This window comes from Enterococcus sp. C65 (assembly GCF_040887165.1).
In the GTDB taxonomy this organism is placed as follows: Bacteria; Bacillota; Bacilli; order Lactobacillales; family Enterococcaceae; genus Enterococcus_B; species Enterococcus_B hirae.
Map to the genome: position 1 here is coordinate 115,343 of NZ_JBFOFG010000002.1, position 115,343 is coordinate 230,685.

Here is a 115,343-nt window from a genome sequence, read left to right on the forward strand (position 1 = left end):
CGTGAATCAAGTTCGAGTCTGCAATCAACATCAAGGATTGCAGGCTCCACAAGTCCTGTAAGGAAGATAACAGAACATAATGAAATTACTGAATACGGTAGTAGATAAGTAATCAGAACTATAAGAGTCATCAACGTAAAAATCAGCGCCATCATTTCAATTTTAGAAATGATGGCGCTGATTGGATCATTAACTATGTTTATATCGCTTATTTACTTTGGGCTCTTTTTTTTGATACCACACATATAGGATAAAAAGTCCGATACAAAGAACGAACAAAATCGATCCGATGATAAAACCTTGAGGTAAGTAACTAAAAGTGACGGTATGTTTGCCTGCAGGTAGTTTGATCATTACAAAGGCATCTTTGAAGTTTTCGACTTTGACTGCCTTTCCATCGATTTTTGCGGACCAACCAGCATCATAAGGGATCGTTGTGACTAGCATTCTTTCTTCGGATGTGTTGACAGTACCAGTGGCTGTTCGGCCGGTCGTTTTCATAGCAACACCATTTTCTTTGATTTGATTCATTGCTGCTTGATAAGCAACAACATCAAGTCCAAGAACTTTAGGTTCCATAAAGCTAACCTCTTTTGTGCCATAAAAACTAGCGGAGAAAGTAACTGTTGTGTCTTGAGGATAATATCCTAGATCATAATATTGTCCAGAAATACTGATCTGAGTCTTTCGTGACACACCGTTGACAGTAATCGTGGCGGTAGAGCTTTCTAATTGGGCATAGTTAGTAGGGAACAAACTGAGATAAGCTTGTGTGTTTGCTGGTACACGCACTTCCCAAGTAAGCGTTTTGGGCTGGTTATTCGCAGTTTCAGAATAAGTCACCCCGGTAGACGTCTTGTTTACTGTGACGTTTTGTTGGCTTTTCAAAGTTGGTGTGTAGAAAGTAAAATACCGCTCATTTAAATCAGCCAGACGATTGATCAAATTGGTTTGGCTCGTGAGATTGTCAGTTAATGGTTGTTCCACGTGATTAATATCTAATGGTGCTGTAAAAGCTAGCGGTAAAGCATTTAAATTTTTATAGAGTGTATAGTCACCGCTCTGACTTTCTTTCACAAAGCCATATTTGCTAAAGCTGCTGTCGTTTTTAGCAATATTATATTTTATTCCTGTAAACCCATCCATCAATAACGTATTGTTTGCGTAGCGGATATTAAGATTTGTTCCTCTTGAACGAAAGCCTAACGAATCTAGATAAGCAGAAGAGTTCCTGTTTCTAATAGAAGAAAACAAACTGATACCACTATAGCCATAGTTAATGGAATCATTAGGAGAAATCGGATCAAGATTTTCTAATCGATAAAAAGTATCCGATTCTTTTTTTGTCTGATCAACAAGTGACTTGATGCTAGGAGCAGGATCAGTATATAAGCTTCGTGAAGCATAATTCCAATCGTCTAATATCCCATGAATCATACTATTCGTATTGACACTTGCTTCTCCTGTCATCAGTAACAGTAACAATAAGCTAAGGTATTTAACGGGCTGTTTTGGTTGCTGGAAAAAGCCAATTGTTAATGCGTAAAGACTCAAGAAAACAATCGTTAAGACAAACGATGTCGTTGTAATATAAGAGTAACTATTATTAGGCTTAAGGCCCCATGCGATAGCAAAAACTGCTGCTAAAATGATGATGATACTTAGGAGTAAGCCTTGATCCTCTTTAGTTATTCGTTCCCATCCTTTGGCCGCTAACAAAAGGACGAGAAAAGAAAACAAATAGGAATAGCGGAACAAAAACATATTTGGCGCATGCATACCATGCCAAAAGAGGTTGAGTGGTACAAGATAGAAACTAGCAATCAATAAAGCAAATAAACTACCATACAAAAGTTTGTTCTTTAAGTTGATTTTTCGACTAGCAAAATAAAATAGACATAAAACTAATGGAAACAAACCAGCATAAATAAAAGGAATGGAGCCATATTTGGTTGTGTCATAGACACCGATCATGTTTTTCATGATGATATCCAAATATGAGGTAGCTTCGGTTTTTAGTGTAGTGATCTGTGTTAATGTTTCGCCATTTGATCGGAGATCCAAGACTGCTGGAAGAATAATGATCATTGATGCTCCACCAGCTAATAAGGAAGTAATCCCATAAGGTACAATCGATTTTTTGTAGAGTGACCATTTTGTAAACAGCCTTGCCATAAAATAAAGAAAAGAAAAAATACCGATCATAAAGCCCATATAAAAACTGGATAAAAAGAGCAATAAGTAACTAACAAATAATAATGTTGGTCGTTTATAATCCATGACCCGATGGATACCCAAAATAATAAGTGGAAGATAAATAAACGCATCCAACCACATAATGATCTCAGAATGAGCGGTAATGAAAGAGATCGAAGCATAGCTAACACTTAAAGCCACTTGTCCCCAACGTGGAATTTTATACGTCCGCGCAAGGAACCAAAAAGATAATCCAGCAAACCCAACTTTAAGCAGAGTGAGAAAATATAAAGCATCAGGCATCATATTATTAGGAAACAAAAGAACAAGCGGAGTAAATAATCCGCCTAAGTAATATGAAATTAAAGATAAATAATTCAGACCTAATGAGGCGTTCCAAGTATAAAAAATACTTTGCTTTCCTAATAACATGTTCCGAAAGCTTGCATGGAAATTTGAAAATTGAGAAAATGCATCACTTGCAAGAATGCTTCGGCTACTTCCTGGATAAATTCCGATACTTAAGTAAACTAACGCAAGTATCAAAAAAGGGATCAGAAAACTAGCAAAAGCATAACGACCATTTTCTTTAAAAAAAAGTTTGATTTTTGTTTTCATTGATTCATTCACCAAATTTCTATGAAATATGAAGTTATCTCTAGTTTATCATATTCATATTTTTAACTACATGAAAAGACTTGGCATTTCCAAAAAAATAAAAAAACAATAATAAATAACGTTTATTTTGAAAATAAAAGGCAAAAAAACTTATATAAACTGATTTTATAAATAATAAAATACCAGTTTTTAAAAGAATACATGTTTAATATTAAGGACTTGGCAAAACCTAAAAAGCCTACAAATGATCGTTCATCAAGATCATTTGTAGGCTTTTCAACTAACTTCTTTTATGAAAAGTAAGGCATTATAATAAAAATAAAAACCGTTCACGCACCGAACGGTTCAAACTTCATTCAATTAAACGCGTGCAACTTTTCCTGACTTCAAAGCACGAGTTGACACCCAAACTTTTTTAGGTTTTCCGTCGATCATAACGCGAACTTTTTGTAAGTTAGGTTTAACAGTACGTTTTGTTGAGTTCATCGCATGAGAACGATTGTTTCCACTTTTTGTCTTGCGACCAGTAAAGTAACAAACTTTTGCCATGTAATTTTCCCCCTTTACCTCGATTTGGAGCGATAGAATAATTCAGCTCATACCAGAATAACATATCATATGAAGGGGTAATATGCAAGTGTCTTTTCATAGCAAGAATTGACAATCCATGGGAATAATTGTAAATTATACAGGACTAATTTTAAAATTTTCAGCGGTTTTTGAGTACTTTAGGGTAACTGCCTTTTATTTCGGGTGACGCTATGATAAAATATGATAGAAGAAAAATGGGAGTATTTTGCCCGTTAAGGAGGCTCATTCATGGCTGTAAAAATTCAAACGTCAGCTGGAACCATTGAAATTACCAATGATGTGATTGCAACAGTTGTTGGTGGCGCCGCAACAGATGTGTTCGGTGTTGTAGGAATGGCCAGCAAGAACCAAATAAAAGATAATATTACTGAAATTCTACGAAAAGAAAATTATTCTCGAGGAGTAGTTGTTCGCCAAGAAGCTAATGGTATCGCAGTAGATGTTTATACGATCATTAGTTATGGTACAAAAATTTCAGAAGTTTCTCGCAATGTCCAAGAAAAAGTAAAATACAACTTGGAGACATTACTAGGTGTAACAGCCAATTCTGTTAATGTTTTCGTCCAAGGTGTTCGTGTACTGCCAGACTAGGCAGAAGGCTTGCTGAATGATTCAGCAGTCGATCTGAAGGAGGATTATCTAGGTGAGTGTAACAGAAATCAGTGCAAGCCAATTCCAGGAAATGGTTCAGGCGGGCGCGAATCGTCTGCAAGTAAATGCAGAATATGTCAATTCGTTAAATGTATTCCCAGTTCCTGATGGAGATACAGGTACCAATATGAATTTATCTATGACAAGTGGAGCTAAAGCAGTTGCTGATTCTACTTCTGAAAAAGTAGGCGAGTTAGCAGCAATGTTATCAAAAGGCCTACTAATGGGAGCCAGAGGAAATTCAGGAGTTATTTTGTCTCAATTATTCCGAGGCTTTTCAAAGCAAATACCTGACGTGACAGTGTTAAACGCTGCAGATTTAGCTGCGGCTTTTACGCATGGCGTTGAGACAGCTTATAAAGCAGTCATGAAGCCTGTTGAAGGAACCATTTTGACAGTAGCCCGTGAAGCTGCAAAAGCAGGAGAAAAGAAAGCTAAAACAAGTGACGACGTTGTTGAAGTGATGACGGCTGTGGTAAAAGGTGGGAAACGTGCCTTAGCGAAAACACCTGATTTGTTACCAGTGTTAAAAGAAGTCGGTGTCGTCGATAGTGGCGGTCAAGGTTTGCTATTTGTATATGAAGGCTTCTTAAGTGCCTTGAATGGTGAGTTCAAAATGACAGAAGTCTATGAACCATCACCAGCTGAAATGGATGAAATGGTCAATGCTGAGCATCATCGCAGTGTCCAAGGTCAATTAGCAACAGAAGATATCCATTATGGTTACTGTACAGAAATCATGGTAAAAATCGGTGAAGGGCCAACCGTCGATAGCCAATTTGACTATGAAGAATTTCGTAATTACTTAGATGGAATCGGTGATTCATTATTGGTTGTTAATGATGATGAGATCATTAAGGTCCACGTGCATACCGAAAATCCAGGTGAAGTATTAAATTATGGACAAAAATTTGGTTCATTAGTAAAAATCAAAGTCGACAACATGCGTTTACAGCATGAAACGATTTTAGAACACGATGAGCAAGCGAAGCCACAAAAAGCAGCTCGTACACCTTATGGGATCGTAGCGATTGCAGCCGGTAAAGGAGTGCAAGAGTTATTTGAAAGTTTAGGAGCAAACTACGTCATTAGTGGTGGACAAACGATGAACCCAAGTACGGAAGATATCGTTAAAGCGATCAAGGAAGTCAATGCGGATAAAGTCATCGTATTACCAAACAATAAAAATATCTTCATGGCTGCGGATCAAGCGGCTGAAGTAGCAGATATCCCAGTAGCGGTCGTACCATCAAAAACGATCTCACAAGGATTAACTGCGATGCTTTCATTTAATGATCAAGTATCGTTGGAAGAAAACAAAGCGACTATGACAGAAATGCTTGCAAGTGTCGTTAGTGGGCAGATTACTCATGCGATTCGTGACACAACCATTGATGGTGTGAAAATTACTGAGGGCGATTTCTTAGGGATGATTGATGGGAAAATCGTTATCTCAGATTCTGACATGATGGCAACTTCATTCGCTACCTTAGAAAAAATGATCACTGAAGAAACAGAAATTGTGACGATTTTAGCAGGTGAAGGTGGTTCGGTTCATCAAGCAGAAGAATTATCAGCTAAATTAGTTGAACAACATCCAGATTTAGAAATTGAAATTCATCAAGGCGATCAACCGGTTTATCCGTATTTATTCTCTGCAGAATAGAAAAGGACAATCCTTTTCGCCTGAACGAACGGTAAAAGAACGGGGGCTGTACCAGGTTGTTGGTGCAGCCCTATTTCTAAGGAATGGATTGATGGTGAAACATACGGTAAAGGAGGGTGAAATATGAGGTCTTTAAATGATCCAGTGACGATGTTAGCCGGTGTGGGAGCAAAAAGGGCGGATAGTCTTGCTAGTCTGGGAATCCAAACCATCGAAGACCTATTGACCTATTATCCTTTTCGCTATGAAGACATTCAAGAAAGAAATTTAAATGAAATACTTGATCAAGAAAAAGTGACTTTAAAAGGCCTGGTTGTTTCACCACCAGTAATGAGTCGCTTTGGATACAAAAAGAATCGACTCCAATTTCGTATGATGCAGGATCATGCTGTTTTCAATGTTTCTTTTTTCAATCAACCATATTTGAAAGATAAAGTGATCTTATCCGAAGAAATTGCTGTCTATGGAAAATGGGATGCGAAACGGAAGTCATTAAATGGTATGAAAATTTTGGGTTCTCAAGCGGTGGATGATTTTTCTCCAATCTATCATGTCAATAAATCAATCCGTCAAACAACTTTAGTCGATTTGATTCGAAGAGGGTTCGAAGAGTATGGTGATTTGATCGAAGAGAATCTTCCCAATGGATTAGTTGAGAAATATCGACTGTTGGATCGGCCAACAGCTGTTAAGAGCATGCATTTTCCGAAAAATCATGAAGAAAACCATCAAGCAAAACGAAGAATTGTCTTTGAAGAATTCTTTTTATTTCAAATGCGACTTCAAGGGCTTAAAAAATCGGAAAAAGCAGAAACAAATGGCATTGAAATTTTATATGACATCCAGCGCTTGAAACAATTTATTCAAAAACTACCTTTTGAATTGACGGATGCCCAAAAAAGAGTCACGAATGAAATTTGTCGTGACTTAAGAAGTCCGCAACATATGCAACGCCTATTGCAAGGTGATGTAGGTAGCGGAAAGACGATTGTTGCAGCAATTGCCTTATATGCGGCGGTCACTGCAGGGTTTCAAGGCGCATTGATGGTACCAACTGAAATTTTGGCACAACAACACATGGAAAGCCTTCTTCAATTATTTGATGCGCAAGAAGTTAAACTTGCTCTGTTAACGGGTTCGACGAAAGCCAAAGAACGAAGAGAACTACTCGAATTGCTGGAACAAGGAGAAATCGATATCGTTGTCGGTACCCATGCGTTGATTCAAGAAGGAGTCGAATTTCAACACTTAGGTTTAGTTATTACGGATGAACAACATCGTTTTGGTGTGAATCAGCGAAAAGTACTCCGTGAAAAAGGCTGGCGTCCAGATGTTTTATTTATGACAGCCACACCAATTCCTCGGACTTTAGCGATTACTGCATACGGAGAAATGGATGTTTCGGTAATTGACGAACTTCCAGCTGGCCGGATTCCAATAGAGACGAGATGGGTTCGTACGCCACAATTAAATAGTGTGTTAGATTGGACATGGAAGGAACTGGCGAAAGGACATCAAATGTATGTCATTTGCCCGTTGATTGAAGAGTCAGAAGCATTAGACGTTAAAAACGCTGTTGAAATTTATGAAAAATTAAGTGCGCTTTTTGCGCCTCAGTATGAAGTCGGATTGTTACATGGTAAAATGAAGAACCAGGAAAAAGAAGCAATTATGGAAACATTTAAAGAAAACAAGATGCAAATCTTGGTTTCAACGACGGTCATCGAAGTGGGTGTAAATGTTCCGAATGCTACAGTCATGTTGATCATGGATGCTGATCGTTTTGGATTAGCACAGTTACATCAATTACGTGGACGTGTTGGACGTGGTAGTGATGCTTCTTATTGTGTATTGGTAGCTAATCCTAAAAATGAATTAGGGATTGAGCGAATGAAAATAATGACAGAAACGAACAATGGCTTTATTCTAAGTGAGAAAGATTTAGAGTTGCGTGGACCAGGAGAAGTATTTGGTTTTCGCCAATCAGGCTTACCGCAATTTGCAATTGCTGATCTTGTAACAGATAGTAATATATTAGAGGTAGCTCGTGATGAGGCACAAAAGCTATGGCAGTTAAAGGATTGGCAACTATTGCCAGAATACCAACATTTGGTCCGCAGTTTAGACTTGGAAAATCAAGATAATCGTTATTTTGATTAATAGACTGTGCTATACTTTATAGTGATGATAAAAAAGGAGTGGAAATAATGAAAATTGCCGTAGATGCAATGGGTGGAGATCACGCACCACAAGCCATTGTGGAAGGTGTGGCTTTAGCTCAAAAAGATTTCCCAGATGTGGAATTTATCCTTTATGGTAAGGAAAATGAAATAAGAAAATATCTAACAACAGAACACAATGTGACGATCATTCATACAGATGAAAAAATCGATAGTGATGATGAACCAGTTAAAGCCATTCGCCGTAAGAAGAATGCTTCGATGGTTTTGGCAGCACAAGCTGTCAAAAATGGTGAAGCAGACGCGATTTTTTCAGCGGGGAACACTGGCGCATTATTAGCAGCTGGACTCTTTATTGTTGGTCGTATCAAAAACATCGAACGCCCTGGTCTGATGTCTACTTTACCGGTAGTCGGTCAACCCAATGCAGGGTTTGATATGCTTGATCTAGGTGCAAATGCTGAAAATAAACCGGAACATTTATTACAATATGGAATCTTAGGCTCATTTTATGCAAGAAAAGTCCGAGGAATCGGTAGACCTCGAGTTGCTTTATTGAATAATGGGACGGAAGCAACAAAAGGAAGCGAATTAACTAAAAAAGCTTTCGAATTACTTCAAAATGAAACCAGTTTGAATTTTATTGGAAACGTTGAAGCGAGGGAACTATTGAACGGGGTAGTAGATGTTGTTGTAACCGATGGATTTACAGGCAATGCAGTATTGAAATCCATTGAGGGGACAGCAATGAATCTGATGGACCTTCTGAAAGCTGCCATTTTAAATGAAGGGTTTAAAGGAAAAATGGGCGCACTATTATTGAAAGATGGGTTACGTTCATTAAAATCAGAAATGGATTATTCAAAACATGGCGGAGCAGTTCTTTTTGGATTAAAGGCACCAGTCATCAAAACTCACGGTGCGACTGGACCAGATGCAGTGAGACATACCATCAGACAAATCCACACTATGTTGGAAACCAATGTGGTAGGGCAGTTAGTTGAACAATTCGAAAAACCTGCAGAATAATGTTTCTGGTTGCTCGTCGACGACCCTATAGAAAAAAAGGTGGACAATCTTAGAAAATGTCAGTAAAATTAGCCTTGGTGAAGGAAATCGGCAATTTTGATAATTGTTGGAGGTGAAAACATTGTCACGTGAAGAAGTATTTAATAAAGTAGCGAAAATTATTTCAAATCATTTTGAAATTGATACAGATAAAGTAACTGATGAATTAAATATCAAAGATGACCTAAAAGCTGACTCAATCAGCATCATGGAATTTGTTTTGGAACTTGAAGATGAGTTTGGAACAGAAATTTCTGACGAAGATGCAGAACAAATTGAAACAGTTGGTGGGGCAGTTGACTACATCAGCAATCATCTTAACTAATCATTAGCATGAAAGTGAGTAAAGATCAATCGGATCTTTACTCACTTTTTTTTAATTTTTCAAGTGATTTATCTTTATTTTAAATAGATTTTTCTGACAATTCTGGCAACTGACTGAAATTTTCTTGCATTGTAGAGGGGTTTTATATATAATTATTAATAATATATTGCACTATCCTTAGAATAACGCTTATTATAAAACGTTTTATTCTGTGGGATATCATTTTTTATTAAGAAAACTTCCAACCAGGGAGCAGAGAGGGGTATTCGATTGTCAGATAATCAACTATTAGATGTTCAGAACCTACATACAGGCTTCCGTCTTAAAGATGAGTATTACGATGCAGTAGATGACGTTTCTTTTACATTAGATAAAAACGAGATCTTAGCAATCGTTGGAGAATCTGGTTGCGGGAAAAGTACATTAGCGACTACTATTATGGGGTTACTTGATCCAAACAACACAAAGATCACAGGCGAAATTTTATATAATGATTTAAACTTGATTGAATTGAATGAAACTTTGTATAACAAAATCCGCGGGAATGATATTGGGATGATTTTCCAAGATCCGTTATCTGCGTTAAACCCTTTGATGCGTATTGAAGATCAAATTAAGGAAGGGTTATCTTATCATACCAAAATGAACGCTGAACAACGGCAAGCACGTGCCTTGGAATTGCTGGAGCAAGTTGGGATTCCTAATCCTGCAAGAGTCGGACGACAATATCCCCATGAATTATCTGGGGGGATGAGACAGCGGGTAATCATCGCCATTGCGATTGCGTGTAAGCCACCGATTGTTATTGCAGATGAGCCAACGACAGCGCTAGATGTAACGATTCAAGCGCAAATCCTTGATTTATTAAAAGACTTACAAGAAGAAACCAAAACAGGAATCATTCTGATCACGCATGACTTAGGTGTTGTGGCAGAAATGGCTGATCGGGTAGCGGTAATGTATGGTGGTCAATTTGTTGAAGTAGCTGGGGTCAAAGAACTTTTTGAAAATCCTAAACACCCTTATACCCGTTCATTGTTGAACTCTATTCCTCAAGAGGGGAACCATGAAGCTGAGCTCCATGTGATTGAAGGCGTTGTTCCTTCTTTGAAAAATATGCCACGAACTGGTTGTCGTTTTGCTCCTCGGATTCCTTGGATCCCAGCCAGTGATCACGAAGAAAACCCTGTCCTTCATGAAATTGCTCCGAATCATTTGGTTCGTTGCTCTTGCTACAAACATTTCCACTTTAGAGACGAAAAAGGAGAGGTGTAGATGACAGAATTAATTACAATCAGCGATTTGAAAGTACACTATCCTATTCGTAGTGGATTCTTTAATCGAGTAACGGATCATGTATATGCAGTAGATGGTGTCGACTTCATTATTGAAAAAGGAAAAACGTATGGCTTAGTCGGAGAATCTGGTTCTGGTAAATCAACGACAGGGAAAGCAGTCGTTGGATTAGAAAAAGTGACTTCAGGACAAATCATTTATGAAGGTAAAGATGTCACTAAAAAAAGTAACCGACAAAAAATTGGCTATAACAAAGATGTTCAAATGATCTTCCAAGACTCAATGTCCAGCTTGAATCCTAAAAAGCGAGTATTGGATATTATTGCAGAACCGATCCGTAACTTTGAACGTTTGAGTGATCAAGAGGAAAAGAAAAAAGTGAAAAATCTACTGGATATCGTAGGGATGCCGGAAGATGCGCTGTATAAATATCCACATGAGTTTTCAGGTGGACAGCGTCAACGTTTAGGGGTTGCACGTGCAGTTGCGACAAACCCAAAACTCATCGTAGCAGATGAACCAGTTTCTGCATTGGATTTATCCGTTCAGGCGCAAGTATTAAATTTCATGAAACGAATCCAACAAGAATTTGGTTTAAGTTATTTATTTATTTCTCATGACTTGGGAGTCGTGAAACATATGTGTGATAATATCGCAATTATGTATAAAGGTCGATTCGTTGAAATTGGTACACGAGAAGATATTTATAATGATCCACGTCATATCTATACGAAACGTTTACTGTCTGCTATCCCTCGGATTGATGTCGAAAATCGGGAGTTACACAAAGAGAATCGACGAAGAGTGGAACGTGAGTACATCCAAAATCAAAAGGAGTACTACGATGCAACTGGTCGAGTGTACGATCTCCGTACGATCACACCGACGCATAAAGTAGCGTTGAAAGATGGAGGTGCCAGCTAATGTGGAAAACGATATTACGACGTGTATTATTAATGATCCCACAAGTTATTATTCTTAGTATTTTGATCTTTATGTTGGCAAAAGCGATGCCTGGAGATCCTTTTACCGGGTTGATCAACCCCAACCAAGATCCAGCAGTCATCGAGCAAATGAGACAGGCAGCTGGTTTGAATGATCCTTGGTATGTCCAGTATTTCCGATGGATCGGGAATGCGTTACAAGGAGACTTCGGTCAAAGTTTCTTATACAAACGTTCAGTTTCTGATTTGATTGGTGAGCGTATCGTCAATACTCTTTACTTGTCGATCTTAACAGTTATCATTACTTATTTGATTGCTGTACCACTAGGTATGTTGGCGGGCAGATACCAAAACTCATTTTTGGATAAAGCTGTTGTAATCTACAATTTCTTTAGTTTTGCTGTTCCGTTATTTATCTTTGGATTGATTATGTTATTTGTATTTGGTTATCGTCTAGGTTGGTTCCCAACCAGCGGCTCCCAGACGTTAGGAATCCAAGGGGGCTTTTTCACTCAGTTGATTGATCGCATGAAATACATCATTTTACCATCGATCACTCAAGCCTTTTTAGCTACAGCTGTAACGATCCAGTATTTACGTAGCGAAGTCATTGATTCAAAATCTTTAGACTTTGTGCGAACTGCCCGTTCAAAAGGGGTACCAACCAATAAAGTATTTAGTCGTCATATTTTCCGAAACGCGGCATTGCCGATGGCTTCACAAATGGGTTATGAAATTACTTCCTTGATTGCTGGTTCAGTAGTTATTGAAAAGATTTTTGGCTACCCAGGAGTTGGTAAATTGTTTATTGATTCGATCGGACAACGTGACTATACAGTTATTACCTCCTTAGTATTGATTTTAGGAATTGCGACGTTGATCGGAACCTTGCTTTCAGATATCATCATGAGCATTGTTGATCCACGTATCCGTATCCAATAAAATTCAATCAGAAAGGAGAAAAGACAAATGAGTGATAAAAAGAAAGACGTTGTGCAAGAAAGTATCCCACCAATGGGATTACGAATGATTGCCCGTGAATTTAAAAAAGATAAAATAGCCATTTTTTCATTAGGCTTACTAGTTATTTTATTGTTAGTTATCTTTATCGGTGCGTTATTTACAGACCAAGATAAAGTAATGTATGTCAGCATCTTTGATAAATATGCAGCTCCAGGTGCTATCTCTACCGAGGGGACAAAATTTATTTTAGGAGCAGATGAAGGTGGTCGGGATGTTTTAGGACAACTGATTATCGGTGCAAGAAACTCCGTCACCATTGGTTTTGCAATCACAGTCATCACTTCGATTATCGGGGTTGGACTAGGGATCATTTCTGGGTTTTATGGGGGGATCATCGATAATATTTTGATGCGTATCGTTGACTTCATTATGATTTTACCGATTATGTTGATTATTATCGTATTTGTATCGATTATCTCTAGATATAATGTTTGGTCGTTCATCTTCATTATGAGTGCATTTTATTGGGTTGCTAAAGCTCGATTATTCAGAAGTAAAACTTTATCAGAAGCAAGGCGTGATTATGTGAGTGCTTCAAAAACAATGGGAACAAGTGATTTTAAAATCATGTTCCGTGAAATCATGCCTAACTTAAGTTCATTGATCATTACCAACTTAACGATGAACTTTGCAGCAAATATTGGGATCGAGACCACTTTGACTTTCTTAGGGTTTGGCTTACCAGCAAATGTTCCTAGTTTAGGAACACTAATCGGTTATGCCAGCAACGGTGAGGTTTTAGTGAATCGACAATGGATCTGGTTACCTGCGTCAATTCTAATTTTAGTATTGATGTTGAGTATAAACTATGTTGGACAAGCGTTTAAGCGTTCTGCCGATGCACGCCAACGATTAGGATAAAGAAGAAAGCAAAGGGGGAAATAAGGAATGAAGAAATCAATTTTAGGCGTTGTTACACTTTTTTCAGTAATGGTATTAGCTGCTTGTGGAAGCGGCGGAGGTTCTAACTCTTCTGGGAGTTCAGCAAATAACGGTGAGAAGAAGGAATTAACATTTCCAATCTCAACGAAAAATGATAAAGATGCAATAAAAGATGGCGAATTGGAGGCTGCAGTAGCAACCGATAGTCAATTCAAAGGATTGTTCCAATGGGAATTTTATCAAGATTCTTACGATGCAGCATTTATGGCACCTTCTCATGAAGCACTATTTACAAATGATGCGGACTTCAAGATCACAAATGATGGTGCAGCGAGTTTAGATTTAGACCAAGAGACGAAAAAAGCAACGATCAAAGTAAAAGACAATGTAAAATGGTCAGATGGTAAAGATGTAACCGCTGATGACGTGATTTTCCCTTATGAAATTATCGGTAACAAGGATTATACAGGTATCCGTTATGATGATAACTTCCGAAACATCGTTGGGATGGAAGAATACCATAGCGGTAGCGCTCCGACAATCTCAGGTATCAAAAAAGTGGACAATAAGACAGTTGAAATCGAATATAAAAAAGTGGAACCAAGTATGCTTCAATCAGGTGGTGGGATTTGGGCATATGCAGCTCCAAAACACACACTTGAAGGTGTAGCAATCAAAGACATGGAATCAAGTGATCAAGTACGTAAAAATCCAGTGACTTTTGGTCCATATTACATGAGTAATATCGTTGCAGGAGAATCAGTAGAGTATCTACCAAATGAATATTACTGGAATGGCAAACCACAATTGAAAAAAATCACGATGAAATCATTGCCGATTGCTAGTGCAACAGAAGCTTTGAACTCAAAACTTTATGACATGATTTTCCAAATGCCTACAGATACGTATGACACATATAAAGATGTCTCAGGTTACACAAACTTAGGACGTGAACAAACATCATACACTTACTTAGGCTTCAAATTAGGTAAATGGAATGCTGAAAAGAGCAGTGTCGAATACGATCCAAATTCTAAAATGGCAGATAAATCATTGCGACAAGCAATGGGTTATGCATTAGATAACGATGCAGTAGGGGAACGTTTCTATGCAGGGTTAAGAAGCAATGCTACTTCATTGATTCCTCCTGTATTTGAATCATTCCACGATGACGATCTAAAAGGATTTACGCAAGATATCGATAAAGCAAACAAATTATTGGATGATGCTGGCTATAAAGATGTAGATGGTGATGGGTTACGTGAAGATAAAGACGGAAATAAATTAACGATCAACTTTGCTTCAATGTCAGGTGGCGAAACAGCGCAACCATTATCTGATTACTATGTGCAACAATGGAAAAAAATCGGCTTAGATGTGAAATACACGACTGGACGTTTAATCGAATTTAACTCATTCTACGATAAATTAGAAAATGACGATCCTGAAATTGATGTATATCAAGCAGCTTGGAGTACAGGAACTGATCCAAATCCAAACGGACTATGGGGACCAAATGCAGCATTCAACTACACTCGTTTTGAATCAGAAGAAAATACGAAATTGATCAATGATATCAATTCAAGTGAAGCATTTGATGCAGATTACCAAAAAGAAGCATATAAAAAATGGCAAGCATATGCATTTGAAGAAGCTTTCGCAATTCCAACATTGTTCCGTAATGAAGTACTACCAGTGAGCGATCGTACTAAAGATTGGGATTGGTCATATGATGCACCAAATCCATGGGCGAAAGTAACGGTAACAGCAGAATCACGTTCTTAAAATAAGGACATACATGCCGTTTAGCGAAAGTAATGAATGAATCTGGCAATGAGAAAGACCTCCCAAACACGGAAACGGTTTGGGAGGTCTTTTCGTATAGCTGGCAACTTTTGAATACTATTTATCAAATCAATCAAATGATCAGCTAATAAATTCTTTAATCGAAAAAATCATTGGATCCTTGAGGTTTATTAAACCTTTACTTACCTTTTGTCGGAACCATTTCAAATTTAGACAAAAACCAGTATAATAAGGAAGTATTGAAAAAATATCCATAAAGGAATGTGAAAAATGGACAATCAGCTGACAAATGAATTAAAAGAAAAGTATACTATCGTTTTTCACGATCTCAATCTACTTGAACAAGCTTTTACCCATTCATCCTATGTGAATGAGCATCGCAACCTTCAACTATCAGATAACGAACGATTAGAATTTTTAGGAGATGCCGTATTAGAATTAATGGTTTCAGAATATTTATATCGTTTATATCCAGATATCCCAGAAGGTAAACTAACAAAGACACGTGCGGCGATCGTTCGTGAAGATAGTTTATCCAAGTTTGCCAAAGAATGTGGATTTGATAAATATATCATGTTAGGTAAAGGAGAAGAAAATTCTGGGGGAAGAACCAGACCAGCTCTTCTTTGTGACTTATTTGAAGCCTTTCTAGGTGCTTTGTACCTTGATCAAGGGTTTGAAGCAGCCCATGCCTTTCTTCAAACAGTTGTCTTTCCAAAAGTCAAAGCAGGTGCTTTTTCACATGAGATGGATCATAAAACGAAGTTGCAAGAAGTGTTGCAAAAATCAGGTGATGTATTTATTGAATACCGATTAATAAAAGAGGAAGGTCCGGCACATGAACGGATTTTTTGGATCGAAGTCTATGTAGATGACAAGTTGATTGGGACTGGGCAAGGAAAATCGAAAAAACTAGCAGAACAAGCTGCTGCAGAAAATGCACTGGCAGCACTGTAAAAGTAAGTGAGGGAACGCTTCGTGTATTTAAAACGAATTGAAATAGCTGGATTTAAATCCTTTGCAGATAAAACAGTGATTGATTTTGAAAATAGTGTGACAGCCGTCGTTGGACCAAATGGGAGTGGCAAAAGTAATATCACTGAAGCAATCCGCTGGGTTTTAGGCGAGCAATCTGCTAAGAGCCTTCGAGGTGGGAAAATGCCCGATATTATTTTCGCTGGTTCAGACTCTCGTAAGCCTTTGAATGTGGCAGAAGTTACAGTACTTTTGGATAATACCGATCATTATTTACCATTGGATTATCAAGAAATCAGCGTGACTCGTCGCTATCGACGAACAGGCGAAAGTGATTTTTTTATCAATAAACAACCTTGTCGATTGAAAGACATCCAAGAACTGTTCTTAGATTCAGGTTTAGGAAAAGAATCGTTTTCGATCATTTCACAAGGGAAAGTAGAAGCAATTTTTAGTAGTAAGCCAGAAGACCGTCGGGGAATATTTGAAGAAGCAGCAGGTGTATTAAAATATAAACAACGCAAGAAAAAAGCGGAACAAAAGTTATTTGAAACAGAAGATAATCTTAGTCGAGTGCAAGACATTATTTACGAGTTGCAAGAGCAATTAACACCTCTAGCTGAGCAAAGTGAAATCGCTAAGAAATTTTTGCAGTTAAAAGAAGAATTAACCCAAACGGATATAGCGTTGATGATTACAGAGATCAACGTAGCGAAAAAAGAGTGGGAAGAAAAACAAACTCAGCTGACACAATTCAATCAAGAGCTGACAAAATTAGCGACACATATCCAATCGCAAGAAGCCGTGCTATCAGAAAAAAGAAAGCAAAACGCCAAAAAAGACCGTCAAATTGAAAAAGGTCAACAAAGTCTGTTGGCATTGTCTGAAAGATTAAAACAAGCAGAAGGGCAAAAAGATGTCTTAATAGAGCGGACAAAGCATACACAAAAGAGTACGCAAGAATATCAGGCTTCTTTGGCCGAGGCGCAAAAGAAAGTAGCGCATTTTGAGGAACTTCAGGAAAAATTGACAAAAGAAACAACTGAAAAAGAAACAGAAATCCAAGAAGCACAACAACAGTTGATGAAGACACAACAAGAATTGGAAAAATATCAAAAATCAACGAAGGAATTATTATCTGAATTACGAGATCAATATGTTGATTTGATGCAAGAACAAGCGAATGTCGGAAATGAATTGAAATATCTTGAACGTCAATATTTACAAGAAACGTCCAAAAGTAAACAAACATTAGCGAAGCAATCAGAAGTAGAAGCCTCTGTCTTGGCGTTATCCTCTCAAAAACAGGAACTATCTGAAAAACAAGCAAATCTTCAACAAGCTTTAGTTAAGAACCAACATGAGTTGGAAGAAGTTCAAACAAAAGGGAAAACAGTACAAACTAAATTAACCAATGAACAACCTAAAATGTACCAATTGATGAACCAAGTCCAACAATTAAAGGCACGCCAAAAAAGTTTACAAGAAATCCAAGAAAACTATTTTGGTTTCTACCAGGGCGTTCGGTTAGTTTTACAACATAAACAACAATTATCTGGTATCGTAGGTGCAGTCGCTGAGTTAATTGATGTACCTAGCTCTTTTACCCTTGCAATCGAAACAGCTCTAGGTGGAGCAGCGCAACACGTCATTGTTGAAAACGAACACGATGCACGTCAAGCAATCACTTATTTGAAAAAGCAAAGAGGGGGTAGAGCGACCTTTTTACCGTTAACAACGATTAAACCTAGACAGTTACCTGCGCACGTTCTTTCGCAAGCAGCAGCGGTAGATGGGTTTTTAGGTATCGCAAGTGAACAGGTGACATTCCCTGCAGAAATTCAAACCGTGGTCCACAATTTATTGGGAACGATCTTATTAGCGAAGGATCTAACTAGTGCCAATGCTATTGCTCAGACCATACGATACCAATACCGAGTAGTGTCTCTGGAAGGAGACGTGATGAATGCTGGTGGTTCCATGACGGGTGGAGCAAATAAACGGGGGAATCAAGGCAGTCTCTTCTCTCAAAATCAAGAATTGAAACAGCTGACAGCAGAATATGAACAAGCAGATCAGCAGTTGCAAAATCAAGAAAAAATTGTTCAAGAACTACAAACCAAAGTCGCTGACTTGAGCCAAAAACAAGAAAAGTTGCGTACGCAAAATGAACAATTGCGGTTTGAAGAGCAGGAAATAACGAATCAACTGCAAAATATCACGAATGACTTAGCACGCTTTGAAAAAGAAAAGCAACTCTCAAACTTTGAAACGAGAGAATTGCAACAATTCATCGAAACATATCAAAAACAACAAGCAGAGTTAACGGCAAGACAAAAGGAAATCGAACAACAACGACAACAAATCGATGAAGAGATCAAATCACTGAACCAAGAAAGTGATCAAATGGAAGAAAAACGATCACAAGTCCAAGCACGAAAAGCACAGGAACAAGCAGATTTAGCTGTCTTGAAAGAGCAATTCAATCATTTACAGATCCAATTACGTGGAGCACGTGTTCAAAAAAATGAAGCACTTGAACGTCAGACAAGTTTAGAGCAACAATTAGCAACATTGACTGCAGATTTTTCTGATCATGAAATCACTGAAGAAAGTTTAGCGAGCCAAATCACGGAACTTGCGCAACAGCGTGAAGAACTGCAAGCAGAACTAGTGGCAGTGAAGGAACAACGAGAACGTACGCAAAAAGAAATCGATCAGCTTGAAACAGTACTTGCTGAAAAAAACCAACAACAAAAGCAACAGCTAACAGAACAATCGAAACTGGAAGTGCAAAAAGACCGTGCAGAAATGTTGTTGGATCATCAGCTGAGCTATTTGCAAACGGAATACCAAATCAGCTTTGAAAAAGCTGTCACTGATTACCAGCCAACTTCCGATATTGTAAGTAGTCGCACGAAAGTAGCAGTCTTAAAAGAGCAGATCGCAGACCTTGGACCAGTGAATATCCGTTCGATTGAGCAATTTGAGCAAGTGAATGAACGACATACGTTTTTAGCCACACAACGTGATGATTTGTTATCTGCAAAGAACCAATTGTTTGAAACAATGGAAGAAATGGATGCTGAAGTACGGGCTCGCTTTAAAGAAGTCTTTGAAGCAATCAGGCAAGAGTTTAAAGTAGTCTTTCCTAATATGTTTGGTGGCGGTCGCGCAGAATTGGTATTGACTGACCCATCGGATCTATTAAAAACAGGGATCGAAATCGAAGTGCAACCACCGGGCAAGAAATTACAAAGTCTGAGCTTGCTTTCTGGCGGAGAAAGAGCATTAACTGCTATCGCCTTGCTGTTTTCAATCATCCGAGTTTGTCCTGTTCCATTTTGTATTTTAGACGAAGTAGAAGCTGCGTTAGATGAAGCAAATGTGAAAAGATTCGGACGTTATTTAAGTGATTTCCAAGATGACACTCAATTCATCGTGGTCACACACCGAAAAGGTACCATGGTAGCTGCCGATGTTTTATATGGAGTAACCATGCAAGAATCAGGTGTTTCAAAAATTGTGTCTGTCCGTATGGAAGATATCAATGAAGAAGGAAAAATGGAAACGAAGGTGTAAGGAAATAAATGATTAAATTAATTGCGATCGACTTAGACGGTACATTATTGAATGAAGAAAAACAAATTTCAGATGAGAATAAGCAAGCTTTAGCGAAAGCAAAAGAAAAAGGTGTTAAGATCGTTTTATGTACTGGTCGTCCCTTAGCAGCAATGGCTCATTATTTGCAAGAGTTAGGATTAGTGGACGAAGGGGATTATAGCATCACCTTCAATGGTGGTCTTGTTCAAAAAAATGATACAGGAGAAATCATTGAGAAAAAAGTGATGGAAGTTGCTGATATCCATCGTTTATATGATCTTGCGCAAAAATTGGCATTGCCCTTAGATGTATTATCAGATCATGTGGTTTTACAATTACCGACTGCACCAGGGAAGAAATCTTTATACAACACATTAAATAAATTATTGCAGTTTCAACCGGCAAATTTAGCAGATCTGACAGACGAGTTTGTGTTGAATAAAGCAGTTATTGCCTATCCGCAAGCGGAATTAGATCCTAAGATCAAAGAAATACCAGCCGAATTTCATGAACGTTATGAAATCATCAAGACCCGCAGTATGCTTTTAGAATTTATGCCAAAAGGTGTGACAAAAGCTTATGGTATTTCTTTACTAGCAAAAGATTTAGGTTTAGAACCAGCTGAGATCATGGCAATTGGGGATGAAGAAAACGATTTGCCGATGATTGAATACGCTGGAATGGGTGTTGCCATGGCAAATGCCGTCCCATTTGTTAAAGAAGCAGCGAATTATGTTACGTCAAGTAACTTAGAACATGGTGTAGCCAAAGTTATCGAAAAATTTGTTTTAGATTAGGGGGGATCGTATGGGCTTTTTTGATAAAATCAAGCGTGCTTTTACTGGTGAACAACAAGAACCAGAAGAAGTCGAAGTACAAGAGAAATATGATAAAGGGTTAGAAAAAACCAGAAAAACATTTGGCGAACGAATGAATGAATTGTTTGCTAATTTTCGGACAGTAGACGAAGACTTTTTTGAAGAATTAGAAGAAACACTGATTGGTGCGGATGTTGGGTTTGATACGGCTATTCAGATTTCTGAAGCGTTGCGTCAAGAAGTAAAACTGAGAAACGCAAAGAAACCAGCTGAGATCCAAAATGCAATCATTGAAAAATTAGTGGATTTATATGAACAAGAAGGAATCAACGAAGTTAATGAATTAAATCTACAAGAAGAAGGATTAACAGTTATTTTGTTTGTCGGGGTAAACGGTGTTGGAAAGACAACCAGTATCGGAAAACTAGCCCACCAATACAAAAATGAAGGAAAAAAAGTGCTGCTGGCAGCAGCCGATACTTTCCGAGCAGGTGCGATTGACCAATTAGTGGTTTGGGGCGAACGTGCTGGTGTCGAAGTGGTTCGGGGAAATGCTGGTGGCGACCCAGCAGCAGTTGTGTATGATGCGATGGAACGTGCTAAAAGTGAACAGGCAGATGTGTTGTTAGTAGATACAGCTGGACGTTTACAAAACAAAGTCAACTTGATGAATGAGTTGGAAAAAATCAAACGTGTCATTCAACGAGAATTACCAGATGCACCTCACGAAACATTACTTGTACTAGATGCGACTACTGGTCAAAATGCAATGGTACAAGCAAAACAATTTAAAGAAACAACTGATGTCACTGGGCTCGTTTTAACCAAACTAGATGGTACAGCCAAAGGTGGGATCGTGTTAGCCATCCGTAATGAACTTCACTTACCAGTGAAATTGGTAGGGCTTGGCGAAGGAATCGATGATCTTGAACCATTTGAACCTAATGATTTTGTTATTGGTTTATTTAAAGGATTGTTGAAAGAAGAGTAAGCAATTATTCTTTTTATCAGCAAGAAGAGCATTTAGCTAAAAAATTGAATCTTTTTAGCTAGATGCTTTTTCTTATAGAAAGGTAACGGTAATTCTACATATAATGATGGTATTAGTAAGGTATGGGAGTGAACCAACCCAACCGACGAAGTAAGCGTACATAAAATTGGACAGGCTTTTTTTATATTTTGAAACAATTTCATTCTTTTTCTGGCTATTTTTTACTATAATTAGAGGCATACGAACTGGAGGATAATCAACATGAATTTTAAACAATTACTAAAACATCCTAGTTCACGTCCATTTATCGATCAAGCACGTTTTGGTGTGGAACGAGAAGGACAGCGAGTGAACCTTACAGGAGATCTAACACGTACTGATCATCCAAGTGTTTTTGGCGATCGTACGTTTCATCCATATATACAGACAGACTTTAGTGAAACACAAATTGAATTAATTACACCAGTCACCGATTCGATCCATGAGCTTTTCCAATATATGTCAGCCATTTATGATGTTGCTGCTCGCTCAATTCCTGAAAATGAAATGATCTGGCCTTTAAGTATGCCACCAGCATTGCCAACAAAAGATGAAGACATCATGATTGCAAAATTAGCAAATTTTGAAGATGTGTTATATCGCCGCTATTTAGCTAAAGAATATGGGAAAAGAAAGCAAATGGTTAGTGGTATCCATTTTAATTTTGAATTTGGAGATGATTTGCTTCGATCGTTGTTTGTGCAACAAACAGAGTTTTCGGAGTTTGCTGCTTTTAAAACAGAGCTATATTTGAAAACTGCGCGCAATTTTCTGCGCTATCGGTGGTTGATTACCTATTTTTATGGGGCATCACCATTAAGTGAAGCAAACTATTTCATTGATAAACCAGCTCCTAATGAGCCAGTTCGAAGTATTCGGAATAGTTCGTATGGTTATACGAATCATCCAAATGTCAAAGTTTCGTATGCTTCAATGGAGCAATATTTGTTCGACATTGAAAAGATGGTTGAAGAAGGAAAACTATCAGAAGAAAAAGAATTTTATACGCCACTTCGTTTTCGTGGTGGTAAACGGGTAGCAGATTTAGCTAAAACGGGTGTGCGTTATATCGAATTAAGAAATATCGATTTAAATCCCAATGCACGTTTAGGAATTGATCAAGAACAAGTTCGTTTCTTACAGTTATTTTTAACTTATATGTTATGGACGGAAGAAAAAGAAGCAGCTGATCAATGGGTAGAAGAAGGAACTAGAAAAAATGAAATCGTCTCTCTTGAACATCCTCTAAATCAAACCGAGTTTATCGAGGAAGGCCGTTATCTTTTAACTGATATGAAGAAAATGGCGCTCGAACTTGAGCAACTAGAGGCACTACCACTGATTGAAAAAATGTTAGAAGAACTGGAACGTCCAAGTGAAACACTAGCAGGAACAATCTATCAAGCAGCAAAAGAAAGTAGTCAACATCAGTTTGCTACCTCTTTGGGTCTTTCTTACTATCAAAAAGCGCATGAACGTCCGTATCAACTCGCAGGATTTAGAGAGATGGAGTTGTCTACGCAAATCTTGTTATTTGATGCGATCCAAAAAGGTATTGAAGTGAAAGTGATTGACGAATCTGATCAATTTTTGCGGTTACAGCATCACGATCATATTGAGTACGTGAAAAATGCAAATATGACAAGTAAAGATAGCTATATCGTTCCCTTGATCATGGAAAATAAAACGGTCACTAAAAAAGTCTTGAGAGAAGCCGGCTATCGTGTGCCAAACGGAGCCGAGTTTACGACAATGGAGGAAGCAGTCAAAGCCTATCCAAGATTCGCAAACAAAGCATTTGTCATTAAACCTAAATCAACGAACTATGGACTAGGCATCACGATTTTTAAATATGGTGCTGATTTAGAGGACTATCAAGCAGGACTTGCGATTGCCTTTAGCGAAGATCGTTCGATTTTAGTAGAAGAATTTATGCCAGGCACGGAATATCGCTTCTTTGTGATTGATGGTAGAGTCAAAGCAATCATGCTTCGTAAACCTGCTAATGTCGTTGGAGATGGACAACGTACAGTTGCTGAATTGGTCGCTGAAAAGAATCTTGATCCTTTAAGAGGCACAAATCATCGAGCACCTTTAGAGCTAATTCAATTAGGAGAATTAGAGCAACTGATGTTAAAAGAACAAGGGCTTACCGTTTCTTCTGTTCCCCAGAAAGATCAGGTTGTTTATCTACGAGAAAATTCTAATATTAGTACAGGTGGCGATTCGATTGATGTCACAGACGAATTTTCTGAAAGTTATAAGCAGATAGCTGTTTCTGCAGTTGAAGCTTTAGGCGCAAAAATTAGTGGAATCGATTTGATTATTCCGGACAAAGAGGTAGCACCGGAAAACAGCGCTACTGCTTATGGGATTATCGAAGCTAACTTTAATCCAGCGATGCATATGCACGTGTACCCATTTGCAGGTAAAGGGAGAAGATTGACTTTAGATGTATTGAATTTATTGTATCCTGAACTTAATATCCTGACTCAAAATTAATCACATTATGGCAAAACTCACTAGCTAAAAAATAACCTATAGAATCCAGAAAATAAGGGTGTTATTTTCGGATTTTATGGGTTTTTTTTTATGCATCGGGTTGCTAAGTACACGATTTATTTTTAAAAGTCATATGTAAAAAGTTAGTGTCATCTGTTTTTCTTAGTGATTTGTTTTTTAATTTTTTTAAGAATAAGTGTGAAATCAAAAAAAAACAAAAAAACTGAATCTAGTTTAATGATACGCTTTTTTTGTTCAATCAGGACAGTATAAAAATACCCAATGTGTGAAAAAAGAAAGTGAGTGAAATAAATGAAAAAAAGTACTTTTTTAATCAGCACTGGCTTGTTGGCTTCTTTTTTATTAATTAATAATCCAAGGGTATACGCAGCAAGCACAACTACGACTCCGAGTCCAGCAACAGCTGAAACACCGATCAGTGCGCCACTTGAATTACCAACGAATGGTGGGAGTAATCCAACGCCACCAAGTTATACGAAAGATCCTGCCAGCTCATCTGATCCAGGGAATAAATCAAATAATCCTACGGTTGCTTTTGGGATTGCTTATGAACCAGGTACTTTTACAATCCCGTCAACAAAATTATTGGAAACTGGCTCTCAGACGATCCCTGTGACCATGCCACAAAATTCTGGCACATTTGATGTCGGGGTCAAAGACAAAACTCGGGAAACTATGGGATGGTCTTTAAAAGCACAAGTTGTTTGGGATAATGGAGAAAAAGGAATGTCGATTCAAACTGCCCATACTGGAACTAATGCGAAGGTCAATACTGGAAATGGTCAGTTAGTGGACGCTCCAGCTGGTTCAGTTACTGCTGTGCCAAATGTTGAGATTACATCAGATGCTCAAGTTTTATTGATGTCAGGAACACAGGGATTTGTGCATAATGACACCTATGATTATGGATTAGGACAAGTGTCTCTTAAAATAGCAAATACAAAAACTACGCCAGCAGGGACACATACAGGACATGTCGAATGGAATCTATCGGTTGCTCCATAATTACCTTAAGAAGGGAAAGGACTTACTCTTTTCCTTTTTTTGATTATTGGCAGACCAAGCTTTTGATCAAAGAGCTGCTGATAATCAAAAAAAGGAAGGAAGAACGGTATTGTTAAAAAAAGTGCAATCAATCATCTTATTTCTTATGTTTATGTTTATTGGTACGTTGGATGTTCAAGCAGAAGAAATAATGGGAGGCTATACGATCGAACGTATTCCCAATATACATCAAATTGATACTAATTTAGGCTATTTTTATCTATGTGAGCAACCAGGTACACAAGATCAATTGGGTGTTAAATTGATCAATAGTTCAAATCAGGAGAAACTATTAACGATTAAAGTTACAAACGCAAATACCAATGTGAATGGTTTGTTAGATTATACAGGTACGATAAAAGACAACAAAGATTTGAAATTACCATTGACTTCGATCGTCAAAGCGACACAGTCAGAAGTCAAAGTACCAGCAAAGAGTGAAGTAAAGACCTCTCTTACGGTTACATTACCCAAAGAAAAATTTCCCGGTGTGGTCGTCGGAGGAATCGTGGTTTCTGAGAAAGCTGAAAAAACACCAAAAGACCAGAAAAAAGAAGTATCAATCGAAAATACGTATAACTACACATTAGGAGTAGTTTTAACCAACAATGCAAAAACCAAAATGAATCAACCTATTTCTGTTACTTTAGAAAAAGTCGCTCCGATTTTATCAAATGGAAGAAAAATCATTCAAGCAGATATTTTAAATCCTAACCCTTATATATTTGATCAAGCAACTGTTGCAGGTAAAATTCTTGAAAAAAATACAGATAAAGTCATCAAAGAGCAACAAAAAACAAATGTAAATATTGCACCTTATTCAGTCTATCCTTTTCAATTTGATTGGAAAAAGGATGAACTAAAAGCAGGGACATATGTTTTTACTGGTTCAGTTAAGGCAGGTGGCAAGGAATGGTTATTTAGCAAAGAATTTACGATCAATCCAACAACGGCTAATGATATCAATGAACAGTCGCTTTATCACGTTGTTGTTCCTCAATGGCTCCAAATTAGTTGGATCATTCTCTTTTTAGTCAATGTAGCTGGCATCAGTTATCTCATTATAAGATATAAGAAAAATTAATGAGTACTCATTCTATTTTTCGTTTATATCCATTTTTAGAAAAAATAGGAGTATGAATGATTTACTTTATGAACAGAAATAACATACTTTCAAAGGAGGAATCAAATAAGTATAAGTCTTATATTTATTTGATTGGAAGGAGTGAACAATTATGTATACGATACCGATTTTTATTATTTCAACGGGTATTCTCTTCATGGGCTTAGCCATTTACCTATTTTTAATGAATTATAAAAGAGTGATTATAGGAGAAGAAAATAAAACGATTCTTTATCTTAATACACTAATTCTTATTACTTCAATTTGTTTCATCTTATTAGGTATTGGTTACTTTTTCGTTGTGGCGAAACAATTATAAGTGAAGAGGAGCTGACTGATTTGAGAAAAATAAAATATGTTTCGATCATGATGATTTTGTTAGGAAATATGGTTTATTATGGACAATCAGGCTTTGCAGATAGCCAAACAGAGCAAACAGCGACTGCCGTTGAAAACAACGACTTGAAGCAAGTAGTAGAATCGCCAACGGGAGGAATTCATCAGGGAGTCTATCAACACATCAACTATCTATTGAATGATTCAGAACTAACGCTGTCAGGATTGTCAGACAATACCCAAGTCCCAGCCATCGTGATTAATTCTTCATTTTTAGATGCTATTCAACCAAATATAAAAAAACTAATCTTATCTCCACAATTTTTGAGAGATATCAACAAAAATGAAGTGCATTCTTTGACGGTATCTGCTGATCTTCCTTTCGCCCCTTGTATTGCTAGTGATCAGGGAAATAGTGTCAACTTGTCACAAGTATTTTTTAGAAATCAAACACTTAGAAATGTTGATTTTGGGCAGACTGATTTTAGTCAAGTGACTAATACAAGTGAAATGTTTAAAAACTGTGCGCAATTACAATCTGTAAAGATCAACAAACTTGATGCGACTAATCTATCAGGTATGTTTATGAATTGTCCGAATTTAACACAAGTGACAATCTTAGAAAATGAAATGCCAGAAGATTTGAGTGATATGTTTAATGATTGTCCACAGTTAACAAAAATTGAGGGAATCAACAATTGGAAGACAACCATGATTAAAAGTGTCAAAGGATTCGTCACTAATTGTCACGCATTAAAAAATTTAGATTTAAGTCATTGGCCAGTTTCATTGCAGAATCAATTGCAAGAACAACTAGCAAACAGTGTCATTTTAAAAGACCTAATGAATGAACATTCTATTGAGGGAAGTTATGTAGCGACATCGCCTGTAGATCAAATAACTTCCTCTGTTACAGCAGCAACCGGTACTGTATCGGAATGGCAATATCAGTTGACGCCACAAAAGGATCGTTATCTTTTAACGAAATACATTGGAAAGAGCCAAGAAATCGTTGTGCCTACAGTAATCAATGGAAAGCCGACTATTTTGAACAATATCAACACTGCAGTTTTCCCTAATTATAAATCGATTACCAGTTTTAAAATTGCTTCGGGGAATAAAGTACCAATTCAAACGACAGATTTAAGACATGCTTTTCAATTTTGGTCGAATTTAAAGGAAGTAGATTTGACGGGATTGGATGTTAGTACAGTGACAAACACAGGAGCGATGTTTGCTAATGATCCCCTTTTAACTAAAGCAAATCTGAGTGGTTGGGATACTTCCCATATTATAGATATGAATTATATGTTCAATGCAGATCGAAAATTACAAGAATTAGAACTAGCAAATTGGGATGTTCGTCAAGTAGTAAATATGGATCATATGTTTTCTTATTTATCTAGTGTAAAAAAATTAGATTTGAGCTCTTTTCAAACCGAAAAAGTAAAGATTATGAACAGCATGTTTCTTGGCATGAATGAGTTAAACTTATTAGATTTAAGACAATTTGATCTGACGAATGTCACTGATACTACTAATATCTTTACTACAGACAACAAGACTCCACTATTAGTTATTGCCAAAGATAATAAACTATTGAATTATAATTATCTTTCAAATAATCGGATAATCGCTGGTCCTACTTTTGATGCCAACGGGGGAACGTTTGAAGATAATAGTATAACAAAACACTATTTCCAATCTGTTGCGGTTTCTCCTACCGATCCTAAACTACAAATGGCAACACTTGATCAATTCAAAGCTACTCTAGTCGCTGAGAAACCAAATAGCATTTTTATCGGCTGGAACATAAAAGAAGGGGGCAGTGGAAATCAGGTGACAGACTTACTCAATACGACTTATCAAGCCATCTGGTCACCATTACCAGAAATGCCATCTCCTTCAGACAATATGAGACCGGGAACAACAAGTTCATTTGGACTTTCTTATATCCCTAAGAAATTTAGCTTTCTTGAAACACCATTAAAAGAATCAGGAGAGCAATATATTCCATTTATTAAACAAACTTCTTTTGATGTCGGTGTATGTGATGAGAGTCAAACTAATAATAGTTGGTCACTACAAGCGCAACTTGTTTGGGATAGCGCTCAGGAGATTCCAACAAGCTCGATCGTCCTAACTAACCAAGGTATCGTGAAGAAAAATATCAATGATGGAAATGCGCCATTTAATCCTAGTACGGACTTGGTTGATTGTGGTAGTGAAGTCCAAGGTACTATTTCACCAGAAATAAAAACGGATAGCCCAACCGTTATAATGAAAGCTACTCAAGCAATTCATACCTCTGTCTATAATTATGATTTAGGAAATGTCTCGCTCAAAATCACTGATGCAAAGGTAGCACAACCCGGAAATTATACGGGGCACGTTGAATGGAATTTAGTTAATGCCCCTTAAAATTGATTGAATAGTTATGAAGATCAAAAGAAATTAGCTATGGGATAACATAGGTGAAAGATTTTTTACTGAATGAGGTATGTTGTAGATTGAAAATAGTGTTCAACGCCAAAAAAAGAGAAGATACTTAAATTGCTTGTCAATTTTAGTATCTTCTCTTTTTTAGAGATTGTTTTGAGTATCATGCCTTTTATGGGGAATATGACAGTCAGCATAAGCTTAAAATAGTCGTTCCCAAAAGCTTTTTTTCTTCGGCTGTTCTTTTGGAGAAAGAGACTCTTGTTTGGGATATTTCTTTTCTACATCAATGACTGGCTCGTTGACCGCTTCTTTAGCAGCGACTAATAAACCAAAGCTATTGGGATCATCAGATACATAATCATTAACGATCGTAAAGCGTACATTTTGTTTGGTAGCAAGTTGGATATATTGATTCTGGATCGTTAAAGGTAGCGAGCCATTCAGAAGAACCGTAACATCGGGTTGTTTTTCGATTTCTTTGAGAAAGTTTTCTTTGTTTATAGGATCTTTCATCTCAGCTACAGTCATACTTAAATAGCAACGTTCACGGAATGTCCCCATATATTTATGTTGTTCCTCCGGATTAACTAATGGTGTACCATACATCCCCTTATCTAAGTGGCTTTGTACATCATCTTTTGACATCAAAATATCCTCCTTTTCATTGTATAGCTAATAAAAGTATAACATACAAACAATTGAAGTTTGAAAGGAAAAAAAACGGTTGCTTTTGTTCATCTGTTCACTTAGAATAAGAATGAGAATCATTATCAATTACAGGAGGGGTTTGATGCGCTACGGTTGGCTCATAGGATTGTTAGGTTTACTGACTATCAGCTCATTATTTATTGGTGTCTCAACGATTCAAGTAATTGATTTGCTTCAATTCAAAGGACAAAGCACGCAATTGTTTCTTGCCACTCGTCTGCCACGAACGGTTTGCCTGATCCTTGCAGGAGCAACTAGCAGTATTTGTGGCTTGATCATGCAACATTTGACGCAAAATAAATTTGTTTCGCCTACCACAGCTGGAACGATGGATAGTGCAAGATTGGGTATTTTAGTGGTGATGCTTTTTTTACCAAATGCACCGTTGCTTTTACGTTCATTTACCGCTTTTTTGTTTGCTTTTGGTGGGACACTTTTATTTCTTTTTTTGGCACAAACGTTACCTCAAAAGAATCAACTGATGTTACCATTGATCGGTGTCATGTTAGGTAATATCATCGGCTCCATTGCCACTTTTTTTGCTTATCAATTTCAATTGATCCAAAATATGTCTTCTTGGTTACAGGGGAATTTTGCCACGATTATACGTGGAAATTATGAATTGCTTTATGTAACCGTTCCATTATTAATCGTTATTTCTTTCTTTGCTTATCGATTTACGATTGTTGGATTGGGGGAGTCATTTGCGGTCAATTTAGGGATTGACTATAAAAAAATGCAGTTACTAGGGATCGGTCTCGTTTCTTTGGCTAGTGCGATTGTTTTGATCATGGTGGGAAGTATTCCATTTTTAGGGGTAATCATTCCAAATATCACAGCCCGTTTATATGGAGATCAAGTACATAAAACAATTGGTATTACTGCATTGTTGGGAAGTGTTTTCTTACTTTTTTGTGATATCGTTGCTCGCTTGGTGATCTACCCTTACGAAATCCCAGTAAGTGTGATCGTGGGGATCTTCGGGGCAATTATTTTTCTCTATTTGTTGGTTAGGAGGAAAAAATATGCTTAAAAAAAGGGGCGTATTCATTGGACTGTTGCTTCTTGTCCTCTTAGTGATTATGAGCTATTTAACGATCAACACTTATGGAAATTGGCAATTTGCTTGGGCCTTACGGAGTAAAAAAATCGTTGCTTTTTTACTGGTTGCGTTAGCCACCAGTAGTGCCACGATCAGTTTTCAGACAATTACCCAAAATCAGTTTCTGACACCCTCAGTATTAGGACTAGATTCTCTCTATGTCTTAGTTCAAACGGTCCTTTTCTTTGTCGTTGGGGGTGTGACCATGCTTCAGCAAACAGGGACTGGCTTTTTTTTGACAAATATTGCGTTAATGGTTGGCTTGAGTCAATTACTCTTTTTCTTTTTACTAAAGAAAGGACAAACGAACTTGTTTTTGCTTTTGATGACTGGTGTCATCTTAGGGACTTTGTTCAGTAGTGTTAGTACATTTCTACAAGTGGTGATGGACCCAAACGAATATGATTTATTACAAGGAAAATTATTTGCTAGTTTTGGGAACATCCCTAGTCATTATCTAGTACCAGCAACTATATTGATTAGTGGTACATGGCTCTTTTTGTTTTATAAAAGTCGTTATTTAGATGTTTTTCATCTAGGGCAAGAGCAGGCAATCAATTTAGGAATCGATACAGAGCGATTTCAATTTTTAATCCTGTGCGGTGTCAGTCTTTTAACAGGGACAGCAACGGCATTAGTAGGACCATTAACTTTTTTAGGTTTTATTGTAGCGAATGTTAGTTATCGATTATTTGCGACTTATCGGCATCGAGAGTTGTTTTTAGGTAGTTTTTTGGTTGCGTTACTGTTTTTGGTGGGGGGACAACTGCTGGTTGAACAAATTTTTAAATGGAATACCACTGTCAGTGTCATCGTAGAATTTTCAGGAGGACTGTACTTTATGATCAAACTGATTCGAGAAAGGAAGACAATTGGATGATCGATTTAAAAAAGGTCAATAAAAGTTACCATGACAAACGGGTAGTCAAAGACGTCGATGTATCAATCCATGAACAAAGATTAACGGCTTTTATTGGTCCCAATGGTGCTGGTAAATCAACGGTTTTATCCATGATTAGTCGTTTGATTGCGAAAGACACTGGGGAAATCTATCTTGATCATAACGAAGTGAAAGCCTGGCGATCAAAAGAATTAGCTCAAAAATTAGCCATTTTACGCCAATCAAATGGCATTAGTATGCAAATCACAGTGGAAGAACTGGTAGAATTTGGGCGCTTTCCTTATACGAAAGGCAAGCTAACTACAAAGGATCAACAAATTGTGGCGGAAGCTTTGCAACACTTAGGTTTAACCTCCTTAAAAAAACAGATGATCCATACGCTTTCGGGTGGGCAACTACAACGAGCCTATATAGCGATGGTGTTAGCCCAAGATACTGATTATATCTTACTTGATGAACCGTTAAATAATTTGGATATGAATTTTGCTGTTCAGATCATGCAAATTTTACAACACTTAGTTCGAGATTTAGGGAAAACGATCATTATTGTGCTTCATGATATCAATTTTGCAGCAAGCTATGCGGATGAGATCATTGCCATGAAAAATGGGGAACTGTTTATTCAAGGAGCCACCAATGAAATTATCCAAAAGAACATCTTAGATGAATTATATGAAATGGACATTCGAGTTTGCGAGATTGAAGGACGCAGATTCTGTCTTTATTTTTAAAATAGCAGAAGGAGAATCGGAATGAAAAAATTAGTTGTCAGTTTTTTATTAGTAGCAACAGTAGCGTTAGCAGCATGTGGTAGCAATGCGGGAAGTACTACGACAAATACGAAAACCAGTGGCGGAGAAGTTCAATCTTCTTTGACCGTAAAAGACAGTAATGGTGAGAAAATTGAAGTTAAAAAAAATCCTCAAAAAGTCGTCGTCTTTGATAATGGTTCTTTAGATACTTTGGATGCATTAGGAGTGGGGGATAAAGTCGTTGGTGCGGCCTCTAAGAATTTACCAGACTATTTGGCAAAATATAAAGAAGTGGATTCCGCAGGCGGACTTAAAGAACCTGATTTAGAAAAAATCAACCAAATGCAACCTGATTTGATCATTATCTCAGGGAGACAAAGCGATTATCAAGAGGAATTAAACAAAATTGCGCCTACTTTATATTTAGCTGTTGATTCAAGCAAGCCATGGGAATCGATACAACAAAATGTTCAAACCTTAGGAAAGATTTTTGATCGAGAAGATCAAGCCGAGGCAGGACTTACCGATTTAACTAAAAAAATCAATGAGATAAAAGAAAAAACAAGTAATCTTGATCAAACTGCGTTAGTGACGTTAGTCAATGAAGGACAATTATCCGCCTATGGTTCAGGATCACGCTTCGGACTTGTTCATGATGTCTTTGGTTTTAAACAAGCAGATGAACATATTGAAGCTTCTACTCATGGACAAAGCGTCTCTTATGAATATGTATTAGACAAAAATCCTGGTATTCTTTTTGTGGTAGATCGTACGAAAGCGATCGGTGGCGATGACAGTAAGGATAATGTCGCTGCGAATGAGTTGATTGCACAAACGGATGCAGGTAAACATCATAAAGTGATTTCGCTACAGCCAGACGTTTGGTATCTAAGTGGTGGAGGCTTAGAATCCATGAAATTAATGATTGAAGATGTTGCTCAAGCCTTGAAATAAAGTAAAAACGAGATGGGACGATTGTTATCGGTCTCATTTTCTTTATATATAAAAAAATATTAGATTCTATAGATGGTGGAGTAATCTTTTTTATAGTCATAACGGGATGTGCTCACATTTATGTAAGCTTAGAACAACTATTTCTTTCTTGAGGAAAAAATTAATGAATATTATATCTTCAACTATGCTATATTTGTTAGCAACTCCCACTAATGAATCGAATAAAGTTTTTTTAATTATTCATCTTAATCTCTACATAGAAAGGAATTGAATTATATGGATGATTATCAACGTCGTTATGAGCTTTTAGCCCTGACCTTAGGGTTAAAACCTAATACCAACTTATACTATAGAATGGAAGATGCTGTCACAGAGCACAAGAGAGACGGTGATACTGGCACAGAGGACGAAGTGATGCTACTTTCTACCTACAAAAAAATGATTGAACAGGATACTGATGGGTTCTTTATTGATGAAAATAGGAAAGAACACATTCTTTCGTCATTAACAAAAACACTAGATTTTTGTAATGCACCAAGTACTGCTGCATCGTTACAAATACTAGAAAGTCTTAAAACAAATGATCCTACGTCATTTTTGATTGTACCACTTGCCTATCCTCTTTATGCTGGTAAAGGACATTGTTCTGGATTAATAATATATAAACAGGGAAATTGTTATGACGTAGTAATGGTTGATAAAGCGAAACAGTTTAATCATCAATTTCCTGTTGGACTTGTAACCATCTCTGATGAAAGAATAGACCAGCTTAATCATGTACTTTATTTAAGTAATAAGTTTTCTCTACCAACGATACAACCTTTCGAAGAATTAAAGAAATTAGTTCACATATCAACAAAAAAGTGTGTTTCTAGGCTTAACGTTGATATGTCACCTCAAAATGTTGGAAACTGCATTGTTAGCGAGGTAGAATCTACACTTAAAGTAGCTCTTTTTAACTGTCAAAAAAGTATTCTGTCATATTCTAATTCTAAACCAACATTGAGACCGAAATGGAACACTTGCCCTAATTCAACTTTAGAGATGAGAAAACGATTTCTTAAGGCTTTGAAAAGTAATCAACATGAACAAAATAAGTCTTTTGACTATATTTTTAACAATTATTATCTGAAGCGAAAAAATCATCCAAAAAATGTAAAATTACAACAGAAGATGATGAAATTAGAAAAAATACGAAGTCAAAGAAAAAATAATATATATAAAAAAATAAAATACATAGTTTTAAAAAGAAGATATAACAATATTTATAAAAGAAATTGGAGGCTTTATAAACGGAATAAAATTGTTGAAGAATTTAAAAAAGATTCTCGTATTGTAGGAATCAACAATGAACAAATGCCACCTTCTATACCTCAATTAAAAAAAATGGGAGATATTCTTACCTTACCTAGACAACAAAGAACTAAGCCTTCGTTACAATCATATGTTGTAAAGCAAGAGAAATACTTTTCTAGAACATAAGCTTGTTTAATAAAAGTACATTTTTTTTTAAGGAAGATTAATGGTTATGGATTTGTATATAGATATATATATTTAGAAGATTTAAATAGGAGAAAAAATGAGACTGTCAGAAAATAATCTGTCAGTCTCTCTTTTGGTTATAAAGCAAGCTATTAGTAGCATTTAGGGAAGTCTGTCTTCAACATAAATTCATTTTCGACTTCATAAGGATTAATTCTAGGTTGATGCTGGGTAAATAATCGTGTGAAAAATTTTTTTATCATCTCGTTCGCCTCCTATGGTGTTGATAAGGATACTAAACGAATCATAAATAAAACTTAACTTTTTCACATTTTCGTTTCAGCTAATGTTTGGTAATTCAGAATCTTCATTGTACGATAAAATTCAGCTGGTAAATGTGCCCACCGTTTTAACAATTGGGAAAAATAACTTTTTCCGGCTTTGATTTTATACTCACCTAGTACCAAGCCAAAAGAAGGCATTAGTTTTTTTGATAATTGTTTAAATGTCGTGAGGGCTTGTTCTTTATCCTCGTTGACAAATAAGGTTTTTACTTCAATATAAGATCCTTCAATATTTTGGGTTTCTTCAATAAAATAGATTTTTTTCGTATATTCTCTCATAGGAACTCCTCCGATATCCATTGTATTTATTGGTTATTTCAACGATAACGAAAAGATGTTAATAAAACGTGAACAAAAAATTATTCTTTTTCAAGCAATGATTAAGGATTTTTTATTTTGAACTTTCCAGTCCTTTATTTTAGGCAGGTTTAAGAATTCTTTCGACGGAAGTAGTTGAAAGTTATAACAAATTTCGCTACAGTTAAGAAAACGAAAAAGCAAAAGGTGAGGATAGCGATGGAACAATTGATCAATCGAAATTTGGTTTTTGCGCAACATCAACGTATTGAAACAGAGCGCTTGATTTTACGCCCCGTTACATTAAATGATGCAAAAGACATGTATGACTATGCTCATGATGAAGAAACGACACGGTTTGTATTTCCAACACATCAATCCGTTGAAGATACGAAAAACAGCATCGCTAATTATTTTATGTCAGCACCTTTAGGGAAGTACGGTATTGAATTAAAAGAAAATCAACAATTCATCGGGACAATTGATTTAAGAGTACAAGAAAATGAAGATAACGCAGAGATCGGATATGCACTGAATAAGAACTATTGGGGAAGAGGATTTGTTCCAGAAGCGAGTCAAGCATTGATAAAATTAGGATTTGAAGAGTTAAACTTGGTTCGGATCTTTGCTTATCACGATGCAGAAAACCCTAAGTCGGGGCGTGTAATGGAAAAACTTGGGATGAAAAAAGAAGGAATCATCCCTGATGCAAGGCGTTTCAAAGGAAAAATCGTTTCAGTTGTCTTGCGAGGATTGACACGACAAGAATGGCAAGCAGGTAGAAGTTGATAAAGGTGTAGCATAAACAAGTTAGTTGCATCTGAGTTGTAAAATCATTAAGCTAAGTTTGAGGTGATAAGAATGGAATTATTACTAACAGATGAGGCAAAAGAAAAATTATTAGCACAACAAAATGAAGATGAACAGTTATTACTTGATATTGAAGACGGAGATGGTCCTTTTGCCGACAGTCGAGTAACTTGTCAGATTGATACATCCTTTCGTTTGATTCTCGTAAAGAAAGAGACAACAAAAGATTTGAGTTTATACTCTGTCAAAGTAGAAACAGCTGTTGGACCAATCTACATCAAAAAAAGTGCATTGATGTATCTAGATGATCCGACGACAATTGCAGTTGAACCGACTTATAAGAGTTTACAGTTAAAAGGCCCCAGTGGATTACTAAAAGGTAATCTTCAAATCATACATCACGAGTAGAAAATAGGAGACAGAAGGTAAGCGTATGGGAAACTTGGCAATTATCAGCGATTTACATGTAGATATCAATCAGTTTAGTGAACAAGAATGGCTGATTTTGTGGAAGGTTCTCACAGACAAAGGGATCACACGGCTTCACTTAGCTGGAGATGTGGCGAATAAAGTCGATCTTTGCCAAGCAGTTGTTGAATTTTTTGCTAAAAAAGGAATTCCTACAACGTTCAACTTTGGGAACCATGAATTGGTAGATGTTGAGGGAGAAGAAATGATGAATCATTTTCCAGATTCTCATTTTTTAAATGAACGATATCTGGCGTTGAATAAGCAGACAGTCCTACTTGGGATGAATGGTTGGTATGATTATCAATTCTCAGAGTTAAAAGAAAATAAACAAATTCTGCGCATGAAGAACCTTTACTGGTATGATCGTTTTATTAAACGAGAGGGAAGTGACATTGAAGTCAACGCTCGAGTTCTGATAGCAATGAAAAAGTTACTAGACCAGTTAGAAGCCAAAAAACTGGACGTCATTTTAGCGACGCATTTCGTTCCTAAAAAAGACTTTATTGTTTATCAGAACGCTCCATACGAACGCTGGAACAACTTAAATGCTTTTTTAGGTTCCGCTTCTTTTGGACAACTATTAGATCAATACGATAATATCAAACAGGTTGTTTTTGGTCACACCCATCGTCGTTTTGAAGATAAAATCATTCATGGTACCCGCTATAGTTGCCGTCCTTTTGGCTATTATTATGAATGGCAATTGACGAGGGAGTTTGTACGAAAAAATCACTTGATCGATAGTTATCATCCCATGAAGTTACGCACGCTATTACGAAAACACGACCCCGGGTTTAATCGCTACCGCAATGAACATTTGTATGAAGAGTTTGCAAAAGCCATGACGATCATTTCTTATTAGAAGGGTCGTCGTGGCTTTTTACAGGCGTACGGAGCAGGTGAAAGAATCGCAACAACAATCAAGGCCTTTTTTTGCACGATCTCGTGAGCAACTTTCCGAATGATTAAATTTTGTCTACTAATCTGATCATTTTTTTGATAGAACCATTCACACAGCAGTTATCTAGGTTATGGTTATTTAATCACATTAGAGAAGATATGTTTTTTAATCGCTAAAATGAAAATGGGACTGAAGAATGTACCGAACTTCAGAAGTTAGACTTTTGGTCTAACTTTTGGGGAGACTACAGAATCAATTCTGTTTCATTAATTCCATAAATTATAGAACTTTTATTTTAACGGTCACGTGTCCAATAGTTATTTTGCAAAGAAGCTTCATTAGACATAGTTTTAGCTGGCTGGGTTGCCTTTATAGATTCTATCTTTTTTTTATTTAAATTAAGATAAGGGTCCTGCATGATTTCTTTCGTGATATGGGCATAAATTATCTCTTGTTTTTGTTGAATTTGCCATTTTCTAATATGATATTTTATTCTAAGAAAAGGATTTTTTGAAGTTTTCCATTTTTTATTTATTTTGGGAAGAGACATTTTAGCGTGTTTTCTTTCTTCATAATATGAGTAAATGATGTCTAAAACTTTATTTTCATTGATATCATTACCTTTTAGTACATTCAAGAAACGTTGATTAGTCTCATAGCTAGCTTCTATCTTTTCCATAGGTTTTATACTTATATTATTTTTACGATGATCAATATCTTTATAAACATCCGTATGGCAACAAAATAAGGCTGTTTTAAAGGCTAGATTAACACCAGCAAAGATACAATTACCAACCATTTGCTTTTTTACTTTAATTTTTAAATCAGATGCTTTTGGTGAGACATATGAAATATCATCATTATTTGAAAGTTCTACGATCGCGTTTAAAATGCCATAGTTTTGCATTTTATTATAACTACCTACGGTTTTATTGGTGCTTTTGTTATCCAAGAGTACCTGGCTAAGTAATTGTAGTTTTGATTTAGGAATCTTTACATAGCTTCCCTGTCGCTCATTATAGTAACCGCCTTTATCTAATATGGCTACTGTATAATAGTCTTTCTTTTTATGTATGAGTAATCCGACACTATGTTTAGTGCCCTCACCTTCAGTAAGAAAGTTAGCAGAGGTAATGATAAAAGAAGTGTAATTATCGGATTTTAATCTTTCTAACAAGTGAACAATTTCAGTTACCATTTGAGTTTCATAAAAATCAATAGTATGTTGTAAGGATTCAATTACAGAGGCTTTGTGTTCTTTAGCAACGAAGAAATTATCTGAATCTTTTAAGATCATCTTCTGATAATTAGAGAATAGTAATTGATAAAATTCTTTAGCATCGGGTCCACTAGAATAGAAGACATTGCTATCTTTTAGACCTAAGAATAAGGCCAGTAATTCTGCTTTTTTTTCAGTACTACTTAGATTTTTTTCAGACATTTTTAATACACCTCGTGCTTATAGTTTTAATTATGTAACAATGAAATTGATGCTTGCAGTTGTAAAAAGTCTACCTCCTTAGATAAGTGTAAGCTTTGAGACTGTTTGCGCACAAGCAGATTATTGATTTACAATGTTTCCTTTAGCGAATGAATACGTCTTTTGGCGCCATTTTTTCGGTTCTTGTTTCGTTAGCTCTCCTATTTTTTTCGCTAGTTATTTTTTCAAAAATATCGATCATATTTTTGGTATTACCATCTTTTGGATATGCTCCTGTTTCCTGATCTTCTATAATTGCTTTGTTTAGGTATGTCGGTCTCTCTATTTTTAAGATTTTTTGAATTTCGTTATGATCGGTAAACATTTTTTTGATTGCTTCATGTATTCTGTTTTTTTCTGCTGCTAAAGGTTCCTTGATCGCATTCGCTAGTTTTCTCAGTTTGTACAGTTCAAATAAATAATCAAGATGAGGAGATTCCCCATATTCTGCTTTGATCGCAGTTAAAAGACGTTGATGCATCTCAAAAGTATCACTCCATTTTATTTTTTTTCTACTTTGAGAAGCGAGAAGGTCATGGCGACAATGTAAGAGCGCAGTTTTTGCAGTAGCTTCTATTTCTTTGACCACACAATTTCCTTCTTTTTGTTCATGCATCGTATAGTCTAGTGACGAAAAGCTGTTGGAAGAGGAATGGTCAATAATTCTGTACAGAATATCATAACAAGTTTCGAGTTTAGGATGATCTCTCTGTGCAAACAATTCTTTACAAAGGGGAGCCATTTTCTCCGAAGAAATTTTAACCATATTTACAGATGAATTTGACAGGTGCTTCCTTTTATCCACTAGAATAATTCTATAGTTTTTCGTTTCTTTGTAGATGAGTGCTCCGGAAACATGACCACTTTTTTTATTTTTCTTTATACTATAAGATAAGGGCAAAAGAATAAAATCTCGAGGATCATTTGAAACCATCCGCTTTAAAGTATGAAAAAGTTGTGTGTGACGAGTAAAAGAATAGAAATCCTTGCTTCGGTTGAGTGACTGAATCATTTTTAATTTGTCTTGCTTACGTACAAAAAATTCTTGTTCATCTTGTTGGATCATTTTAATATAAATAGAAAATAAAAGTGGGTAATTCACTTTATCATCTTCCGGAGACCATCTATTATTTTTCTTTAATGATAAAGAAAGAGCAAATATATCAAGATGTCGTTGAAGCTCTGTTTCGTAAGGCATAGGAGTTCCTCCATTCATAAAATAAATAGTAAAGTCTGCGATTTATTTTGCGTGCTTACTTAGTATGACATAGGTTAAAAGAGGACAGAAATCAATTTTTTCTCCAAATAAAAAAACTTGGAATCGAAGTGATTCCAAGTTTTTTTGATAAATTAAGCCATAAATAAGAATTTGTATAAGAAAACAGCAACGATACCAGCACAAATCGGTGCAACAACAGGTACCCATGCATAACCCCATTGTGATGAACCTTTATGTTTTAATGGTAACAATGCGTGGACTAAACGTGGTGCGAAGTCACGTGCTGGGTTCAAACCAGGTCCAGTAGGTCCGCCGAGAGAAGCAACTAACGTCCATACTAAGAAACCAAGAGCTAAGTGTGCTGTACCAAGATTGTCTTGGAAGAAAGGTGCTTTAGTAATTCCTAGTGCACCAAAGAATAAAACAAATGATCCAAAGAATTCATTAACAAAACCATTGAATTTAGAACCAACACTGTTGATTGTTGAGAAAGTACCTAATACATGGTTTACATCGTCTGTTTGATCATAATAAGGTTTGTAGCAAGCTACAACGATCAATTGCCCAATTGCGGCACCAATCAATTGAGCAGCAATATAAGGTAATACTTCAGCCCATGGGAATAAACCATTTGAGGCAAGAGCAATTGTGAACGCTGGGTTAATATGATTTCCACTGATACCACCAAAAATCATTGCTGGCATCATTACACCACAGCCATAACCTACAGCGATCAACATCCAGTCACTTCCATAACCTTTTGTTCCTTTTAAATCTACGTTTGCTACAGCACCATTCCCAAGAATGATTAATAAAGCTGTACCGATCATTTCCGCCACAAGACGGGTCATAAGTGAATAATCCATATATACCTCCAAAATTTATAAAAATGCAAAAAAAAAGAAACAACAACACAATAGGTGTAGTGCTTCGCATCCGACGTTTTTATTGGTCATAAATAAGTGCAGATAAAAAAATGATTTCTATGTATAAAAGAAATCTGACCAACTTCCAAAACAACGTACGGAACTTTCCCACAAAACACCAACCTTAATTATAAATATACCAAAAAAAAACGACTATATTTTTCAAATATTGTACTTTAGAAACAGCACAATTTGAAAATTTCAGAAAAATATTGTTAGTAAAATGAAAGCTAACAATAAGGAGTGTTTCATAGATGAAATTTTTTCAAGAATTTTTTATTATCCTCTTTTTCTCAGTTTTAGGTGAAGGAACTCGTGTATTGTTCCATTTACCAATTCCTGGAAGTATCCTAGGTATCTTATTTTTGTTCCTAGCTTTTGAGATGCGACTAGTAAAGCCTGAGCATTTAGGAGGAACAGGTGATTTTTTATTAAATAATTTAACGATTTTATTCGTCCCGGCAGGGGTAGGTTTACTTGACTATTTTGGTGATATTGCGACAATTTGGCCTATTTTATTAGGTGCGGTAGTGATCTGTTCGATCGTAACGATGGTCGTAGCAGGCAAAACGGCAGAAGTAGTAGAAAAAATGTTACAATCTGTTCAATTGAAACAAACAAGTAGCCAAAAGTTGCAGAAAATCAAAAGGAAGGAGCAACAAATTGACTGAATTTATTCGTAACCCATTATTTGGATTAAGCTTAACGTTAGGTGTCTACGTATTATCAGATAAATTTTTACGCAAGTATAAATTGCCAATTATCAATCCGTTGGTATTGTCTATTTTAGTGATCATTCTTTTTCTTCATTTTTCTGGAATCAGTTACCAGGATTATAATGTGGGTGGGAATTTTTTGACCATGATGATCACGCCAGCAACAGTTGCATTAGCTATTCCTTTATATAAAAATTTTCATTTGTTAAAAGAAAATTTTTTCCCAGTCATTGCGGCAATTTTAGCGGGGATCGTAGCTAATTGCTTAGTCAGTGTGGGTATTGGCTATTTATTTACATTAAAAAAAGCGATGGTCATTTCTCTGCTACCTAAATCAGTGACAACAGCGATATCTGTTGATCTTTCTCATACGATGGGAGGAATCAATGCGGTCACGCTTGCAATTGTTGTTTCTACTGGTATCTTTGGGTCGTTGATCGCTACTCATATCTTTCGTCTTTTTAAGATCAGCAGTCCGATTGCTAAGGGGGTTGCGTTAGGAAGTACCTCTCATGCGATTGGTACAGCAAAGGCAATCGAATTGGGTGAGATCGAAGGGATTATTTCAGGCTTAGCCATTGGCGTCAATGGCATGCTGACCGTCTTTTTATTACCATTATTATTTCAGTTTTTTACTAACCTGTTTTGATGTTGTTTCCCAGGATTTATGCTACAATGAAAAAAACGTTCTAGCATAAAGGAGTGGTAAAAGTTGTATTTGTCATCTGAATATTTAAAACGATTTGATAAAGACCTTTATTATAAAATTCTCCTGCTGGAAAGTTTCGAGGATCATCAGTGGCACACGATTGCTGAACTGGCACAAACAGTCCAATTAGATGCAAGAAGTGTCGCTAAGTACTTAAACGAATTAACAAAAAATTACCATCAGTTCAACGAGAGCTCTCAAACATTGTTTATGAAAACCCCTCGTTCTGGCTATTCCTTTTATGATACGCTTGATTCTATCGAACATGAGCGTTTTTTGATTTTTCTCGTGCAAAGTACGCTGAAATACCAGCTATTGCACGATATTTTTTTTGAAGAGTTTCATACGATCTATCAATTTGCTCAAAAACAATATATCAGCGAATCAACTGCGCGTCGAAAGATCAACGAGTGGAGAGAACAATTAAAAAATTACGGGATTTATTTACAACGTGGGACTTATGTGGTGCAAGGAGAAGAAGAAATCATCCGGCTTTACCTTCACATGACGTTTTGGCAGTTGTTTCGTGGGAAAATTTGGCCTTTTGTAACGATTTCACAATTAGATGTGAAAAAAATTGCTGAACAAATCATGGCTTTTTTCAATGTTCGCCTTAATGAGATCAAAAAAAGAAGACTAGAGTATATGTTAGGAGCTTTCTTCTTGCGTAAATCTCAGAAGCATTACGTATCGTTAAACGAACGAAAGCGACAACTGATTACTGATAATCCTATGTTTCAAAAATTTTGTCATTGGATGCAACCAGTGTTTCCTAACTATTTTCAAAATGAAGAAGAATTAGGTGCGTTATTTTTAGTTTTGATGACACGAGAAGAGTACTATACGGATGAAGACATCCGAGAAGAAATGTTTGCTTTCCATCGAAGGAGACAAACACCACCCTACCATGCACTTTATGAAGCAAAAGAAGCATTAGCTCTCTATCAAGTGGAACAAGGATTGTCAGAAGAACCCTTAACAAAAGAAGCTGAAACCTATCTTTTTAGTAGTCATTTATTTGCCTATCTTTTTCCAGAAGCTAAGGAAACCATTGATGGGAACGACAGTGACTTTATAAATCATTTGATGATCGAAAATAGTGAAATTATCCAGTGGCTCGATTTGTTTTTTGAGACCGAGCAAAAAGTGGATCAGCTAGCATTTCAAAATACGTCTTTTTTGATGGGGCGGTATTTAACGGTTTTAAAGACAATGGGTGCATTTACACCAAAGTTACCGCAGATCACGATTCTTTTGATGACAGATTTCCCTCTGTTTGAAGAGCAGTTGTTAATAGAAGACTTACATCGTTTTTTTCGAAATGTTTATTGTTTGAAATTTTTACCAACAGATTATCGGGGACGAGAAGTTGATTTATTACTTTCAACGAGCAAAGTGCATCGTAAGCCATGGTCTGATTTAGAATACTTTATCGTGACTGGAGAGTTACAGTTAAACGATTATATCCAATTGTACCAAAAATTTGTGTTGATCCAAGACCGAAAAGACAAAGAAAGGAACGAAATAAATGACATTTGAAGAAATTTTACCAGCATTAAAAAAAGGGAATAAAGTGATTCGAAAAGGTTGGAGTGGTTTTGAATTGTATGTCGTTCTTGTTTCAGGAGAAGAATTTGACGGTTGTCCCGTTACCCCTTACTTTTTAATCAAAACAAGTGACGAAGGATTTTCCAGTTTTGCGCCTACAGTCTGTGACATTTTAGCTGAAGATTGGATCATTGTGGAATGAAAAATAGATACAGTGATCTAACAGAGAAAGTTGTTTTTGTCACTGGAGCAGCTTCAGGTATCGGACAGGCACAAGCTAAAGCCTTTTTAGAACAAGGTTCGCGGGTGTTTGGTTTTGATCAGCAATTAGGCCGAATGGACGATCTATCCCAGCAATTTTCTGAAACCTTTGCTTATTTTTTAGGTGATATCACGAATCATTCTTTGTTAAAAAAGGCGGTTGAACAGTGTCACGAAACGTTTGGAAAAGTTGCGATCTTGCTAAATACAGCAGGAATATTAGATGAGTATCAGCCATTGTTGGAAACAGATGAAGCTTTATGGGATCGAGTGTTTGCTGTTAATGTCAAGAGTATGTTTCAGCTAACGCACTTGATCCTTCCAGATATGCTTGAGGAAGAAAAGGGGACAATCATCAATATGGCATCAATTGCTGGCTTTGTCGGTGGTGGGGGCGGGATTGCCTATACCAGCGCAAAGCATGCAATTGTTGGCTTTACGAAGCAATTAGCATTAGATTATGCTTCTAAAGGTATTTGTATCAAAGGAATTGCACCAGGCGCGATTCAAACACCTATGAATGCAGCTGATTTTGCAGGAAATGGTGAGATGGCAGAATGGGTGGCGAATGAAACACCTGTTAAACGGTGGGCGCAACCAGAGGAAGTTGCTGAATTAACGTTGTTCTTGGCGACCCCTCAAGCAAGCTATATCCAAGGGACGATCATTCCAATCGACGGTGGTTGGTTATTAAAATGATTTTGTCTTTTTTATTGTTTTCAGATAAGCTATGATTAGCGAATTTATTCGCACTACGGCACTTCAGTTGGAAGTCAATTCCCATCCTTTGGTCGTAGTTATTACCAAGAGTTGAGAGAGACGAGATCTTTTGTGGCATTTTTGACCACAAGGATGATCGATTGTATCACGACCTTGTAAAGGAGAAAGAATATGGATCAAAAGAAAATTCGTTCTACTAATCGTTTTACCACAGCAGAAATTGCTCGAATGGCACTTGTAACAGGCTTATATGTGGCAGTTACATTCGTGTTGTCAGTTATCAGTTTTGGTGCCATTCAAATACGTCTTTCCGAAATGTTCAATTATTTGTCGCTCTATAATAAACAGTATATTTTGGCTATCACGCTAGGTGTTGCTTTAGCCAATCTTTCCTCTCCATTGGGATGGATTGATGTAGTAGTTGGTAGTATCAGCACCTTACTCGTCTTATTGATTAACTATGAGATAACAAAACGAGTAAGAAACATGAAAATAAAAATGGTGATTACAGCTTTGGTCTTTGCATTTTCTATGTTTACAGTTGCTGGACAATTGAAGCTATTCTATCAATTACCCTTTTTCTTCACTTGGGGAACTGTTGCTTTGGGTGAGCTAGCTTCCATGCTAGTGGGAGGAGTCATCATTTATTGGGTCGGACAAAAAGTAGATCTAAAAAAATAAACGACGATTTAGCTAAGGGTAAAAATAGAAGATAAAAAAGCTTACGATTGAAAGCTTTCAGATTGAAGGGACTGGGACAAAAGTTGTCTCAGTCTCTTCTAGTATCTCTAAAAAACGAATAAACGGTGAGACAAAAGTAGCATCTTCGGAAATAAGCCGAAATTTACCAAAAATTTGAGAAGCAATTTTCGGAAATTCCTTCTTATTTCTTGATGCTGAACACTTTTGTCTCAACCTCTTTTTTATATGTCTATTTTCAAAAACAAAAGAAAAATTTGTCTTCTTTTCTTTAGAAAAATACTCTTTTTTCGCTTGATATTTTTTGATTTAGCTTTTTCATATTTAGACAAGCAAAAGTAAGCCCGATTTTCATGTGCATTTTTACAATTCCTATTTGATTGGTAGAACGTAACCCATGAAATTCTTTTGTGGTGCTGAATATTCGTTCAATCGTTTCTTCTCTTTTTTTATAGAGATCTTTAAACTTACTTTGTTTTGAAAGCATCGGGTACAGCTCCAATTTATCGTTCTGTTTTAACGTATAAAAAAGACAAAGCACTATAAATAAGCACTTTGTCTATAGTCTGAGATGGGTTATAAACAGAGCCTTTCTTTTTCTTATTGCCATTTATCGCATTGAGATTTGTGTCGATTAAAAAGAAAAATGACAAAATATAATTAATTATTTATATCTTATATAGTGTTCAGAAGGGGAAGGCTATGTCAAATAAAAAATATGATTTACAAGATGAAGTTTTGATGACTGCGGCTGAAGCAAGTATGAATAACTTGAATACAAAAGATTAGAAGCAGAGATACTTAAAATTTCTTATAAAAATCGGTATAGCTTGTTAAAAAAAAGAAGGAACGTTTGAAAAAAATTGAAAGACCTATTCCTGAAGTATATCAGAAAAAAATCAAAAAATGGCTGCAACCTAATAGTTGTTTTGAAGAAGGTATAAAATTTGCACTTGATTATAAGGAAGTAATTTATTGTATCGGACAATTTCAGCAAAACGAAGTTTATAACGCTTAGATCGAATTTCAAGATCAAGAGTATTGTTTTGATGGACACTGCAAGCTTTTTATAAAAAAGAAAACTAAAATAGTTGTATATGAGGACTGCTGTAGGAATCACACAAGTATGCTAAATATGGGTTATATCCAGAAGATTATCAAGCTATAAAACAAATAGTTTAAATAATATTTGTTTTTTTATAAATATATAATTTGTATGAATGCTGTTTTTTTAGCTTTTTGGTGTTTAAAAAATATTTTATTATTTAAAAAAACGTTATTATAACGACACCGTTTTATCATCATTATTTTTGGGTAATATAATGTATGAATTTCCATTAGGGGTTATTATTGTATTGTAAACGTTTGCAATGCAATAAATGAATGGAGAAGAACAAATGAAAAAAGAAATTGGTAGGTCCTCTAAAAGTATTTATGCTTTATTTTTCGCAATTCTTTTATGTTTAGGTATATTTTCTCCCACGGCATCAATAGTAGTAGCAGCTGATGAAATTGCTGTGCCAGAAGCAACTTCAATAGAAGTGGTGAAAAATGCGAAATGGGTCGCATTAGAACAGGAACTAGCTACACCTCAATATCAAGTAGCTTCGAAGGCCAATCCTGAAAGCACGGCACAATATATACTTAACAAATATGAGGGAGCAGAAGCCTTCGCTGCTGGGTTAGGTCAACGTATACAAAATGGTGGCTGGAATGTATATTATAATACAGCTTCTGGCAAACAAACTGCTCGTACCGCTTATAATGGTATGTATGTTGCTGCTGCAGGAACCGGTAGCCTTGCTACGGCTTTAGCTAAATTTAGTACTTCTGCTGGATCAGTAGTTATATTGGAGCTGCAGCTCTTTTAGCAGGTATAGCAATGGGTGCGCTTCATCTTTACTCAAAAGATTGCAGAGATAAAATTGACAACCATGGAAATACCGGTACTGCTCGGATTACACTTACTGAATCAAGATGGTCTTCTAAATATGATAACCGTTGGTAAATTGATCATTTAAACTAAAATACAATCTCTGTTAAATTTATTGATATAATAAATGAGTATAGAGATTGTATTTAGTACATGAGGAGGTGGGAGATGAAATCCCTGGGTTTTCTAAGAATTTGTCAATTTATTCTCTTAGCTCTAAGTCTTTTTTTAGCTATGAAACACCATGCATCATTCGCTTTGTTTCTATGGGCACTATCTAGTGTACTGAGTTTCACTATCCCCCAAAAATATCGATCCCTTTTTCGGTCACCTTACAAAGGATTATTCTTTCCAGTATGGATTGAAAATATTATGGAGTTAGTAATAACAATAGGTGTACTGCTATTGATGAGCTTTCTTTCATGATATAGAAATAAATACGTTGATTTGGAAATATAGTTGCCGCTTGGTAAGGGGCAACAATTATTTAGTTACTACAAAGAATGTTTAAACGTCTCTAATTTTATGTTGGAGGCGTTTTTTTCTGGCGATAGATCCTTCCAAAATTTAAAGTAGTGATCTGTTAGTTCAATGCTACTGATAGTATCCTAATGTACATGGTGTTCACGAATCAACTGTATAGCAACGTATTAAGAATTAAGAATCAGAAATTTTTACAAAATATAATTTATATCAGATTGAAGACAATCCTTATGTAAAAATAAGGTTTGTCTTCTTTTCTTTAGAAAAATACTCTTTTTTCGCTTGATATTTTTTGATTTAGCTTTTTCATATTTAGACAAGCAAAAGTAAGCCCGATTTTCATGTGCATTTTTACAATTCCTATTTGATTGGTATAACGTAACCCATGAGATTCTTTTGTGGTGCTGAATATTCGTTCAATCGTTTCTTCTCTTTTTTTATAGAGATCTTTAAACTTACTTTGTTTTGAAAGCATCAGGTACAGCTCCAATTTATCGTTCTGTTTTAACGTATAAAAAAGACAAAGCACTATAAATAAGTACTTTGTCTATAGTCTGAAAGCTTACGATTGTAAGCTTTTTTTATTTATCAACAATTCAAGGAATTTAGGTAATGCCACAATCAGTTTGAATCAGTGACGATTTTATTTTAAAAAATTTTTCGTAAAGGAATACAACGTAGTAGTTGTTTTGTCTAGTTATTTATCCATACTAAACAACTGAAGTCGAGACAAACGTTTTTTTAGAAACAGACCTACCGAAGCGGCAGCAATCGATTTGATTGCTTCAGGGATTATAAAAGGAAGAAATCCACTTAAAAATGCAGTGTGAAGAGAAAGACTGCTACTGATCATTAACCAAAGCATGCCACAGCATAATGCGGCTGCTGAACCAACTAAGTTTGCGGATATTGTCAGAGGATAGCGAGAACCGACTTTCTCCATGATAAATCCAATTAGCCAAGACTGGAGGATAAAACCAACTAGATAGCCACCGGTAGGACCGAATAATACACCAATCCCTCCAGACATCCCCGAGAAAACAGGTAACCCAATAAGACCTAATAAAAGATAGATCAAGACGGAGACAGTTCCTGTTCTCTTACCAAGGAAAGTAGCAGTTAAACCAATGGCAAAAGTCTGTCCAGTCAAAGGAATTAGACCTAGAGGGAAAGTGAATTGTGAAAGAACGGCAATGATCGCTGCAAATTCTGCAGCAAGAATGAGTTCTTTGAGTGATTTTGTCATAAGTTCTCCTTTGTTAACCATTTTTATTTTCTAAGTTAACGAAATTGTATAAGAAAAATTATTTTTTGTAAAGTATATTTTTTAAATAAACGAAGTATTCCTTCAAAATATTAGTCTATCTTCCTTTGAGGATAGGTTATATGTTCAGTTAAACATTGTTTCATTTTGAACTTTTTGGCAAGTCTCAACATATGATTCTAGGAGAGTTACACGGGCGAATCAAATTCAAATAAAGAAGAGAGCTAGAAAAGAGAGAGGGAAATCTACATAAAAAAAGCCCAACTATCGAATAGATAGTGGGCTTGTAAGCCAAAGCTTTGAAAATTATAGGCTTTGGTTGTAGTATTCAACGACAAGAGCTTCGTCGATTTCTGGATATAGTTCGTCACGTTCTGGTAAACGAGTTAATGAACCTTCCAATTTTTCAGCATCGAAGCTTACGAATGCTGGACGACCAACAGTTGCTTCAACAGCTTCTTTGATTGTTGTCATGTTTTGTGATTTTTCACGAACTGAGATCACTTGACCAACTTCAACGTGGTATGAAGGGATATCAACGCGTTTGCCATCAACCATCACATGACCATGGTTAACTAATTGGCGAGCTTGACGACGAGTAGTTGCAAGACCTAGACGATAAACAACATTGTCTAAACGTTGTTCTAGTAAGATCATGAAGTTAACCCCGTGTTTACCTTCTTTGATTTTGCTAGCTTTAACGAACAAGTTACGGAATTGACGTTCGTTCATTCCGTACATGTGACGTAGTTTTTGTTTTTCAGTTAATTGCATACCGTATTCTGATTGTTTGCCACGGCTGTTTGGTCCATGTTGACCTGGAGCGTAAGGGCGACGTGCTAATTCTTTTCCTGTGCCTGATAATGAAATACCTAGACGACGAGAAATTTTCCATGATGGTCCTGTATAACGAGACATTAAAATTTCCTCCAATAAAATAAATTTAGTTTTTGGAGTAAAATAATCCGATAAAAAATTCATAATCGTGTAGTCCATTCTTCAATCTTCACCTTTGCAGCCGCGGTTACGCAATTGAACCCGAATCGGGGCAATGAACTAGGGACGAAATTATTATTTTTCCGCTGCATTATTTTACACAAAGTCCAGTATAAGGGAAACAAGGTGAAACTGTCAAGTACGTTTCTCTTTAAAAACGCTTTACAAACCTTGTTTCACTCTATAAAATAAGAGGGTATCTTTTAAAAGCATGAAAAATAAACGTACCAATCTTAAAAAGAAATAAATGAAGGATCATGCTTGTGTAAGCACAGCCTATTTTCAACCTACAGAGCCACTAAAAGGTAGTGACAGTGATTTTTCAGCTGTCACCTAAGATACGGGCTTGATTTTTCAAGGAGGACTGTCTTGGAACTTTTAGTTTTTCAAAAAAATGAAGAAAAAGCACATCCAATGGAAATGTATATGAGAAATCAGTTCTCATTTGCAGGTGTGCCCAAACCAGAACGTTGGAAATTGCAACAAACACTTTTGCGTGAAAGCAAAGTGCTTGATGTTCCAGACCTTTTTTTCCTTGTTTTCTATTATTATGAAAAAAAAGAACGGGAGTATCAGTACCTGGCGATTGATTTGATTCAACAAAACATCAAACGTTTATCATTGGATGAGTTGGTCGAATTGTCTGTATTGGTACCGGAAAAAGCATGGTGGGATACGATTGATGCTTGGCGGAAAGTTTATGCTACATGGTGTAAACTTCATATGGAACAATTAGAGACGGTTTCTCTTTTGTTTGAAAAAAAAGAAGATTTTTGGCTTCGGCGAATAGCAATTACGTTACAGTTAGGATTTAAAGAAGCTACCAATCAGCTGTTGCTGGATCGAGTGATTACTGAAGATCGCTTCTCAAAGGAATTTTTTATTCAAAAGGCGATTGGGTGGGCATTGCGCGATTACAGCAAGACAAATGTTTCTTGGGTAAAAGAACAATTGACAAAAGAATGGTCTGCTTTGACAAGAAGAGAAGCAAGCAAGTATTTATAAGAAAGTGAGTCGACTAAAAAAATGAAACGTAAATTATTTGCTTTTGATATTGATGGGACGCTACTGGACACAAATAAACAAGCATTAGACAGCACAAGAGAAGCCTTGGATAAGTTACGTAAAGCAGGACATTTGGTAACGATTGCTACTGGACGTAGTCGTTTCCATGCGCAAGAGGTTATCCGAGATCTAGCATTTACAAATTATATCTTATGTAATGGCGCTGCTGGATTTTTAGATCATGAACAAGTTTATAAAAATTTGCTTGACCGTGAACAATTAGACAATTTTGTCAAAGAAGCACAAGATAAAAATATCGATACTGCTTTTGTGAGTCTAGATAATATCAAACGTTATTCTTCCAATCATGTGGGAATGATGGAAGAGGCAACGCATTCATTTGGTGCTGTTTTACCTGAACTGGATCAGTACTTTGTGGAAGAACAAGATATCTATCAAGCTTTAGCATTTTTTGATCAGAATTACGATCATCATTTTTCTAGTTACGATAAGATTCGATTTGTTCGTTGGCATGAAAAAAGTGTGGATGTTGTTCCACATGACGGTTCAAAAGCAGCCACGATTTTACACCTAGCAGAACAAGTCGGAATTGCGCAAGAAGATATCATTAGTTTCGGTGATGGCCAAAATGACCGGGAGATGCTGCGTATGTCAGGCATTGGTGTTGCAATGGGAAATGCAGTTCCAGAGGTACAAGCAGAAGCGAAGTTGGTTACTGATACAAATGATGAAGATGGAATTTGGAAAGCATTGAAGCAACTTTCCATGATTTAAATAAACAAGTATAATCTAGGATAGTAAAAAGAACTAGTTGGAGACTGACTTCAGCTAGTTTTTTAGTAGTTTCAGATGAGGGTTACGCAGAGGATTTTTCTGCCCTTTTCTTTCTACAAAAAAACAACTATAATATAGAATGATGTTAAAAGAGAAGAGGAAAACGTGTGCGGGTTTTATTTATTGGTGATGTAGTAGGTTCAATGGGAAGAGATATGATTACAACCTATCTTCCTCGTTTAAAAAAGAAATATCAACCACAGGTCACAATCGTAAATGGAGAAAATGCAGCTTCTGGAAGAGGAATAACTGAAAAAATTTATAAAAAGTTTTTACAAGACGGTGTAGATGTTGTCACGATGGGCAATCATACTTGGGACAACCGAGATATTTTTGAATTTATCGATCAAGCAAAAAAAATCGTTCGTCCAGCAAACTTTCCTGAAGGAACGCCAGGTCAAGGAATGGTATTCGTGAAAGTCAATCAAGTAGAACTAGCTGTAATCAACATGCAAGCACGTTCTTTTATGGTCGACTTAGATGATCCGTTCCGCAAGATGGATCGCTTGATCGCCGAAGCAAAAAAAAGAACGCCAATCATTTTCGTTGATTTTCATGGAGAAACGACAAGTGAGAAACAAGCCATGGGATGGTTCTTAGATGGAAAAGTCTCAGCGGTCATTGGGACCCATACGCATGTACAAACCAATGATGCTCGGATTCTACCGCAGGGAACTGCCTATTTAACTGATGTAGGTATGACAGGTCCTTATGACGGAATTTTAGGTATGCGCCGAGAACCAGTTATCGAAAAATTTTTAACAGCTTTGCCGAAACGTTTTGAAGTCGTTGAACGAGGACGAGGTATTTTGAGTGGCTGTTTACTGGAATTTGACGATGCAACTGGTAAAGCGAAAACCATCCAATTAATCCAGATCAACGAGGACCGTCCATTTTTAGAATAGAAAGTGAGACATCTTTTGCATAAAGAGCCGAATATTCAACGAGAAGCGGATAAATTAGCTCAACTTTTAAGTGAACATGAAACGATCATCCGCTACCACGAACTAGAGCGAAAAGTACAAACTAGTTCCTATTTAGAAAAGTTAACGGAAGATATCAAATCTGCACAAAAAGAAGCAGCAAACTATGCTTATTATGGGAAAAGAATAGCAGAAAAAGAAGCGAATGGTCGGGTTGAACAATTGACGAAACAATTTGATCAACATCCGATCGTAGTAGCTTATCGGAAACAATTGCTTGAAGCAAATGATTTATTGCATCATTTGACGAAAATGCTGCAAGATGAAATCAATAATTGGATAGAGGAGGAAGACAATGCCTCAAAAAACTAAGAATACTCCAATGATGGAACAATATTTAAGCATCAAGGCCCAATACCAAGATGCTTTTTTGTTCTATCGTTTAGGTGATTTTTATGAATTATTTTATGAAGATGCCATCAATGCGTCTCAAATTTTAGAGTTAACATTAACCAGCAGGAATCGTAATGCAGACGAACCAATCCCAATGTGTGGAGTACCCCATCATGCAGCACAAGGCTATATTGATATTTTAATTGAAAAAGGCTATAAAGTGGCTATTTGTGAACAAGTAGAAGATCCTAAGACCACCAAAGGGATGGTTAAACGTGAAGTGATTCAATTAGTGACACCTGGAACAGTCATGGATAGTAAGGGACTATCTGCTAAAGACAATAATTTTTTGACAGCAATTGTTAGCCAAGGCAACGAATTTGGATTTGCCTACGCTGATTTAAGCACAGGGGAGTTAAAAACTGCTCATTTGTTTGATGAAGAAGCTGTACTGAACGAAACGACGGCTTTGCAAACAAAAGAACTTGTTTTAGGAAATGAAATTAGTGAAAAACTTGCTGAGCAATTAAAGAATCGATTAGGATTAGTTTTCTCAAAACAAGAAACAAGTGAAGAAAATGCAGAGTTTAATTTCTTAACCAGTGAGCTATCCGATCCACTTGAAAAAGAAGTGACCGGAAAATTACTTACTTATTTAGCAGTGACACAAAAAAGAAGTCTTGCGCATATCCAAAAAGCGATCGAGTATCAACCGGATCACTATTTGAAAATGGATTACTATTCTAAGTTTAACCTCGAACTAAGCCAGTCCATACGTACAGGAAAAAAACACGGCACGCTTTTATGGTTGCTAGATGAAACGAAAACAGCTATGGGCGGGCGTTTACTGAAACAATGGCTTGACCGTCCGCTGATTCAACTCAATCAAATCAAGGCACGACAAGAAATGGTAGCTTCTCTTTTGAATAGCTATTTTGAACGACTTGATCTACAAAGTGCATTGACGAAGGTTTATGATTTAGAACGCCTAGCAGGAAGAGTGGCTTTTGGAAATGTCAACGGGCGTGACTTGATTCAATTAAAGACTTCTTTAGAACAAGTACCGTTGATTCGTCAACTGATCGAAGGGATCGATCAAGGTCAGTGGACTGACTTATTGAAGGAAATGCAACCGATGGATGATCTGGTTCATTTGATTGATCAAGCAATTCAAGAAGACCCGCCCCTACAAATTACTGAGGGGAATATCATTAAAGATGGATTTAATGATCAGTTAGATACGTACCGTTCTGCGATGACTAATGGGAAGCAGTGGCTAGCAGAGTTAGAAGCAAGAGAACGTCAGCAGACTGGGATCAAAAATTTAAAAGTTGGCTTTAATCGTGTATTTGGTTATTATATCGAAATCACTAAAGCGAATCTGGCAAATGTTGAACTGGAAAAATACGAACGTAAACAAACATTGGCCAATGCAGAGCGTTTTATCACACCAGAATTAAAAGAGTTAGAGACGCAAATTTTAGAAGCAGAAGAAAAGTCTGTTGATTTGGAATATCAGCTGTTTTTAGCAGTGAGAGAAGAAGTCAAAAAAGCGATCAAACCATTACAAATTTTAGCAAAATCAATCAGTACAGCCGATGTTCTGCAAAGTTTTGCTACGATCAGTGAGCGATACCAATATGTTCGTCCTGAGATGGTCTCGGATCGACACCAATTACTGATTCAAGAAGGTCGGCACCCAGTCGTTGAAAAAGTATTAGGACATCAAGAATATATTCCCAATAGTGTGGATATGGCTGAAGACGAAATGATTTTATTGATAACTGGACCGAATATGTCAGGGAAAAGTACGTATATGCGTCAGTTAGCATTAACTGTTTTAATGGCTCAAATGGGGTGCTTCGTCCCTGCGCAAAAAGCGATTTTACCAATTTTTGATCGGATTTTTACTCGGATTGGTGCAAGTGATGACTTGATTGCTGGACAAAGTACGTTCATGGTGGAAATGATGGAAGCCAATCAAGCGTTGCGGCATGCAACACCAAACAGCTTAATTCTTTTTGATGAATTAGGTAGAGGAACTGCGACTTATGATGGAATGGCATTAGCTCAAGCGATCATTGAATATATCCATCAACATGTACAAGCAAAAACGCTCTTTTCTACACATTACCATGAGTTAACAGTTCTAGAGCAAGAATTACCTCAATTAAAAAATGTACACGTAGGGGCTGTTGAAAAAGACGGCGAAGTAGTATTTTTGCATAAGATGATGGATGGCCCAGCTGATAAAAGCTATGGGATCCATGTAGCGAAAATTGCAGGGCTACCTTCTAATTTATTAGCAAGAGCTGCCGATATTTTGCATACATTAGAATCAGGAGAAGTGAGCCATCATTCCGTGGCTGTTCCAAGTGAACCGCTTGAAGCAATAGCACAACCAGTAACTGATACTGTATCGATAGAACAAGAAGAAACGCAACAACTGTCCTTGTTCAGTGAATTAAGCGATGCCGAGACAGCAGTTATTTCTACATTGAAACAAATGAATCTGTTAGAAATGACACCAATGGATGCATTGAATCAACTCTATGAATTGAAAAAACAGCTGTAAATCAACGATAAATAAGAAGAGTAAGCTAACTATAAATACTATATAGGAAGAAGGCGTAGAATGATGGCGAAAATCCAAGAATTATCAGAACGCTTAGCCAATCAAATCGCAGCCGGTGAAGTTGTCGAACGTCCAGCCTCGGTAGTCAAAGAACTTGTGGAAAATGCCATAGATGCAGGAAGTAGTCAAATCGATATTTTAGTTGAAGAAGCAGGATTAAAAACGATCCAAGTGATTGATAATGGAGAAGGTATTTTGACAGAAGATGTTGAGAACGCCTTTAAACGTCATGCAACAAGTAAAATCCACAATCGTGACGACCTTTTCCGAATTCGTACGCTTGGGTTTCGAGGAGAAGCATTGCCTAGTATTGCTTCTGTTTCAGAGATGACGGTAGAAACAGCCAATCAAGAAGAAACGCAAGGAACCTATTTAGAGCTTAAGGGAGGTGCGGTAATGGAACACCGCCCAGCTCCTTTAAGGCAAGGAACGAAAATCACAGTCAGCAATCTTTTCTTTAATACACCAGCACGCTTAAAATATGTTAAAACGTTGCATACTGAATTAGCGAATATCGGTGATATTGTGAATCGCTTAGCCTTAAGTCACCCGGCAATTGCTTTTCGATTAGTCCATGATGGGAATAAGATGTTAGCAACTTCAGGAAATGGCGAATTGAAACAAACGATTGCCGGAATCTATGGGTTGAATACAGCAAAGAAAATGTTGAAGATTGAAGCGAAAGATTTAGATTTTGAAATCTTCGGTTATATTTCTTTTCCTGAAGTGACTCGTGCTAGTCGTAATTATCTTTCAACAATCATTAATGGACGTTTTATTAAAAATTTTTCCTTGAATAAAGCAATTGTAGCCGGCTATGGTTCAAAACTAATGGTAGGGCGATTCCCAATCGCTGTACTTGAAATCAAAATGGATCCATTGTTAGTGGATGTGAACGTCCATCCAACAAAGCAAGAAGTTCGTTTATCGAAGGAACAGGAATTAACTGAGCTAATTACTCAAGCGATTCAAAAAGCATTGGTACAGGAGAACTTAATTCCCAGTGCAGCTGACAATTTGCGATTCAAGAAAAAGGTTGCTGATCAACCAAAAGCGGAACAAATCGAAATTGATTTATCTTACGCTTTTGAAGAAGCGAAACCTAAGAAACCGCAAAGCTTGAATTTTGATCAAACAACCGGAACATTTTTTGTAGCGGAAGAAAAAAGCGAGTTTGTGCATGAATCTGTTGATAAGTCTGTGGATAATGTTGAAAACTCTCCTGTATTTTCTGAAGAAACTACTAGTTATCCAGAAAGCAAAAGAAAAACAGTGGATAACTCTGGTGATATTGTTGATAACTATGTAGAAAAACCAGTGGATAAGAGTGAAAATGAGTTATCCACTGTTGAAAACTTTTCCAACGAGCATGAAACAACAGCTGAAGAAGAAACTTCTTCAGAAACAGTTTATCGTGAGGATTTAGCGCTACATCCAGAGTTTGATTTAAGTCAAAATGGGCGCTCATTAGATCAAGCAATTCAGAAATTAGAAAATGAGCAGGTAACACAACGCTTTCCACAATTAGAATATTTTGGACAAATGCATGGAACGTACTTGTTTGCTCAAAGTCAGGATGGCTTATACATTATTGATCAACATGCAGCGCAAGAACGAATCAAGTATGAATATTTTCGAGAAAAAATTGGCGAAGTTTCTAACGATCTACAAGAACTACTTGTGCCGTTTGTATTAGATTATCCCAATAGTGATGCTTTGAAACTGAAAGAGAAAAAACAATTGCTTGAAGAAGCAGGTATTTATCTAGAAGAATTCGGTCAAAATAGTTTTATCGTCAGAGCACATCCTACTTGGTATCCAGCTGGAGAGGAAGAAGCGATTATTCGAGAAATGATCGATATGTTGTTAACAACGGGTAGTGTCAGCGTGAAGAAATTTAGAGAAGCCACAGCAATCATGATGAGCTGTAAACGTTCAATCAAGGCAAATCATTATTTGAATGAAGCTCAGGCGAGGGTTTTATTGAAGGACTTAGCCCAATGTGAAAATCCTTTTAATTGTCCTCATGGACGCCCTGTGTTGATCCATTTTACTAATTCAGATATGGAAAGAATGTTTAAACGCATCCAAGATCCACATTAATGAGTCTCATGAAAAGGAGAAGAAACAGATGAAAATTGTGTTAGCTTCGCAGTCCCCTAGAAGAAAAGAATTATTAGGGCGACTGGTTAGTGCATTTGATGTTCATCCGGCTGATATCGATGAAACACCTTTTGTTCAAGAAAAACCTAAAAATTATGTTGAGCGAATGGCAACTGAAAAGGCAAAAGTAGTCAAACATCAATACGATAATGATGTATTGGTGATTGCAAGTGACACGACAGTTGTTTTTAATGATGAGATCATCGGTAAACCAGCGGATGAACAAGAGGCAAAAGCTATCCTTCAAAAACTTAGTGGGAAAACGCATGAAGTATATACAGCCGTGGTGTTGACGAAAGGTGATCAAGAAGAAAAAATCTTAGCACAAGCTAAGGTGACCTTTTATCCTTTGACAACTAAGGATATCGAAGCCTATTTAGTAACCGGTGATTATATGGATAAAGCTGGTGCGTATGGTATTCAAAGTTTTGCAGGTGCATTTGTTAAAGAGATCCAAGGCGACTATTACAGTATTGTTGGATTTCCAATCGGTGCAGTTTATCAAGGTTTGAAAAATTTTATGTAGCTGTAGTTGACGGAAATCAGAAATTGAGATAGGAACGTTCAAGTTTGTGTCCACTACTTTCAGTCATATTTAGAATTGCAAAGTGTATGAGTGATTGGTATAATCAAGACGAAAGAGGAGTTGCGCTAACAACTCCCCTGGACAGCACCGCGAAAGACGGTGGCGGTTGAATTTAAATATTCGACAAAGAATAAGAATAGCCAGTCTCCCGCTAAAGTGACGGCTATTCTTTGTCGTTTTTAAGCATAGTGACGATCAAACTGACTAAAGCGATGGTGAACGTACCAAAGCCAAGTATGGTTTGAACGATCTCATATGCGGACAAAAAGCGAACTCCTTTCATAGATTTTAGTACTTATTCCCATAAGCACCACCACCTTTGTGAGAAGTTGCCACCGTCGATCCACTTTACTGTCGAGTTTATTGTAGCATATTATCGCCACGAGAAACGTGTTTTATAAAACATAAAAACGTTATTTTTATTTAGGCTTTTTTTAGAGGAATTCTATCTTTACGAAAGTTGTAAATACCTGAAGGAATTGGTATAATGAAAACGAAAGAGGAGTTGCGTCCAACAACTCCTCTAGACAGCACCGCGAAAGACGGTGGCGAATTAGTTTAATAGTTCAAAAAGAAATAGCTATACTCGCTAAAGTGACGGCTATTTCTTTTTGTCGTTTTTAAGCATAGTAACGATCAAACTGACTAAAGCGATGGTGAAAGTACCAAAGCCAAGCATCGTTTGAACGATCTCGTATGCGGACAAAAAGCAAACTCCTTTCATAGATTTAGTACTTATTCCCATAAGCACCACCACCTTTGTGAGAAGTTGCCACCGTCGATCCACTTTACTGTCGAGTTTATTGTAGCACATTGCCGCCACGAAAAACGTACTTTTTAAAACATAAAAACGTTATTTTTATTTAGGGTTTTTAAGAGGGATTCTATCTTTACGAAAGTTGTAAATACCTGAAGTAATTGGTATAATAAAAACGAAAGAGGAGTTGCGTCCAACAACTCCCCTGGACAGCACCGCAAAAGGCGGTGGCGAATTTTTATTTTACAAAAAATAGCCAGTCTCCTGCTAAAGTGACGGCTATTTTTTGTCGTTTTTAAGCATAGTAACGATCAAACTGACTAAAGCGATGGTGAAAGTACCAAAGCCAAGCATGGTTTGAACGATCTCATATGCGGACAAAAAGCGAACTCCTTTCATAGATTTTAGTACTTATTCCCATAAGCACCACCACCTTTGTGAGAAGTTGCCACCGTCGATCCACTTTACTGTCGAGTTTATTGTAGCACATTGTCGCCACTAAAAACGTTATTTTTATTTAGGGTTTTTAAGAGGAATTCTATCTTTAAGAACGTTGTAAATACCTAAAGTAACTGGTATAATCAAAACGAAAGAGGAGTTGCGACCAACAACTCCCCTGGACAGCACCGCGAAAGACGGTGACCGTTTAATCAGATATTTCAAAGAGAAATAGCCAGACTTCGGTTAAAGTGACGGCTATTTCTTTTTGTCGTTTTTAAGCATAGTGACGATCAAACTGACTAAAGTGTTGATGAAAGTACCAACGCTTAAAGAGTGAAAAATAACCTGAAAAAATTCACTAGAAGAATTTTTTCAGGTTATTTTTATACAGTAGTATTTTTTATTTTAGTTGCGCTTTTCCAATTTGTTCGCTATGACGAACGAGATCTGTTTGATCTAATGTTAAGGCAGCAACTTTTTCATTATTTGTTAATACAACTAAGATGTCCGTTTTCTTCCCAGCCTGCTCAATTGCTGTGAGGTCCATGTCGGCTAGTTGTGTTTTTGGCGTGACTGAATCGCCTTCTTTTACATGGATCGTAAAAGGTAGCCCATTCAATTCGACAGTATCTAGACCCATATGAACGAGAACTTCCAGACCTTCATTAGTTAAAAGACCAATCGCATGTTGTGTATCAAAAATATTTGTTACTTTACCAGCGACTGGAGCATAAACTTTTTCGTTGGAAGGTAGTACAGCATAACCTTCACCCATCATTTTTTGAGCAAAAACAGGATCTGCTACTTCGGTGATTTCCTTGATTTGTCCATCTGCTACAGCGAATAACTCTTCTGTCGGAGCAGAAACTGCTGTTGCATTGGCAGCTTCAAATTTTTGTGGTGAAACGTTGTTTCCATCAGCTGTTTGTAGTTGTAAGCCAGTTGTGTCTTCTACGGGTACAGCAGGATCGATTTTATTTAAGATCCCTTGACGTCTGAAGATTACGGTTAAACCAAATGGAACAATAACTGCAATGATCATAGAAATGATGAACGGAACCCAAGTTTCTGCTTGGATGGCTAGAATACCAGGTAGTCCACCAACACCAATTGCATTAGCACGTACATTCATCAAGTTGGCAAACATTCCAGCTAAACCTGAACCAACCATTGCGGCAACAAATGGGTAAACATATTTTAGATTGATCCCAAACATTGCAGGTTCAGTTACCCCTAGATAACAAGAAATCATTGCTGGAATCGAGATTTGTTCTTCTTTTTTATTTCCGCGATGTAAGAAGATGATCGCAAGAACTGCCGAACCTTGTGCGATATTTGATAAAGCAATCATTGGCCAAAGATTCGTAGAGCCGAAATCGGCAATCAATTGCATATCAATTGCATTCGTCATATGGTGTAAGCCGGTGATTACTAAAGGTGCATATAAGAAACCAAAGACGGCACTAAATAACCAACTGATTGAAGAAGTCAAGCCAGTATTAACAATATTTGAGATCCAACTACCGATTGTCCAACCCACAGGCCCTAAGATGACATGGGCAGCTAAGACTGTTGGGAGTAGAGAGAACAATGGAACAAATATCATAGAAATCGACTGTGGAATATATTTACGGAAGAAAATTTCAAGATAAGCTAACATAAATCCAGCAAGCATCGCTGGAATGACTTGTGCCTGATAACCAATCATATCAACTTGAGCAAAACCAAAATCCCAAAATGGAATATCAGCCGCAGCTGTTGATGCGACACTATAGGCATTTAATAATTGCGGTGAAACTAACGTAATCCCTAAAACAATTCCTAATATTTGTGTAGTGCCCATTTTTTTCGCAATACTCCAAGTGATACCAACTGGTAAGAAATGGAAAATTGCTTCGCCAGGTAGCCATAAAAAGCCGTTTACGCCGTTCCAAAATTGAGAGTGTTCAACAATTGTTCCACCAAGACTTTCAAATTGGATTCCTTCTAATACGTTCCGGAAACCTAAAATCAGTCCCCCTACGATAATGGCTGGAATCAATGGTGTAAAAATTTCTGCCAAAACAGCGATTGCTCGTTGGACAGGGTGGAGATTTTGTTTAGCAGCAACTTTACTTTGCTCCTTGGATACGCCTTCAACACCTGATACAGCAACGAAGTCGTTGTAAAAGGTTGAAACATCGTTACCAATAATGACTTGGAATTGCCCAGCATTGGTAAACATCCCTTTCACACTAGGAATATCTTCGATTGCTTCTTCATTGGCTTTTTTTGGATCATTTAAGACAAAGCGCATCCGAGTGGCACAATGACTAACTGCAGCAATATTTTCCTTTCCACCAATTTCCTTTAACAGTTTCTCAGCATCTGCTTGGTACTTTGCCATAGGAATAAACCCCTTTCTTTTAAAACTTGTATACACAAGTTATCTTATCCATACTATACTTGTTTCTTCCTACTATTGCAAGCGTTTTACAAGCGAAAAATGAAAAAATGTAATCGTTACACTTGGCTTAGTGTAGGGATATGTGAAAAGAGGGGGCAATTGAAATAACAAAAAAGCTGTAGTATAGTTTATATGCGACTAAAAGAAATTGAATATTAAGTGGAGGAAATGTAATGAATAAATTTAATGAAATTTTTTTAGATTTAGAGCAAAAAATTTTGGATCAACAATACCCTCCGCATACTTTGCTCCCTAGTGAAAATCAGCTGATTCAAATTTATGGTGTTTCACGAGAAACAATTCGAAAAGCGCTTAACCTGTTAACGACTGAAGGTTATATCCAAAAGAAACAAGGAAAGGGTTCGATTGTTTTAGACCGCAATCGATTTGATTTTCCAATTGCAGGATTAACAAGCTACAAAGAATTACAGGAAACACAACGAATCCCAAGTGAAACCATCGTTCAATTAATCGAAGAAACAGAAGTGGACCAATCATTGAGTGAAATAACAGGCTGGAAGAAAAAAACGCCGGTTTGGCATTTGGTTCGTCAAAGGAAAATCAATGGAGAAGTGGTTATATTAGATCGTGATTATTTATTAAAAAATGTGGTACCAACTTTAACAGCAACACAAGCTGCTGGCTCGATCTACGAATACTTTGAAAATGAATTGCAACTAACGATTGCTTACGCCCAGAAAGAAATTACCGTTGAAGAAGTAACTCCTGAAATCGAAGAGATGATGGATCTACATGGAGATCGCTATGTCGTGGTAGTAAGAGGACTGGTTCACCTCGAAGATACAAGGTGTTTCGAGTATACAGAATCAATTCACCGTTTAGATAAATTTCGTTTCGTCGAGTTTGCTAGACGTCGTAAAGTCTAAGCAATTATTACTATGAGCAGAATGTTTGCTTCTGATACTTTTGTCGTTATGATTAAAAGAAAAAGGAGGCGTTTTTAGTGGGCGATTTCAAGAAAAATGAGCGTGATTTAAAAGAGGAATTATCTCCAATTTCATATGCTGTGACGCAAGAAAACGCAACAGAAAGACCATTTAGTGGGAAATATGATGATTTCTATGAAAAAGGGATCTATGTCGATATTGTCAGTGGGGAGCCATTGTTTAGCTCAGCCGAAAAATACGATGCGGGATGTGGCTGGCCGGCGTTCAGTAAACCAATCACTAGAAAAGATATTAAAGAAAAGGCCGACTTTTCTCATGGTATGCACCGAGTGGAAGTGCGAAGCAGTCAAGCAGATTCTCATTTAGGGCATGTATTCAATGATGGTCCTGCTGAAAAAGGCGGACTACGTTATTGCATCAATTCTGCGGCTTTAAAGTTTATTCCATATGAAGAAATGGAAGAACAAGGATATGGAGAATATCTATCACAAGTTGAATAAGGAAGAGCTTTATTTTTGGGTAAAAAATCTTGAGACAATTTTTGATTGTTTCAAGGTTTTTTCTTATTTATCTTTATTGAAGCGTTGTTTCCTGAATATTGATCCTTTGTTTTGAGGAAAGTGCTGAAACTCTGATCGTTCAATTTAAAATCTCTTGCAAAAAATGTTTATCCTAAAAACCTTGATAAACTTACGTTAAAAAGGAGAAGCGTAGCTCGATCTTCTGTTCTCTTTTTTCAAAAGAAAAAGTATGCTACAATGGAAGAAAATATGCGAACATATGTGTGTGAAAGAAAGAGGATAACAGATGTATGAATATCTTACAGGTGTAGTAACCTTTATCAATCCTTATTATTTAGTAATCGAAACAAATGGGATCGGTTATCAAATTGCATTAGGCAATCCCTATCGTTATAGTAGTAAGCTAAACAAAGAAATCAAACTTTACGTCCATCAGGTCATTCGAGAAGATGCACATCTTCTGTACGGATTTGATTCTTTAGAAGAAAAACAATTATTTTTAAGGTTAGTTAGTGTTTCAGGAATTGGACCAAAAAGTGCCTTAGCGATTATGGCTAGTGATGATCATTCAGGATTGATTCAAGCGGTTGAAACAGGGGATGTGACTTATCTGACCAAATTCCCTGGTGTGGGTAAAAAAACAGCTCAACAAATGATTTTAGATTTAAAAGGAAAATTTGGCGAATTAAGTATCGATACGCCCTTCAATTTATTTGATGAAAGTACAGCACAAGATGCGACGGCATTATCAGAAGCAATGGAAGCTTTATCAGCACTTGGATATAGTGATAAAGAGGTCAAGCGGGTCGAGAAACAACTAAAAGAAGTAGAAAATCTCACAACAGATGAATACTTACGCCAAGCTTTAAAATTAATGATGAAAAAATAAGGAGGGAAAATGATGACCGATGAACAGTTATTATCCCCTGAAACGGGCGAGAATGAATTAAGTTTAGAGAAGACCCTCCGCCCACGGTTACTTTCCCAATATATTGGTCAAAAGAAAGTGAAACAGGAACTCAAAATATATATTGAAGCTGCCCGTCACAGGGAAGAGCCGCTGGATCACGTTTTGTTATATGGTCCGCCGGGATTAGGGAAAACGACAATGGCAATGGTGATTGCGAATGAAATGGCAGTCAATATACGAACAACTAGTGGTCCCGCAATCGAGCGACCAGGAGATCTGGTTGCTATTTTAAATGAGTTAGAAGCTGGCGATGTTTTATTTATTGACGAAATTCATCGATTACCTCGTGTAGCAGAAGAGATGCTTTATTCTGCCATGGAAGATTTTTACGTTGATATAATGGTTGGACAAGGACCAACTGCTCATCCTGTTCATTTTCCTTTACCACCTTTTACATTAATTGGCGCAACAACTCGTGCAGGTATGCTTTCAGCGCCACTTCGTGATCGATTTGGGATCATTTCTCATATGGAATATTATGAAGAAGCTGATTTAAGAGAAATCGTGATTCGTTCTGCTGACATTTTTCAAACAGAGATCATCGAAGAAGGTGCACTGGAAATTGCTAGACGTTCAAGAGGAACACCACGGATTGCTAACCGCTTGTTAAAAAGGGTACGTGATTTTGCACAAGTACAGGGAGATGGCAAGATCAATCAAACTATTGCCGATCAAGCATTAACGTTGTTACAAGTCGATCAGGCAGGTTTGGATTATGTCGATCAGAAACTATTACGTACGATGATTGAATTATATGGTGGCGGACCGGTTGGATTGAGTACGTTATCTGTCAATATTGGTGAAGAAAGAGAAACTGTTGAAGATATGTATGAACCTTTTTTGATCCAAAAAGGTTTCTTGAAACGGACACCTCGTGGAAGGATCGCCACACCATATGCCTATGAACATTTTGGATACGATTATCAAGTATAAAAAAGGATACTTGAATCGACTGTCCATATAAATACTTTTTCAAGAAAATCGTAGAATGAGAAGTTTTTGTAAAGAAGATAGGAGATGATGAGATGGGCGATACACCGCATACTAAGCAATTGATTAAAAACGTATTGATTGATTTATGTCAAAAGCAGTCTTTTCAAAAGATCAGTGTACAGAAAATCGCCCATGAGGCAGGCATCAATCGCCAAACATTTTACTACCATTTTACAGATAAATACGATTTGTTGCGATGGGTATATTACGAAGATTGTTTATGCTATTTAGATCCTCATTCTCTTTCTTTAGACAACTGGGAAGAGCAAGCATTAAAAATGTTGAAGGCAATTGCTGCACAAAAAGAATTTTATGCGAACACTGTTACATCTGACCAAGAAATACTACAAAAAGAGTTTACTGCTGTTATCCAGCAATCATTTATTAAGATTTTTGATCAAATGGATGAAGAAAAGCAGTTATCAAAAGCGGACAAATTGTTTTATGCTCGTTTTTTTTCTTATGGATGTAGTGGGGTTCTAATCAATTGGATTACACATGATTACGAAGAGACGCCTCTAGAAATCGCCGTCCAATTGTTCCGCTTAGCCAAAGATACAGAATTATATTCCTATCGGTTGTATGCAAAAGAAGAGCTGGAAACAAATGATTAGAAGGAGAGCAAACATGACGAAAGTTTTATTTGTATGTCTAGGAAATATTTGCCGTTCACCAATGGCAGAAGGTTTGTTGAAGAAAATGGTAGCTGAAGACGGACAATCTGATCGATTTTTGATTGATTCTGTAGCGACAAGCACTTATGAAGTGGGGCGTTCACCTCATAAAGGAACAAAGAAAATTTTAGAAAATGAGAACGTGGATACGAGTCAAATGATTGCACGCCAAATCACAGAAGAAGATTTTCAACGATTTGATTGGATCATTGGCATGGATCAATCTAACGTAGAGAATTTACAACGGATGGCACCGACCGACGCACAACATAAGATCCATTTATTTTTAAGTCGGGTTCCTGGAAAAGAAACACAAAATGTTCCTGATCCATACTATACCGATAACTTTGACGAAACTTACCAATTATTGACTGAAGGGCTCAAGTATTGGATGCAAGAATGGAAAAAAGATAAATAAAATAACGATATATCTATATAGGTAACGCTTTCTTTTTGTTGCTCAGTATAGATAATATTCTTGTTATTTCGTTAAATCTTAGGTAGAATATAGTTAATTAAGTAACACTTTCTTAGCTAAAGGAGGAGTGCATTCAATGAACGAAGAAACAGTATCACCAATGAAGAAATTGACCAAGTTAGTCACGCATACGTCGTATCAGCTTTTTGATTCTTTTGTAAATGACACTGAAAAAATAGCAGAGAATGTACGTTTGCAAGGAAAGTTTGTTTTAGAGCTGCAAAAAGCAGCTACTCAACATAGTTTAGTGATTTTACAAGTAAGAGCCAATCGAAAAAGTAATAAGTACGAAACGATTTCAGGCTGGGTAGCTACAAAAAATGTTGAAAAAGAAGTAGTCATGATTCGCCTACAAAACAAGGAACAACAAATACGAATGGTTCCAATTGATCAAATCGAAAAAATCACCAGTCTTTCTCCAGCAGGAGATCAAGAGCGGTTATCTAAATAGAAGCAAAAAAAGCGATGGAATAGATTCTTCATTTTCCGTCGCTTTTTGCTTTTTTTCATATGATGTTGGCGAAGAGAAAACTTAAAATCAATACTAGAGCAGTACATAATTAAGTCATGAGGATAGATGGATTTTATCAATCAATAGAGAGGTGTTATGGGTGCCAAAGAATCGTTTGATTAATTATATGACCAAAAATTGGAAGATAGCCGGATGGAATATATTTGATTCTTTATTCCTTTCTGCAGCTGTAATCGTTGTTTCTTTAAATATAGTGTTCGTCCTATTTCCAGATTTGGATAACTATTATACAAACGCATTAAATTTATTTTTGATTGGTCTGATGATGGTGTTTGTTGGCTTGGGAGAATCAGTAAAATCTAAAGTTGGAAAACGAATCGATGTCTTAGTTGGCAGTGTTTGGGTAATTTATTTCTGCCTCTATTACTTTACAGGTTTTCATAATCCTACTTGGATGAATTGGCATTTTTTTTGATACGATAAAACGAAAACCAAGAATGATACTTTGAAAAATTGGTAAGACTATTAGGAATGACAAAAGCTGGCTAGTTGGTGATAGATAAACTAAAACACAAAATGGTTGAGACAAAACTATTTTTCAGGCTTGTCTCAGCCATTTCTAGTTCAATAAAAAAGTCCTGCTAGCCGGGGAGCTAGCAGGATAAGGAGTTAAAAATGAAAAAGTGTTGTTAGGGTTGTTTGTTGGTATGCTTATATATTACTCAGGAGTTGTGAATTTTTTGTGACGAAAGTTTTTGGAAGTTGGTAATTTTTTTAGGAAAATATATTTCTGCTAGCCATTTGACTAAATAGTTAAGTACATCCAATGGATTCATTCAAAAAGTAATTTTGTCAGTTATCTGTTGATTCTAATGACTTAGTAAAAAATTCAGAGCCGAAAATAGAAGTAAAATACACAGGTTCCTTCTTGTATATATAAATAGAGCATATTTGAAGCACTTTTCCACTGTTAGATGCAATCTAATAATGGAAAGTTACTTCAAATATGCTCTGTTCATTTCACAGAAGTGATGATAGTACACCGTTCCTTCTTTTAGAAGAATGATCGTCCTAGATGCCGTTACTCTACAACAGGTGTTTCTTTTTTAACCATACTCCAAATCAAGCCAATTACTAAACCAATCAATGCTGGGACGATCCAACCCATTCCTAATTTAAAGAATGGCAGATAATTCGTTGCGAAGTCTAACAACGTTTTGACAAAGCTGGTTTGCTTGATTCCGTCTGGGCAAGCATTTAAACCGTCTAAAATTGAAGCAATTAGTGTAAAATAAGTGGTCATGCGGTAAACAGCAGGACGTTGTTTAAACAATGGACCCACAAGAACGAGTAAGATCAAGGTCATTGCTAAAGGATAAATAAACATCAAGACAGGTAATGAAATTTGGATGATATTTGTCAATCCCACAGTAGCGACCAAACAAGCAAGTGCACTAGCTAGTGTCACAAATACAATGTAATTTCTTTTAGGAAACAGATCGGTAAAGGTTTCTGCGAAAGCAGTGATTAGTCCAATCCCTGTTTTTAAGCAAGCAAGGATCACAATAAGAGCGAGCAAGATACTGCCATAAGTTCCTAAATAATGATCTGCGATTTGCGCTAGTGCGATCCCGCCATTTGAACTTAAAGCAAATCCACCGAGACTCATTGTTCCCACATAAGCAAGTAATGTGTAGATGATTCCCATCAAAACGATACTGATTGCACCAGATTTGATCGTATCCTTAGCAATCTCAGAAGGCTTTGTTACACCCATATTGCGAATCGTAGTAACGATAAGGATACCAAATGCTAAGGCAGCAAGTGCATCTAACGTATTATATCCTTGAGTAAAACCAGTAAAGAAAGCATGTTCTTGATAACTAGGTTGGACAGTAGCTTGATCGATTGCACCCAATGGATGAATAAAAGCAAGTACCAACAAGATTCCTAGTAAAATCAAAAAGGCAGGATTAAGGAATTTTCCTACATAATCAAGGATTTTAGTAGGCCGTCTGGATAACCACCAAGCAGTGAAGAAAAATAAAATACTAAAAATAACTAAAAATACATGTTGTTGCTTGGCTTGGATAAATGGAGCTAAACCAATTTCAAAAGAGGTAGTTGCTAATCTTGGTAAGGCGAAAAACGGTCCGATGACGAGGTAAAGCAAAACAGTAAAAACCAAAGCATATTTTTTGCCGATCCGTTCTGCTAATTCATAAACCCCTGATGTTTTTGAAACACCGATGGCAATTACACCTAAAAAAGGTAGTCCGATCCCAGTTACTAAGAAGCCAAGATTGGCCCAGAAAACGGCAGAGCCAGATTCTTGTCCCATGTGAACGGGAAAAATCAAATTACCAGCACCAAAAAATAAACCGAATAACATTGAACCGATAAACATACTTTCTTTGAACGTCAATTTTTTTGTCATAGATTTCTCCTTTACTTATTTATACTTTTTTTAAAGTAACAAAAATAACGTAGTTTAGCAATGTTTTTCTAATCAAATAATGAGTATAAAGTATTGATCTTGAGTTGAAATAATCATTATATCCTGAGTGGTTCTGTGAGAGAGTAATTGAAGGGGAGATGTTCTATAAGTAATTGACCAAAAAATCTGGAGGCTGAGCCAAAACTTGCCTCAGTCGCTTCTAGAAGCTCTAAAACCGAATAAATGGTGAGACAAAAGTGGCATCTTCGGAAATTCCTTCTTATTCTTGATGCGAAACACTTTTGTCTCAATTTCATATTCTAAAGATTTTTTGCGGCTTATAAAAAAGAGAGTCCTAACATACTTTTATCAATCTATTTTTTTTTAGTATGGATTGTTGTCTGTATTTCAAAGTGATTGTTTCTCGTATTTCATTCGATAAATGATCAATAACCCAATAAACCAAACAGGAGTTAAGAGTAAAGCAATACGTGTGTCTTTGCCAAGAAATAAAACTAGACAAATGAAAATCATGTAGGCAAAAACAAGAAAATTACTATAAGGATAAAAAGGCATTTTGAACGTATGCTCTTTTTTACCTAACATACTTTTACGATATTTTAAGTGAGTGTAAACGAGTATTCCCCAGATAAATAAAAAGCAAGTAGTCGCAATACTGCTGACGAGTGTAAATACTTCACTAGGCATCACATAATTTAGGATAACGGAAATAAAAATCACAATAGTTGAAAAAACTAACGCATTTCCTGGTACACGGTGAGAAGTCAACTGACGGAATTTTTTAGGCGCGCTACCTTCTTGTGAAAGAGAGCGTAACATACGTCCTGTACTGTAGATCGCGCTGTTACAAGCAGAAGCCGCAGCACTCAATACGACTAAATTAATCAAAGATGCGGCTATGGTGATCCCAATTTCTGAAAACACTTCGACAAATGGGCTGTTGTTCGCATCTAAGCTATTCCAAGGATAGATAGACATGATAACGAACAAAGAACCAAGGTAAAAAAGAATGATTCGAATAGGAATATTATTGATAGCTTCGGGTAAGACTTTTTCAGGGTTTTTGGTCTCACCAGCAACCAAACCGACTAATTCGATTCCTGTAAAGGCAAATGTGACCATCTGAAAGGAAAGAATGAATCCTTTCGTACCAGTTGGGAAAAAGCCGCCATGTGACCAGAGATTGGTGATACTAGCAGGTCCAGCACTTGTTTTGTAATGGGTAAGAATCATGTAAATACCAACGATAATAAATGCAATAATGGAAACGACTTTGATCAAAGCAAACCAAAATTCTAATTCACCAAATAGTGAAACAGCCACCATGTTTAAACCAAGCAGTAAAATCAGAGCGATCAATTCAGGAAGCCATTGTGGGACTCCTGGAACCCAGTAACGGACATACATCCCGATCGCTGTCAAATCCGCCATAGCGATCGCAACCCAACAAAACCAATAAGTCCAACCTGTTACGAAAGCAACTTTTTTTCCAAGATATTCTGCAACAAAATCAAGAAATGAATGATTATTTGTATTAGATAATAAAAGTTCACCTAAGGCACGCATAATAAAGAAGCAAACGCACCCGGTAATAAGATAAGCCAGTAAAATAGAGGGACCAGCTAATTGAATCGTTTTTCCTGCTCCTAAGAAAAGACCTGTTCCGATCGCACCACCAATCGAAATCAATTGAACGTGTCTATTCTTAAGTCCACGCTGTAGTTCTTGTTGCTCTTCAACCATTGTTTAATCATCCTAACTAAAAAATTTGATAATTTCTATATTAATAGAATTTTCTAAAAATTACAACTTAATTCAGAAAATATTCAAAAATTCATTTTCAAACAAATGCAATCAGACCAATCAATCTAAGAAGAGAGGGCTGATCGACTGATGAATTAATGAATGGTGTTCAAATAGATTGCAGATAAACATGAGAAAATAGTGAATCATTTCCCAAAAAAGGAAAAGCCTTTATCAAAACGAACCTGTCGTTTCGGATAAAGGCTTTCTTCTATTTTTTTAAGATACGTGATAAAAACTCTTTGGTACGTTCTTCTTTTGGATGAACAAAAATATCATCAGAGGTTCCTTCTTCAGCAACAACACCTTTATCCATGAAGATGACACGATCAGAAACATCTTTTGCAAATTCCATTTCATGTGTCACGATAATCATCGTTAAACCAGTGTGAGCTAGGTCTTGAATGGTATTCAATACTTCTCCGACCATCTCAGGATCAAGTGCTGATGTTGGTTCATCAAATAACATTACATCTGGGTCCATTGAGAGGGCTCTAGCGATTGCCACACGTTGTTTTTGACCGCCTGATAATTGAGAAGGTTTGGCTTCAATATAACGTTCCATTCCAACTTTTTCTAGATTTTCAAGAGCGACTTTACGAGCTTCGTCTTTGTTTCTTTTTAAGACAGTCGTCTGACCAGACATACAGTTTTCTAAGACATTCATGTTATTGAAAAGATTGAACGATTGGAATACCATTCCGACATTTGTTCGATATTTAGGCAAGTTATATTTTGGCGCAAGAATATTTTCGCCATTATACATAATTTCGCCACCAGTAGGTTTTTCTAAAAGGTTGATGCAGCGTAAGAAAGTTGATTTACCAGAGCCAGAAGAACCAATGATGGTTACAACTTCACCTTTATGGATATCCATGCTGATGTCTTTTAATACTTCATTTTCACCAAAGCTTTTTCTTAAATGATTGATTTTAATGATTTCTTCACTCATGATTCTTCCTCCTTATTCCTGCAAGTTGGCGTTGTCAACTTCTTCAATTTTTGTATAGGCTGAAGGACCATCGATTTTTTTCTCCACTACACGCAAGATTCTGGTAATCGTAAAGGTCATAACCAAGTAAATGATACCTACGATTGTAAATGTTTGGAAGAATTGGAAGTTTGCTCCTGCAGCAGAGTTTCCTTGGAAGAATAGATCAGCTACACCAATAACACTTAAGACTGCTGTATCTTTGATATTGATAACAAATTCATTCCCGGTCGCAGGTAAGATGTTACGTAAGACCTGAGGAACAACTACTTTTCGCATTGTTTGTCCATGTGTCATACCAATTGCTTGCGCTGCTTCAAATTGTCCTTCATCGACAGCGAAAATACCACCACGGACGATTTCAGTCATATAAGCACCGGTATTGATCGATACAATGAATAAGGCAGCAATCGTACGATCAAGGGAGATTCCAAAGGCTAATGCTAATCCGTAAAAGACGACCATAGCTTGAACCATCATTGGTGTTCCACGGAATATTTCAATATAAATCGATAGTAGTAAATTTGCTAACTTTTGGAAGAAACGTGTCACGGCATTGTCAGACTCAGGAATAGAACGGAAAACACCGATCAACAAGCCTAAGGTAGTTCCAATAACTGTCCCAATCAATGCAATAAATAACGTAAGTCCTGCACCACGAAGGAACATATTCCCATATTGATCCCAAATCGTTTTGAAATCAGTGAACAAACCAGCTTTTTCTCCCTCTGTATTTGTTGAAGCGGGTTGATCTTTGATTGCTTGATCCATAATTTCTGTACGTTCTTTTTGAGAGATACCGCTAAGAATTTGGTTAACTTTTTGGATATCTGGGTCACCTTTACGCATTCCAATAGCGATTTGGACATCTTCAGGATTTGTTTGAAAACCATTCTGACCAGTAAATTCTAACATTTTTAAATCTTTATTGACGCTAGTTGCTGTTACCCCTTCAGGTCGTTCGCTGACATAACCATCAATCATACCTGAAGCAAGAGCGGTACGCATCGCAGAGAAGTTATCCATTGCTTGTTGCTTTTGCACATCAGGAATTTGATCGATGACATTATAATGGAAAGTATTCAATTGAGCAGTAATCTTAGCATTTGATAGATCCGCCAAACTTTTTGCATTGGCATATTTACTATCTTTTTTGACGACTACAACAAGTTGTGATTCATAATAAGGATCGGTAAAATCAATTTCTTTTTTACGTTCTGCTGTGGGGCTCATCCCAGCAATAATCGCATCGATTTTGCCAGATTGTAACGCAGGGGCTAATCCATCCCATTTGGTTTGCATGATGACTAATTTTTTCCCTAATCCATCCGCAACTTTTTTGGCAATTTGGACATCATAACCACCAGCATAGCTTTTTTGACCTTGGATCGGTACAGCGTTGTGGGCATCTGTTTGCTGTGACCAGTTGAAAGGGGCATACCCCGCTTCCATACCTACACGGAACTCATCTGTTGGTGTTTTCTCATCGGCATTCACGAAACTTCCTACAGGGAAGAATGAAAAAATAAATGCCATCAATAGGGTAAGTGTAACTGAACTTTTTTTCATAATCTTTCTCCTTTTCTTTTTACACATACGGCTCGACGATTTCATCAGGAATGAAACGGGCGAAGTTCCGCTTCAGCTAACTTAATTTTACTGTCAGATAGACGTACTTATCAAATTAACTGTTTACGCATAATTTTTTTACGAGCGGTTAAACAAATGCGTTGCAGTAGCTTATCAGGAGAAATAAAAAACGACCGCTTCAAGAATATAAAAGGGTCGCTAACATTTCACAAAAGTGATAAACCTCTCACAAAACATAGCGCAACTTAGCATCACTGCTAAGACAGTCCACAAGCTCTTAACTTGTGTCCCAACGTAAACTTCAAGCAAAGAAGAGTACATTTCGGCGATCTTCCCTAGTCCTGCTTCACGGTGTTTGCTTCACTCCACAGGGTTAATGATTCTCGCGACCTCTACCTCATTGATTGAGGTATCTCGTATTCAGTTATTTATACAAAAAATAGTTTACGATAGACAAAGCACTTTGTCAATCTATAACAGAAGTTTTCTTGTGAAGTATTGATAGCTATAGAAAATTTCTATAATTATACAAAAAATAAGAAAAATGATATTCAAAAAGAGCGAGAGTTGTAAAAGAATAATTATTCATTAAATAAATAAAAATTAGGACACGAATCTATTTAAGTGTCCTAATTCCTACTTATTATATAAAATAAAGCAGTCGAAAAGATGAGCTGCTTAGCAATAGCTGACCCGATCAATCATTTTCGATCCTGGCTTTCTGTTTATTATGCTGTTTTACTAACTACTTTTTTTTCACGACCTAAGATTGCTTGAAGAATAATCGTTACGCCATAAATAGCCAATATTAGATAAATCAGACTTGAATATTGAGTGATTCCCCAACCCCATGTTCGGAAAATAACTAAGGTAATCGCTAAAACGATCGCAGCAAGTACATTGAAAAATGCAAATGCCCAAAGATTTCCATTTTCTTTACGAGCAAGGTAAAAAATTGAAAAATAAATACTTAATGCTAACCAGGCGATACAAGCTAAAATCACGCCCCAGTAAATAATGGATGGTACCATACCAACTCACCTCACTTTTGTTCTATATGCTTGGTTTATCGTACTATTAGATAGCAATAGTGATGATCATACCGAAGAATCTAGCAGTATTGTAGCACGTTTTCATTGGTTTGTCAGTCTATATTGTGAGATGTTTCTCAAAAAATGAAATCGTTTGAATAAAAAGTACGATCAATCAATAAACGAAAGATAGATGTATAATAAGAGAGAGGTGAAAGGAAATGAAAAAAGTAACCGTTGAAGAAGCGGTAGCAACAATAGCCACTAGTTCAAAAATCACTTTCCTAACTGGCGCTGGGGTATCAACGCCTTCTGGTATTCCCGACTATCGATCGTTAAAAGGAATCTATCATGGATTGGAACAACCCGAATACCTTCTAAGTCATGAAGCAATGAACAATGAGCCACAAAAATTTTATTCATTTGTGAAAAAAATCTATCATCCAACAGCAAGACCAAATATTATTCACTTAGAAATGACAAAGTTAGCCTCAAAAAAGCAAGTTTGGGTAGTTTCCCAAAATATCGATGGATTACATGAAAAAGCGGGAAGTCCAAAACTTGTGAATTTTCACGGAAATCTTTATCATTGCTATTGTAGGAAATGTGGGAACACCGTTTCTTGGGAAACCTATTTACAAACAGATCAACATGCAACATGTGGGGGACAAATTCGACCAGATATCGTGTTGTATGGGGAGGGATTTAATGATGAAGTCATAGAGCGAGCAACATCGGCTGTTCAACAAGCAGAGTTGATCGTCATCGTCGGAACGAGTTTTCAAGTACACCCGTTTTGTGACTTAATCCAATTTCGTAATACGAAGTCTCAAATCTTAGTAATCAACCAAGAGCCAATCCAGTTAGACCAAGAATATGATTTTCTGCAAACGGACGGTGCTATAGTATTTGAAAAATTATCAAAAGGAGCAAATTATGACCATTAGAACAGAAAAAGAAAAAATGATTGCTGGCGAATTATATTTTGCTAATGATCCGGAATTGGTAGCGGATCGTCAATACGCAAGAAGCCAAAGTACGATCATCAACCAAGCAGAAACAGCAGAGCTACGTTCTCAATTACTAAAAGAAACCTTTGGAAAAACGGGAGAAAAAATCTACATGGAGCCAACGATCAATTTTGATTATGGTTACAATATTTGTGTAGGTGAAAACTTCTATGCGAACTACAACTGTACATTTTTAGATGTAAGTACGATCGAAATCGGCGACAATTGCATGTTTGCGCCAAATGTTCAACTTTATACAGCCACTCATCCACTTCATCCAGTGAAAAGAAATAGTGGCTTAGAATATGCGAAACCAATCAAAATTGGTCATAATGTCTGGCTTGGTGGTGGTGTGATCGTTACGCCAGGTGTTACGTTAGGAAACAATGTCGTAGTTGGAGCGGGTTCTGTTGTAACTAAATCTTTTCCTGATAATGTAGTGATTGCAGGCAATCCTGCTCGAGTAATCAAAAAAATATTAGAAGATCAACAACCAGAAAAACTTGAAGACTTACGTCAAACAATCGATCAGATTGATCAACAAATCGTCAAATTACTAGAAAAACGTATGGACACGGTAACGAAAATTGGCGAAGCCAAACAAGCAACGAAAAAAGCAGTCTATGACGAAAAAAGGGAGCAAGAAGTATTAGAAAAAATCGCTAGTCGGTTAGAAAATACGAAATATAAAGAAACGATCACAGCGACATATATCGATCTTATGAAACATTCTCGTGATTATCAAAATGAATTGAATGGGGAGAAAGTGGATGATTGATGGAGAAGCACGGCGCAAAGAGATTCTGCATACCCTGGCAAATGAAGAAAAACCGGTCAGTGCCAGCAAATTCGCTTCACGTTTTCAAGTGAGCCGTCAAATCATTGTCGGAGATATTGCGTTGTTGAGAGCATCAGGTGCGACTATTATTGCAACGGCAAGGGGTTACGTTCTTGAAACCAATGAAACACAGAACGGCTTAGTGAGCAAGATTGCTGTCCAACATGGTCGTGAGCAAACAGAAGAAGAGTTACGCTTGATCGTTGAAGCTGGTGGCGAAGTTTTAGATGTCATTGTAGAACATCCCTTATATGGTGAGTTGACAGGCATGCTTCATATCCAAACAACTCAAGAAATTGAATTGTTTATGAAACGCTATAAAAAAAGTAATGCTACGTTGTTATCTGAGCTGACCGATGGGATTCATCTGCATACCATCCGTTATCCAGATACTAATGTGTTGAGGACGATTAAGCAACAGTTGATAAAAGCAGGAATTCTCTACGAAGGCTAATGAAGAGCAGAGTAGTCTGGGATGAATATATAAGAACATTAAATAATAAATAACTGGTATGATTTGTCCATTTATGAATCGTACCAGTTATTTTATTTTTTTGAAAAAATAAGTGTTCGACTATTTTATTTATAAATTACAATAATACGGAATATGAATAATTCAAGCACTATTCTTCTACATAATAAAAAAATAGTGGGAACCAAGTTTAGCAATAGATGTTTTTAATACATACTAAAGTAAAGGAGTTAAACCAAATGGATAAATTCACTAGCAAAACAGTTCAAGGTAATGGGGAAAAGGCTAAAGTCACAGCAAACATCCAAGAAAACGCAGAAGTGAAAGACCAAAAAGAAGTAAATTCCAATATGCCTTTTATCCAGCAAAAAATAGAAGAAATTTTCACTTTACAATGGGGAATTCAAGAAGTAGGACAAAAATTAGAACAAAGATTTGTACAAGAATTAGCAGCAAAACAAAGCTTCATTAGCCTCTGTAAAAAAAATCAGAATCAGAATATTGAGGAAATTAGTAACAAATTCAACGAGTTAAACAAAACAAGTGGAATAGTCAATCCAATTCCGACTTTCATCAATCAAAAGTTAGAAGAAACTTTCCTATTGAACAAGCGTATTCTGGAAATACATGACACAACAGAAATAGATAGTAAGTCAAAGAAATCAATGATTGAGAACTTAGAAAATTCGAAGGATAAGCTTATGGATCAATTAATTAAGAAAGTTAGTGAAGAATTCAACGAACTAAGAATGGATAAATCAATTAGCGAAACAGTTCAAGGCAATGATGAAAAGGCTGAAGTCACAGCAAACATCCAAGAAAACGCAGAAGTGAAAGACCAAAAAGAAGTAAATTCACCAAATAATCTACTGAAAACAAGTGGGACAGTAAATACAAATATGCCTTTTATCCAGCAAAAAATAGAAGAAATTTTCACTTCACAATGGGGAATTCAAGCAATAGGACAAAAAGGAGAACAAGTATTAAATAAATCAAGATTTGACCGCGTTACATACTTTAAAAACCAGAAGAATCAGAATATTGAGGAAATTAGTAACAAATTCAACGAGTTAAACAAAACAAGTGGAATAGTCAACCCAATTCCGACTTTCATCAATCAAAAGTTAGAAGAAACTTTCCTATTGAACAAGCGTATTCTGGAAATACATGACACAACAGAAATAGATAGTAAGTCAAAGAAATCAATGATTGAGAACTTAGAAAATTCGAAGGATAAGCTTATGGATCAATTAATTAAGGAAGTTAGCGAAGAATTCAACAAATTAACAAAAGAACAATCAAAACAGACATTAAGAAGCATGAAAGAAATACAAAAGGTAAAAAACACAAGACAAAATCCTTTATCTAAAAGGGCAAACTCTTCACCACAAAAAGCAGAACCAGATCAAAAGAAGTCAAGATAGTAATATAAGTTGCAATAACATTGAATATGAATTATTCAGGTACTATTTTTCTACATACTAAAGTAAAGGAGCTAAAACAAATGGATAAATCAACTAGCGAAACAGTTCAAGGAGATAGTGAAAAGGCTAAAGTCACAGCAAACATCCAAGAAAACATAGAAGGAATTTTTATATTTGACGAAGTGATTCGAGAAACTCAAGAAATGGTAAGAACAAAGGAACTGATAAGATCAGGAGAATCACTGATTGCGATCTTAATAAATCGAAAGGAACAGTATATTAAGGAAAATAGCAGAAACCTCAACGAATCAAAAAAAGAACAAACACAACAGGCATCAAGTAACATGAAAGAAATGAAAAAGGTAAGAAATACAAATAAAAAGCCTTCATTGCTAAAGGTAATGTTCAATAAACTAATGAGAAGGTCAAAAAATAAGGACAAAAAAGAAGTAAATTCACCAAATAATCCAATAGAACCAAGTGGAATTGAAAATACGTCTTTACTCAAACAAAAGATAGGAGAAATTTTCATATTTGACGAAGTGATTCGAGAAACTCAAGGAAAGGAACTGACAGAATCAGGAAAAAAAGTGAGTGAGTACGTAAAAAATCAGAAGAATCAGCTTATTGAGGAAATGAGCAAAGAATTCAATGAATCAGACAAGGCAAGTGGAATCGAAAACCCCGTTTCGTCTTTAATCAATCAAAAATTAGAAGAAAATTTTGAGGCGAATCAATTCGTTCAAAAATACGAAAAAGATGTAAGCACACATACTTCCGCAATGGTACTATCGATTAAGTTATTAAAAAATAAGAAGTATGCTATTGAGGAAACTATTGGAAAAATCAACGAATTAAAAAAACAACCACAACAGACATTAAAAAGCATGGAAGAGGTACAACAGGTAAAAAATACAAGTCAAAATCCTTTATCTAAAAGGGCAAACTCTTCACCACAAAAAGCAGAACCAGATCCAAAGAAGTCCAAGATAATGCAACAAGTAGGCCAACCGGATCAAAGTCGGTCATGATATCTGAAATGGTTAAGGTAAGATCGTTACACTAAGAGAATAATATTGTAGTACAAGAGTTTACGTACTTGAAACTAATGAAACAAAGAACGGCTTAGCGAGGAAAAGAGTTGCCTGGGCTGAATATATAAGAACATTAAATAATAAATAACTGGTATGATTTATCCATTTACGAATCGTACCAGTTATTTTATTTTTTGGGAAAAGAAGGAAGAAACTAGTTTCATTTTTTAAGTAAAATGGGACAATAGGAAGTTTTGCAGCTGAATTTATTTTTTGATTCTACTTTTTTACAGAAGTATTCGTGACATAAATAAAATATAGGAGTTGAAGCGCATGATAGGATGGATCTATCAGTTTGGAAACGTGATTCGCTTTTTGGATGATGAAATTAGCGTAAATTTAAAGCAAGCTAACTTACGAATAGCAACATTCAATGCATGTTCAAATAAAAATCAGACTGAAATAAGCCTCCTAAATAAATCGGAGGATCCTCAATCTAAGCTAATAAAAGAACAATCTCAACGCTTGTCTATGAAAAATTATGTACAGAAAGATATTAGTTATCTATCGAAAGAAAAGCTTGCTGAATATGCAAATATAGCAGAACAGCGAATCATCGAATGAAAGACAAAGAATTCTGGAGATAAAGTACTGGAACAACAAACTAGTTTTTGGAAGGAGTACAATAAAGTTGCTATCTGAATTAAAGAGTATTGAAATGTTGGAAAAGCGGAAAAGAAATATAATAGAATCCCCCTTTTTATACGAACAAAGAACTGTTGAACAAACGATCAGTTGGATCGATGACCACTGGGGATCGTTTTTCGATAGAAGTGAGCGTACAAAGAATCTCTTAAAAAAAAATCTTACCATTTGTCAAGAGGATCTAGAATTTAGAGCACAAGCAGATAAGCTACAATTTGAGATAAATCAACGACCTGTTTCAGAAATAAATGCGTTTTTAAGAGCAGTGGCAGAACGAATAGTTAAAATACAAACAAAACTACAAGAAATCGAATTAAACTCTTCTGAATTTGACTGGCGGCCCCCATATTCTGCAAAAAAAGAATTAGAGAAGTGGAAAAGTTTCGTGGTGGAAATATACAAGTCGCAGGCTGTTCTGATACAACCTTATCTATATGATAAAAATACAGTTGAGGATAAAATAAAACAATTGCCGAGTAATAATGCCACACTCTTTAATTTGATGGCTAGAAAAAGATGCGAGAAAGATCTTGCGTTACGATCTGAAGCAGAAACAATAATTGAAAATATAAAATGCAAAACTACTCCAGAAATAGTACATGTATTAAAAAAAATAGAAGGTCAAATTGAAAAAATTAAAGTTGGAATCAATAAATTAAAAGTATCAAATTCTGAATTAGAGACAGAAATTACTAAAAATCAATTAATGCAAAAAGATGAGCTAATAGGAGAACGCAAAGATCAATTAAAAATCTTGACTCAGCAACTTCGTGCTCGGCGAGAGAATCAATGCTATACGCAACAGAATGGAGAAAAACAGTTAGACAAATGGATGAAAATGATCGATGAAATAGAACGTTGGGCAAAAACAAACAAGATAGACCTAACGAAGGTGGAAAAGAATCTGACGTTAAGCCCAGCTCCAGAGAAACAAGGGCAGAAAAAGATAGTAGAATGCATAACTAGAGAGGGGAGTAAACTTAAACGACAAGAAGAAAAAGTGGGAGAAAATGGACATAGTAAAAACAGAAACCAGTTTAATGAACAACGAACACATCGCTGATTCTTAGTAATATAAAAAAGGAGTGGGGCTCCCCACGTCAAAAAGCAACATCTTCGAAAAAATGAGTAGCGATTTCCGAAGATGTTGCTTTTTAGTTCAATTTCTTACGAGTCATTTAGATTGAAATACAACTTTCAATCATTTTTATTCAATCACCAATACGCCTTCTTTAAGGGCAAATGGATTCTTTTCGTTGATATGGTCGTAGAACATCACGCCGTTGATATGATCAATTTCGTGTTGGACAACGATTGCCTCATAATTTTTCAAGCGGATTTTATGTTTCTCGCCATTCATATCTGTATAAGAAACCGTGATCTTAGCGTGGCGGACTACGTAGCCAGGTACTTCTCGGTCAACAGATAAACAGCCTTCTCCTTCGCCAAGGCAAGCATCTTGAACTGAGTGACTAAGGATTTTTGGATTATACATTACCGTACTTAGCGTGGGTTCTGTTACTTCTGGATCAGGGCTTGGCACGTGTACAGCAATGATGCGTTTAGAAATATCTAGTTGAGGAGCAGCTAAACCAACCCCTCCACGTAAGTTTAATTCTTCCGCTTTGATTGGATCTTGGCTATTTTTCAGGAATTCGAGCATTTCTTTTCCTAGGTCGATATTTTCTTTGCTTAATGGGAGAGCAACTTCTTCAGCTACTTCCCGCAAAGTAGGATTTCCTTCACGGATGACATTATCCATTGTGATCATGGAATATGTACCCCTTTCTTTTTAGACAGTTACACGTCTATTTTCGCATTATAGTTTAACATAAAATTTAAAAAGTAGGAGAAAGTTTGTTTAAAAACTAAATTTTCTTAATGATTCTTCACTTGATTTCTCCCGTAGATTCAGGTAAAGTATAGCTGTATGCGTAAGGCATATCGCCTGTTACTTGGTTAAGCGAATCACCAACGTTTTACTCAGTCACAGGGGAATAATCGAAAGAGGTGAAAGAAATGGCAATTTCAAAAGAACGTAAAAATGAAATCATCAAAGACTATGCACGCCATGAAGGGGATACTGGTTCTCCAGAAGTACAAATCGCTGTATTAACGGAAGAAATCAACCACTTGAATGAACATGCACGTATGCATAAAAAAGATCATCATTCATACCGTGGCCTAATGAAAAAAGTTGGTCACCGTCGTAACTTGTTAGCTTACCTACGTAAGACTGATGTACAACGTTACCGCGAATTGATCAAACGCTTAGGTCTACGCCGTTAATTTTGACAAAAAGAGTGGGGTTCAAATGAATCTCACTTTTTTTACTGTAATACCTAATACAACCATTCTCGAAAAAAGCATGATAGACTCCTACTAACCAAATGAAAGCTGGATAAGCGACGTTTGGCGGTTTTCATTTGTTTAGTAGCGTCTTGCTTTCACGAGAAAGAAAAGGAGTAATTATGTCAGAAAAACAAATATTCAAAACGACATGGGGAGGCCGTCCCTTACAAATCGAAGTCGGTCAATTAGCAAAACAAGCGAACGGAGCAGTTTTAGTTCGCTATGGAGATACTGTAGTTTTAAGTGCGGCAGTTGCTTCAAAAGAAGCAAAAGATACTGACTTCTTCCCGTTGACGATCAACTATGAAGAAAAGATGTATGCTGCCGGTAAAATTCCTGGAGGATTTATCAAGCGTGAAGGTCGTCCAAGTACAGAAGCAACTTTAACGGCTCGCTTGATCGACCGTCCGATCCGCCCAATGTTTGCGGATGGCTTCCGTAACGAAGTTCAAGTAACCAACATCGTGATGAGTGTTGAAACAGATTGTTCACCTGCGATGGCTGCAATGCTAGGTTCTTCTTTAGCATTATCAATTTCAGATATTCCATTTGATGGACCAATTGCTGGTGTCGAAGTCGGCCGTGTGAATGGCGAATATGTCTTGAATCCAACAGTTGAACAAGCGGAACAAACAGATATTGAATTAAGTGTTGCAGGTACAAAACAAGCAATCAACATGGTTGAAAGTGGTGCGAAAGAAGTTTCTGAAGAAGATATGCTTGGAGCATTACTATTTGGTTTTGATGCAATCAAAGAATTAGTTGCTTTCCAAGAAGAAATCGTCCAAGCTGTCGGCAAAGAGAAAATGGAAGTTTCTTTGTTACAAGTAGATGCAGATTTGAAAAAAGAAATCTTTGATGCTTCTTATGCTACGATGAAAACGGCTGTTATGACAGAAGAAAAACTAGCTCGTGAAGACAATATCGAACAAGTAAAAATCGATATTCGTGAAGCTTATGCCGAAAAATTTATCGGGCATGAAGAGGAAGATCAATTACTAAAAGAAGTAAAACAAATTACTGAGGACTTAGAAAAAGATGTAGTTCGTGAATTGATCACGATCGACAAGATTCGTCCTGATGGGCGTAAATTGGACGAAATCCGTCCACTAGCTTCAGAAGTAAGCTTGTTGCCACGGGTGCATGGTTCAGGTTTGTTTACTCGAGGACAAACTCAAGCATTATCTGCTTGTACCCTTGCGCCACTAGGTGAACACCAAATTATTGATGGACTGGGAGTAGAAGTTAGCAAACGATTTATCCACCATTACAACTTCCCACAATTTTCTGTTGGTTCAACAGGGCGTGCGGGGTCACCTGGTCGTCGTGAAATCGGACATGGTGCTTTAGGCGAACGTGCGCTAGCACAAGTGATTCCTTCAGAAGAAGATTTTCCTTATACAATCCGTTTAGTGGCAGAAGTTTTAGAATCGAATGGTTCTTCTTCACAAGCAAGTATCTGTGCGGGGACATTAGCATTGATGGATGCCGGTGTGCCAATCAAAGCACCAGTTGCAGGGATTGCAATGGGACTTGTTTCAGATGGCGAAAACTATACGATTTTAACAGATATCCAAGGATTAGAAGATCATCTGGGAGATATGGACTTTAAAGTGGCTGGAACTAAAGACGGGATAACTGCTCTACAAATGGATATTAAGATCCAAGGGATTACGGAACAAATCCTAAAAGAAGCGCTAGCCCAAGCAAAACAAGCACGTATGGAAATCTTAGAAGAATTGACTTCAACGATTGCAGCACCTCGTGAAGAATTAAGCCCATATGCACCGAAAATCGAAATGATCCAAATCGACCCTGCGAAGATCAAAGATGTAATCGGTAAAGGTGGCGACACAATCAATGGTATCATTGAAGAAACTGGTGTGAAAATCGATATCGATCAAGATGGTAAAGTAAGTATTGCTTCATCTGATAAAGAAATGATCCAAAAAGCAATCAAGATCATTGAAGACTTAACCAAAGAAGTAAAAGTCGGTGAGGTTTATCTAGGAAAAGTAGTTCGTATTGAAAAATTTGGTGCTTTCGTTAACTTGATCAAAGGAAAAGACGGATTGGTTCACATCTCTCAACTTTCAAATGACCGTGTCAATAAAGTAGAAGATGTAGTCAAATTGGGTGATGAAGTTCTTGTCAAAGTAACTGAGATTGACAAACAAGGTCGCGTAAATCTTTCTAGAAAAGCGATGTTAACAGAAGATGGTTCTGAAAAAGAAACAAAATAACCGTTCAAACGATAAAATAGCAAAAAGAGTAATCTGAAGGGTGAAATGCCTACGCCAGTGAAAAATACTTGTTTTTGCTACATTGAAAAAGAAGGAGTGAGACAATGTCTTACTCCTTCTTTTTATAGCTAAAATCCCTATGGAAAGTTTACTTGGATAAAAGCTATTCATAATCTTTGGTCTAATTTTCAAAATAACGTAAAATAAAGGTGTATTTTTTAAGGAGGGAACGAGATGCTTTATTTTTTTCTGACTTTGATCGTTGGTGGCGTTTTAGGTCTGTTCGCTGGATTGATCTTAAATGAGGATGTACCTGGCGGTGTCACTGGAAATGTAGTGATCGGCTTTTTAGGAAGTTGGTTAGGAGAATTTGTTCTTGGTGAATTAGGTCCCTCGATCAAAGGATTCTACCTCATCCCTTCATTGCTAGGAGCTCTTTTTTGTCTCGGTGTGTATTCATTTTTAGCAGACTATATCCGTCGACATTACTAAATGAAATCTTGTATAATGATTTGACACTTCGTAGGAGTCTCTAGTTAAGTAAATCACATGAAATAAAAGATCAATGATTTGTGAAGAAAATACGATAGTGAACGAAAGTAGAAAAGAGGGGGACAATTGACAACAAAACACAACACTAAAAAAATTTCAATGGCTGGTCTATTAGTTGCGATGGGCGTAGTTTACGGAGATATTGGAACGAGTCCACTATATGTAATGAAGGCCATCGTAGAAGATAACGGAGGACTACGAGGTATCAATCCTGAATTTGTCCTTGGTTCGGTGTCATTGATTTTTTGGACACTAACATTACTTACCACAATCAAGTATGTGGTGATTGCGTTAAATGCCGATAACCACGGTGAGGGTGGGATTTTTTCTTTATATACACTAGTCAGGAAAGGGAGTAAATACTTGATCGTACCAGCAATGATCGGTGGAGCTGCTCTACTTGCTGATGGAGTATTGACCCCAGCGGTGACTGTCACGACAGCAATCGAGGGGTTAAGAGGTATCCCACAATTTTTTGATCGATTCGGTAACAATCAAAATATTATTGTCATTATTACATTAGTCATCATTTTCGTATTATTTATGGTTCAACGATTCGGTACCGAGATAGTAGGAAAAGCGTTTGGTCCGATCATGTTTTTATGGTTTACTTTTTTAGGTGTGATGGGTTTAATAAATTTCAGCCAAGACTGGACGGTGATCCGAGCGTTGAACCCCTACTACGCGATTCGCCTACTTTTTAGTCCAGACAATCGATTAGGTCTCTTTATTTTAGGAAACATCTTTCTGGCTACGACAGGGGCGGAAGCATTGTATTCTGACTTGGGGCATGTGGGGAAATTAAATATCCGTTTAAGTTGGCCTTACGTTAAACTTTGCTTAGTATTGAATTACTTCGGACAAGCGGCTTGGTTACTGAATATTTATCAAAATCAAGAGGTGCAACAAATCAATAATCTCAATCCATTTTTCCAAATGTTACCTAAAGGTTGGTTGATTATTGGCGTTGGGTTTGCTACGATCGCTGCGGTCATTGCTTCACAGGCTTTGATTACTGGATCATTTACATTGGTATCAGAGGCGATTAAGTTAAAACTCTTACCACGCTTGAAAATCATGTATCCAGGAAACAGTATCGGTCAGATGTATATTCCCGCGGTTAATTTGATTTTATGGTTGGCTTGTTCGTTGATCGTGGTTACTTTCCGAACATCACATCATATGGAAGCAGCCTATGGACTTTCAATTACTGTCACGATGTTGATGACGACGGTACTTCTTTATTTCTATTTAATCCAAAGCAACTATTCCAAATGGTTCGCCTGGATTGTGTCTTTCTTTTTTGGTGCGATCGAGATCATCTTTTTCATCTCAAGTATCGTGAAGTTTTTCCACGGAGGGTTTGTTGCGGTGTTGATGGCGATCATTATTTTAGCTGTCATGTTCATTTGGGAACAAGGAAATATCATCCGTGAGTCTGCTGCGGAAGATGTGGCATTAAAAGATTACATTCCACAATTAGCGGAATTAAGAGATGATCACTCATTGCCACTTTATCAAACTAATGTGGTGTTCTTAGTACCAGATATGGCCGAAGGAAAAGTTGGTAGACAATTTGTCTACTCGATTCTGGACAAACGACCAAAAAGAGCACGTGTATATTGGTTCGTACATGTGGAAGTGACGGATGAACCTTATACGAAAGAATACCAAATCGATATGATGGATACTGATTTTGTCGTACAAGTGAATCTCTTCTTAGGATTCAGAGTACAACAAGAAATCAATGTCTATGTTCGTCAAATCATTCATGATTTGATGAAACAAGGAAGATTACCAAAACAACCGCAGACTTACTCGTTAACTCCGGGAAGAGAAGTCGGTGATTTCCAATTTATCTTGATTGATGAAGTGATCTCAAATGTGACGACTCTCAGCAAATGGGAACGACAAATCATGCAAGCAAAACTTGCAATTAAAAAAATTGCGACCACGCCAGAAACTTGGTTTGGTTTAGAGTATAGTGAAGTAAAGCATGAAACAGTACCATTACTAATTGGTGTAACAAGAAAAACGTGGTTAAAAGAACGGAAAAATTAAACTTTAGCGAATAAAGTATTTACGTGAGGTTGTGACAGAAGTGTCTAGCTTTGAGAAATAAGCCGAAGAATCCGAAAATAGTTTCTCATATTTTTGGAATTCTTCGGCTTATTTCCGATAGAGCTACTTCTAGAACACCGTTTATTCATTTTTAGAGCGAAGAGTAAACTTTATGTCCCAGTCCCACTATTTTTAGTGATTAACGTTGTGGAGAGGTTTTATCTTTTTCCGTATTACTTGAAGGCTCGTTAGGAATACTATTTATGGCTTTTTCTGTCAAGTTTTTTATGCAAGATTTATTATGTAAGTCATTTTCCACTGTATTTGGTTTTATGTAAGTATTATAGATATAATCTTTCATATTGTTTCGTGTTTGTGGATCATTTTGGGTACTTGATAGTTTGTCTCTATTTTTGTTGGAATTCGCTATAATATTTGTTTGATTTGCTTCAATTATCTTTTTTGTTATAGTTTCTCGATCCTTTATTTCTGGCGAGTCAAGGTTAGCCATGATAAGTTTGATACTTATGGGCGTATAGCTTAATTCAGCTAAACATTCTAAGGTTTTGCTTAATTCACCTGTGTTAAGCATTTCTTTGAAATTGTCAATAGTTTTCAGTAACTCCTTGTTGGATGAAAAATCGGTTGACTTCTTTGATTTAGAAGCGTTAATTATTTTTTCTGTTTCAGCTATTCGATTGATTGATTTTGGTAACTGAAGGTTAGTCGTGATCATTTTGGTGACCGCTTTTCCATAGCCGAATGTAGCTAGAGCAGCTAAAGTTTCTGTTGGTCCATGAACTTTAAGCATCGCATTCCATATGTTGATAGTATCTAGTAACCTATCTTTGGATATGAACACCTCGGCGGTAGTGCTTTTGTTTGAAGGAAGAACTAGCTTTTTCATAGATGTTCGATTGCTTGGTTTTGGTAACCGAAGCTTATCCGCAATCAATTTGATGTCCGAATTTTTATAGTTGAATGCAGTTAAAGTCTCTAAAGTTTCGTTTTTTCCGTAAACTTTAAGCATTGCCTTCCATGCGTTAATTGTGTTTAGTAATTCCTGGTTGGATGAAAAATCGGTCGTTTCATTTGATTTATCCACATTATTTGGCATAAAATGATCTCCCTTAAATTATTTTTTATTTAAATTCATTGTAAAGTAATGATTCGGATATAGGAGATTTTTTTTTTCTTTAATAAGAATTTTTTGGTTTTTTAACAAGAGTTTGCAAGATGTTCACTAAAGTCTAGTAAAAGTTGCCTCTTCTTATTTAAGAATGACAAATATTGCGAAAGTAAAAGAAAAAAATGACATTTAATCACTGATTTATCAATCGTATTTATCAGATAGTTATCGCAAAAATGAAAAGAAAAATCAAAAGTAGGAGACCTTATGTGAAGAAAATCGATCGTTTAAAAAGACGAAGGAGTTGTTTTTTAACCTATTTTCCCAAAAAAATTCAAAAAGAGGTACAATGGACATGAAAAGAGAGGTGGGAAGTTATGGTACTTAATTTTGCCATATTATTTTTGATGATTGCGGTGACTTCTTTTTTTGTAGCTAGTGAATTTGCATTAGTTAAAATCAGACGTTCACGCTTAGAACAATTAGAAAGAGAAAATGTAAAGAATGCCAAATTAGCATTACATGTCACGCATCATTTAGATAACTACTTGTCGGCTAGTCAATTAGGAATTACCTTGACTGGGTTGATCATTGGTTGGGTTGGTGAAGGCTCAGTGGCGGCGTTACTGGAGCCTTGGATCGGTCGATTGCCGTTTAGCTCAGCATTGAGCGGAACGATTTCTGTTGCGTTAGGGTTTATCTTAGTGACATATATCGATGTGGTGATCGGTGAACTTTTACCTAAAAGTTATAGTATCGTGAATACAGAGCAAGTGGTCTTATTTGTTGTACGTCCGTTGCATTATTTTTATAAAGCAATGTTTCCTTTTATTTGGGTGTTGAATCATTCTGCTGCGGCTTTAGGAAAAGTATTAGGTGTGAAATTAGTTTCAGAAGGAGAAGAGACATTATCTCAAGAAGAATTGACGTTAGTGGCTATGAATTCTTATGAAAAAGGAGAGTTGACGAAAGAAGAGTACTATTATTTAGAAAATGTCTTTGAATTTGATGATACGTTGGCAAAAGATATCCAAGTGGATCGAACCTCTATGCAGGTTTTTGAAGCTGGTGAGACAGTGAAAGATGCAATTCAAGCTTCTATTCAAAGAGGTCATACCCGCTATCCAGTTATTTCTGGGTCAAAGGATCACATCCTTGGCTATGTTACTTTACCAGATTTGATTAAGCAGTCGTTTAAAGACGATCAATTAACAGTGGACGAGTTGGTGGAAGAACCAATCGTTACTTCAGAAACGATCCCCATCAAAAAATTATTGACGATCATGCGTAAAAAAGGAAAGCATATTGCTATTTTAAAAGATGAGTACGGAGGAACGAGTGGTTTAGTGACGATTGAAGATATTTTAGAAGAAATCGTGGGGGAAATTCGGGATGAAACGGATTTGGATGAAGCTTTGATAGCGAAACAAGCAGATGGGAGCTATATTGTTTCAGGAAAATTGACGTTAGATGATTTTGGTCGTTATTTCCACGTTACGATCCCTGAATTTGAAGAGTCTACTTTTATCACACTATCTGGATTTATGTCGAACCATGAAAAAAACATCAAGACAGGTACAGTGATCCAAATTGATTCTTTTCAATTTACGGTGTTAGAATATAACCATACGCATGTGGACTATTTTAAAATCAAAAAACAAGAAATAGCAGAAAACAGTATCGATTCGAATAAAACAGAATGAAGAATCTGGGATAAACAAAATCCTACATTTCGCGATCAAAAAAAATGAGAGAAGTAAGACACAACATTCTAACCACTACCAAAAACGAATAAACCGATGTTTACACTTTCTTTTTGTCCCTTAGTCGGAAGCTTCCTACTCATTTTGGTGGACGGATCTCTTAATCATAAGATTTTAAACGATAGAACTGATGCCAATCCATTCGACTTAGCTGAATGGATTGGCATCTTTTTTACTTTGTAAACCATATATTTGTTCTAAAAAAAAATATCCGATAGAATAGATCTGTAAGCGGAATCACTAAATACAGACATACTATTAACAGGAGGGATTCACATGAATGAAAGAAATCTAACAGTTATTGGTAGTTACAGTACGAGGGAAGAAGCTTTATCAGTGATCGAACAATTGCGTGATGAAGGATACGATCGAGACGATATCATTATCTATACGACAAAAGATGCTGCTCAAAATTTTGGTTTTTCTGGTTTATCAGGAATTGATGTAGAAACGAATGTGGATGAGGTTGAAGGCACGCATGAAGAACGCTCGCTATGGGAACGGATCAAAGATACGTTCACTTCTAACACCTATGAGGAAGATTCGTATACAGAAAAAGCGGATGATTCTGTTAACGATGATCCATTGTATTCATACAAAGAGGATATTGCCGCTGGGAAAATAGTGATTACGGTTAAAGATTACAAAGCGCCAAATGAAGCAGTTGTTGAAAACGATCGGACTCAAAATATGCCCGATCCAACGGATACACTAAATACAAATAATGAAAATATTCAACTCAAAGAAGAACAGTTAGATGTCAATACCCATGACGTGACAACTGGGGAAGTTGATATCCATAAACACGTTGTTAATGATACTAAAACAGTGGAAGTCCCTGTGAAGCGTGAAGAAATCGTTATCGAAAGAAAACCAGTAAATGCTGAAGCAAGCGATAATATTTCAGATGATTCTTTGGAAGACGAAACGATTACAATTCCTCTTAAAGAAGAACAAATTGATGTCAATAAACATACAGTAGTACGTGAAGAGGTAGGTATTCACAAAAAAGAGCATGAAGATATGAAACAAGTGACGGAAGAAGTAAGTCGTGAAGAGTTGGATATTGATACAAAAGGAGACGTTCGAGTAGAAGATACGGATGAAAATACTCGTAAAAATGATCATATATAATAATTGATCGCTAAAATCATCTAACCAGACTCCTTCATTTTTTGAACGGAACATCATGTAAATTGCTAATAAAAAAGACATTTCTGCTTATCTGATCGATGAGAGAAATGTCTTTTTTTCTTTTATTGGATACTATTGTACTGGATTTCAGGATCATCCATAGCGTATTGTTGTTCATTCTCGAAAGATTTAAGTTGTTTCATTGAACGCAAGTAAGAGTATAGTAGAACAGCGACAGATCCTGCCCAAGCAAGTGGTGAAGCAGCTGCAGCACCCGTATAACCAAGTAAACCAGTTAAAATGATTGCTGCAAATGAACGCATGACTAATTCCATCATTCCTGCAAGTGTTGGAATCTTACTTTGACCAAGTCCTTGTAGTGTGTAACGTAAGATAAATAAAATCGCTAAGATCCAATATAAGGAACCATTGATATTGAAGTAAGTTTGAGCTAATTCAAAGACACGAGTCTCTGTCGGTGAAACAAACAACTGCATAAGTGAATGACCGAAGAAAATCACGATCGCACCTGCAACAACACTAAAGCCAATACTCATCATAAGTGTTTGCTTAACACCTTTTAAAATTCGACCATATTCTTTTGCACCATAATTTTGAGCAGTAAATGTTGCAATAGCAATCCCAAAGGACATCATTGGTTGGTTAGCAAATTGGTCAATTCTGCTGGCTGCTGCTTGAGCGGCTACGACATCTGTTCCTAAACTGTTCAACGCAGCTTGAAGGACGATGGCGCCAATGGCGATGATGGATGATTGAAAAGCCATTGGAAGAGCAGCGTTTAAATGAACACGAATCTCTTCTTTATCAAAGTGAAAATCTTTTTTACGTAATTGCAACAAAGGAATTTTTTTCTTGATATAAACTAAACATAGTAGGCTTGAGCAAACTTGGGCAATAACCGTTGCAATTGCTGCGCCTTCGACACCCATTCCAAAAGAAATGATGAAAATCAAATCAAGCACAACGTTGACAACCACTGCAATAATCAAAAAGAAAAGTGGTGTCCGGCTATCTCCAAGCGCGCGAATAACATTTGAAAGCAAGTTAAAACTCATAGATGCGAAAATCCCTAGTAAGATGATTGAAATGAACGTTTGTGCTTGGTCAATAATCTCAACGGGCGTTTGCATCAATTGCAGCATCGGACGAATAAATACTAAACTAAGGACGGTTAATGCAATAGTGACAACCAAACTGATAACAACACTTGCAGCAAAACTTTTCTTAAGACCACGATAATCTTTTGCACCATAACGCTGAGCTGTAATGATCGCTAATCCAGCAGTAAGACCTTGAGCGAAGCCAAGGATTAAAAAGGTCAAACTTCCGGTTGCACCAACAGCAGCCAGCGCATTTTTCCCTAATGTTTGACCAACGATGATCATGTCGACCATGTTGTAAAATTGCTGAAAGACATTACCAATAAGTAAAGGAACGGTGAACATTAAGATTAGTTTAGCTGGACTTCCTTTTGTTAAATCGCGCATTTTTTAAACTCCTTATTGTCTATAAAATTTAGTTAGTAGTATATAGTGTTTATCCTGAGATTACTAGGTAAAAATGAAATAATTTTGATAACTTTCAATGTATTGCAGATTCATTTTCAAAGATATTTTCAATGATGTGCATTATAAAACAAGCCAAGAATTGAATCGCTGAATAAATTCAAAGAATGAAACTCAAAGAATAAATTCAAAGGATCAACTACTTGGCCTGGGCGTACAAATCAAAAGGGACAACGAATGGTTGTGAACCTTAATACTGTCTTATCTCGCTGGGTAAAAGAATGGTTTCTCTAGTACCATCATCATAAGCATATACTTGGCTTGGAAAACTTGATGAATAGTGAAACGGTAAATCGATTCCCATCTCAACATCACTACCAGCTTGCGAAAAATGCATAGTTACTTTTCCATTATTGTCGATTAAATCAAAGGCTAACATATTATCTAAGGGGATGACTCCCTTAAGGTCTAGGTCAATAATAAACCAGATACTATCAATCAGTTCATCTGGTAAACTTGATACAACACCTACAGAGGCATACCGGTTACGACTACTGTCAAAACTTTCAAACATCTGTTTAACCTCCTTCGTTTTATCGAATAGACATGTTTTATTTCTTCATTTAGGATAAACGATTTACTGTAACGATGGTTCATTCTAATAGACTTTTTTTAAAAATGCAACAAAAATCGTGTACTTTTTTTCAAAGTATAAGTTTTTTTTAAGGAGAGAAAAAAACGTGCCAAAAGCGAAGGTTACCAACGCTTTTGACACGAACAAGTCACTTGTTATTCTTCCGTTGAACCAATAACTTCTGGTTCGCTTTCTTCATCAGTAGTTTCAGCTTCCTCAGTTGGAGCTGCTACTGCAGCAATTTGTTCTTCACCATCAGAAACGACTTTATAATCGTTGTTTTCAGGTAGATCGGCTACTGTGATTGCATCGCCTAGATTTAGGTTTGTTACATCAACTTCGATACGTTCTGGTAAGTTGCTTGGTGTAGCAGAGACGATCACAGTGTAAAGGTTTTGTGCTAAGACACCACCAGCTTTTACACCTGCAGCTTCGCCAACAAGAACGATTTCAGTTTCGACTTCAGTTTCTTCTGACATGTTCACAGATAGAAATTCCACATGTTCAAAATGGTTGGTAAAGGTATTCGTTTGGACTTTATGAACCAACGTGTTGACTTTTTTTCCATCAATCGTCATTGTGATTACTGTATTTGCGCCATTTTCACGTAATAATTTACTGAATATTTGTCCATCAATAGCAATCGGAGTACTTTCAACATTGTACCCATAAACAATAGCTGGAACTTTACCTTCATGACGCAATTTATTTCTCAATGAACGGGGACGTACTTCTCTCTTACTTACTTCTAATGATACTGACATAACCAAAATTCCTCCTTAAAATGTGACTGTCGGCAACGTAGACCAACAGATTTTATTTAAGTGAACTTTCGACGGCTATTCTCGTGCACATTATTGGCTAGGGCGCTTAAAAAACGCAAAAAGGTAGATGCGCGCATCTACCTTTAGAAAGTCAGGATTCAACTTTTCTCCACCAGGTCATTACGCTGTGTATGAGAAATCCAATTCACTTTACTCTTTAACCGTAGCGCGAATCTGAATTTAAGTCAAGGAATAACAATGGCTTTCTTATTTGCATCTACTCTCTTTCGGGTTATAATGCTTGTTAGGCTAAGAAAGGAAAGCACCATGCGTTTAGATAAATTAATTGAAGAAACTTTACAAACGACTCGAAAAGAGATGAAGCGTTTATTTGCATCAAAACAAGTTAAAATTGATGGTTGTGTCGAATTTTGCCAAAACCGAAATGTGGATAGTTTGATCCATGAGATCGAAATCTCAGGTAAGCGTTTAACGACAAACGAAGTCTATTACTTATTGAATAAACCGAGTGGTGCTGTGACTGCAGTTAAAGACCGAACAAAAATGACCGTGTTAGACTTGATTGCTTCAGCGGATCGAACGAAGCCGCTCTATCCCGTCGGACGCTTGGATCGTGATACCACAGGACTACTATTACTGACATCGAATGGTCAGTTAGGATATGAAATGTTGCTGCCTGATAAAAAAGTCTTCAAAACTTATGAGGCGCAGATCAATGAACAAGTGACAGCTTCAGATATCGAAGCTTTTCAAGCAGGAATTGTTTTTGAGGGTGGCTATCGTTGTTTACCTGCACAATTAACAATCATGGAAACATCCAAAAACAGCAGTCGAGTACGAGTAACGATACAAGAAGGAAAATTTCATCAGGTAAAAAAGATGTTCCTTGCACGTGGTAAAAAAGTGACAAAGCTAAAGCGACTAATGATGGGACCTTTGCAGTTAGATGAGCAACTTGCTGAAGGTGCCTATCGTTCACTGACATTAACCGAATTAAAGCAATTGAAAATATATTTTAAATAGGAGAGAAAAAAATGAATTATCATACTTTATTATTCGATGTAGACGATACGTTACTTGATTTTCAGATGACAGAAGCAAAAGCATTAAATGAATTATTTGCAGAGCAAGGAATTGAATTGACACCAGAAGTGAGAACAAGTTATAAGGCATTAAATCATCACTTATGGCGTGAATTTGAAAAAGGGAATATGACGAGAGAAGAGGTTACCGGGAGTCGTTTTGGACTACTATTTCAACAATTTGGTAAAACAGTTGATAGTTTAGCTATGGAGAAAAGATACAGACATTACTTGAATCAGGGGCATGATTTGATTGAGGGAAGTCATGAACTGCTTCAGACGTTATCTTCACAAGCGGATCTTTATATTGTGACAAACGGGGTATCGAAAACGCAATATCAACGTTTGACTGATGCGAAAATGTTGGGCTATTTCAAAAAAATTTTTGTTTCAGAAGATGTGGGCGCCCAAAAACCAATGAAAGAATTTTTTGATCATGTCTTTTCACAGATTCCTCAATTTGAAAAAGAAAAAACAGTTATTATTGGCGATTCATTGACCTCAGATATTAAAGGAGGGAACTTGGCAGGAATTGATACGATTTGGTTTAACAAAAATCGGTTGCCGGAAATTCCAGAAATCGTACCGACTTATCGTATTGATTCGTTAGCAGAACTTTATCCTCTTTTGGAAATCGAGAAGCATTAATTTTCAGAAAAATATAGCATTTTCGTGTATTTTCGCTATAATAGATAAGAATGTAAAAACGGATATGAAAGAGGTTTTAGTCAATGACAAAAAGCAAGCCAATTATCATTGGTGTGACGGGTGGATCAGGAAGCGGTAAAACAAGCGTAAGTCGTGCCATTTTCAATAATTTCCCAGACCATTCCATCATGATGCTTGAACAAGATTCTTATTATAAAGATCAAAGCCATTTGAGCTTTGAAGAACGATTGAATACGAATTATGATCATCCCTTTGCCTTTGATAATGATCTGCTGATTCAGCACGTGAAAGAACTACTGAACTATAACGCCATTGAAAAACCAGTTTATGATTATGTTGCACATACAAGAAGTCAAGCAACAATCATCCAAGAGCCTAAAGAAGTAATTATATTAGAAGGCATTTTGATTCTAGAAGATGAAAATCTACGTGACTTGATGGATATCAAAGTATACGTAGATACAGACGATGATATCCGTATCATCCGCAGAATCAAACGAGATATGGAAGAACGTGGCAGAACGTTGGATTCCGTGATCGAACAATATTTGACTGTGGTTAAACCGATGTATCATCAATTCATCGAACCAACTAAGCGTTACGCCGATATCATCGTGCCAGAAGGTGGCGAAAATCACGTAGCGATCGATTTGATTACGACGAAAGTTGCTAGTTTTTTGGATCATAAATAAAACAAAGAAACCAATAGGATAAGTCGAAGAATCATGAAAATAGGAGAAGCTATTTTCGATTCTTCGACTTATTTATCAAGTGAAACGTTTACTTTTGCAACGATTCTTAATGAAAAGTAGCGCTAAAAGGTGGAGAGACTGAAAATGAACAATCACAATCATTTACATAAATATATCCGAATAATCCCGATTATTGGCTTATTGTTCTTTTTGGTGTTAATCATTTATGCTTATCAACATGGGATCTTTCGATCAACCACTTCTTTGCAACGCTTTATCCAACAATTTGGGGAGTATGCAGTAGTGATTTTTATTCTCCTGCAGATCATTCAAGTGATTATCCCAATACTACCTGGAGGAATTTCTTCAGTGGCAGGCTTGTTGATGTTTGGGAATGGCTGGGGATTACTTTATAGCTGTATTGGATTGATTATCGGTGAAGCCATTGGTTTTTTATTGGTTCGTTATTATGGCGTTAGTTTTGTACAACTTATTTTATCGCCCAAAAAGTACCAAAAATTCGACCAATTACTGACACAGAAAACGAAGGATATCAAAAAAGTACTGTGTTTGACCATGTTGATTCCTTTTGCGCCTGATGACTTGGTTTGTCTGGTCGCAGGGTTAACTAAAATATCTTTTAAGGAATATATCCAAATTGTCCTATTATTGAAACCTTGGTCTGTCGGTGCGTATAGTTTGATTATGTTGTATCTGTTCCAGAAAGCACAAGGAAATTTTTAGCAGTAAGAGAGGAAAGAAAAAGAATGTTAGAAAAAGTCAAGGTAACCTCAACTGAAATTGACGAGTTGGTATCAGTGATCAAGGAAGTTTGGCCAGAAGCATTTGTTCCGATCATTGGGCAAGCACAAGTGGACTATATGTTGGCTACCTATCAATCAAAACAACAGATTGAAAAAGAAGTGGCGGAAGGTGTGCAGTATTTTCTCTTAAAAGAGCAAGGGCAAACGGTCGGATATACCGCCTATGAGGTAATAGCATCCAAAATATATTTGAGTAAGTTATACTTAATGAATCAATTCAGAGGGAAGGGATTGACGTCGGCTCTTTTTCAGTGGTACGAAACTATCGCTAGAGAACAAGGAATCAAAGAGATTTTTCTACGTGTCAATCAAGGCAATGCTCAAGCCATCGCCGTTTACCTTCATCAAGGTTTTGAAATGGCTGGTGAACTGATCTCGGATATTGGTCAAGGATTTCAAATGGTCGATTATCAAATGAAAAAAAGACTCGCATAACTTTGGGATATGTGTTAAAGTAACGACATGCGACGGGTCGAGAAGGCCTCTGGTTTACAGATGCGCCTAATTGATTTTGGAGACACAAGATCATGATGTGATCACTTGCCGGAATGCAAGGGTGTCGGGCAAGACTTTTGTGGAGAAGGGCTTGTCTGCTTGAGTTCACAAAAACTCAAGTACCAGTAAGATAGGACATTAGTCAGAAGAGATTCTGGGTAATGTCCTATTTTTTATGGGCAATCTTTCGTGGTTTGTTTTGGCTTGAGTGTTACTATTACTGACAAGAAGACGTGTCGCAATAGGTTATCGCTCGTTATAAGTCGAAATTCTTAGTTGAGAGTATCGGCTAAAATTGGTTTCTACTTATGATTAATGCTAGAATGAATGAAAAATAAGTTTTGTAATTACTCGCTAAGGAGTTTTTTTATGTTCGAGAAAATCAAACAATTTGGTCGTAATTTTACGCAATCAACACCTTTTATTTTAGCTAATACGGTTATATTTATTCCTTATCTTTTATTTCTGAATTTGAGCGATGGGGCTAACTGGGCTTCGATTTTACCGTTTACCTTATTTTATACTTTCCGTATGACGGGATTGTTTTTGATCCGCAGTATTCGTTTAGGTCTAGATAGTTATACATTACTGATGATTGCTCTTTTGATGGGAGGGGCGGGTTCGTTATTAGGGATCTTTGGTGTGCTCTATTTCCCCTTGTTTTATTTGTCTAGTATTTTATTGGGATTTAGTGCAGCTTGGCTACTTCCAGCAAATGTGACTGTTAATTACCATGAAAAGCGACAGGGTTTTACGAATATGACAGGCAAAAAATATATCTTTGCGCTACTATTATTGGTTTTGCTTTTTCGCTCGATCGAGTTGTCAGGTACGACCCAAATCGTTGTGACGTTAGGGCTGTATACATTGTTTTATATCATGGCTTATCACACCATCAGCCATTATCCTAGGTATGAATTGGATTTTAAAGAGATGAAAACAACGATTTTTGTCACGAAAAAATTTGTGCTGTTTCTTGTGTTTTTTGTCTTATTGTTTTTGCTTCGAAATGCACGCTTGCTCGTTGAGCCAGAACTGTTTGATCTTACAATTTATGTTTTTCTCTTTTTATTTGTTTTAGCCGCTTTTTATTTAGGGCGAGGCAAAAAAAATTGGCAGTTTCCAAGTTGGCTCAATCTCATGAATTTTTTGAGTGGAATGGTGGGGAACTTTCTCTTTTTGTTTAGTACATTTTATGTAGGAGTTTTGTATGGATTTGATCATTTAGCCACTTATATGTATCTACCTTATATTGCTGGAATGGTCGTCGCTAAGCTGATTGGTAATCGTATCTTACGTAGTTTCCCCTATCCTCCGGTGATCGTCCAGTTGATCGGACTATCTCTCTCTTTATTGATTTTATTGATCCCGACTGCGTTTGTGATTGGATTGTTTTTCTTAAGTTTTTGTCATGCTGTGATCAGCGGTTGGTTAAATCGTGTGTGTTATGACACTGATACGGATATTCCCATGGATCAACGAGTCATCATTAAATTTACGACACAAAACAAAGGGAGTGTGGTCCATCAGTTTCTCTTGATGGGGCTATTATTAGTTCTTACCCGTTGGCTAGAACTACCTGTTGCAGTGCTGTTACAGTTGACTGACAAGTTAAGAGTTCCTACGATCAGTGTGCAATTAATGGAATACGCTAAGTGGGGGAACATCAGCTGGTTACTCCTTGGTGTGCTGGGTGTTTATCTATTATGGAAACGAGAGGTGCGGCATCATGCGAATACTGATTGATGGAGATGGTTCGCCGGTTAAGGAAGATGTAATTGAAATTGCTGGTTTGTATCAAGTGGAAGTCATGATCGTGACGAGCGTGGCTCATTACACCCATAAAGAATATCCAGCGTATGTTCATTTTGTGTACGTTGATCAAGGCGCAGATAGCGCAGATTACCGCATTGTGGGCTTGATTCGCAAAGGAGATATTCTAATCACACAAGATTATGGGTTAGCTTCTTTAGTTTTACCAAAGAGGGTACGAGTGTTTCATCAAACGGGTAAAGAATTTAGTGCAACAACGATTGACTCCTTGTTAGAACAACGTTACCAAAGTGGAAGGTTGCGCAAAGCAGGTCTGCGGACTAGAGGACCTAAACCTTTTACCCCTCAAGATCATCAAAACTTTAGACAGGCATTAATTCAAGCACTTGAACAAGTCAAGTTATCTTCAAATAATGAGTAGCGACAATAGTTTTGTATTCCCCTCAATTAGTACGATATCTTTGCTTGTATTGTCTTTAAAATGATAAAATAATTAAAGATATTTTATTATCTAATTTTTTTCTAATCTGAGAGGAGAGAGTGGAAAATGAAACATGTAAAAGCATTAATTGTAAAAGCAATCATGATTTGGGCGATTTTATGGATCGTATTAACAGGATTATACGGAGTTAGCTTCATGGATTCGACAATTGTTGGGGTCATTATCGTTGTGATGATTTATGTATTAGGTGATTTACTCATTTTGCGAAAGGTGGGGAATATTGCGGCGACGATCGCAGATGCCGGTTCTTCCGCAGTCATTTTGTGGGTATATCTTTATTTTATGAATGATATGACGAACATCTGGATGAAAGTTTTGATTCCTGCTTTATTAATTGGCATAGGAGAATGGTTCTTCCATAAATGGTTGTTAAATCAAGGGATTGTCCCTGATGAACGAAAGATGGAATAGATGAAAAACAACAATCGAAAAAGAGGCGCAGGCAGCGATGCCGTGCCTTTTTTCTTGATTTAACAAATAAGTTTATCGACTTTTTGAAAAATAAGCTGTTTGATTCTTTTGATTTTGTGCTAAAATATGAAGTAAAAGTGAAAGATATTGGATACGGGAGGACAATCTTTTGAAGATTACTTTACTATATGGTGGACGCAGTGCAGAACATGATGTTTCAGTTCTTTCAGCGTTTTCAGTCTTAAATGCTATTTATTATACGTACTATCAAGTTCAACTGATATTTATCAGCAAAGAAGGTCAATGGGTGAAAGGCCCTTTGTTAACAGAGAAACCAGCGAGCAAAGAAGACTTACATTTGACATGGGACCCAAGCGGAAAAGTGACAGATGGCTTTACGGGAAGAGTGATCAATCCTGGAGAAATCAAAGAAGAAGGAACGATTGTTTTCCCTGTCTTACACGGACCTAATGGTGAAGATGGAACGATTCAAGGATTTTTGGAAACATTGAACTTGCCATATGTCGGCGCTGGCGTTTTAACAAGTGCTTGTGCAATGGATAAGATCATGACCAAATACATTTTGCAAGCGGCAGGGGTGCCACAAGTTCCTTATGTCCCTGTTTTGAAAAATCAATGGAAAGAAAATCCTAAAAAAATCTTTGATCAATGTGAAGGGTCTTTGCTTTACCCAATGTTTGTCAAACCAGCAAATATGGGTTCAAGTGTAGGGATCTCTAAAGCGGAGAACCGTGAAGAGCTGCAAAATGCGCTTGCATTAGCTTATCAATATGATTCTCGTGCGATCGTTGAGCAAGGGATCGAAGCACGTGAAATTGAAGTAGCTGTTTTAGGGAATGAAGACGTGCGTACCACATTACCTGGTGAAGTAGTCAAAGATGTTGCATTCTATGATTATGATGCGAAATACATCAACAATAAGATTGAAATGCAAATCCCAGCTGAAGTACCGGAAGAGGTCTATCAAAAAGCGCAGGAATATGCAAAAATTGCGTATACAATGCTAGGTGGGAGTGGCTTGAGCCGTTGTGATTTCTTCTTGACGAATAAAAATGAACTATTCCTAAATGAGTTAAATACAATGCCTGGATTCACGCAATTTAGCATGTATCCATTATTGTGGGAAAACATGGGCTTGAAGTATGGCGATTTGATCGAAGAATTGATTCAATTAGGAATCAATCGTTTTAATCAACGACAAGGTTTTTTTGAAGCAAACGAATAGACAATTAAAAATAGAAGCTGGAGCGAATGTCATTCACATTTGTTCCGGCTTCTAAATGCGAAAAGGCGGGTTTTTTATGAAACTAACAGTACAAGAAATCGCTCAAGCTGTAGGAAGCGTAATGAATGATTTAACGGAAATCACAGGTGTGGAGTTCGATAGTCGCAAGATTGAAAAAGGTGGGTTGTTCGTGCCGCTAAAAGGAGCAAGAGATGGACACGAATTTATCCAACAAGCCATGGATAATGGAGCGGTTGCTACTTTTTGGAGTCTGGAACCTACCAAAGCACCTAGTGGGATTCGAGTGATTCTTGTGGATGATCCACTAAAAGCAATGCAAGATCTGGCGAAGTACTACCTAGCGAAAGTTGGGGCTGAAGTGGTGGCAATTACGGGAAGTAATGGGAAAACAACGACAAAAGATTTGACTGCTTCAGTTTTAGCTCAAAAGTACAAAACCTATAAAACACAAGGAAATTACAACAATAATATTGGATTGCCTTATACGATTTTGCACATGCCGATGGATACCGAAAAAATCGTTTTAGAAATGGGGATGGATCATGCCAGAGAGATCACTGAGCTTTCTTTGATTGCCCGACCTAAAGTAGCGGCTATTACGATGATTGGTGAAGCACATATTGAAAACCTTGGCTCACGAGCAGGAATCGCGCAAGCAAAAATGGAGATTGTTGATGGTTTGAGAGAAGATGGGCTGTTGATTATCCCAGAAGAAGAACCATTATTGAAACCTTTGACTGAAAGTTTGACCCAAAAAATTGAAACGTTTGGATTAAATACAGGGGAGCTACAGGCGGAGGTAACGAGTGAAGAGAAAACAGCCACACATTTTATCATCAATGATGAATCGTTCATGATTCCTCTTCCTGGAAGTTATAATGTCACCAATGCGTTGATTGCTTATGCTGTCGGGCAATTTTTTGGTCTGCCAAAGGAAGCCATCCGTCTAGGTTTAGCAAGTGTCACAGTGACGCAAAATCGTACGGAGTGGCTAAGTGCTGGAAATGGTGCGGGGATTCTAAGTGATGTCTATAATGCGAATCCTACAGCAATGGGATTGGTCTTAGATACTTTTGCCAACTTACCAACAAAAGGGAGAAGACTTGCTGTACTTGCGGACATGCTGGAATTAGGACCAGATGCTTTGAAGATGCACGCAAGTATGGCTGAACATCTTGATCCAGCTGATTTTGCGGGAGTCTATTTATATGGGTCCCAAATGAAAGCATTATATGAAAAGTTGAACGAAAAGTATCCAGATTTATACGTACAATATTTTGAAACAGATAAAGAACAACTCATTGCAACGGTGAAAGAAGAAATACGTCCGGAAGATAGCATCGTTTTAAAAGGAAGCAATGGAATGGGATTGATTGATGTCGTTAAACAATTGCAAGGAATGAAATAATAAACTGCAAACTTGCAGAAAATAAGAAATTATGCTAGAATAACCTATTGCCGAAAGATGAAGAGAAATTGGACTGGTTCTTTCGTTTATGTAAATTGCTAGAGCCAGATGTCATAACAATGATAAAGCTGAACGCGACCCGTTTGGCTTTTCTAATGCCTAAACTTCGCAAAGTGATTTTTCGGTGGTGCCACAGGGGCTAAGAATGAGTAAAAACGTACGTGGCCACTGTCAAAAAGAACCAAACACTTTGACCGAACAATCGACGGGGTAGCAAAAATTAAGCTACATCCTCAGTTAACAACCATATAGGAGGATTCATTTGAAATTTAAAGAATTAGAATTATCACCAGAATTATTGAAATCAGTAGAGCGTGCTGGTTTTGAAGAAGCAACACCGATCCAGTCAGAAACAATCCCTTTAGCATTGTCTGGAAAAGATGTGATTGGACAAGCACAAACAGGGACTGGTAAGACGGCTGCTTTTGGTTTGCCGATGTTAGAAAAAATCGACACTAATCGCCACGAATTGCAAGGGTTAGTCATTGCACCGACACGTGAATTAGCGATCCAAACACAAGAAGAGCTTTATCGTCTTGGTCGTGATAAAAGAGTACGTGTACAAGCTGTTTACGGAGGCGCTGATATCGGTCGCCAAATCCGTGGATTGAAAGATCGTCCACATATTGTCGTAGGAACACCTGGACGTATGCTGGATCACATCAACCGCCACACATTGAAATTAGGAACAGTGGAAACATTAGTTCTAGATGAAGCAGATGAAATGTTGAACATGGGCTTTTTGGAAGATATTGAAAGTATTATTTCAAAAGTACCTGAAGAACGCCAAACATTATTATTCTCAGCAACAATGCCACCTGCAATCAAAAATATCGGCGTGAAATTCATGAAATCACCAACACACGTGAAGATCAAAGCGAAAGAAATGACAGCTGACTTAATCGATCAATATTATGTTCGAGCAAAAGAATACGAAAAATTCGATATCATGACACGTTTGTTCGATGTCCAAACACCAGAACTTACGATTGTTTTTGGTCGTACAAAACGACGTGTTGATGAATTGGCACGTGGATTAGAAGCTCGCGGTTATCGTGCAGAAGGAATCCATGGGGACCTTTCACAACAAAAACGAATGAGTGTTTTACGTTCATTTAAAAATGGTCATTTAGATATTTTAGTTGCTACGGATGTAGCTGCACGTGGTTTGGATATTTCAGGCGTGACTCACGTCTACAACTATGACATTCCACAAGATCCAGAAAGTTATGTTCACCGTATCGGACGTACAGGTCGTGCGGGTAAAGGCGGGATGTCAGTGACATTCGTTACGCCAAACGAAATGAGTTACCTACATGTTATTGAGAACTTAACGAAAAAACGGATGGCTACTCTACGTCCGCCAACTGAAAAAGAAGCATTCAAGGGACAACTAGGTGCTGCAGTGGAACAAATCGAAGCTAAGCTTGAAGAAAACGGCTTAGACAAGTATTTGCAAACAGCAGATAAATTGCTTGAAGAGTATTCTGCACAAGATTTAGTAGCTTTGTTACTAAAAACGACTGCGAAGGATCCTTCTGATGCAATACCAGTTAAAATCACTCCAGAACGTCCATTGCCAATGCAGAAAAAAGGCTATAATAAAAATGGCAAACGTGGCGGCGGAAATAACCGTAATCGACGCGATAATAACAACTACCGTGGCAACAAATCAAAAGGTGGCTACAGTAAAAATAATAACCATCAAAAAGATGGCGGTAAGCGTCAAAACGATAAAAAACGTGGATTTGTGATCCGTACAAATAACGATTAATAATAAATGATAAGCTTCTCTTTTTTAAGAGGAGCTTTCTTTTTAGTTATTTATGGACATATTGGTGGTAAAATACCGAGAATTTGGTAGAATGAGAGTGTTCTAAAATTTTTGAAAAGAGTAGAGTCTATGATTAAAGGAATTGGGATTGATGCAGTTGAGTTACCAAGGATTGCAAAGATCATCAAAGAAAAACAAAATTTTATCGACCGAGTGTTGACGCCAAATGAAATCGAGCAATTTCAAATCCTGCCTTTTCACCGACAAGTAGAATTTCTCGGAGGGCGTTACGCTTGCAAAGAAGCTTTTTCAAAAGCGTGGGGAACTGGTATTGGTAAGGTGACGTTTCAAGAAATTGAAATTTTAAAAAATGATGCAGGACAACCTGTAGTCACAAAATCACCTCATTCAGGTACTTGTTTTGTTAGTATCACGCATACGGATGAATTAGCGTTTGCACAAATTATTTTAGAAGATTAGAAAGAAGGAAAAATCATGGTTGTCGCTTGGCACCGACCTACAAGAGTCATTATACATACAAAAGCTATTACTGAAAATGTCAAAAAAGAATTAGCTAGATTACCAAAAGGAAAAGAGCTATTTGCTGTAGTCAAAGCAAATGGTTACGGGCACGGAGCAGTCCAGACAGCAGAAGCTGCACTGGCTGGAGGTGCTACTGGATTTTGTGTGTCTAATCTAGACGAAGGGATTGAATTGCGGGAAGCGGGATTCACACAACCTATTTTAGTGTTGAATATGATTCCCATTGACGCATTGACTTTAGCGGTTGTCCATGATTTATCGATCACTGTAGGAAACAAAGAATGGTTAGAACAGGCTGTTGAATATCTGCAAGAAAGAAAGCTGAAACATGCGTTAGCACTTCATTTGAAAGTTGATACCGGCATGGGACGGATTGGTTTTTTGACACCTGAAGAAGTCGTAGAGGCAGTTTCATTTATTCAAGAAAGTGCTGTATTGGAATGGGAAGGGATTTTCACCCATTTCTCAACGGCTGATCAAGCGGATGAAACGTATTGGCAACAGCAACATCAACGTTTTATAGAGACAATCGATGCATTGCCTGCTTTACCTAAGTATGTTCATGTAAGTAATAGTGCTACTGCTTTATGGCATGATGAAAAAATTGGTAACATGATTCGTTTTGGTGTAGCAATGTATGGGTTAAATCCTTCAGGGCATGCACTGCCAGAACCGTATCCATTGGAACCCGCACTAGAGTTAGTTTCCGAGTTGATCCAAGTGAAACGTTTGGCTAAAGGTGAAGGCATCGGCTACGGGGAAACCTATATTACCGATCAACCAGAGTGGATCGGGACGATCCCGATTGGCTATGCGGATGGCTGGTTACGAAACATGCAAGGCTTTTCCGTCCTAGTGGATGGAAATTTATGTGAAATTGTCGGACGTGTGTGTATGGATCAAATTATGATCCGTTTACCTCAGGAAGTTCCACTGGGAACAAAGGTTACTTTGATTGGTAAAAATCAGGAAAAAGAGATATCGATGCAAGCAGTAGCGGATCAATTAGGTACGATCCACTATGAGGTAGCCTGTGTACTAGGAACGCGCATTCCTAGAGAATATGAAGAGTAAGGAGAATCCTATGGTAAAAAGAGGAGACATTTATTTTGCTGACCTTTCTCCAGTCGTGGGTTCAGAACAAGGCGGGACACGACCTGTCTTAGTTATTCAAAATAATTTAGGAAATCATTTTAGTCCAACGATTATTGTGGCGGCCATTACTGCCAAAATGGCCAAACCTAAATTGCCTACGCATATTGGAATAAAAGCAACTGGTACTGGAATCGAACGTGACTCTGTCATTTTACTTGAACAGATCAGAACAATTGATAAATCAAGATTAAAAGAAAAAGTTTGTCATTTAGATCGAGGAATTATGTCAGAAGTCGATCATGCACTTAAAATCAGTGTAGGTATCGAAGCATTGACCCCTGTCGCTAAATAAGCACATTATGCCTTTACATATAAAAGGAACAAGCTAATTATCTTGAATGTCAATCAACAAAGGTTATAAGAGAAATCGTTGGATCTGAGCGTTAATGATGTCAATCGCTATACGGTCGTTTCTGACTCTTAATAAAAAATGCTGGATAATGATAAGAAAAAAGTTGAGTCAGCATTGTTCAACTTATAAAAAAGCCGTAAGGACCAAAAATAGTTTTCCTATCTTTAGTCCTTACGGCTTTTTTTATATGTGTTTGATTAGTTTATCTTATTCAGAGAGTGACTGCTATTTTGCCAGAATATCTTTCGTCTGTCTAATACTAATTACCAACTAGCTTTTTTGACACCAGGGATCAGTCCTTGATGAGCTAGTTCGCGAAATTTCACACGAGACATGCCGAATTTTCGCATATATCCGCGAGGACGTCCATCGATCAAGTCACGGTTTTTCAAACGCTCAGGGCGTGCATCTAAAGGTAATTGACGTAAGGCTTCATAATCTTTATTCGCTTTTAACTCTTGTCGTAAATCAGCATAGCGGGCAATCATTTCTTGTTGTTTTCTAGCTTTTGCAATTTTTGATTTTTTTGCCATATTTTCCTCCAATAATCTCTTTAATTTTTCAAATCGTAAAAATTACGGTTTAGTGTAGATACCTTAACATAGTGTGAGAAATAAAACAATTATTTTGTTTCTAAAAATGTTTAGTCCTTCTCTTGTTCTCTATGAAAGAGAAAGGCCACCGATGCGATTAAAACAGTTTTTTTGTCAAATAGTGGTGTTACACGTAAACTAGAAGAAAAGGAGGGGGTAGAGATGCTTAGGTTTGCTATTAGTGGTTATGGGCCAGCTGAAAAGGTGTTTCAAGAAATAGTAGACACACCAAGGGAGGTCACGCCCAATCATCTTCGTGTGGAATTGAAAGCGTTTAGTATCAATCCTTATGATGTCGCTTTGCGTTCAGGAAAGATGAAGGAAGTCCGAACCTTAACATTCCCTTACGTATTAGGGAATGATGGTGCTGGAATCGTGACGGAAGTAGCAAGTGACGTCGATTCATTTGCTGTGGGGGACCGTGTAGTCGTTCATCCTGTGTCAGGTGCTTACGGTGAAGAAATCGTCTTACCAGCAAGTAAAGTGGCTAAAATACCAGATGAAATGAGTTGGGGAGAAGCAGCTGCAATGGTAACGACGGGGATCACTGCTTACAATGTGATTAATCATCTGCTAACGATCCAACCAACTGACACGGTAATGGTGACCGGAGCTTCAGGAGGCGTAGGAACTAGTTTGATCCAATTACTTCATCAAAAAGGGATTCGGACGTTAGCTAGTGCATCAAAGACAAATGAAGAATTAGTCCGAAGTTTAGGCGTTACTCATTTTTCTTCTTATGATCAAGAAAATCCTGAAGAAGTATTCAGTAATCAAGCAGATATTGTGATCGATGCGACGAAAGGAAGCATCGCGGGAGACATGGCTATCAAAATTATGAAAGAAGAAGGTCATTATGTTGCGTTGAACGAATTGCCTTCCCTTGCATCTCGTCAGAAAAAAAATGGGTTTTATGAGACTTTTGTTCCTAGAAAAGAATACTCAGATCAAGAAGCTTTGACTCATTTAATTGCTGCATATAAAACAGGAAATTACCATATTTTTGTAGCAGAAGAATTAGCTGCAACTCTTGATCATTTAATCTGGGCGCACCATCAACTTGAAGGACACCCCTCTGCAGGTAAAATCGTATTAACTTATGATTAGAGCTGGGCTGGTAAAAGGAGCAAACTTTTTCTGGATGCGTTTTCTTCTTCTGATTTTTAGCATGAAAATTTCTTTCTGCTTTATTTAATGGTAAAGTGGTACATGTAAAATTTAACTATTTCTTCAATTCTATGGTCAGACAATCGGACAGTTTGACTATTATGTCTAAATTATCGAGCTTTTTGAAAAAAGGGAATTGAAAATTACATGATTTACATGGTAAAGTAATGCAGCTGAAAAAAGAAGAAGGGGATATTTATGCGGTCAATCAAAAACACATTAAAATTATATCTACTTGACTGGAAAAGAATTTTTAAAAATCCAATTGCTACACTTTTGATCATTGCAATTATGATTATCCCTTCATTATATGCGTGGTTCAACATCAAAGCGTTATGGGATCCTTACGGAAATACCGGTGAATTGCCTATTGCGGTTTACAGTGCAGATCAACCGGCAGAATTTCGAGGGAAAGAAGTCGCAATTGGGAAAGAAGTGATCAAATCACTTCATGACAATAAACAACTCGGATGGCAATTCGTTGACTCAAAAGCAGAACTGGAACAAGGGGTTCGTTCTGGGAAATATTATGCAGGAATCTACTTACCGAAGGATTTCTCAGAAGACTTGTTAAGTTTTACGAGTGGAGAGATCAGAAAGCCAAAAATCGAATACACGGTGAATGAGAAAATCAATGCGATTGCTCCTAAGATCACCGATAAAGGAGCTTCTGCGATCCAAACCCAGATTACAGATGAATTTATCAAGACGGCTAGTTCAACGTTATTGAAGGTCTTTAACGAGATCGGTTATGACATTGATTCGAATCTAGTAAGTATCAATAAGGTCAAATCAATGATACTTTCAACGGATGAGAACCTTGATACGATCGATGGCTATACGCAACAAGTACTTGATTTACAAAAACAACTACCTTCTATTAAAGAAAAGTTAAACAAAGCCAATGAATTTGTGAACTATCTCCCACAAGTCGATGAAATGGGACAAAAAGTGGTTGCACTGAATGATAAAATGCCACAGCTCCAAGAGCAAGCGAAAATCATTTTAGATTTACAACAAAAAATACCGGAAATCCAAAATGCAGGTCGACAAATTGCTGAGATCGATCAGGATTTTTCATCGATCCAAGAAACGATGGATCAAGGAATCACTGAAGCGAAACAAGGGTTGTCGATCATTCAACAAGTCCAAGAAATCTTACCTGACGTGAAGAAATTAGAAACACAAGCAAACGACCTAGCTACTCAAACAAAATCAGGTGCAGAGCAATTAAAAGACGCATTACCAGGTATCACAACAAGTGTGAATACAACGATACAATCGATTAGTCAGGTAGCAACGTCTATTGATTCATTCACAGCGAGTGTCGATCAGGCAATTGCAGATAATCAATTGACGGAAGAAGAGAAGGGAAACTTACTCAAATTATTGGATAATCTCTACAATAGTTTACCAGCACAGCAACAAGCGATTGATCAGTTGATTACCTTTTTGACACAGTTACAGAATCAAACGGGTAATACCAAACTTCAAAAAATAATTGATACATTAAATAGTATCAAACCAGTTTTAAGCGGCTTACAAAATCGCCTACCAGCGTTGAAACAAGCCATTCAAGAAGGAAATATCGATAACGTAAGAAATATCTTAGGGCAAATTCAAACTGCTGCTAAAAATGTCAATAACTTGATTGCTGGAATCGATGTGAACCAAGTCAGTTCAACCGTTGATTCACTATTAAATCAAGTCATCAGTACGATTGAAACAGCTCAAGGTGCGTTAAGCAAGGCTGACCAAATCGATTTTGATTCGCTGTTAAATTCAACAAAAGCAACAGTGACCAATGCAGTGGCGATATTAGAGAAGTACCAAAAAGAAATGCCAGCGATCGGACAAGAGATCCATGATGCAAACACCATGTTGAATGGTAATATGGAAACGATCGTCAATGGGATCAATAAAGGAGCCGATCTGTATAATAATGATTTGCCAGTGCTAGCCAACAAATTGAGTACAGCTGCTAACTTTATCCAAAATGACTGGCCAACGATCAAAAATGAAATCACAAGTACGATGACGACAGCAAATGAAAAAATGCCACAAGTCGAAACGGCAGTAAATGCAGCAGCTGATTTGATCAATAACGATTGGCCAAACATCAAGACAGGTATCCAAAAAGCAGCAGATGCTATTCGTAAAGGAGAAAAAGAAGTTGATCTAGGTGAAGTGATCAAATTATTGAAACTAGATGCCACGAAAGAGAGTGACTTCTTTACGCAACCAGTAGAATTAAAAACCAATACGATGTATCCAATTGCAAACAACGGATCGGCAAGTACGCCATTTTATACAGCACTTTGCTTGTGGGTGGGAGCTGTCTTACTCTCAAGTGTAGCGACAACCGATTATTATCTCGGTAAAAAAGAAAGAAACAATTTTACAAAACGAGAACAATTTGTTGCTCGAATGCTCACGTTCTTAACGATGGCTATCGCACAAAGTTTGATCGTTACTTTAGGAAATATCTTTTTATTAGGTGTAGATGTCCATAATCCAGTTTACAGCGTGTCCTTTGCCGTTTTGATCTCGCTAGCCTTTATGATGATCGTGTATGTTTTAGCGGCGCTATTTGATAATGTTGGAAAGGGACTTGCGATCATTATCCTCGTGCTATCGATTTCTGGCGGAGGTGGGAACTATCCTATCCAAGTATCAGGGAAGTTCTTCCAAATGATCAATCCATTCTTGCCATTCACTCATGCGGTTAATCTATTACGAGAATCAGCAGGAGGAATCTATTGGCCAAATGCTGCAAATGCGATTTGGATCATGATTGGTCTATTCGTTAGCTTTGGTGTTATTGGAACGGCTGTTGCGCCTTATGTCCAAGAAAAAATGGTCAAATTCAAAGAAGCAGCACATCAGAGTCATATTTTCCACTAGTAGTTAAAGCAATAACCAGTTTGAAAAAAGAAGACCTTGTTAGACAGAAATAGTCATGTATTTTCGTCTGACAAGGCCTTTATTTTATTAACAGAGCTTAGGTGATCAGAGGAGCTATTTTTTTCTTTTTGTAGAAACAACGAGTTTAATTGAAAAAATTGAAAATAGAAAAGTAAAGTTTGTTATGGCTGATTCCACAATGATTGATTATTGCTAGAAAAAATCACAGTCCGTTTACTTATTTTTTGGAAAGTGCTGGTTGTTCAAGTTCTACGAAAAGTAAAAGTTTTTATTGAATAGGAAAGAAAAATCTCGATGAGTGAGATGTTACATTTTTTGACAGAAAAGGAAAAAAGTCGTTGAAATGTAAGGCATTTGCTAATTTAACGTACGATTGAAAAAAATACTGTTTTTTTTCTAATTTTTTTCAATTAATTTTATGAAAGTTTATTGACTTTTATATTATGGGAGCGTACTATAACATCTTGTTTAAGATAAATTTTTTTAATTTTGACAATAATAATTTTGAAGTAAATATGTGTGTAAAGGAGTAAAAAAATTGGACTACTTAAAAAGGTTGTTAGTAGGTAAGCCGTTGAAATCTGCTGAAAACGACGAGCATAAATTAACTCGTTTTGCCGCGTTAGCATTGCTGTCATCGGATGCCCTATCATCCATTGCTTACGGTACAGAGCAGATTGTGGTTGTTTTAGTTGCCTTGTCAACTGCAGCCATTTGGTATTCACTGCCAATTGCAGCATTTGTTATTATTCTATTGATTTCATTAACTCTCTCTTACCGTCAAATCATTCACGCGTATCCTCAAGGCGGAGGAGCTTACGTCGTCAGCAGTGAAAACCTTGGGAAAAATGCCGGGTTGATCGCTGGAGGTTCCTTGTTGATCGACTATATGTTGACGGTAGCTGTTTCCGTGTCAGCTGGTGCCGAAGCGATTACCTCGGCAATTCCCGCATTGTATGGTCACCAAGTAGCAATCTCAGTTGCAATCGTATTGCTCTTGATGATGCTGAATTTACGCGGGTTAAGGGAATCGGCTTCTTTCTTGCTATTCCCTGTTTACACGTTCATCATTGTGATTACGTTGCTAATTGCGGTCGGACTGTTTAATATCATTACTGGTGCCGTACCATTACATGCAACAGCCTTACCTGGAGCTGCAATCCCAGGGGTGTCGATCGCATTGATTTTGCGAGCATTCTCTTCTGGTTCTTCTTCTTTAACAGGGGTTGAAGCAATTAGTAATGCCGTACCATTTTTCAAGAAACCTCGAGCAAAAAATGCAGCAGCAACTTTAACAATGATGGCTTTGATCTTAGGCTTCTTCTTTGTCGGTATCACGTTCATCAACTATTGGTATGGGATCGTACCTGAAAAAGAAGTTACTGTATTGTCTCAAATTGGGAAAGCTGTCTTTGGCCATGGCGTATTGTATTATGTATTACAATTTGCTACCGCTTTGATCTTGGCGGTTGCTGCCAATACTGGATTCTCTGCATTCCCAGTATTAGCATACAATTTGGCAAAAGATAAGTTCATGCCACATATGTATCAAGATCGTGGCGATCGTTTAGGGTACTCAAATGGGATCATGACATTAGCTTTTGGTTCGATCATTCTCTTATTTATTTTCCATGGTTCAACGGAACGTTTGATTCCGTTATACTCGATCGGTGTATTTATTCCTTTTGCGCTATCGCAAACAGGAATGGTCGTTAAATGGAAAAAAGAAGGAAAGAACTGGTTGGGAAAATCTATTGCAAATATCACAGGTGCGTTTATCTCTTATGCGATCATTGCGATTTTGTTCGTTTACCGCTTAGGTGATATTTGGCCATTCTTTATCATCATGCCAATTGTGATGTATATTTTCTATCGCATTCATGATCACTACAAAAAGGTAGCAGAACAGCTGCGACTGGAAACGGACGCCAAGTTACATGACTATGATGGAAATACCGTGCTGGTTTTAGTAGGAAATGTCACACGTGTTAATATCGGTGCGATCAATTATGCTCGTTCGATCGGGGATTATGTGGTGGCCATGCACGTGTCATTGGATGAAGATATAGCAAAAGAAAAA

The 115,343-nt window shown here is 36.9% G+C and carries 102 protein-coding genes, 4 pseudogenes and 1 riboswitch (1 of these 107 cut by a window edge); of the genes and pseudogenes, 80 read left to right on the top strand and 26 right to left on the bottom strand.

Annotated elements, in window-relative coordinates:
• Positions 1 to 189: 189 nt before the first annotated feature.
• Positions 190 to 2,814 carry a YfhO family protein gene (locus tag AB3I12_RS02670; protein WP_063626403.1) on the bottom strand — a complete coding sequence of 875 codons (2,625 nt, stop codon included), beginning with the start codon at positions 2,812 to 2,814 and terminating at the stop codon, positions 190 to 192.
• Positions 2,815 to 3,174: 360 nt separating this feature from the next.
• On the bottom strand, positions 3,175 to 3,363 hold the full coding sequence (gene rpmB, locus AB3I12_RS02675) for a 50S ribosomal protein L28 (protein WP_010720425.1): 189 nt from the start codon (positions 3,361 to 3,363) through the stop codon (positions 3,175 to 3,177).
• A gap of 270 nt (positions 3,364 to 3,633) precedes the next feature.
• Here rpmB and AB3I12_RS02680 point away from each other — a divergent pair, with 270 nt between their 5' ends.
• The 19 genes from AB3I12_RS02680 (at position 3,634) to AB3I12_RS02770 (ending at position 29,119) form a co-directional block, all read left to right on the top strand.
• The gene (locus AB3I12_RS02680) at positions 3,634 to 3,996 is read left to right on the top strand and encodes an Asp23/Gls24 family envelope stress response protein (protein ID WP_010720424.1); all 363 of its coding nucleotides are present in this window, start codon (positions 3,634 to 3,636) and stop codon (positions 3,994 to 3,996) included.
• A 52-nt stretch (positions 3,997 to 4,048) separates the two neighbouring features.
• Positions 4,049 to 5,722, top strand: coding sequence for a DAK2 domain-containing protein (locus AB3I12_RS02685; protein WP_010720423.1), 1,674 nt, complete (start codon positions 4,049 to 4,051; stop codon positions 5,720 to 5,722).
• A 123-nt stretch (positions 5,723 to 5,845) separates the two neighbouring features.
• Positions 5,846 to 7,882, top strand: a complete 2,037-nt coding sequence (gene recG / locus AB3I12_RS02690; RefSeq protein ID WP_034698627.1) for an ATP-dependent DNA helicase RecG — start codon at positions 5,846 to 5,848, stop codon at positions 7,880 to 7,882.
• A 47-nt stretch (positions 7,883 to 7,929) separates the two neighbouring features.
• The gene (plsX, locus tag AB3I12_RS02695; RefSeq protein WP_063626404.1) at positions 7,930 to 8,931 is read left to right on the top strand and encodes a phosphate acyltransferase PlsX; all 1,002 of its coding nucleotides are present in this window, start codon (positions 7,930 to 7,932) and stop codon (positions 8,929 to 8,931) included.
• Between the two features lie 121 nt (positions 8,932 to 9,052).
• The gene (gene acpP, locus AB3I12_RS02700; protein WP_010720420.1) at positions 9,053 to 9,295 is read left to right on the top strand and encodes an acyl carrier protein; all 243 of its coding nucleotides are present in this window, start codon (positions 9,053 to 9,055) and stop codon (positions 9,293 to 9,295) included.
• 270 nt (positions 9,296 to 9,565) lie between these two features.
• Entirely contained in the window at positions 9,566 to 10,570 is a 1,005-nt protein-coding gene (locus AB3I12_RS02705) for an ABC transporter ATP-binding protein (protein WP_010736807.1), read from the top strand.
• The gene (locus AB3I12_RS02710) at positions 10,571 to 11,515 is read left to right on the top strand and encodes an ABC transporter ATP-binding protein (RefSeq protein ID WP_010720418.1); all 945 of its coding nucleotides are present in this window, start codon (positions 10,571 to 10,573) and stop codon (positions 11,513 to 11,515) included.
• Positions 11,515 to 12,477 carry an oligopeptide ABC transporter permease gene (opp4B, locus tag AB3I12_RS02715; protein ID WP_010720417.1) on the top strand — a complete coding sequence of 321 codons (963 nt, stop codon included), beginning with the start codon at positions 11,515 to 11,517 and terminating at the stop codon, positions 12,475 to 12,477. Before AB3I12_RS02710 ends, opp4B begins: the two co-directional genes overlap by 1 nt.
• A gap of 27 nt (positions 12,478 to 12,504) precedes the next feature.
• Positions 12,505 to 13,419 (top strand): ABC transporter permease, encoded by a 915-nt coding sequence (locus tag AB3I12_RS02720; protein ID WP_010720416.1) that lies wholly within the window; start codon positions 12,505 to 12,507, stop codon positions 13,417 to 13,419.
• A gap of 27 nt (positions 13,420 to 13,446) precedes the next feature.
• Complete coding sequence (locus AB3I12_RS02725) at positions 13,447 to 15,225, top strand: oligopeptide ABC transporter substrate-binding protein (RefSeq protein WP_063626405.1); 1,779 nt, start codon at positions 13,447 to 13,449, stop codon at positions 15,223 to 15,225.
• Between the two features lie 291 nt (positions 15,226 to 15,516).
• The gene (rnc, locus tag AB3I12_RS02730; RefSeq protein WP_010720414.1) at positions 15,517 to 16,203 is read left to right on the top strand and encodes a ribonuclease III; all 687 of its coding nucleotides are present in this window, start codon (positions 15,517 to 15,519) and stop codon (positions 16,201 to 16,203) included.
• 21 nt (positions 16,204 to 16,224) lie between these two features.
• Positions 16,225 to 19,803, top strand: coding sequence for a chromosome segregation protein SMC (gene smc / locus AB3I12_RS02735; protein WP_053766548.1), 3,579 nt, complete (start codon positions 16,225 to 16,227; stop codon positions 19,801 to 19,803).
• A gap of 8 nt (positions 19,804 to 19,811) precedes the next feature.
• A complete protein-coding gene (locus tag AB3I12_RS02740) occupies positions 19,812 to 20,621 on the top strand; it encodes a Cof-type HAD-IIB family hydrolase (protein ID WP_063626406.1) in 810 nt (269 codons plus the stop codon).
• A gap of 10 nt (positions 20,622 to 20,631) precedes the next feature.
• Positions 20,632 to 21,633 (top strand): signal recognition particle-docking protein FtsY, encoded by a 1,002-nt coding sequence (gene ftsY / locus AB3I12_RS02745; RefSeq protein ID WP_010720411.1) that lies wholly within the window; start codon positions 20,632 to 20,634, stop codon positions 21,631 to 21,633.
• Between the two features lie 261 nt (positions 21,634 to 21,894).
• Positions 21,895 to 24,174, top strand: a complete 2,280-nt coding sequence (gshAB, locus tag AB3I12_RS02750) for a bifunctional glutamate--cysteine ligase GshA/glutathione synthetase GshB (protein ID WP_063626407.1) — start codon at positions 21,895 to 21,897, stop codon at positions 24,172 to 24,174.
• A gap of 312 nt (positions 24,175 to 24,486) precedes the next feature.
• Positions 24,487 to 25,200, top strand: a complete 714-nt coding sequence (locus tag AB3I12_RS02755; RefSeq protein WP_063626408.1) for a hypothetical protein — start codon at positions 24,487 to 24,489, stop codon at positions 25,198 to 25,200.
• 109 nt (positions 25,201 to 25,309) lie between these two features.
• Positions 25,310 to 26,323, top strand: a complete 1,014-nt coding sequence (locus tag AB3I12_RS02760; protein ID WP_063627681.1) for a DUF3324 domain-containing protein — start codon at positions 25,310 to 25,312, stop codon at positions 26,321 to 26,323.
• A 151-nt stretch (positions 26,324 to 26,474) separates the two neighbouring features.
• Complete coding sequence (locus tag AB3I12_RS02765; RefSeq protein WP_034698647.1) at positions 26,475 to 26,681, top strand: hypothetical protein; 207 nt, start codon at positions 26,475 to 26,477, stop codon at positions 26,679 to 26,681.
• Positions 26,682 to 26,701: 20 nt separating this feature from the next.
• Positions 26,702 to 29,119 carry a BspA family leucine-rich repeat surface protein gene (locus AB3I12_RS02770; RefSeq protein ID WP_063626409.1) on the top strand — a complete coding sequence of 806 codons (2,418 nt, stop codon included), beginning with the start codon at positions 26,702 to 26,704 and terminating at the stop codon, positions 29,117 to 29,119.
• Positions 29,120 to 29,338: 219 nt separating this feature from the next.
• On the opposite strand, the gene AB3I12_RS02775 is transcribed toward AB3I12_RS02770, so the two are convergent.
• A complete protein-coding gene (locus AB3I12_RS02775; protein WP_010720405.1) occupies positions 29,339 to 29,785 on the bottom strand; it encodes a YueI family protein in 447 nt (148 codons plus the stop codon).
• A 145-nt stretch (positions 29,786 to 29,930) separates the two neighbouring features.
• Between AB3I12_RS02775 and AB3I12_RS02780 the strand changes: the two genes are divergently transcribed.
• From AB3I12_RS02780 to AB3I12_RS02800, 5 genes are all read left to right on the top strand, one after another.
• Positions 29,931 to 30,881: an ABC transporter permease gene (locus AB3I12_RS02780; RefSeq protein WP_010736816.1), complete on the top strand. Its 951-nt coding sequence runs from the start codon at positions 29,931 to 29,933 to the stop codon at positions 30,879 to 30,881.
• Positions 30,874 to 31,830 carry an iron chelate uptake ABC transporter family permease subunit gene (locus AB3I12_RS02785; RefSeq protein WP_063626410.1) on the top strand — a complete coding sequence of 319 codons (957 nt, stop codon included), beginning with the start codon at positions 30,874 to 30,876 and terminating at the stop codon, positions 31,828 to 31,830. The genes AB3I12_RS02780 and AB3I12_RS02785 overlap by 8 nt, the downstream gene beginning before the upstream one ends.
• Positions 31,827 to 32,582: an ABC transporter ATP-binding protein gene (locus AB3I12_RS02790; RefSeq protein ID WP_063626411.1), complete on the top strand. Its 756-nt coding sequence runs from the start codon at positions 31,827 to 31,829 to the stop codon at positions 32,580 to 32,582. The genes AB3I12_RS02785 and AB3I12_RS02790 overlap by 4 nt, the downstream gene beginning before the upstream one ends.
• 21 nt (positions 32,583 to 32,603) lie before the next feature.
• Positions 32,604 to 33,557, top strand: a complete 954-nt coding sequence (locus tag AB3I12_RS02795; protein WP_063626412.1) for a siderophore ABC transporter substrate-binding protein — start codon at positions 32,604 to 32,606, stop codon at positions 33,555 to 33,557.
• Positions 33,558 to 33,833: 276 nt separating this feature from the next.
• Positions 33,834 to 35,039 (top strand): hypothetical protein, encoded by a 1,206-nt coding sequence (locus AB3I12_RS02800; protein WP_063626413.1) that lies wholly within the window; start codon positions 33,834 to 33,836, stop codon positions 35,037 to 35,039.
• Positions 35,040 to 35,365: 326 nt separating this feature from the next.
• Here AB3I12_RS02800 and AB3I12_RS02805 read toward each other — a convergent pair whose 3' ends face one another.
• A complete protein-coding gene (locus AB3I12_RS02805; protein ID WP_010736821.1) occupies positions 35,366 to 35,662 on the bottom strand; it encodes a hypothetical protein in 297 nt (98 codons plus the stop codon).
• A gap of 237 nt (positions 35,663 to 35,899) precedes the next feature.
• Between AB3I12_RS02805 and AB3I12_RS02810 the strand changes: the two genes are divergently transcribed.
• From AB3I12_RS02810 to AB3I12_RS02820, 3 genes are all read left to right on the top strand, one after another.
• Positions 35,900 to 36,469: a GNAT family N-acetyltransferase gene (locus tag AB3I12_RS02810; RefSeq protein WP_010720398.1), complete on the top strand. Its 570-nt coding sequence runs from the start codon at positions 35,900 to 35,902 to the stop codon at positions 36,467 to 36,469.
• 72 nt (positions 36,470 to 36,541) lie between these two features.
• Positions 36,542 to 36,898, top strand: coding sequence for an iron-sulfur cluster biosynthesis family protein (locus AB3I12_RS02815; protein WP_010736822.1), 357 nt, complete (start codon positions 36,542 to 36,544; stop codon positions 36,896 to 36,898).
• Positions 36,899 to 36,923: 25 nt separating this feature from the next.
• Positions 36,924 to 37,823 carry a metallophosphoesterase gene (locus tag AB3I12_RS02820; RefSeq protein ID WP_063626414.1) on the top strand — a complete coding sequence of 300 codons (900 nt, stop codon included), beginning with the start codon at positions 36,924 to 36,926 and terminating at the stop codon, positions 37,821 to 37,823.
• 334 nt (positions 37,824 to 38,157) lie between these two features.
• On the opposite strand, the gene AB3I12_RS02825 is transcribed toward AB3I12_RS02820, so the two are convergent.
• From AB3I12_RS02825 to AB3I12_RS02835, 3 genes are all read right to left on the bottom strand, one after another.
• Positions 38,158 to 39,303: a hypothetical protein gene (locus AB3I12_RS02825; RefSeq protein ID WP_063626415.1), complete on the bottom strand. Its 1,146-nt coding sequence runs from the start codon at positions 39,301 to 39,303 to the stop codon at positions 38,158 to 38,160.
• 142 nt (positions 39,304 to 39,445) lie between these two features.
• Positions 39,446 to 40,540, bottom strand: coding sequence for a hypothetical protein (locus tag AB3I12_RS02830; RefSeq protein ID WP_063626416.1), 1,095 nt, complete (start codon positions 40,538 to 40,540; stop codon positions 39,446 to 39,448).
• A 152-nt stretch (positions 40,541 to 40,692) separates the two neighbouring features.
• Positions 40,693 to 41,427 (bottom strand): MIP/aquaporin family protein, encoded by a 735-nt coding sequence (locus AB3I12_RS02835; RefSeq protein WP_010720393.1) that lies wholly within the window; start codon positions 41,425 to 41,427, stop codon positions 40,693 to 40,695.
• Between the two features lie 314 nt (positions 41,428 to 41,741).
• Between AB3I12_RS02835 and AB3I12_RS02840 the strand changes: the two genes are divergently transcribed.
• From AB3I12_RS02840 to AB3I12_RS02865, 6 genes are all read left to right on the top strand, one after another.
• The gene (locus AB3I12_RS02840) at positions 41,742 to 42,158 is read left to right on the top strand and encodes a CidA/LrgA family protein (RefSeq protein ID WP_010720392.1); all 417 of its coding nucleotides are present in this window, start codon (positions 41,742 to 41,744) and stop codon (positions 42,156 to 42,158) included.
• Complete coding sequence (locus AB3I12_RS02845) at positions 42,151 to 42,852, top strand: LrgB family protein (RefSeq protein ID WP_010720391.1); 702 nt, start codon at positions 42,151 to 42,153, stop codon at positions 42,850 to 42,852. The genes AB3I12_RS02840 and AB3I12_RS02845 overlap by 8 nt, the downstream gene beginning before the upstream one ends.
• Positions 42,853 to 42,915: 63 nt before the next feature.
• Positions 42,916 to 44,451 carry a helix-turn-helix domain-containing protein gene (locus AB3I12_RS02850; RefSeq protein WP_034698668.1) on the top strand — a complete coding sequence of 512 codons (1,536 nt, stop codon included), beginning with the start codon at positions 42,916 to 42,918 and terminating at the stop codon, positions 44,449 to 44,451.
• A complete protein-coding gene (locus AB3I12_RS02855) occupies positions 44,441 to 44,662 on the top strand; it encodes a DUF2829 domain-containing protein (RefSeq protein ID WP_010720389.1) in 222 nt (73 codons plus the stop codon). The genes AB3I12_RS02850 and AB3I12_RS02855 overlap by 11 nt, the downstream gene beginning before the upstream one ends.
• Positions 44,659 to 45,420 (top strand): 3-oxoacyl-ACP reductase, encoded by a 762-nt coding sequence (locus AB3I12_RS02860; RefSeq protein WP_063626417.1) that lies wholly within the window; start codon positions 44,659 to 44,661, stop codon positions 45,418 to 45,420. Before AB3I12_RS02855 ends, AB3I12_RS02860 begins: the two co-directional genes overlap by 4 nt.
• Positions 45,421 to 45,612: 192 nt before the next feature.
• Complete coding sequence (locus AB3I12_RS02865) at positions 45,613 to 46,122, top strand: QueT transporter family protein (RefSeq protein WP_063626418.1); 510 nt, start codon at positions 45,613 to 45,615, stop codon at positions 46,120 to 46,122.
• A gap of 316 nt (positions 46,123 to 46,438) precedes the next feature.
• Here AB3I12_RS02865 and AB3I12_RS02870 read toward each other — a convergent pair.
• Positions 46,439 to 46,603, bottom strand: a pseudogene (locus AB3I12_RS02870) (transposase); the annotation flags it as partial.
• 390 nt (positions 46,604 to 46,993) lie between these two features.
• Between AB3I12_RS02870 and AB3I12_RS02875 the strand changes: the two are divergent.
• Both AB3I12_RS02875 and AB3I12_RS02880 read left to right on the top strand, forming a co-directional pair.
• Positions 46,994 to 47,158: a hypothetical protein gene (locus AB3I12_RS02875; RefSeq protein WP_193796983.1), complete on the top strand. Its 165-nt coding sequence runs from the start codon at positions 46,994 to 46,996 to the stop codon at positions 47,156 to 47,158.
• 379 nt (positions 47,159 to 47,537) lie between these two features.
• The gene (locus tag AB3I12_RS02880) at positions 47,538 to 48,011 is read left to right on the top strand and encodes a hypothetical protein (RefSeq protein WP_063626420.1); all 474 of its coding nucleotides are present in this window, start codon (positions 47,538 to 47,540) and stop codon (positions 48,009 to 48,011) included.
• Positions 48,012 to 48,854: 843 nt separating this feature from the next.
• On the opposite strand, the pseudogene AB3I12_RS02885 reads toward AB3I12_RS02880, so the two are convergent.
• The 3 genes and pseudogenes from AB3I12_RS02885 to rpsD form a co-directional block, all read right to left on the bottom strand.
• Positions 48,855 to 49,007: pseudogene (locus AB3I12_RS02885) on the bottom strand (transposase); the annotation flags it as partial.
• A 246-nt stretch (positions 49,008 to 49,253) separates the two neighbouring features.
• Complete coding sequence (locus AB3I12_RS02890; protein WP_010736828.1) at positions 49,254 to 49,802, bottom strand: biotin transporter BioY; 549 nt, start codon at positions 49,800 to 49,802, stop codon at positions 49,254 to 49,256.
• 324 nt (positions 49,803 to 50,126) lie between these two features.
• Complete coding sequence (gene rpsD / locus AB3I12_RS02895; protein WP_010720384.1) at positions 50,127 to 50,738, bottom strand: 30S ribosomal protein S4; 612 nt, start codon at positions 50,736 to 50,738, stop codon at positions 50,127 to 50,129.
• Positions 50,739 to 51,185: 447 nt separating this feature from the next.
• Here rpsD and AB3I12_RS02900 point away from each other — a divergent pair, with 447 nt between their 5' ends.
• The 7 genes from AB3I12_RS02900 (at position 51,186) to AB3I12_RS02930 (ending at position 59,316) form a co-directional block, all read left to right on the top strand.
• Entirely contained in the window at positions 51,186 to 51,821 is a 636-nt protein-coding gene (locus AB3I12_RS02900) for a DNA alkylation repair protein (RefSeq protein WP_063626422.1), read from the top strand.
• Between the two features lie 21 nt (positions 51,822 to 51,842).
• Positions 51,843 to 52,616 (top strand): HAD family hydrolase, encoded by a 774-nt coding sequence (locus AB3I12_RS02905; RefSeq protein WP_368015499.1) that lies wholly within the window; start codon positions 51,843 to 51,845, stop codon positions 52,614 to 52,616.
• 167 nt (positions 52,617 to 52,783) lie between these two features.
• Positions 52,784 to 53,581 carry a TIGR00282 family metallophosphoesterase gene (locus AB3I12_RS02910; protein ID WP_010720381.1) on the top strand — a complete coding sequence of 266 codons (798 nt, stop codon included), beginning with the start codon at positions 52,784 to 52,786 and terminating at the stop codon, positions 53,579 to 53,581.
• A 15-nt stretch (positions 53,582 to 53,596) separates the two neighbouring features.
• The gene (locus tag AB3I12_RS02915; protein ID WP_010736830.1) at positions 53,597 to 53,971 is read left to right on the top strand and encodes a YlbF family regulator; all 375 of its coding nucleotides are present in this window, start codon (positions 53,597 to 53,599) and stop codon (positions 53,969 to 53,971) included.
• Complete coding sequence (gene mutS / locus AB3I12_RS02920; RefSeq protein ID WP_063626423.1) at positions 53,955 to 56,567, top strand: DNA mismatch repair protein MutS; 2,613 nt, start codon at positions 53,955 to 53,957, stop codon at positions 56,565 to 56,567. The genes AB3I12_RS02915 and mutS overlap by 17 nt, the downstream gene beginning before the upstream one ends.
• 63 nt (positions 56,568 to 56,630) lie before the next feature.
• The gene (gene mutL, locus AB3I12_RS02925) at positions 56,631 to 58,730 is read left to right on the top strand and encodes a DNA mismatch repair endonuclease MutL (RefSeq protein WP_063627682.1); all 2,100 of its coding nucleotides are present in this window, start codon (positions 56,631 to 56,633) and stop codon (positions 58,728 to 58,730) included.
• A gap of 28 nt (positions 58,731 to 58,758) precedes the next feature.
• Positions 58,759 to 59,316 carry a nucleoside triphosphate pyrophosphatase gene (locus tag AB3I12_RS02930; protein WP_034698682.1) on the top strand — a complete coding sequence of 186 codons (558 nt, stop codon included), beginning with the start codon at positions 58,759 to 58,761 and terminating at the stop codon, positions 59,314 to 59,316.
• 223 nt (positions 59,317 to 59,539) lie between these two features.
• Here AB3I12_RS02930 and AB3I12_RS02935 read toward each other — a convergent pair.
• The 4 genes and pseudogenes from AB3I12_RS02935 to treP form a co-directional block, all read right to left on the bottom strand.
• Positions 59,540 to 59,681 (bottom strand): annotated as a pseudogene (locus tag AB3I12_RS02935) (putative holin-like toxin).
• 296 nt (positions 59,682 to 59,977) lie between these two features.
• Positions 59,978 to 60,100, bottom strand: a complete 123-nt coding sequence (locus AB3I12_RS02940) for a putative holin-like toxin (RefSeq protein ID WP_161306430.1) — start codon at positions 60,098 to 60,100, stop codon at positions 59,978 to 59,980.
• Between the two features lie 312 nt (positions 60,101 to 60,412).
• Positions 60,413 to 60,554 (bottom strand): annotated as a pseudogene (gene pepG1 / locus AB3I12_RS02945) (type I toxin-antitoxin system toxin PepG1).
• Between the two features lie 420 nt (positions 60,555 to 60,974).
• Positions 60,975 to 62,960: a PTS system trehalose-specific EIIBC component gene (treP, locus tag AB3I12_RS02950; RefSeq protein WP_063626424.1), complete on the bottom strand. Its 1,986-nt coding sequence runs from the start codon at positions 62,958 to 62,960 to the stop codon at positions 60,975 to 60,977.
• Between the two features lie 233 nt (positions 62,961 to 63,193).
• Here treP and treR point away from each other — a divergent pair, with 233 nt between their 5' ends.
• From treR to AB3I12_RS02990, 8 genes are all read left to right on the top strand, one after another.
• A complete protein-coding gene (gene treR, locus AB3I12_RS02955; protein ID WP_063626425.1) occupies positions 63,194 to 63,907 on the top strand; it encodes a trehalose operon repressor in 714 nt (237 codons plus the stop codon).
• Positions 63,908 to 63,984: 77 nt separating this feature from the next.
• Positions 63,985 to 64,428 carry a peptide-methionine (R)-S-oxide reductase MsrB gene (gene msrB / locus AB3I12_RS02960; protein WP_034698687.1) on the top strand — a complete coding sequence of 148 codons (444 nt, stop codon included), beginning with the start codon at positions 63,985 to 63,987 and terminating at the stop codon, positions 64,426 to 64,428.
• Positions 64,429 to 64,735: 307 nt separating this feature from the next.
• Entirely contained in the window at positions 64,736 to 65,338 is a 603-nt protein-coding gene (gene ruvA / locus AB3I12_RS02965) for a Holliday junction branch migration protein RuvA (protein WP_010720373.1), read from the top strand.
• 12 nt (positions 65,339 to 65,350) lie between these two features.
• Complete coding sequence (gene ruvB / locus AB3I12_RS02970) at positions 65,351 to 66,352, top strand: Holliday junction branch migration DNA helicase RuvB (RefSeq protein ID WP_010720372.1); 1,002 nt, start codon at positions 65,351 to 65,353, stop codon at positions 66,350 to 66,352.
• 92 nt (positions 66,353 to 66,444) lie between these two features.
• Positions 66,445 to 67,026, top strand: a complete 582-nt coding sequence (locus tag AB3I12_RS02975; RefSeq protein ID WP_010720371.1) for a TetR/AcrR family transcriptional regulator — start codon at positions 66,445 to 66,447, stop codon at positions 67,024 to 67,026.
• A gap of 13 nt (positions 67,027 to 67,039) precedes the next feature.
• A complete protein-coding gene (locus AB3I12_RS02980; protein WP_063626426.1) occupies positions 67,040 to 67,504 on the top strand; it encodes a low molecular weight protein-tyrosine-phosphatase in 465 nt (154 codons plus the stop codon).
• A 136-nt stretch (positions 67,505 to 67,640) separates the two neighbouring features.
• The gene (locus tag AB3I12_RS02985; protein WP_010720369.1) at positions 67,641 to 68,015 is read left to right on the top strand and encodes a hypothetical protein; all 375 of its coding nucleotides are present in this window, start codon (positions 67,641 to 67,643) and stop codon (positions 68,013 to 68,015) included.
• A gap of 160 nt (positions 68,016 to 68,175) precedes the next feature.
• The gene (locus AB3I12_RS02990) at positions 68,176 to 68,511 is read left to right on the top strand and encodes a hypothetical protein (RefSeq protein WP_063626427.1); all 336 of its coding nucleotides are present in this window, start codon (positions 68,176 to 68,178) and stop codon (positions 68,509 to 68,511) included.
• Positions 68,512 to 69,117: 606 nt separating this feature from the next.
• On the opposite strand, the gene brnQ is transcribed toward AB3I12_RS02990, so the two are convergent.
• The 5 genes from brnQ to AB3I12_RS03015 all read right to left on the bottom strand — a co-directional run bounded on the left by brnQ (position 69,118) and on the right by AB3I12_RS03015 (position 75,909).
• Positions 69,118 to 70,473, bottom strand: coding sequence for a branched-chain amino acid transport system II carrier protein (gene brnQ, locus AB3I12_RS02995; protein ID WP_010736841.1), 1,356 nt, complete (start codon positions 70,471 to 70,473; stop codon positions 69,118 to 69,120).
• Positions 70,474 to 70,881: 408 nt separating this feature from the next.
• Positions 70,882 to 72,237 carry an amino acid permease gene (locus AB3I12_RS03000; protein ID WP_034698690.1) on the bottom strand — a complete coding sequence of 452 codons (1,356 nt, stop codon included), beginning with the start codon at positions 72,235 to 72,237 and terminating at the stop codon, positions 70,882 to 70,884.
• A gap of 271 nt (positions 72,238 to 72,508) precedes the next feature.
• Complete coding sequence (locus AB3I12_RS03005) at positions 72,509 to 73,249, bottom strand: amino acid ABC transporter ATP-binding protein (protein ID WP_010720365.1); 741 nt, start codon at positions 73,247 to 73,249, stop codon at positions 72,509 to 72,511.
• A gap of 12 nt (positions 73,250 to 73,261) precedes the next feature.
• Entirely contained in the window at positions 73,262 to 74,857 is a 1,596-nt protein-coding gene (locus tag AB3I12_RS03010; protein ID WP_063626428.1) for an ABC transporter permease subunit, read from the bottom strand.
• A gap of 249 nt (positions 74,858 to 75,106) precedes the next feature.
• Positions 75,107 to 75,281: riboswitch (Lysine riboswitch) on the bottom strand.
• A 325-nt stretch (positions 75,282 to 75,606) separates the two neighbouring features.
• Positions 75,607 to 75,909 carry a hypothetical protein gene (locus AB3I12_RS03015; protein ID WP_010736843.1) on the bottom strand — a complete coding sequence of 101 codons (303 nt, stop codon included), beginning with the start codon at positions 75,907 to 75,909 and terminating at the stop codon, positions 75,607 to 75,609.
• Between the two features lie 221 nt (positions 75,910 to 76,130).
• On the opposite strand from AB3I12_RS03015, the gene AB3I12_RS03020 reads away from it, so the two are divergent.
• From AB3I12_RS03020 to AB3I12_RS03050, 7 genes are all read left to right on the top strand, one after another.
• Positions 76,131 to 76,856, top strand: coding sequence for an NAD-dependent protein deacylase (locus AB3I12_RS03020; RefSeq protein WP_063626429.1), 726 nt, complete (start codon positions 76,131 to 76,133; stop codon positions 76,854 to 76,856).
• The gene (locus tag AB3I12_RS03025) at positions 76,843 to 77,697 is read left to right on the top strand and encodes a chorismate mutase (RefSeq protein WP_231105554.1); all 855 of its coding nucleotides are present in this window, start codon (positions 76,843 to 76,845) and stop codon (positions 77,695 to 77,697) included. The genes AB3I12_RS03020 and AB3I12_RS03025 overlap by 14 nt, the downstream gene beginning before the upstream one ends.
• Positions 77,690 to 78,211 (top strand): transcription repressor NadR, encoded by a 522-nt coding sequence (locus AB3I12_RS03030; protein WP_034698694.1) that lies wholly within the window; start codon positions 77,690 to 77,692, stop codon positions 78,209 to 78,211. Before AB3I12_RS03025 ends, AB3I12_RS03030 begins: the two co-directional genes overlap by 8 nt.
• A 257-nt stretch (positions 78,212 to 78,468) precedes the next feature.
• A complete protein-coding gene (locus AB3I12_RS03035; RefSeq protein ID WP_063626431.1) occupies positions 78,469 to 79,653 on the top strand; it encodes a hypothetical protein in 1,185 nt (394 codons plus the stop codon).
• An 80-nt stretch (positions 79,654 to 79,733) separates the two neighbouring features.
• The gene (locus AB3I12_RS03040) at positions 79,734 to 80,684 is read left to right on the top strand and encodes a hypothetical protein (RefSeq protein WP_063626432.1); all 951 of its coding nucleotides are present in this window, start codon (positions 79,734 to 79,736) and stop codon (positions 80,682 to 80,684) included.
• A 336-nt stretch (positions 80,685 to 81,020) separates the two neighbouring features.
• Positions 81,021 to 81,311 (top strand): hypothetical protein, encoded by a 291-nt coding sequence (locus tag AB3I12_RS03045; protein WP_231105526.1) that lies wholly within the window; start codon positions 81,021 to 81,023, stop codon positions 81,309 to 81,311.
• A 67-nt stretch (positions 81,312 to 81,378) separates the two neighbouring features.
• Positions 81,379 to 82,455, top strand: coding sequence for a hypothetical protein (locus tag AB3I12_RS03050; RefSeq protein ID WP_231105527.1), 1,077 nt, complete (start codon positions 81,379 to 81,381; stop codon positions 82,453 to 82,455).
• 144 nt (positions 82,456 to 82,599) lie between these two features.
• On the opposite strand, the gene def is transcribed toward AB3I12_RS03050, so the two are convergent.
• On the bottom strand, positions 82,600 to 83,163 hold the full coding sequence (gene def / locus AB3I12_RS03055) for a peptide deformylase (protein WP_368015502.1): 564 nt from the start codon (positions 83,161 to 83,163) through the stop codon (positions 82,600 to 82,602).
• Positions 83,164 to 83,411: 248 nt separating this feature from the next.
• On the opposite strand from def, the gene rpsO reads away from it, so the two are divergent.
• The 4 genes from rpsO (at position 83,412) to AB3I12_RS03075 (ending at position 88,600) form a co-directional block, all read left to right on the top strand.
• On the top strand, positions 83,412 to 83,681 hold the full coding sequence (gene rpsO, locus AB3I12_RS03060; protein WP_010720353.1) for a 30S ribosomal protein S15: 270 nt from the start codon (positions 83,412 to 83,414) through the stop codon (positions 83,679 to 83,681).
• Between the two features lie 182 nt (positions 83,682 to 83,863).
• Positions 83,864 to 85,987 (top strand): polyribonucleotide nucleotidyltransferase, encoded by a 2,124-nt coding sequence (gene pnp / locus AB3I12_RS03065; protein ID WP_063626433.1) that lies wholly within the window; start codon positions 83,864 to 83,866, stop codon positions 85,985 to 85,987.
• Positions 85,988 to 86,221: 234 nt separating this feature from the next.
• Positions 86,222 to 86,479, top strand: coding sequence for a GlsB/YeaQ/YmgE family stress response membrane protein (locus AB3I12_RS03070; RefSeq protein WP_010720351.1), 258 nt, complete (start codon positions 86,222 to 86,224; stop codon positions 86,477 to 86,479).
• Between the two features lie 126 nt (positions 86,480 to 86,605).
• Entirely contained in the window at positions 86,606 to 88,600 is a 1,995-nt protein-coding gene (locus tag AB3I12_RS03075; RefSeq protein WP_010736848.1) for a KUP/HAK/KT family potassium transporter, read from the top strand.
• Between the two features lie 199 nt (positions 88,601 to 88,799).
• Here the strand turns inward: AB3I12_RS03075 and AB3I12_RS03080 are convergent, their stop codons facing one another.
• Entirely contained in the window at positions 88,800 to 89,717 is a 918-nt protein-coding gene (locus tag AB3I12_RS03080) for a hypothetical protein (protein ID WP_063626434.1), read from the bottom strand.
• 389 nt (positions 89,718 to 90,106) lie between these two features.
• Between AB3I12_RS03080 and AB3I12_RS03085 the strand changes: the two genes are divergently transcribed.
• Both AB3I12_RS03085 and AB3I12_RS03090 read left to right on the top strand, forming a co-directional pair.
• Positions 90,107 to 91,432 (top strand): hemolysin family protein, encoded by a 1,326-nt coding sequence (locus AB3I12_RS03085; protein WP_063626435.1) that lies wholly within the window; start codon positions 90,107 to 90,109, stop codon positions 91,430 to 91,432.
• A 336-nt stretch (positions 91,433 to 91,768) separates the two neighbouring features.
• Positions 91,769 to 92,626, top strand: coding sequence for a DUF2382 domain-containing protein (locus AB3I12_RS03090; protein WP_063626436.1), 858 nt, complete (start codon positions 91,769 to 91,771; stop codon positions 92,624 to 92,626).
• A 122-nt stretch (positions 92,627 to 92,748) separates the two neighbouring features.
• Here the strand turns inward: AB3I12_RS03090 and AB3I12_RS03095 are convergent, their stop codons facing one another.
• From AB3I12_RS03095 to AB3I12_RS03105, 3 genes are all read right to left on the bottom strand, one after another.
• A complete protein-coding gene (locus AB3I12_RS03095) occupies positions 92,749 to 94,134 on the bottom strand; it encodes an MATE family efflux transporter (RefSeq protein WP_063626437.1) in 1,386 nt (461 codons plus the stop codon).
• A gap of 268 nt (positions 94,135 to 94,402) precedes the next feature.
• Positions 94,403 to 94,726, bottom strand: coding sequence for a DUF960 domain-containing protein (locus AB3I12_RS03100; protein WP_010720345.1), 324 nt, complete (start codon positions 94,724 to 94,726; stop codon positions 94,403 to 94,405).
• A gap of 215 nt (positions 94,727 to 94,941) precedes the next feature.
• Positions 94,942 to 95,550, bottom strand: a complete 609-nt coding sequence (locus tag AB3I12_RS03105; RefSeq protein WP_010736853.1) for a 50S ribosomal protein L25/general stress protein Ctc — start codon at positions 95,548 to 95,550, stop codon at positions 94,942 to 94,944.
• A gap of 327 nt (positions 95,551 to 95,877) precedes the next feature.
• Here AB3I12_RS03105 and AB3I12_RS03110 point away from each other — a divergent pair, with 327 nt between their 5' ends.
• The 14 genes from AB3I12_RS03110 (at position 95,878) to AB3I12_RS03175 (ending at position 108,518) form a co-directional block, all read left to right on the top strand.
• Entirely contained in the window at positions 95,878 to 96,594 is a 717-nt protein-coding gene (locus tag AB3I12_RS03110) for a 16S rRNA pseudouridine(516) synthase (RefSeq protein ID WP_063626438.1), read from the top strand.
• 11 nt (positions 96,595 to 96,605) lie between these two features.
• Entirely contained in the window at positions 96,606 to 97,301 is a 696-nt protein-coding gene (locus AB3I12_RS03115) for a YjjG family noncanonical pyrimidine nucleotidase (protein ID WP_063626439.1), read from the top strand.
• A gap of 83 nt (positions 97,302 to 97,384) precedes the next feature.
• Complete coding sequence (gene udk / locus AB3I12_RS03120) at positions 97,385 to 98,014, top strand: uridine kinase (protein ID WP_010720341.1); 630 nt, start codon at positions 97,385 to 97,387, stop codon at positions 98,012 to 98,014.
• A gap of 144 nt (positions 98,015 to 98,158) precedes the next feature.
• Complete coding sequence (locus AB3I12_RS03125; protein ID WP_010736855.1) at positions 98,159 to 98,758, top strand: TVP38/TMEM64 family protein; 600 nt, start codon at positions 98,159 to 98,161, stop codon at positions 98,756 to 98,758.
• A gap of 23 nt (positions 98,759 to 98,781) precedes the next feature.
• Positions 98,782 to 99,273, top strand: coding sequence for a GNAT family N-acetyltransferase (locus AB3I12_RS03130; RefSeq protein ID WP_010736856.1), 492 nt, complete (start codon positions 98,782 to 98,784; stop codon positions 99,271 to 99,273).
• A gap of 429 nt (positions 99,274 to 99,702) precedes the next feature.
• The gene (locus tag AB3I12_RS03135) at positions 99,703 to 101,079 is read left to right on the top strand and encodes a hypothetical protein (protein WP_063626440.1); all 1,377 of its coding nucleotides are present in this window, start codon (positions 99,703 to 99,705) and stop codon (positions 101,077 to 101,079) included.
• The gene (locus tag AB3I12_RS03140; protein WP_063627683.1) at positions 101,063 to 101,527 is read left to right on the top strand and encodes a YaiI/YqxD family protein; all 465 of its coding nucleotides are present in this window, start codon (positions 101,063 to 101,065) and stop codon (positions 101,525 to 101,527) included. The genes AB3I12_RS03135 and AB3I12_RS03140 overlap by 17 nt, the downstream gene beginning before the upstream one ends.
• A gap of 126 nt (positions 101,528 to 101,653) precedes the next feature.
• Positions 101,654 to 102,019: a DUF2512 family protein gene (locus AB3I12_RS03145; RefSeq protein ID WP_034698720.1), complete on the top strand. Its 366-nt coding sequence runs from the start codon at positions 101,654 to 101,656 to the stop codon at positions 102,017 to 102,019.
• A gap of 169 nt (positions 102,020 to 102,188) precedes the next feature.
• Complete coding sequence (locus AB3I12_RS03150; RefSeq protein ID WP_010720335.1) at positions 102,189 to 103,265, top strand: D-alanine--D-alanine ligase; 1,077 nt, start codon at positions 102,189 to 102,191, stop codon at positions 103,263 to 103,265.
• A 76-nt stretch (positions 103,266 to 103,341) separates the two neighbouring features.
• Positions 103,342 to 104,694 carry a UDP-N-acetylmuramoyl-tripeptide--D-alanyl-D-alanine ligase gene (gene murF, locus AB3I12_RS03155; protein WP_063626441.1) on the top strand — a complete coding sequence of 451 codons (1,353 nt, stop codon included), beginning with the start codon at positions 103,342 to 103,344 and terminating at the stop codon, positions 104,692 to 104,694.
• 322 nt (positions 104,695 to 105,016) lie between these two features.
• Entirely contained in the window at positions 105,017 to 106,528 is a 1,512-nt protein-coding gene (locus AB3I12_RS03160; RefSeq protein WP_010720333.1) for a DEAD/DEAH box helicase, read from the top strand.
• 129 nt (positions 106,529 to 106,657) lie between these two features.
• Positions 106,658 to 107,008: a holo-ACP synthase gene (gene acpS / locus AB3I12_RS03165; RefSeq protein WP_010720332.1), complete on the top strand. Its 351-nt coding sequence runs from the start codon at positions 106,658 to 106,660 to the stop codon at positions 107,006 to 107,008.
• Positions 107,009 to 107,023: 15 nt separating this feature from the next.
• Positions 107,024 to 108,145 (top strand): alanine racemase, encoded by a 1,122-nt coding sequence (gene alr / locus AB3I12_RS03170; RefSeq protein ID WP_010720331.1) that lies wholly within the window; start codon positions 107,024 to 107,026, stop codon positions 108,143 to 108,145.
• Positions 108,146 to 108,155: 10 nt separating this feature from the next.
• Entirely contained in the window at positions 108,156 to 108,518 is a 363-nt protein-coding gene (locus AB3I12_RS03175; RefSeq protein ID WP_010720330.1) for a type II toxin-antitoxin system PemK/MazF family toxin, read from the top strand.
• Between the two features lie 323 nt (positions 108,519 to 108,841).
• Here the strand turns inward: AB3I12_RS03175 and rpsN are convergent, their stop codons facing one another.
• Positions 108,842 to 109,111, bottom strand: coding sequence for a 30S ribosomal protein S14 (rpsN, locus tag AB3I12_RS03180; RefSeq protein ID WP_010736862.1), 270 nt, complete (start codon positions 109,109 to 109,111; stop codon positions 108,842 to 108,844).
• Positions 109,112 to 109,333: 222 nt separating this feature from the next.
• Between rpsN and AB3I12_RS03185 the strand changes: the two genes are divergently transcribed.
• From AB3I12_RS03185 to AB3I12_RS03195, 3 genes are all read left to right on the top strand, one after another.
• Positions 109,334 to 110,278: an NADP-dependent oxidoreductase gene (locus AB3I12_RS03185; protein ID WP_063626442.1), complete on the top strand. Its 945-nt coding sequence runs from the start codon at positions 109,334 to 109,336 to the stop codon at positions 110,276 to 110,278.
• A 258-nt stretch (positions 110,279 to 110,536) separates the two neighbouring features.
• Positions 110,537 to 113,242: a YhgE/Pip domain-containing protein gene (locus AB3I12_RS03190; protein ID WP_063626443.1), complete on the top strand. Its 2,706-nt coding sequence runs from the start codon at positions 110,537 to 110,539 to the stop codon at positions 113,240 to 113,242.
• A 559-nt stretch (positions 113,243 to 113,801) separates the two neighbouring features.
• On the top strand, positions 113,802 to 115,343 hold the 5' portion of the coding sequence (locus AB3I12_RS03195; RefSeq protein ID WP_010720326.1) for an amino acid permease. The gene runs 282 nt beyond the window's last position; only the first 1,542 of its 1,824 coding nucleotides appear in the window; it begins with the start codon at positions 113,802 to 113,804; its stop codon lies beyond the right edge, outside the window.

What these genes read in the sequence shown, in the direction of transcription:
- AB3I12_RS02670 (WP_063626403.1), bottom strand. Translation starts at nt 2,814, where the DNA reads ATGAAAACAAAAATCAAACTTTTTTTTAAAGAAAATGGTCGTTATGCT.
- rpmB (WP_010720425.1), bottom strand. Translation starts at nt 3,363, where the DNA reads ATGGCAAAAGTTTGTTACTTTACTGGTCGCAAGACAAAAAGTGGAAAC.
- AB3I12_RS02680 (WP_010720424.1), top strand. Translation starts at nt 3,634, where the DNA reads ATGGCTGTAAAAATTCAAACGTCAGCTGGAACCATTGAAATTACCAAT.
- recG (WP_034698627.1), top strand. Translation starts at nt 5,846, where the DNA reads ATGAGGTCTTTAAATGATCCAGTGACGATGTTAGCCGGTGTGGGAGCA.
- plsX (WP_063626404.1), top strand. Translation starts at nt 7,930, where the DNA reads ATGAAAATTGCCGTAGATGCAATGGGTGGAGATCACGCACCACAAGCC.
- AB3I12_RS02710 (WP_010720418.1), top strand. Translation starts at nt 10,571, where the DNA reads ATGACAGAATTAATTACAATCAGCGATTTGAAAGTACACTATCCTATT.
- opp4B (WP_010720417.1), top strand. Translation starts at nt 11,515, where the DNA reads ATGTGGAAAACGATATTACGACGTGTATTATTAATGATCCCACAAGTT.
- AB3I12_RS02720 (WP_010720416.1), top strand. Translation starts at nt 12,505, where the DNA reads ATGAGTGATAAAAAGAAAGACGTTGTGCAAGAAAGTATCCCACCAATG.
- AB3I12_RS02725 (WP_063626405.1), top strand. Translation starts at nt 13,447, where the DNA reads ATGAAGAAATCAATTTTAGGCGTTGTTACACTTTTTTCAGTAATGGTA.
- rnc (WP_010720414.1), top strand. Translation starts at nt 15,517, where the DNA reads ATGGACAATCAGCTGACAAATGAATTAAAAGAAAAGTATACTATCGTT.
- AB3I12_RS02740 (WP_063626406.1), top strand. Translation starts at nt 19,812, where the DNA reads ATGATTAAATTAATTGCGATCGACTTAGACGGTACATTATTGAATGAA.
- ftsY (WP_010720411.1), top strand. Translation starts at nt 20,632, where the DNA reads ATGGGCTTTTTTGATAAAATCAAGCGTGCTTTTACTGGTGAACAACAA.
- gshAB (WP_063626407.1), top strand. Translation starts at nt 21,895, where the DNA reads ATGAATTTTAAACAATTACTAAAACATCCTAGTTCACGTCCATTTATC.
- AB3I12_RS02755 (WP_063626408.1), top strand. Translation starts at nt 24,487, where the DNA reads ATGAAAAAAAGTACTTTTTTAATCAGCACTGGCTTGTTGGCTTCTTTT.
- AB3I12_RS02765 (WP_034698647.1), top strand. Translation starts at nt 26,475, where the DNA reads ATGTATACGATACCGATTTTTATTATTTCAACGGGTATTCTCTTCATG.
- AB3I12_RS02775 (WP_010720405.1), bottom strand. Translation starts at nt 29,785, where the DNA reads ATGTCAAAAGATGATGTACAAAGCCACTTAGATAAGGGGATGTATGGT.
- AB3I12_RS02780 (WP_010736816.1), top strand. Translation starts at nt 29,931, where the DNA reads ATGCGCTACGGTTGGCTCATAGGATTGTTAGGTTTACTGACTATCAGC.
- AB3I12_RS02785 (WP_063626410.1), top strand. Translation starts at nt 30,874, where the DNA reads ATGCTTAAAAAAAGGGGCGTATTCATTGGACTGTTGCTTCTTGTCCTC.
- AB3I12_RS02790 (WP_063626411.1), top strand. Translation starts at nt 31,827, where the DNA reads ATGATCGATTTAAAAAAGGTCAATAAAAGTTACCATGACAAACGGGTA.
- AB3I12_RS02795 (WP_063626412.1), top strand. Translation starts at nt 32,604, where the DNA reads ATGAAAAAATTAGTTGTCAGTTTTTTATTAGTAGCAACAGTAGCGTTA.
- AB3I12_RS02800 (WP_063626413.1), top strand. Translation starts at nt 33,834, where the DNA reads ATGGATGATTATCAACGTCGTTATGAGCTTTTAGCCCTGACCTTAGGG.
- AB3I12_RS02805 (WP_010736821.1), bottom strand. Translation starts at nt 35,662, where the DNA reads ATGAGAGAATATACGAAAAAAATCTATTTTATTGAAGAAACCCAAAAT.
- AB3I12_RS02810 (WP_010720398.1), top strand. Translation starts at nt 35,900, where the DNA reads ATGGAACAATTGATCAATCGAAATTTGGTTTTTGCGCAACATCAACGT.
- AB3I12_RS02815 (WP_010736822.1), top strand. Translation starts at nt 36,542, where the DNA reads ATGGAATTATTACTAACAGATGAGGCAAAAGAAAAATTATTAGCACAA.
- AB3I12_RS02820 (WP_063626414.1), top strand. Translation starts at nt 36,924, where the DNA reads ATGGGAAACTTGGCAATTATCAGCGATTTACATGTAGATATCAATCAG.
- AB3I12_RS02825 (WP_063626415.1), bottom strand. Translation starts at nt 39,303, where the DNA reads ATGTCTGAAAAAAATCTAAGTAGTACTGAAAAAAAAGCAGAATTACTG.
- AB3I12_RS02830 (WP_063626416.1), bottom strand. Translation starts at nt 40,540, where the DNA reads ATGCCTTACGAAACAGAGCTTCAACGACATCTTGATATATTTGCTCTT.
- AB3I12_RS02835 (WP_010720393.1), bottom strand. Translation starts at nt 41,427, where the DNA reads ATGGATTATTCACTTATGACCCGTCTTGTGGCGGAAATGATCGGTACA.
- AB3I12_RS02840 (WP_010720392.1), top strand. Translation starts at nt 41,742, where the DNA reads ATGAAATTTTTTCAAGAATTTTTTATTATCCTCTTTTTCTCAGTTTTA.
- AB3I12_RS02855 (WP_010720389.1), top strand. Translation starts at nt 44,441, where the DNA reads ATGACATTTGAAGAAATTTTACCAGCATTAAAAAAAGGGAATAAAGTG.
- AB3I12_RS02860 (WP_063626417.1), top strand. Translation starts at nt 44,659, where the DNA reads ATGAAAAATAGATACAGTGATCTAACAGAGAAAGTTGTTTTTGTCACT.
- AB3I12_RS02865 (WP_063626418.1), top strand. Translation starts at nt 45,613, where the DNA reads ATGGATCAAAAGAAAATTCGTTCTACTAATCGTTTTACCACAGCAGAA.
- AB3I12_RS02880 (WP_063626420.1), top strand. Translation starts at nt 47,538, where the DNA reads ATGAAAAAAGAAATTGGTAGGTCCTCTAAAAGTATTTATGCTTTATTT.
- AB3I12_RS02890 (WP_010736828.1), bottom strand. Translation starts at nt 49,802, where the DNA reads ATGACAAAATCACTCAAAGAACTCATTCTTGCTGCAGAATTTGCAGCG.
- rpsD (WP_010720384.1), bottom strand. Translation starts at nt 50,738, where the DNA reads ATGTCTCGTTATACAGGACCATCATGGAAAATTTCTCGTCGTCTAGGT.
- AB3I12_RS02905 (WP_368015499.1), top strand. Translation starts at nt 51,843, where the DNA reads ATGAAACGTAAATTATTTGCTTTTGATATTGATGGGACGCTACTGGAC.
- mutS (WP_063626423.1), top strand. Translation starts at nt 53,955, where the DNA reads ATGCCTCAAAAAACTAAGAATACTCCAATGATGGAACAATATTTAAGC.
- mutL (WP_063627682.1), top strand. Translation starts at nt 56,631, where the DNA reads ATGGCGAAAATCCAAGAATTATCAGAACGCTTAGCCAATCAAATCGCA.
- AB3I12_RS02930 (WP_034698682.1), top strand. Translation starts at nt 58,759, where the DNA reads ATGAAAATTGTGTTAGCTTCGCAGTCCCCTAGAAGAAAAGAATTATTA.
- AB3I12_RS02940 (WP_161306430.1), bottom strand. Translation starts at nt 60,100, where the DNA reads ATGAAAGGAGTTTGCTTTTTGTCCGCATACGAGATCGTTCAAACGATG.
- treP (WP_063626424.1), bottom strand. Translation starts at nt 62,960, where the DNA reads ATGGCAAAGTACCAAGCAGATGCTGAGAAACTGTTAAAGGAAATTGGT.
- treR (WP_063626425.1), top strand. Translation starts at nt 63,194, where the DNA reads ATGAATAAATTTAATGAAATTTTTTTAGATTTAGAGCAAAAAATTTTG.
- ruvA (WP_010720373.1), top strand. Translation starts at nt 64,736, where the DNA reads ATGTATGAATATCTTACAGGTGTAGTAACCTTTATCAATCCTTATTAT.
- ruvB (WP_010720372.1), top strand. Translation starts at nt 65,351, where the DNA reads ATGACCGATGAACAGTTATTATCCCCTGAAACGGGCGAGAATGAATTA.
- AB3I12_RS02975 (WP_010720371.1), top strand. Translation starts at nt 66,445, where the DNA reads ATGGGCGATACACCGCATACTAAGCAATTGATTAAAAACGTATTGATT.
- AB3I12_RS02980 (WP_063626426.1), top strand. Translation starts at nt 67,040, where the DNA reads ATGACGAAAGTTTTATTTGTATGTCTAGGAAATATTTGCCGTTCACCA.
- AB3I12_RS02985 (WP_010720369.1), top strand. Translation starts at nt 67,641, where the DNA reads ATGAACGAAGAAACAGTATCACCAATGAAGAAATTGACCAAGTTAGTC.
- brnQ (WP_010736841.1), bottom strand. Translation starts at nt 70,473, where the DNA reads ATGACAAAAAAATTGACGTTCAAAGAAAGTATGTTTATCGGTTCAATG.
- AB3I12_RS03000 (WP_034698690.1), bottom strand. Translation starts at nt 72,237, where the DNA reads ATGGTTGAAGAGCAACAAGAACTACAGCGTGGACTTAAGAATAGACAC.
- AB3I12_RS03005 (WP_010720365.1), bottom strand. Translation starts at nt 73,249, where the DNA reads ATGAGTGAAGAAATCATTAAAATCAATCATTTAAGAAAAAGCTTTGGT.
- AB3I12_RS03010 (WP_063626428.1), bottom strand. Translation starts at nt 74,857, where the DNA reads ATGAAAAAAAGTTCAGTTACACTTACCCTATTGATGGCATTTATTTTT.
- AB3I12_RS03015 (WP_010736843.1), bottom strand. Translation starts at nt 75,909, where the DNA reads ATGGTACCATCCATTATTTACTGGGGCGTGATTTTAGCTTGTATCGCC.
- AB3I12_RS03020 (WP_063626429.1), top strand. Translation starts at nt 76,131, where the DNA reads ATGAAAAAAGTAACCGTTGAAGAAGCGGTAGCAACAATAGCCACTAGT.
- AB3I12_RS03030 (WP_034698694.1), top strand. Translation starts at nt 77,690, where the DNA reads ATGATTGATGGAGAAGCACGGCGCAAAGAGATTCTGCATACCCTGGCA.
- AB3I12_RS03035 (WP_063626431.1), top strand. Translation starts at nt 78,469, where the DNA reads ATGGATAAATTCACTAGCAAAACAGTTCAAGGTAATGGGGAAAAGGCT.
- AB3I12_RS03040 (WP_063626432.1), top strand. Translation starts at nt 79,734, where the DNA reads ATGGATAAATCAACTAGCGAAACAGTTCAAGGAGATAGTGAAAAGGCT.
- AB3I12_RS03045 (WP_231105526.1), top strand. Translation starts at nt 81,021, where the DNA reads ATGATAGGATGGATCTATCAGTTTGGAAACGTGATTCGCTTTTTGGAT.
- def (WP_368015502.1), bottom strand. Translation starts at nt 83,163, where the DNA reads ATGATCACAATGGATAATGTCATCCGTGAAGGAAATCCTACTTTGCGG.
- rpsO (WP_010720353.1), top strand. Translation starts at nt 83,412, where the DNA reads ATGGCAATTTCAAAAGAACGTAAAAATGAAATCATCAAAGACTATGCA.
- pnp (WP_063626433.1), top strand. Translation starts at nt 83,864, where the DNA reads ATGTCAGAAAAACAAATATTCAAAACGACATGGGGAGGCCGTCCCTTA.
- AB3I12_RS03070 (WP_010720351.1), top strand. Translation starts at nt 86,222, where the DNA reads ATGCTTTATTTTTTTCTGACTTTGATCGTTGGTGGCGTTTTAGGTCTG.
- AB3I12_RS03080 (WP_063626434.1), bottom strand. Translation starts at nt 89,717, where the DNA reads ATGCCAAATAATGTGGATAAATCAAATGAAACGACCGATTTTTCATCC.
- AB3I12_RS03085 (WP_063626435.1), top strand. Translation starts at nt 90,107, where the DNA reads ATGGTACTTAATTTTGCCATATTATTTTTGATGATTGCGGTGACTTCT.
- AB3I12_RS03090 (WP_063626436.1), top strand. Translation starts at nt 91,769, where the DNA reads ATGAATGAAAGAAATCTAACAGTTATTGGTAGTTACAGTACGAGGGAA.
- AB3I12_RS03095 (WP_063626437.1), bottom strand. Translation starts at nt 94,134, where the DNA reads ATGCGCGATTTAACAAAAGGAAGTCCAGCTAAACTAATCTTAATGTTC.
- AB3I12_RS03100 (WP_010720345.1), bottom strand. Translation starts at nt 94,726, where the DNA reads ATGTTTGAAAGTTTTGACAGTAGTCGTAACCGGTATGCCTCTGTAGGT.
- AB3I12_RS03105 (WP_010736853.1), bottom strand. Translation starts at nt 95,550, where the DNA reads ATGTCAGTATCATTAGAAGTAAGTAAGAGAGAAGTACGTCCCCGTTCA.
- AB3I12_RS03110 (WP_063626438.1), top strand. Translation starts at nt 95,878, where the DNA reads ATGCGTTTAGATAAATTAATTGAAGAAACTTTACAAACGACTCGAAAA.
- AB3I12_RS03115 (WP_063626439.1), top strand. Translation starts at nt 96,606, where the DNA reads ATGAATTATCATACTTTATTATTCGATGTAGACGATACGTTACTTGAT.
- udk (WP_010720341.1), top strand. Translation starts at nt 97,385, where the DNA reads ATGACAAAAAGCAAGCCAATTATCATTGGTGTGACGGGTGGATCAGGA.
- AB3I12_RS03125 (WP_010736855.1), top strand. Translation starts at nt 98,159, where the DNA reads ATGAACAATCACAATCATTTACATAAATATATCCGAATAATCCCGATT.
- AB3I12_RS03130 (WP_010736856.1), top strand. Translation starts at nt 98,782, where the DNA reads ATGTTAGAAAAAGTCAAGGTAACCTCAACTGAAATTGACGAGTTGGTA.
- AB3I12_RS03135 (WP_063626440.1), top strand. Translation starts at nt 99,703, where the DNA reads ATGTTCGAGAAAATCAAACAATTTGGTCGTAATTTTACGCAATCAACA.
- AB3I12_RS03140 (WP_063627683.1), top strand. Translation starts at nt 101,063, where the DNA reads ATGCGAATACTGATTGATGGAGATGGTTCGCCGGTTAAGGAAGATGTA.
- AB3I12_RS03145 (WP_034698720.1), top strand. Translation starts at nt 101,654, where the DNA reads ATGAAACATGTAAAAGCATTAATTGTAAAAGCAATCATGATTTGGGCG.
- murF (WP_063626441.1), top strand. Translation starts at nt 103,342, where the DNA reads ATGAAACTAACAGTACAAGAAATCGCTCAAGCTGTAGGAAGCGTAATG.
- acpS (WP_010720332.1), top strand. Translation starts at nt 106,658, where the DNA reads ATGATTAAAGGAATTGGGATTGATGCAGTTGAGTTACCAAGGATTGCA.
- alr (WP_010720331.1), top strand. Translation starts at nt 107,024, where the DNA reads ATGGTTGTCGCTTGGCACCGACCTACAAGAGTCATTATACATACAAAA.
- AB3I12_RS03175 (WP_010720330.1), top strand. Translation starts at nt 108,156, where the DNA reads ATGGTAAAAAGAGGAGACATTTATTTTGCTGACCTTTCTCCAGTCGTG.
- rpsN (WP_010736862.1), bottom strand. Translation starts at nt 109,111, where the DNA reads ATGGCAAAAAAATCAAAAATTGCAAAAGCTAGAAAACAACAAGAAATG.
- AB3I12_RS03185 (WP_063626442.1), top strand. Translation starts at nt 109,334, where the DNA reads ATGCTTAGGTTTGCTATTAGTGGTTATGGGCCAGCTGAAAAGGTGTTT.
- AB3I12_RS03190 (WP_063626443.1), top strand. Translation starts at nt 110,537, where the DNA reads ATGCGGTCAATCAAAAACACATTAAAATTATATCTACTTGACTGGAAA.